Raw genomic sequence first — 94,852 nt, 5'->3', positions numbered from 1 at the left:
AAATATTTTAACCGTGCTGGGGTATTAAAGAAAAGTTCACGAACAACCACGTCAGTTCCTTGACGCGCTGGTCCCGGCTTTAAGTCAACTAGTTCACCACCATGAATATGGATTAAAGAACCAGTCGTACTACCCGGTGTAGCTGTCGTTAAGGTAACATCAGCTACTGAGGCAATGCTTGGCAAAGCTTCACCCCGGAAACCCATTGTCCGAACCTTAAAAAGATCGCGTCGAGTTGTAATCTTACTGGTAGCGTGACGCTTAAATGCAATTTTAACATCATCATCCGCAATCCCAGAACCATCGTCAATTACCCTGATACTATCCAGGCCAGAATTTTCGACAATAATGTCAATTCGCTTACTGTTAGCATCTAACGAATTTTCGACCAGCTCCTTAACAATTGACGCGGGCCGTTCGATTACTTCCCCAGCGGCAATTTGATCCGCTAATACATTAGTTAATTCATGGATCTTTCCCATTTATGCCACCTTACTTTAACTTTTGCTGCCATTGATAAATTTGGTTCATAACATCCATTGGTGTCATCCCCATCAAGTTAAGGTTCTTTAACTGCTTAATAATTTTTGCAGCTGCCGGGTCCTTTGCTTTGGGTGCTGGAGTTCCAAATAGTTCTACTTGCCCATTTGGATCAACCAATGGTGGTTGAGTAGCAGGATGAACAGTTTTTTCTTTAACCTTACTTGCCTCAGACTGCTGCTCAATAGACGCAGGAATTGTCGGCAGCTTTACATCCTTCTTTTCTAGAGAGCTGAGAATTTGATCGGCACGCTTCAGGAGATCCTCAGGCATCCCAGCTAATTTAGCAACGTGAATCCCGTATGACTTATCTGCTGGTCCAGCACTCACCTTGTGTAAGAATACTAATTCGCCATTTTTCTCCGTTGCGCCAACATGAACATTCTTTAGCCGGGACAGGGTTGTTTCAAGAGCAGTTAATTCATGATAGTGAGTCGAAAAAAGCGTTTTAGCCCGCAAATGCTCATGAATGTATTCAATAATCGCTTGAGCTAATGCCATCCCATCATAGGTAGCAGTTCCCCGACCAATTTCATCAAATAAGATTAAACTCCGATCAGTAGCGTGCATTAGGGCATTATTAGCCTCCATCATTTCAACCATAAAGGTACTTTCACCAGAAATTAAGTCATCCGCTGCCCCAATGCGGGTAAAAATTTGGTCAAAAATAGGTAACTCTGCCCGTTCTGCCGGAACAAAGCACCCCATTTGAGCCATCACAGCGGTCAATGCTAATTGACGCATATAGGTACTCTTACCAGACATGTTTGGTCCAGTAATCAAAAGAATATCCGTTGATTCATCCATCATAACATCATTAGGAACATATTCTTGATGACCCATAAACTTTTCAACAACGGGGTGCCGACCATCCTTGATTTTCAATACGTGACCCGTGTTCATTTGTGGACGAACAAAATGATAATCTTCACTGACAACCGCGAAGCTTTGGAGAACATCTAATTCAGACAACGCTTGAGCCAAGCTTTGCAACCGTTTAATCTGCTTTTTCACTTTCTCCCGAATCTTAACAAAGACATCGTATTCAAGTGCGGTTGATTTTTCTTGAGCACCTAAAATTAACGCTTCTTTTTCCTTTAGCTCAGGCGTTGAGAACCGTTCCGCGTTTACCAGTGTTTGCTTCCGTTCATAGCGGTCACGAGGAATCTTATTGAGGTTAACCTTTGTCACCTCAATATAGTAACCAAAAACATGGTTATAACCGATTTTGAGGTTATTGATTCCCGTTACCTCTCGTTCGTGCTTTTGCAAATCCGCAATCCATTGCTTACCGTTATTCATCGCGTCACGGTACTCATCAAGCTGCTGATCATAACCATCCTTAATTACTCCACCATCAGTCACACTAATTGGTGGATCTTCAACGATTGAGTTTTCGATCAGGGATGCTACATCACTCAAGGGATCGAGTTGCTTCTCCAAGTCAGCAAATGCCGGTGCATCAAGCGTCTCTAAGGTATACTTAATTTTTGGTACCTGAAGCAATGAAGTCTTTAACTGAATTAAATCCCGGCCATTAACGCTTCCGTATGCTACTCGACCAGCAAGCCGCTCCAAATCATAAACTTTAATCAGCTCTTGCTGGATATTATTTCGCTCAAAATAGTGTTCAAGGAGCTCTTGAACCTTATCCTGACGAGCACTAATTTGCTTGGGGTCAATTAACGGTCGATCTAGCCACCGTTTTAATAGCCGGCTTCCCATTGCCGTTTTTGTTTCGTCAAGCAACCAGGCTAACGTTCCCTGTCGTTTACCACTCCGCATGTTGGTCATTAATTCAAGATTAGTTTTTGAATAGTGATCAATCTTCATAAAGGAGCTGGGCCGGTAAGAAATTGCTTTTTGCAAATGCGCTAGTGAACGTTTTTGCGTTGTTAGCAGGTACGAAACTAGAAGTGAAACAACGGCTTGCTGACCTTCATCAGTTAAGTCTTGGGTTAGGTAACTCACCTCTGCTTCATTCACAATTTCAGGCTGGTGTGATTGCAAAATATTTCGTTTAGTTAACTGTTGCTTAAAATCATCTTCAACTGAATCATCAAGGACAACTTCCCGACTCTGCAAGTTAATCAGCTCATTAATGACCTCATCCTCACTTGCAAAATCGGTTGTTTTTAATTCTCCAGTTGATAAATCAGTATACGCCAGATAATAATGACCGTTTTGACGGATAATTCCCGCTAAATAGTTATTGTTTTTAGCCTGATCACCGTTCAAGTCCATTTGAGTTCCTGGAGTAATTAACCGGGTAACTGCCCGCTTAACCATCCCCTTGGCTTTTTTGGGGTCCTCCATTTGCTCACAAATTGCAACCTTATATCCCTTATCAATTAGTACATCAATGTAGCTGTTAACGGCTCGATGGGGAACGCCACACATCGGGATCGGGTTCTTAGCACTATGATTTCTTGTTGTTAGCGTTAATTCAAGCAATTGGGCACCCTTAATTGCATCATCGTTAAAGAGCTCGTAAAAGTCCCCTAACCGGTAAAATAAAAATGCATCTGGGTATTGATCCTTGACCTTTTGGTACTGTTCCATCATTGGCGTTGTTTTCTTTGCCACCTAATTTCACCCCGTAATTTTTCTCTCTATATAACTTATAACGTTTTTTTACCGTATCTTTACTTTATTTATTATATTTTTTGCGTAATTCAAGTGCAAGAAAGAGAATGGCAAAATAAAGAAAGAGGCCAGGAAATAACCTAGTCTCTTTACCATATTAAAGCGTTTTTCTCTAACATGTCATTTACTTTGCGTAGTCGATCGCTCGAGTTTCACGAATAACAGTTACCTTGATATGACCAGGGTATTCAAGCTCCTGTTCAATTTCATGTTTAATATCATGAGACAAAGCAATTGCTTGAAGATCCGAAATCTTCTTTGGTTTAACTATTACCCGCAATTCACGACCTGCCTGAATTGCGTAACTATGATCGACACCATTATGGTCATTTGCAATACTTTCCAGTTTCTTTAATCGTTGAATATATTGTTCAAGTGATTCACTCCGCGCACCAGGGCGTGCACCAGAAATAGCATCAGCAGCCTGAACAAGCGCGGCAATCACTGATTTTGCCGGAACATCACCGTGGTGTGAAGCAATCGTGTTAATTACTACTTTATTTTCCTTATACTTGGTAGTTAATTCAACACCTAGCTCAACATGCGAACCATCAACTTCGTGGTCAATTGCCTTTCCAATATCGTGAAGAAGACCTGCCCGCTTAGCAAGGGTCACATCTTCTCCTAACTCTGCTGCCATTATTCCAGCAAGCTTAGCAACTTCAATCGAATGATCAAGGACGTTTTGACCGTAACTAGTCCGGTACTTCATCCGACCAATTGTCTTAATCAAGTCCGGATGCATTGAATGAATTCCGAGATCGAAGAGAACTTGTTCACCAGTTTCTCGAAGGTTAGCATCCATTTCTTGACGGGCTTTATCAACAGCTTCTTCAATTCTTGCCGGATGAATACGTCCATCCTGAATCAGCTTTTCCAAAGCAATCTTAGCAATTTCACGCCGAACCGGATCAAATCCGCTTAACACAACAGCTTCAGGAGTATCATCAATAATCAAATCAATTCCCGTCAGAGTTTCTAGGGTCCGAATATTTCGTCCTTCTCGACCAATAATTCTCCCCTTCATGTCATCGTTTGGTAAGTTAACAACAGAAACCGTTGCTTCGGAAACAACATCCGCAGCGCTTCGTTGAATTGCTTCAACAATCAGCTTCTTTGCTGTTTTATCAGCAACCAATTCAGCATTTTGTTCACTATCACGAATCATAATTGCCCGCTCGGTCTTTAGCTCTTCCTTAACCTGATCTAAGACCTGGGTTTTTGCATCCTCGTGAGACAATTGGGCAACTTTTTCCAATTCTTGTTGTCGCTGTTCAATTAACGAATCTGCCTTTTCTTGAGATACTTTTAACTGGTTAGTTTGTTGTTCAAGTTGGTGCTCCCGTTTACCAACAGCACCCTCTCGCTTTTCAAGAGCATCATCTTTGCGATCTAATGAGGTTTCCCGTTGCAAGAGTCGATCTTCTTGCTTCTGAACCTCATTTCGCCGTTGTTTCAGTTCTTGTTCAACACTTTCTCGGTAACGATGGCTTTCTTCCTTGGCCTCTAAAATAGCCTCTTTTTTCGCCGTCGCAGCATCCTGTTTTGCAGTGGAAAGAATTTGCTCTGCACTTTGATTAGCAGCTTTGAGTTGCTTTTCAACAGAAACCTTATGAATTGCATATCCAATAATAACACCGATAATCATAGCAAGCGCGGCGAAAACTAAGCCGAAAGCTTCCATCATTTCACCTCCGCTTTCACTATTTTTTATTATTGGTTCAATTAATTAGTTTAATTTAACCGTATGATAAATTAAATACCACACAAATTAAATTTTAAGCTTGCCGTTAATTAGTGTCAACCATTCTTTCAATAATTAAATAAGGCCGGAAAAATGTTTTCCCGGTCTTTATCTATTGCTAGTAATTATTAAACTTACAGAGTCTAATCTCTTCCTAGTATTTAAATCTTTTATTTTTTGCTTGCTTCTTCAATTGTTTCCTGCTTAGCTTCAGAATTGGTGCTTTGCTTCCCGTTTTGAGACTTATTTGCAGTATCCTTTAACGGTTCCATTCCGTTAGCTTCACGAACCTTATTCATCAGTTCAGCCATACTATCAGGGTGTTCAGCCAACCAGTTCTTAGCATTTTCACGTCCTTGACCAATCCGTTCATCGCCATATGAATACCATGCACCAGACTTCTTAACGAGATCTTGTTCAACAGCCATATCAAGAAGTTCACCGGTCTTGGAAATTCCTTCGCCATACATAATGTCAACTTCAGCGCGCTTAAACGGCGGAGCAACCTTATTCTTAACGATTTTAATCTTTGTCCGGTTACCAATAACATTAGTGCCGTTTTTGATCTGTTCAGACCGCCGAATTTCCATTCGAATTGTTGAGTAGAACTTTAATGCTCGGCCACCGGTAGTAGTTTCTGGATTACCGAACATCACACCAACTTTTTCACGAATTTGGTTAATAAAGATGGCAATCGTCTTTGTCTTGTTAATCTCCCCAGAAAGCTTCCGCAATGCTTGTGACATTAACCGTGCCTGAAGACCAACATGGGCATCCCCCATCTCACCTTCAATTTCGGCACGTGGGACAAGTGCAGCTACCGAGTCAACAACTACCAAATCAACTGCTCCACTAGAAATCAAAGCATCCGCAATCTCTAGTCCTTCTTCACCAGTATCTGGTTGAGAAAGAAGTAAGTCATCGACGTTTACACCTAATGCCTCTGCATATTGAGGATCAAGGGCGTTTTCAGCATCAATATAGGCAGCTGTTCCGCCTTGACGCTGCACTTCGGCAACCGCCTGCAAAGCAACGGTCGTCTTACCTGAACTTTCAGGACCATAAATTTCAACAATTCGGCCACGGGGGTAACCACCTACACCAAGGGCCTTGTCAATTGCTAATGAACCACTTGAAACTGTAGCAATCTTCATATCGGCAGCATCCCCCATCCGCATGATGGAGCCCTTACCGAAATTCTTTTCAATTTTACGAATTGCGACATCAAGTGCTGCTTTTCGTTGATCAGCCAAAATAATTCCTCCTTTGAAACGGAATATCCGTTAATAATCATAACAGTTTTGGGCAAAAAAACAAGAATTTTAGCAAACAAAAGTTCGGTTATTTTCTTAATTCCTTTAAAAGCATCTGTAAACCATACTGAACGCTCAGTAAGCGAATTTCTTGTCGTCCCAAATATCCGGCCAACCGTAATTGCTTAGAGATAGTAGGTTGGCCTTTGCGCGCCAATCCAATCCACACCGTTCCAGCTGGTTGTCCTTCGAGTTCATCGGGCCCCGCAACCCCTGTAAAGCCAATTCCAAAGTCCGCATCAAGCTTCTTTCGTGAGTAATCTGCCATTGCCTGAGCAGTCGCACTACTTACAACCCCGTTTTGGTTAATCAGTGAAGCAGGAATACCAAGCAAGCTAATTTTTGCTTCAGCAGCATAGGTAACAAAGCCCCCATCAAAGATCGCCGAAGCTCCAGGAATAGAACAAATCGTACTTTGAAAGAGTCCCCCAGTCAAACTTTCAGCCCCCGTAATTTTTAGCTTTTGCTGCTTAAGGAGACCAACAACCTCATTGGCTAAATTAAAGTCATTCCCCATTCCCAGATAGTATTGCTGCTCTTTTTTCAGAATTGCCTTAGTTACCCGATCAAATGTTGCTTTAATATCTGCGTGTGCACCTGCAATTATCGTTAACCGGAGCTCAATATTAGTTGGCTTGACGTAGGAAGTAATAGCAACGTTAGGGTAATCCTTCATTATCGGCTTTAACTCGCTCATTAAGGTTGATTCAGGCCGACCAAGAAAATGGAGTGCTCGTGTTTTGATCGTTTTTTGAATACTAAACTCTTTGATAATTCGCGGAAGCACCTCTCGATCCACCATTGCTTGAAATTCGGCAGGGGGTCCGGGAAGAATTACCACTCGGCTCTTTGCCGTCTTGAACCAGCTTCCTAAAGCGAGTCCCCGCGAATTTGGAATTAGCTCGCCAATGTATTGAGCCTGGCGCTTATTCTCCGGTTGAACCGGAATTTGCCGCTGTGCAAAGATTCCCAAAAGGTGGTGCCAGGTTTGATCATCGGTCTTTACCATTACACCAACACCTCTCGCGACTGCTGACAAGGTAACATCATCTGCTGTTGGTCCTAAACCGCCACAAATAAAAATAATCTCTGCACGATCCTGCGCTTCCCGTACACAATTAATAATGGCAGTTGGATCATCCCCGACTGTTACTTGCGATGCTACCGTAATGCCTAAAGAATTGAGCTTTTTTGCTAAAAATGCTGAATTAGTATTCGTGATTTCACCACGCTGAAGTTCATCACCAACCGAAATAATTTCTGCATTCATGTTTTTTGCCTCCAACTATCAATAACGTAAAATTACTTCAATTTTATTTTTTATGGAAAATAATTTTTTGTCCTAGATAAATGATATAACTAATTTCTTAGAGATATAAGTCTCGATCAAAAAACTCTAGTATCCAGATAAACTGAAACTAGAGTCTTTTGCTTACAAAAACAGCTTAGTGCTTATTCTTTATTATTTTCCTCTTTGGCAAGCTTTGCCACACGGTTTTCGTTAAACATAATGTAGATTAACAACAAGAGGGCAAGTGTTGCAGCTGAATAGAGGACAATGTTACTTGCTAACCAACCATACTTGGATACTAAAACCCCAATTAAGGCAGTTGCCAAAGTTTCACCAAAAATGTATTGGAAGAAGCCCATGAATCCTGTTGAGGACCCAACGGCAAACTTTGGAACAGCTTCATTAACCATTAAACCAACTAATGTTAATGGGGCGTAAATTAAAGTTCCCATAATGAAAAGAACAGTAACAATTAAGGCATGACTTGTACTAAAGAAGTAAGTAGTCAGGCAAATGAAAAGCAAGATAACACAAGCGATACAAACAATTGCCCGTCGATCCTTTAAGAAGTCAGAAATGGCACCCATAATGATAACACCTGGAACAGCTGCTAATTCAAAGATCCCGACTAACCACTTAGCAAACGATGGACTGAAGCCCTTAGATTGAACAAGGAAACTTGGAATCCAACTCATAACCCCGTAACGAACCAGGTAAAGAGACATTGAAGTTAGCGTAATCGCCCAAACTACCTTGTTAGTCAAAATGTACTTTACAAAAATTTGTGGCAAGGTTAAGTTTGTTAATTCTGATGAGGAAGCCTTACCGTTTTCAAGAACAACCTCATCGCCAGTGTATTGAGAAATACTTGGCAAACCTACAGTTGTTGGCCGATCAGCACCACAGATCAATACGAAGGCAGCGATAATCAATGAAACAACTGATGCCGTGTAGAACACAGCCGGAATTGAACCTGAGAACATGAAAGTTGCCAATTGAACAACGGCAACACAGACAAAAGCACCAGCGTTGTGGGCAGAAGACCAAATAGAGTAAATAGCTCCACGGTGCTTCTTACCCCACCAAAGTTGAACGATCCGTTGACATGCGGCAGCCCCCATCCCTTGAGCAACTGACATTACAAGCATTAAGAACATCATTACGTAAAGGTTCTTTGTAGCCCCTAACCCGAAGTTCAAAATTGCTGAAATAATCAACCCAGTTGCTAAATAGTGATTTGGGTTACTCTTATCACTAAGTGCTCCCATGAACAGCTTAGAAATACCATAACCAATACCAAAACAAGAAAGAACCATCCCGATATCAGCCGTAGTAAATCCATATTGCTTCATAATGTCATTCTGTTCGGTTGTGAAAATAAGACGAATAACATAATAGCCAATGTAACCAATACAGATTGACAATAAAACACCAACTTGACGCCACTTATAAACGGTTGAAATTTTATCCTTTGGAACCTTAGTTTTAGCATCAGGAGCTGGTTTCAAAAATGAAAGCATAACTACATCTCCTTAATATGAAATCCTTTTCAAAAAAAGGTACAGACCAATATTAACATATTTCAAACAATAAATGAACATTTTTTCTAAAAATATCAATAACTTTTTTTATCAAAACAAAAACGACCTCGCTCAAAGATGAGCCAAGTCGTTTCTTATACATATAAAAGTAATAATTATTTAAAACCGTCTGAAAAGACATCTCGTCCCTGAATAAAGTAGTCAACCCCAGAGTAAATGGTAAAGAATAGGCAAATGTATAGCATAATTTGACCGAACGGAATTCCCCAAATTGCAAAAATCACGTTATTAAGAAGTAAGAAGATAATTGCAATAAACTGGGTAGTTGTTTTAATTTTCCCTGGCATTTTAGCAGCCAAAACAATACCGTCTTGCTCTACCAACAAGAGACGCAACCCAGTAACCGATAATTCTCGCCAGATAATAATTGATGTTACCCAGGCAGGAACAACTTGATTACCAGTTAAAACAATAAATGCCGTCATTACTAGTAATTTATCTGCTAGCGGATCAGTAAACTTTCCAAAATTAGTTACTAAGTGGTGCTTACGCGCAATTCGACCGTCTAAATTATCGGTTAACGTTGCTGCAATAAATAAGATTGCAGCAATAAATTGTGAAACGGGAATTGTCGCACCCCAAAAGCTAATCGCACCCCACGATTGTAATGGGAGAACCATTAGCAGTAAGAAAAAGGGGATGATGATTAACCGCACAACGGTTAGTTTATTAGGTAAATTCAAATTACTTCCTCCTCATAACCATTAACGTGACTGCGTTTGGTTAGTTTGTGACTGTTGCGTTTGTGTCCGGTTCTGACTTTGATTTGTAGTAGTCCGGGCCGCATTAGTTGTAGTGCTTTGGGTTGTTTGGCTAGTTCTCGTCGTCTGGGTAGTAGTTTGCTGACCACTAGTAGTTCGACTAGAGGAAACACTGCTTGATACAGATGAACTTGATGAATTACCAAAGTGGATCGTCACTATTCGAGTATTATTGTAACGACCATTATCCGTAAAGTTAATCTTCTTATTACCAAGCTTTAAGGTAGTAGCTGAAGCATTACCAACAGTAATAACAACTGTATTGGTAGTTCGTTTAATAGTTACATTAGCCGTTGAATTAGCGTCCATTGTCCGGCTTAGAGCACTTGTACCATCAGTAGTAACACTGTTCCATGCCCGACCGCTTGTCTTAATTTGTAACTTGGCATCCTTCTTTAATGAAGCAGCATTGTAAGTAACACTATTATTATTCCGGCTAGCTTCTGTTAATTTAATAGCCGCACTCTTCTTTGGCTTAGTAGAACTCTTCTTTACAGAACTGCTGCTCTTCTTCCGACTTTCACCCGAAACCGAAACAGAGCTATTATCGATCTTTGTTGAAGCATCCTGATGACCACGAACAATTGCTGTTACCCAAATTGCAGCTAGAACAATCACGATTACACACGCAATAATAATGGTTGGCATGTATTGGCGAACCTTGCTAACCCCTTGGCTAACGGTTTTCCGCCGATTTGCTCGTGTTTCAACTGCCTGACTAATGTGGTCGGAATATTCCTCCGTCTTCGCCTTAGGTAATTGTTCATTGAACTCTTTTAACAGCTCATTGCCATCAAGGCCCACCGTATCTGCATATTGCTTAATAAAGGCCCGAACGTAAAAGTCCCCTGGCAATTCGTCAAATTTTTCGTCTTCAATTGCAATTAAGTATCGCTTTTGAATTTTCGTTAACTGTTGTAAGTCATCTAACGTGTAACCCTTGGCTTGGCGGGCATCACGTAGCTTCTTTCCAATTTGGATTTGTTGTTCATTATCGTTTTCACTCATTGTGATATCTCCATCTCTGAATTTTAATCCTACCTGCTAATTATAGCATGGCATCCCGCTATCAATTATTAAGAAAGTATTGAATTAACGGTGCTGTGGAATAATTTGGAATACAGAAATCCCCCGTGAAACAATGAAGCGTTTGGCAACATCATAAAGGTCATTCAAATTGATTGATCGTAATTCCCTAATCTCATCCATCAGGTTAGCACCATCGAAGAAACTTCCTCCATAATGGTTTGCAACAGCCTCTGGCGAATCCAATAAGCCAGTTAAGCGACCAATCTCCGCATTCTTAATTTCATTAAAGCGTGTTCTCGCAGCATCAATTTGCTGATCCGCACTTTCTAAAATAGCAATCACTTCGTCCGCAAATCGTTCCATTTGATCCGTGTCAGAACTGAAATATGCGAAGTAAAAATCGCGTTGCATTTCTAAATTATAAGCAAATGAATCGTCAAGAACCTCATTATTGTATAAACGCAAATAATTGTCCGAAGTATCATCAAATAGGACATCGAGTAATAAGTCAATCGCTAATTTGTAATGCAACCGTTCTCGACCACTGTCAGGAAGCTCAATTCCACGCAACCCAACGATAACTTTTGGCCTGGCAACATCCATTGTTAGGGACCGAAACGGAATAACATCATGAGCAGCTGGATCATGAAGGTTAAAGATTCGCTCTGGTGTTATTGCAGGTAAGAATTGCCGACGACTTTGATTGTTAGTAACCCATTCAACAACCTCATCCGGATCCAACTTTCCTGCCAACACTAGGTTCATATTGCTAGGTTGGTAGAAAGTCCGGTAAGTCTCCATTAAGTACTCGGGAGTAATCTTGCTGATACTATCGACTGTTCCTGCAATATCAATATGCATGGGATCATTGGGATAAAGGTTGCCTAAGATTCCAAGATATAACCGCCAAGCAGCGTCATCCTCATACATTTTGATCTCTTGACCAATAATTCCCTGTTCTTTTTTAACCGTTTGCTCTGTAAAGTACGGTTCTTGAACAAAGTCGAGCAAGACATTCAAACTTTCCCGAACATGATCGGTAGTAGAAAAGAGGTAGCTTGTTTGGGTAAAACTTGTAAAGGCATTTGAATCAGCACCAAGTTTTCCGAATAGATCAAATGCATCGTGATCAGCCTTTTCAAACATTTTATGCTCTAAAAAATGCGCAATCCCATCTGGAACTTGAATTGCGTTTTTTTTGCCGTACGGAACAAAGTGATTATCAATTGAACCAAAATCAGTAGTAAAAATTGCATAGGTTTTATGGTAACCACTCATCGGGATCATCTGCAAGGATAAACCGGTTGGCAACTGTTGTCGATAAACCGGTTGGTTAAATTCGTCATAAACTTCTTTATTCATATAGTTTTATTTTTCACCACTCAATAAATAACTTGCCTGTAGTTTAATCATTGATGCAACCTTCATTACATCATTCTTCGTCACCTGGTTGATTTGATTTGCAAAATCCGTTTGTTCTCCTAATGAAAGCAATTGGTTAACCAGATGGTGTTCCAAAATATTATTTGCAAGGTCAAAGCCAGCATAATGCTGATTAATTAATGCATCCTGAACTTCACGCATTAAGTCTTCAGTAAAGTTTCCGGTTTGGAGTTCGGTTACTTGTTCCTGGATCATTGTTAGAGCAGTTTGGTAATCAGTTGGCTGGATTCCGGTTTGCACGTTAACTAACCCGGAAAATGGTGCCAGGCGACTTGAAGCGTAATATGCTAACCCTGCCCTTTCACGAACATTAGTAAATAGTTTTGAATAAGGGGTCCCACCAAAGAGCCCATTAAAAACTAATGCAGCCGGATATAGCGGATCTCGGTAGTAAATTGGCAGGTGATAGCCAAGGTCTAACTTAGCCTGACTAACATGCTGCTGTTCTTCTTGATTAATTACATCTTCATGAGCTTGTTGAAAGTAAAATGGCGTCTCAGGAAGCTGTGAATTTCGATCAGCAAACGGTAGCTGACAAATTGCTGAATGGACGTTTTCAGGATCAACATTTCCCAAGACAAAAATATCAACCTTATCCTGGTTAATCATTTTCTCATATGTTTGAACAAGGCTTGCAGGCGTACAGTAATCAAGATCCGTAATTTTACCAAAGCTCGGCGTCCTCATAACGGAATCAGGAGCATAATAGAGCTTTAATAATTGCTGATTAGCATAAAATTGTTTGTCATCGTATAGCGCTTTAATTGAACTAGCAAGGTTATTTACCTGAAGACGGAAAGTCGGGCTATCAAATTCACCATCATCAATTAATGGGTGGAACAGTACCTGATTAATCAACTCGGTTACCTGCGCAAATAAATTATTCTGTGCCAAGTAGTTATTAATAAAACTTGATCGCAGCCGAACGGTGTGTAACCGGCCTACCCGACCAACACCAAGTGAAACAAATGCTCCATATAATTTTGCCATCTGACGTGCAAGCGCTGTTTGTGTCGGATAAAGATGAGTACTTGTTTCCAATAGGTTAGCAAGGAGGTTCCTTGCTGTGGCATTCGTAGTTGTCTGTGGTGTCGCAAAGTCAATCAAGATATGGGTCATCTTAAACTGCTTTGTCGGAATAACATGCAAATCGACACCCTTAGCAAGACGATAATCCACTGATATATCTCCCTTCCCCAATGCAATTAAAATTATAGATCGAAACTAAATCATACTGAATAATGATACTTTATCACGCCCTAAATTACAAACTTTGTCAATAATTTAATTTTAAGAAAATGTGGGGACTGTGACATAAGTACTTTTACCAAGTTCAAATACGAACAGCGCGGTACGCAAATGGGTTCCAGTATCCGGTATAGCCGAACTCTGGAACCCTATTTGCGCTCTCCACTTCCATGGTTTAAAGATGTCACAGAAAAATTTTAATCTGCACCAAGGTAGTTACTATTAGTACCGAACCACTTCTGGTTAATTTTTCTTAATTCACCATTCTTTTGTAATTTACCCAGTCCAGCATTAATTTTTTGGCGAAGAGTCTTGTCACCCTTCCGCATCCCCACAGCATAATACTCAACAGGGAGTTCTTTACTAGAATAGGTCCTGTATGAAGAACTATTTTTTTGGTGCTTAATATAATAATCTGCATATACCTGATCCATCAAAATTCCTTGAATCCGGTTTGCGTTTAAGTCGATAAACGCATCCGGGAAAGTATCATAGAGGACCGGTTTCTGGTTTTTAATTAAGTCCTTAAGAGCTTTAGGCCGCTCATCCAATGCAGTAAGTCCAGTTGAACCATTCTGAACCCCTAATGATTTACCCTTCATACCGGCAAAGTTTAAAATGTTAGAAGCTTTTTTGGTAACAAGAATCTGCTCGTTCTTCAAGTATGGTCGACTGAAAGCAACCTTTTTCCGTCGACTAGAATTAATTGAGTAACCATTCCATAGCAAATCAATTGTCCCATTTTTCAATTCCGTTTCCTTCATCGACCAATCAATTGGTTGAAAATCGGCCTTAATCCCGTACTGCTTAAAGACAGCCCGTGCCAGATCAACATCATACCCAACTAATTTCCCGTTTTTTTGCCGAAAGCCCATTGGTACGAAACTATCATCCAGTCCAATAACAACCCGCTTTCTGCGTTCAATTCGGTTCCAGGTATCTTGAGTATTCGCACGTTGGGTAACACTCTCACAACCACTAAGAAAAATGATGGGCGTAATTAAAGCTAGAAGCACCAGCCAATATTTAATTTTACGCATCGCAAGCACCTCTCATTCTTAGTCTTGCCCTTGATCAAGTGGGTTAACTTTCAACAAATCGTCAGCAATTTCTTCGGCAAAGTCCAAATCGTGGGTAACTACTAGCTGGGTTACTCCACCCTTCTTTAGCGAAAGAATAATGTTAGCAACATCTTGACGAAGGTTCGGGTCAAGGGCTGACGTTGGCTCATCATAGCAAAGAATTTTAGGTTTCATTGCTAAAGCCCGTGCAATTGCTACCCGTTGCTTCTGCCCACCAGACAATTGCCAAGGGTAAAGATTGCCCTTTGTTGATAACCCTAATTCAGCTAATAACTCTTGAGCCTTTTTTACCGCTTCATTTTTGGGTTGTTTAAGCACCATCGTTGGCGCAAGGGTAATGTTTTCCATTACTGAAAGGTTCGGAAAAAGGTTAAAATCTTGGAAGACAACCCCAATTACCCGATCTGAAGCACCAGTTCCCTGAGGATCGAATGGCTTACCATCCATCAAGAATTCACCACTATCAGGAGTATCTAATCCTGTAATGCAACGTAACAATGTCGTTTTCCCAGCACCAGAAGGACCAACAATACAAAGAATTTCATCATCTTTAACGGTTAGGTTAACATCATCAAGGATTACCCGATTGCCAAAGCTTTTCTTTAAATTTTTAACTTCTAACATTGACTACTCCTCCTTACTTAAAATATGAGTACCGTTTTTCGACTTGACGTAATACCAACGTGCAAATTCCAACAAGAATTAGGTAAATTAAGCCAACCAGAAGTAATGGGATAAGAGTAACATCCCGTGAAGTTGCCACATTTCCTGCACGCAAGAGGTCACCAAGACCAATAACATAAACTAAGGAAGAATCTTTTACCAAGTTAATAACTTCATTTCCAATTGACGGGATAACGATTTTAACAACTTGGGGAATGATAATCTTCCGAACGGTTTGCCAGTAATTTAACCGTAACACTTTGGCAGCTTCATACTGACCAACACTAACTGATTGAAAACCACCACGGAATATTTCAGCAAAGTAGGCGGCATAATTAAGAATAAATGCAACTAAGGCCGCATCGTATCGTTGAAAGACAATTCCAATAATTGGTAATCCATAAAAGACAAAGATTAATTGCAGAAGTAATGGCGTGCCCCGCATCAGCCAAACGTAAATTTCTAAAATCCATTTAAGCGGCTTAACCTTCGATGTCAGTCCCAAACTTACAATGATTCCTAAGGGGATTGAAACAATTAGCGTCCAAAAAAAGATTTGTAGCGTTAATCCAGCCCCTTGAATAAGTGAGGGTAAGATTTGTGAAACATAATTAAGTGACATTTTAAAACCTCCTTGAATTTCAAAAACGTTAAACAAAAAAGTCCTCTTAAACTAACATTAGTTTAAGAGGACGAGCAAGTCGTGGTCCCACCTCATTTTATAATTACCTCACAGTAATTACCTCGTGAGTCTAATTATCTGGAAAGAGAAAAACGCCCTCATAGTCAAATATGACTATGAGGGCGTTTCACGCGGTTCCACCTCATGTTGTTACTTTCTCACAAAAGCAACCTCAGTAAGTTCATTAATTAAACTCCGCGCTGTAACGGGCTTCCCCGGATCCACCTACTTACTTCAATGGATCAACTTGCAGATGTGATTCAAGAACACCAGCTCATTCACATCCCACCACAGTGAACTCTCTTAAGAGCAAGTTAATTCTTTACTAGTCTGTTCTTCGTTTTTTGATATTGTCATGTATCCTACACTTGATAATTCACTTTGTCAATCCTTTTTAAGATCTTTTTTGTGTTAGAGCCCAAGTATAAATTGCCTGAATTGGCCAATAGAGGATTACAAAGTAAACCAAGTTAAGCGCTAGGGTTGGTGCAAGAGTAAACACAAGGTAATCGCCAATATCCATATGTGTAATCCCAACTAATGAATATGCCCAGTACGTCAACGTTACAAAGGCAACAATATCAATAAAGAAAATCATAATGATCGTTAAAAACGACTGGCTAAAATATCTTGAAAGAACTTTGGTAAGTTCAACAATTAACGGAAAAAGGAAAATGTCTAATCCCAAAATTCCCGTAAAGTAGACATCAAAAACGATCCCTGCAAGTGCAGCAAAGGGAATTAACGGAATTTCAATCTCTTCTTCAAAGTAATACGAGAGAACTAACCAAAGCAATACTAACTCACTCATCATTGAATATGGATAGCTAAAAAATAGTTTAGCCCAAACATTACTTAACGAACCATCTAAAAACAACGATATAAATAACCCTAACGGAAAAATGTATCTTAATCTCGATAATCTATACATTAAACCACCTCGATTAAGCCGGTTCGGCAACGGTCACAATATTAACGTCATTCATGTCAGCAGCGGGCTTGATATATACCTTTTGGGCTAATCCATAGTCATCTTTCCCTACACGGGTTACACGGCCAACGTAAAGGCCCTTCGGTGTTACCCCACCCATACCACTTGTCATTACCTTAGTACCCTTCTTTAACTTAGCCTTAGAACTAACTTGGCCCATAATTAGTTCATCAGTTGAAGCGTCATAACCGGTAATAATTCCGTTAACTGTTCGACCATTAGTTCCATCAATCGTTACGGCAAAACGATTAGCGGATTCACTAGTATTGCTTAATAGTTCAACCTTACTATTAGTCTTGTTAACCTCACTAATTCGACCAATCAAACCACTACCACTCATTACTGGCATGTTTTTCTTGATTCCATTAGATTGTCCCTTATTGATTACCAATTGTTTCTGCCATGATGATGGTGTTCTCATCATTACAGAAGCCGTAATTGTATTGTAATCAGTCAAGGATTTATTAAGCTTTAACTCTTGCTTCAGTTCTTTATTTTCCTTTGCTAAGGTCTGATCACGGACCTTCGTTTGTGCTAATTCAGTTACCTGCTGCTTCAATTCCCGGTTTTCAGAATATGTATTCATCAATTGCCCTACGGAACTAAAACCGCCCTGAACAGCATTTACCGGAATAGCAACGATTCCATCCACAAAGCCAACAATATCATTACCAAATTGTTGGATTAATGGGGGCGTATTCCGCCGATTGCGCATTGAAACAGAGCCGGCCATTAAACCGAAACACGCAATTAAAATTAGCACAAGAATAACAAGCCGTCGATTGGAAAAAAACTTGCGCATTTTATTCCTCCAGCATTTCTTTACTAGGTAATAAGAAAGGACTGGACAAAACAAATCGTTTTGCGACCAGCCCCATCCCGTTACTTATTACTTCTTCTTCATTACATCGATACTCTTTAATGATTCACCCGTACCAGTTGCAACACAGTCAAGCGGATCGTTTGCAATAAATACAGGAACCTTAGTAGCATCGGCAATTACGTCAGGCAAGTGCTTTAATAACGCACCACCACCGGTGAGGACGATTCCGTGATCAATAACATCAGCAGCAATTTCTGGAGATGTTTCTTCCAGTGTCCCCTTAATTGCATCAATAATTGAGGCAACAACATCTTGCAGTGCAACGGAAACGTCTTTTGCAGAAACTTCCATTGTCTTTGGTAATCCGGTAACAAGATCCCGTCCCCGAACTTCTGTTGAACCCATTTCAGCAGCAGCATCTGTAGAAGCAGAACCAATATCCCACTTAATCTTTTCGGCAGTTCGTTCACCAATCAGTAAGTTCATGTTTTGACGAACATATTGGGCAATTGCATCATTCATTTCATCCCCAGCCATCCGGATTGAACGACTAGAAACAATACCACCTAATGAAATAGTAGCAACATCGGTAGTTCCACCACCAATATCAACAACCATGCTTCCTGTTGGATCCATAACTGGAAGACCAGCACCAATAGCAGCGGCAAATGGTTCTTCAATAACGTAAGCGTCACGTGCTCCTGCAACACGAGTAGCATCAATCACAGCCCGCTTTTCAACTTCAGTAATTCCGCTTGGAACACATACCATCACGTATGGCTTACCGTTAGAATTACCAAGGGCCTTTTCAATGTAATACTTCATCATGGCAACAGTCGTATCATAATCAGCAATAACCCCATCCTTCATTGGACGAATGGCTGTAATACTACCTGGGGTTCGACCGATCATGTCTCGAGCATCTTTACCTACAGAGATAACTTCATTGGTCTTGGTATTACGAGCAACAACTGATGGTTCACGTAATACGATTCCTTTGCCTTCAACATACACAATTGTGTTTGCTGTTCCGAGGTCGATGCCAATATTTTTGGTTCCGATTCCTAGCAATCTGCTTCTTCCCTTCATTTTAGTAAATTATTTTTAATCTAATATCGAGCATATTATACCATAGCAAAAAGCCATATACGAACCTTAATATACACAATAAATTGCCATAAAAGGCTTATTCTTTGATAAATTAACGTTTTCTTTAACTTTTTTCTTCCTCATTTTTGTGAAATGCCTGATTTTCACGCCAACTATAATAACTATTCCGACCGACAATGAGAAAATCAAGGAACGTTATCCCTAAGATCCGACTTCCCTTTTCTAACCGTTTAATCATCGCAATATCGGCTGAGGACGGTTCAACATTTCCAGAGGGGTGATTATGGACAACCGCAATCCCATTAGCCGATTGAAGCAATGCCCGCCGAAAAACGCGATCAGGATAGACGCTACATTCACTTAACCCGCCGACAAACATTTTTTTAATATCAATAATATCGTTATGGACATCCGTGCCAACTAAATAGAGGCTTTCTTGATTTTCCCCGCTTAACCGGTCCATCATCTCAGTGCTTAATAATTGACTGGAATAAGCGTGACCAAGCAATGGTGCCTGGCTCCGGACTACCATTGTCCCGAGTTCAATTGCTGCAAGAAGAACTTCCATTCGTTCATCTTCTTCAAGTAGCCTTTCTTTCTCAGCATTTGTCATATTTTTGATCGAAATTGGTGTTGGGTATTGGCCGATAAACTGGCGAAATAGTACATTTGCTTCTTCACTGCCATCAATTAAAATTCTGCCAACAAGCTGCAAGTATTGTGTTGATTCTGGTGTAAACATAAATAAAAACTCCTTTTTCCCGTTCTATATATACATAACGGAATAAAAGAAGTTTTGCATTATTTTATTTTAAATTTTTTCTAACTTCAGAAACAAAATAAAGTGAACCAGTGATAATCATTACATCATCAGCTGCCAATTCTTGAGATAGCTTGACGAATCCAGTTTGCCAATTTTCCGCAACTTGAATTGGGTACTTTGTCTTAAATTCACCAATCGTAGTCGCCAAATCAGCACTTGGTCGCTTAGGTCCAGGGCCTGCAAAATTAGTAACCATTAAGTGGACATTCCCCAAACTAGCCAATTCACCAAGCATTAATTCATATTGTTTATCAGCCAAAATGGCAACAAGGACGTACACTTCACGATCACTAAAATCATCGCGAATGGTTTTAACTAACGCCTGCATTCCGGGAAGATTATGTGCCCCATCTAATAATACTAACGGCTCACTAATTATCGTTTCCATTCGGCCGGGCCACCGAGTCATCTCTAACCCCTTTTTCAAATCGCCAGTGATTACCGGGATCCCTAGTTTGGTTAACACTATTTGTACTGTTGTAATCGCAATTGCAGCATTCTCAACCTGATAGTCACCGGCCAACCCGAGATTACTCCGAAAATGGTGCAATTGATCACCATCATATACGATCTCTGCTTTAATGGCATTTCGGTTAATCTTCTGTGCCGAAAAGTCTTTGCCTAATTCATAAACCTTGGCGCTCTTTTCATTTGCTTCTCTCATAATTACTTGACGCGCTGATGAGGGAAGCTGGCCGATAACTACGGGAACACCCTTCTTAATGATTCCTGCTTTTTGGTGAGCAATTTTAGCTAAAGTATCACCAAGATATTTCATGTGATCCCAACTCACGGTGGTAATCACGCTAACTAGTGGCGTAATTACGTTTGTTGAATCATATAGCCCACCAATGCCAACCTCAAGAAGGACTAAATCTGGTTGTTTTTCTGCAAAATAGCAGAACATAATTGCAGTATCAATTTCAAATTCAGTTGGTCCACCGGTTGGTAATTCCTGATCTAACTGCTGAACAACCGGTTCTACTTTGCGGGCTAACCTTGTCAAATCTTCATCGCTAATCGGCTCAGCATTCAATGCTATTCGTTCGTTAAAGCGGGTAATAAACGGTGAAGTAAAACTCCCCACATTTAGCCCTGCCTTCATTAACATTGACCTTAACATTGCAACAGTTGAACCCTTGCCGTTTGTTCCCGTAATATGGACATACTTCAAGCCTTTTTGCGGGTTTCCTAACCTGTCAAGGAAAAGTCTCATCCGGTCTAACGTTGGAATCTTTTTGAATTTTGTCCGTCCATGAATAAAGTTCAGCGCTTCAGCATATGATTCAATCATTTCTATCCCTTCCACTCAATTAACTTAAATCCCTTAGCAACTTAATATCACATCTTAACATAATTTAATCGGCAAATGGACTTTATTCTTATAACGTTAATTTATTACAATGCAATATACAAAAATAAAGGTCGAGAAAAACAAAATGCTTTTCTCGACCTTTATCATATTCTAGTGATATAAATCAAAGCGTCCCTTAGCAAAGAGTTCCTTCAATCCACCAACTTCTAGGAGTGAACGGTTAGCAATCATTTTCTTCATGAATGAACCAACATATCCCTTAACTTCGTGTCCCATTGCAACACCGAAAGCTCGTGTGTTACCAACTGAGGCAACAGTACCAAGTGACTTGTATGCATAAGGTTCACTCAATCGTTCGCCCTTTCTTACACGATCGGTAATGTCATCGGCAACATAATCAGCCATTGAAAGTGCCAATTGAGCTGTAGTTGGGTATGGACGAGGAGAACCTGGTGCCATAACCGCTGCCACATCTCCAATAATGTATAGGTCATCATGATCTGGATCATTTAAGTGATCAGTGACAACAACCCGGCCACGACGTTCGTTAAATCCAGATTCAGCCATTACTGGGCTACCACTAACACCGGTTGTCCAAATAATGGTACCAGCAGTCATTGATTCATCACCATTACCACGACCATGTTGATAAATTACGGTACTTGGCTTAATCCGTGAAATCAAGCAACTTGTGTAAAGGTGAACCCCAAGCTTCTTTACCAAGTTAACACCATAGTTAGCAAGATCCTGATTAAACATTGGTAAAAGACGTTCTGAGGCTTCAATCAATGAAATTTGAATATCTTCAGGCTTTACCCCTGCAATTTGGGCATAGCGTGGACGAGCATCAACTAATGCACCTGCTAATTCAATTCCAGTAAATCCGGCACCACAAACGATAATCTTCAAGTCATCAGGATTCTTGGTAATCTTGTAATCCTTCATCTTGTCAATAATGTGACTGTGAATTTCAAGTGCTTCCTTTACGTTTGTCATTTGAAGTGCGTTTTCCTTAGCGCCTTCGATTCCGAACGTTTCAGAAGTAAATCCAAGACTAACAACACAGTAGTCATAATCTAATGGTTGTTCACGATGTGCTAATTCAACCGTTTTATCATCAGGGTTAACCTTAACAACTTCATCCTGAATAAAGGTTGTTACCTTAGAATTAATCAAGTCACTAACCTGGTATGAAATCTTTGCAGGTGGTAGGTTTCCTGCAGCCACTTCATGAAGGTCAGTTGCTTCGTAGTGATAAGTATTCCGGTCAACTAAGACAATTCGTCCCTCACCCTTCAGCTTCTTTTGAAGGAGGACAACAGTTTTTAGGCCAGCGTATCCCGCACCTAGTACAACAATCTTCTTCATAAATAATTCATCCCCTATTTAAGTAATAGTATAAAACATTCTTTGTCAATTATGCTTCTTTTTTACAGACCTTGATCTGCTTTTTTGAGTTTTCGGTAATGAGGGTTATTCTCCCATAACTCTTGTGGTGTCCCACTCATTGTTATTTTACCATTTTCAAGGAAAATCACACGATTCATTGCATCAATTCCTTGTAAATGGTGGGTAATCCAAATAAGCGTCTTTCCAGCCAATTCATTCATAAAAGTATCAATAACTCGTTGTTCAGTTAGCGGGTCAAGACCGACCGTTGGCTCATCTAAAATAACAATCGGAACATTCTTTAACAGGATCCGCGCTAAAGAAAGGCGATGTCGTTCACCACCAGAAAAGATTAGTCCTGCCTCACCGATTTTCGTATTAAGACCATCCGGCAATTGACGAATCTTCTCTTCCAGCCCAACTCGTTTCAGGACACTCCAAACGTCTTCTTCTGTTGCATCCTCATTTCCTAAACGAATATTATTCAAAACGGTCGTGTTAAATAAGTATGGCGACTGGTGGACGACGCCAATATAGTTAGCAATTTGATCACCAAATTTATCTGTTAGCTCACCATTAATCGTGATCTGACCTTCAGTAGGTTGCAGATCACCACGAATTAGACTAGCTAACGTACTTTTTCCGGTTCCGCTCCGTCCAAGGATTGCTAACTTCTCTCCCGGCTTAATTTGCAAGTTCAAGTGTTGCAGAATATGCTCGGTGTCTGACGAATACTGAAAGCTGACATTATCAATATCAATTTGGTATGGTGCTTCAATTTGAGGAGTGGCTTGCTGTTCCTTACTAGGTTCTGGAAGACTATTCAAGCGGTCTAACGAATCCGTATAAACGTTTGTTTGCTGAGCAGCAACCGGCAATCCAGCTAATGCTTCATCTAGCGGAAAAACACAGAGAACAAATGCGGCAATCCAGTTAGCACCCCAATGACCGCCAAAATGATAGGAACCCCAGACTACTAATGAAATGATAACCAAGAGAATCAGCATTTGGAGAACAAAGTCACGGAAATTATTGAACCGGTGCATCTTTCGTTGCGAACTTAGCAGCTTCTTCTCATCACTATCATGTCGCTGAAGGTACTTACTAGAGTTTCCTGAAAGCACCCAATCTGTAATTCCCATCACATTATCAGTTAAGTCAGAATAAAGCCGGTTTGTTGCTTCCTTTTCTTGTTCTTGACGTGCTCCATTAACTAAGATCGACCAAACTGGGATGCCAAAAATAATTAACCCAAATAGGATTAACATTAACAATCCCATCCATGGTGTCAAAGCCCCCAGAGCAATCACTATAATAAGGTACAGCCCACAAGCAACCAACATTGGAAAAATAGTTCTCAAATATAGGTTTTGAATATGGGCAACATCCTCAGAAAGCAGCCCTAAAATATCGCCAATTCGGTACTTGCTGTTGAAAAATACTGCATCCTTCTCCAACGAGTCATAGAGTCTCTTCCGAAACATTGATGTCATCTTAAAAACCCAATTATGACTCGTTAATCGTTCAGCATAGTGAAATACGGGACGAAAAATTCCGAATGCCCGCGTCAAAACTATTGGAACGTACACGAGCAAAATATTAAACGGCATCGTTGCACACCTACTAATTAGGTAACCCGCGGTAAACATTAGCCCGCCAGCACAAACAAAGGTTAAAATTCCCAATGAAATAGCCAGTACTAATGTCCAGCGATATTTTTTGAGAAATGGTCGAACCCAACGATCATGACGGAGGGCTTTCAATAATGGAATTCTATTCATTAATCTTCCCCCTTTGAACGGTCAAATACCAAGTCCGTAAAATATCCTGGTTTAGCCATTAATTGATCATAGGTTCCCTGTTCAATAATCTTGCCGTGACGCATCACAATAATGTAATCCATCTGCCGCATCCAGTGCAGCCGGTGAGTAGCAAACAAGACAAGGTGATCCTTCATGATCGGAATCATCCGTTCCTTCAACTCTAGTTCGGTTTCAATGTCTAAGTGAGCAGTTGGCTCATCCAAGATCAAAACTCGTCGCGATTGATCCAGGAAGGCACGGGCAAGAGCAATTCGTTGTGCCTGACCACCGCTTAATTGCCGGTGCCCCTTGCCAATCATTGTATCAAGTCCATCGGGTAATTCGGCAACCAGTGATGTGAGTCCCATCATTTCAATCGCCTTATCAATTTGTTCTTGGCTGACATCCGGTGTATAGAAACAAATATTATTCCGCAAAGTATCATCAAAAATATATGGATCCTGGGGAATATAAATAATCTGTTTTTGCCAATCTTCAATATTTAGAGTCTTAACAGTTTGTCCCTGAATCTTTATTGTCCCAGATGTGGGATGGAGAAACCCGCCTAAGAGATTAATCAAAGTGGTTTTCCCAGCACCGCTCATCCCCACAATTCCTACTTTCTGGAAACCATGGAGATTGATGTTGACGGGTGCCAATTGACTCCCGTGTTCATATTGAAACTCCACATTATTTAATTCCAGTTTACTATCTGCTTGCCATTTCTTGATATCAACATGCGGCTCAGGCGGAATCTCTTCCTGGAGAATTTTTTCAACTGCATGAAATGAATTTTTGCCGTTAAGGGTTGCATGGTAGTCATTGGCAAAATTACGGATTGGCATGAAGTATTCCGGCGCTAAAATCAGGATTCCTAATGCTGGAAAGAGCAATAAGTGCCCTTCAATTAATCGCAGGCCCAAGAAAACTGCCAAAACAGCAGTCGATAGGGTAGTAAAGAAATCAAGGGCGAAAGTAGATAGCATTGCAACCCGGATAACGCTCATCGTCGACTTTCGAAAACGTTCACTTGAGCGAAAAATACTTTTAGAATACCGTTTGCTTAAGCCAAAATACTTTAGTGTATCAATCCCCCGCAGCGAATCAATAAAATGGTTCGACAGGACTTGGAAGTTAGCATATTGACGATCGGCTTTTGCTTTGGCAGCATAACCAAGAATAATCATAAAAAGAATTATTAATGGGTACACCAAAAGCATTACCAAGCCAGAAATCCAGTCCAACCAAAAACAAACAATAAGCAGCATCACTGGAATAATCATCATGCTGACAAACTTACTAAACAAAAGATTAATGTAGTTCTCCACTTCAGAAATCCCGTCTAGAGTTAACGTAACAATATTCCCTGTTCCCTGTTGTTGAACTAGTTGGGGGCCAAGCTTAAATAGCTTAGCTAGTAATTCTTGCCGTAAATGCTGTGCGGTTTTCCGGGCGTAGTTATCAAGCAATACAGTATCCAGCCAATTAATAATATGACGACCAATAAAACAACTAATAAATCCGACTAGCCAGCCCCATTCACTTGCCAGCGAATGACCGGCCCAAAGATTTGTTAATAGTGAAGCTAGCGAAATTGCTTGACCAATGATAAGAAAAGCTTGCAGGACATAAACCCCTACAAGCTTTATCATGATCTGTTTGCTCCCCTTAAGCGTGAAGAGTAATCGATCAATCATAATGCTTACTTAGCCTCCGTAACAACTGGCATGGCGATCCGCTTACGGAAGATCCAGTATGCCCAGATCGTGTAAGCAAGAATAAATGGCAATAAGCAGCATGTAGCAATTGTCATTACTGTCAATGTGTACTGAGTTGACGATGCATTTTGAATCAATAGATCATACCGTGAGCTAATTGAACTAATTAGTACCCGTGGGAATAAGCCGACAAACAGAAGGACAACTAATGCAACTAGAGTTAATCCGCTAGCAATAAAGGCGGTTAATTCCTTGCCCTTAATAGCAGCTGCTTGCGCAATGATGGTCAAAACAACCATTACGACTAACATTGTAATTGTTGCAACTGGGTGAACCTTCATAAAGTCGGTCATAAAGATTAGCATTAATGCAAAGACAACTAAGCCAACATAAAGAACCCAGTAAAGGAATTGAGCAACATTGTTTGCCCGTTGACGAATATCTCCCGCAGTCTTTAATGCAATGTAGTTAAGTCCGTGAAGGTATGTTAAGAGGGTTAAAGCAACCCCACCAACAACGGAGAACCAGTTAATGTAATCAAAGAAAGTTGCGTGGAAGTTACCGTTAGCATCAATTGGCATTCCCTGAATCATACTAATAAACATAATTCCCAAGAAGAATGGTGCCATAAAGCTTCCGATACCGAGGGTCAAATCCCAGATCCGCTTTCGTGGCATTGGTGACTTTGCACGGAATTCAAATGAAACCCCACGAATAATCAAGCCAACTAGAACTAACATCAAAATAATGTAGTAACCACTAAATAAACTTGCGTACCAGTATGGGAAAGAGGCAAACATTGCCCCACCAGCAGTAATTAACCAAACTTCATTTCCGTCCCAAACAGGTCCAATTGTCTGCACCATTTGATCACGTTCTGCTTCATCACTGCTTAACGTAACGGTTGCCATTCCAACACCGTAATCAAATCCATCAAGGAAGAAGAAGCCGGCAAAGAGGACACCAATCAAAATAAACCATAATAATTGGAGAAAACTCATTTAGAACGCCTCCTTATCAAATGGATCAAGAACCTTCTTGAACTTTGGCTCGATGACCTGGGTCGGATCCTTCTTTAATTCATGAACGATCAAACCAATTAACGTAATTGCAAGAGCTGTGAACAATACGAAGTAAACGATATTAGAAGTTAGCAGCGAGGCAGCAGATACGTTTGGCGAAACACTTTGTTGAATTGTAAAGAGTCCGTAAACGGTCCACGGAACACGGCCAAATTCTGTTACGAACCAACCAGCTGTATTACCCATAAATGGTAAGAAGGTGGTTAATGCTAAAATCCATAGCGTCCACTTATGCTCATACAAATATTCGGACTTCTTACGGCTCATAATCAAGCCAACGAATGAAACCAGAATAATCCAAGCAGAAATTGCACACATAATCCGGAAACTATAGAATAGCGTATTTACCGGTGGATAATAATCAATGTTCTTGCCATACTTCTTCTTGTATTGGGCATTCAGTTCATTCATCCCGGTAACGGCTCCGGTCGTCTTGTGATAAGACAAGATACTTAACATATCTGGAATATCAATGTTATTTTGAACCTTATGTTCCTTCGTATTAGCAATTCCGACAATGGTCCATGGAGCATGTTCACCAGTCGTAGTGTAAACATCTTCAGTAGCAGCGAACTTCATTGGCTGTTCCTTAACAAGGTATTGCATTTGAAGATCACCAAGAACCAAGCCAAAGATTGCAAAAATTAGTGACATCCACAAGCTAAGACGCATTGTCTTCTTGTAAATTGTCCGTGCTTCATTGGAAATCTCATGCTTCTTTAGCAATTGGAATGCGGTTAATCCGGCAAAGATTACCCCACCCATCATAACTGCGTTCAAGATAACGTGTCCATATTCAAACCATAATTGAGGGTTCTTCAATAGAGCACCAAAATCGACCATTACTGCACGACCACCACGAATGGCATAACCAACCGGGTGCTGCATAAATGAGTTAGCAGTAAGGATCCAAAGAGCAGAGGTAAGTGAACCAAAACTGGTCATCCAAATAAAGAAAGCATGGAGTCCTGGCTTTACCTTATCCCAGGTAAATACCCAGAGACCAATAAATGTAGATTCAATAAAGAATGATAGCAAAGCTTCCAAGGCTAATGGAGCACCAAAGATGTCCCCCATGAACCGTGAATAATCAGACCAGTTCATCCCAAACTGAAATTCTTGAATAATACCTGTAACAACACCAACAGCAAAGCTCAGCAGGAAAATATTCCCCCAAAACTTTGTCATCTTTTTATATGATTCATTCTTAGTATGAACATACATTGATTCCATAATTGCAACAATGAAGGCTGTCCCGATAGTAAATGGAACAAAGAAAAAGTGGTAGACAGTCGTCATTGCAAATTGAAATCGCGCAAGACTAAGAATACTCATAATAAAGGCCTCCCTCCGAAAAGAAATAAACGTGAAACCGTTACCGTGTTTCATTCACCTTTAATCATAATACTGTTGATAAATAATTACAATTTTTATTCCAAATTATTTCAATCTTTTTTCAAATCTAATCGCTTGACTTAGCTGTCTTTTTCATCTTATCAAATGATATGTAATTCATAAAAATAAAGAATTAAAAATTTTAATTTGAACTAAGTTACTGGCTTACTCGCCTGCATCCATAGGAGTGACTTGATTACTCAATTGCTAATTTAGGTATAGTAAAACCCCATAGTTAGATTTTTTCGTCCAACTATGGGGGGGGTATTACGTCATAAATAATGATTAGGCATCCTGAAGTGAAGCTAAACGATCCTTAGCAGCATCAAGTTTTTGTTGCCACTCTTTGCCCTTAGTTCGTTCTTCTTCAACAACCTTTTCTGGTGCATTCTTAACAAAGTTTTCGTTGCCTAACTTCTTTGCTGAACGCTGAACTTCTTTTTCTAGGTTAGCAATCTCTTTCTTCATCCGTGCCCGTTCTTCATCTAAGTCAACTAATTCCGCCATCGGAATGTCAACTTCTGCTCCGGTCAAGATCCCGGATAGGGCAAGCTTAGGTGTCTCAACATCGGTCCCAATAATTAATTTTTCTGGGTGACAGAAGCGGTCAATGTAATCCTTATTGGCTTTAAACGTCTCAGCAAGGTGATCATTTTCAACCTTAATGATTAAATCAACCGGCTTAGACATTGGCGCATTTGCCTGGTTCCGAATATTCCGAACGGCAGTAATTAATTCAATTAAGTGACTCATTTGTTCAGTTGCGGCATCATCGTCAAATTCATCATGAGCAACTGGGTATTTAGCAACCATAATTGACTTGCCATCATGAGGCATTGATTGCCAAAGCTTTTCTGTAACAAATGGCATGATTGGGTGCATTAATTTCAGAATTTGGTCTAAAACATAGCCAAGAATATTCTTCGTGTTGGCCTGTTCTTCTGCGGTCCCATTATTAAGCTTTTCCTTGGTCATTTCAATGTACCAGTCACAGAAGTCATTCCAAATGAAATTGTAAAGTGCTCGACCCGCTTCACCAAACTCAAACTTTTCAAACTGAGCATTAACTTGCTTAACAGTAGCATTTAGTCGGCTTAAAATCCAGCGATCTGCGAGATCCCACTTACTCTTTTCTGGAAGAACTGGGGCTGGCATATCACCAAGGTTCATAATTACGTAACGACTAGCATTCCAAATCTTGTTAATGAAGTTCCAGGCAGCATCCATTTTAGTGTAGCTAAAGCGAATATCCTGTCCAGGAGTTGAACCGGTAATCAGGAACCACCGTAAGGCATCAACACCATATTTTTTGATTACGTCCATTGGATCAATTCCGTTACCAAGGGACTTACTCATCTTCCGGCCTTGCTCATCACGAATCAATCCGTGAAGAAGAACGTTTCTAAATGGTGCCTTGCCAGTAAATTCGAGTGACTGGAAGATCATCCGGGAAACCCAGAAGAAGATAATATCATAACCAGTTACCAAAGTATTGGTTGGGAAGTAACGCTTGAAGTCTGCAGAATCAGTATCTGGCCAACCCATTGTAGAGAATGGCCAAAGAGCACTTGAGAACCAGGTGTCAAGAACATCCTTATCTTGTTCCCAATTCTCAGCGTCTTTAGGTGCTTCCATCCCAACATAAACTTCACCGGTCTTCTTGTTATACCAAGCTGGAATCCGGTGTCCCCACCATAATTGACGGGAAATAACCCAGTCATGAATGTTTTCCATCCATTGTGTAAAGGTATGTTCGAAGCGCCCAGGAATAAAGTTAACGCGATCGTCAGTTTCCTGGTTCTTTAGGGCAGCTTCTGCTAATGGCTTCATCTTAACAAACCATTGAGTCGAAAGCCGTGCTTCAACTTGAACACCAGTCCGTTCTGAGTGACCAACTGAGTGAACAATTGGATCAATCTTAAGCATGTAGCCTTGGTCTTCCAGATCCTTAACCATTGCTTTTCGTGCTTCAAACCGGTCCATTCCTTCGTACTTTCCGGCATTCTCGTTCATTGAAGCATCTTCATTCATGGTATTTAGCTCAGGAAGATTGTGACGCTTACCAACCTTAAAGTCGTTTGGATCGTGAGCTGGGGTAATCTTTACCATCCCGGTACCAAAGTCAGGGGTTACATAGTCATCCGCAATAATTTCAATTTCCCGATCAACTAATGGAACGCGAACATGCTTACCAACTAAGTCCTTGTACCGTTCGTCATGCGGGTTAACGGCAACTGCTTCGTCACCAAACATTGTTTCTGGACGAGTAGTAGCAATTTCAATGTAATCTTTACCGTTAAACTTAGTTCCATCAGTAAATGGGTATTTAACGTGATAGAATGCCCCTTTATCGTCTTTGTGGATTACTTCAATATCTGACAATGCGGTCCGTGCTTGCGGATCCCAGTTAATAATGTAAGTTCCCCGGTAAATCAATCCCTTATTGTAAAGATCAACAAAGACCTTCCGAACAGCCTTGTTCAATCCCTTATCAAGGGTGAATCGTTCCCGATCATAATCAACGGAAATCCCCATTTTGGCCCATTGCTTATGAATAATGTCAGCATATTCATCTTTCCAGTCCCAAACTTGTTGAACAAATTTTTCTCGACCTAAATCGTAACGTGAAATTCCTTGTTTACGTAGCCGTGCTTCAACCTTTGCTTGGGTAGCAATCCCAGCATGATCCATTCCTGGAAGCCAAAGGACATCGTATCCCTGCATCCGCTTTTGACGAATAATCATATCCTGCAACGTTGTATCCCAGGCGTGACCTAAGTGAAGCTTCCCGGTAACGTTCGGTGGCGGAATAACAATTGAATATGGATGTGCTTTTTTATCTCCACTAGGCTTAAATAAACCTTGATCAATCCACCATTGATAACGACCAGCTTCAACAGCTGTTGGGTCGTACTTAGTGGACATTTCTTTCTCAGTACTCATTATGAGTCCTCCTCTAAGTAGTTAATTTGCAAGTATTTTACGCTGAAAATAAAAAACTCGCCCTAACATATAGGACGAGTTCCGCGGTACCACCTATTTTAGACTATCTAATTATAGTCTCACTCATTCATTTTATAACGGTAAAATGAACCGTTCCAACCTACTGTTACTTCAGTTAGAGTGCTACCAAACTACTTTCAATAACTACTTTCTAGGAATATTCCATTAATTATTCCCTTTCTGTGAAGAAAATAGTTACCTACTCTTTTGATCAACGCATTTACTATTTGCTTGTAATGATAGCCAATTTAAAAACCATCGTCAAGCAGAAGTTTAAAGAAGTTCTGCAAAAACGTCCTCATTCTGGTTTAAGAAATCTTCACCAGAATGAATCTCAGTAATTTCAATCCCGTCTAACGCCCGTTTGATTAAGCCGTCAATATCCAAACGTTCTTCGTATTTTCGTGTCTTTTCAAGATCAGGTTTAGTCTTTGGCGAAGGCGGTGTAAAGACAGTACAGCAATCTTCATATGGCAAAATCGAAAGATCATAAGTGTCAATCTTCTTCGCGACATCAATAATTTCGGTCTTATCATAAGAAAGAACCGGCCGCAATACCGGAAGACTAGTAACGTCATTAATTACCAGCATACTTTCCATCGTTTGCGATGCCACTTGTCCTAAAGATTCACCATTAAAGATTGCTAGGCCATGACGTTTCATCGTTAGTGCAGCAGCTAATCGTAACATCATCCGTCGCTGTACGGTCATTAAGTAGCCTTCAGGAACCTTCTCCTTGACGGTTTCTTGGATCTCAGCGAACGGCACCTGGATGAACTTAATACTCCCGCTATACCTAGCAAGTTTTTCCGTCAATTGCTTTGCCTTGGCAAGGGCTTGGGGACTGGTATATGGCGGACTGAAGAAGTGAACCATTTCCATGGAAACGCCTCGCTTCATTCCTAGATAGGCAGCAACTGGCGAGTCAATTCCACCCGAAAGCATCATCATTCCTTTACCAGCGGTTCCAACGGGAAGACCACCAGCACCCTTAATAGTTTCACTTGAAAGGAAGATCCCGTTCAAGCGAATTTCCACCCGGAGCGTTAAGTCAGGATGGTGAACGTCAACCTTCAAAAGATCTGGAAACTTCTTCAAGAGGTAGCCACCCAGCTGATCATTCATTTCAAACGTATCAATTGGAAATTTATGATCAGAACGGCGGGTATTAATCTTAAATGTAATTGGGGACTTAACCTGCTCACGGATCATCTGTTCAGCAGCCTTGGCAGTTGCCTCAAAGCTCTTCTCAACCCTGATCGATGGTGAAAAATTTTGAATTCCGAAGACGTCCTGCAACCGTTCCATGACCTGGTTGTAATTTGCCCCGTTTAATTCAACGTGAAGGCGATCACGCTGGGTATGAACCTTAACCTGTTCAAAGCGATGAAGCGCCTTCCGGACATTAGTACCAAGGCGGTCAATGAAGTTTTTCTTGTTATGGCCCTTGGTTGATAATTCACCATACCGAACCATAATCTCAGTATAATCCACTAGTATCGCTCCCTCCTATTCAATAATTTTCTTAAATCCTGCATAGAGCTTATCAAAGGTCTTATTAAACTGATCTGCTTCTTCCAGCGTATTCTGATCGCCTAAACTAATCCGGACTGCACTCGTTGCTTCGTTTTCTGGAACTTTCATTGCGGCCAAGGTTCCTGCTTCAGCATGCTTCTTTGATGAACAAGCACTAGTCGTAGAGATGTAAATTCCTTGATCTTCAAACGCATGAACGATTGTTTCACCACGAACACCAACAATTGCAAAGCAAAGGATGTGTGGAGCAAATCCCTGATCACGTCCAGAAAAGATCTTAACGTGGTCAAACTGCTTAATGTGATCATAAATTCGTTCCTTAATGGCTTGTTCACGCTTGACAGCATCAGCCTCGCCCTCTTTAACTAACCGAATTGCCCGGGCCATTGCAACGTCACCAGGAGTATTCTCAGTACCACTCCGCAATCCACGTTCCTGACCACCACCAGCTACTAGCGGTGCTAACTTTCGGCCAGCCTTAACATAAACAAAGCCGGTTCCCCGAGGAGCATGGAACTTGTGCCCAGAGAACGTAGCGAAGTCAACCCGATCACTAAAAACAGCATCATCAATCCCCTTGCCAATTGCTTGAACAGCATCAACATGGAAATGAATATTCGGATAATCCTTTAATATTTCACCAACTTCTTTAATTGGTTGGATTGTTCCAATCTCGTTGTTCACTGCCATAATTGAAACCAAGATCGTGTCTGGACGAATAGCTGCTTTTAAATCTGCTGGATTAATCCGCCCTTCCTTATCAACGGGAAGGTAAGTCACATCAAAGCCCAGTTCCTTTAACTGTTCAGTTGGGTTACGAACAGCGGCATGCTCAACTGAGGTCGTAATGATGTGCTTACCAAAGCGTTGTTTTGCCATCGCAGTTCCTTTAACTACCCAGTTGTCACCTTCAGAGCCGCCACTGGTAAAGATGATTTCGCCTGGATTAACGTGAAATAAGTTAGCAATTTGTTGTCGTGCTTGTTCCAGCAGGTTCCACGCTTCTTCACCAAAATTGTGAAGGCTGCTTGGGTTACCCCAAATTTTTTGACTAACCGTATTATAGGTCTGGAGAACTTCAGGTGCTACCTGAGTTGTCGCACTATTATCAAAATAGATCATGCTTATTTTCCTTTCATCAAACAAAGCTTGATTATAAATATTATTAATGCGCTAAAAATTGGATAGATGTTTTGGTTGCGACGCCAATAAACCAGTTTTTTATTATAGCAGATAATAATTAAGAGGGTGAGAAAAAACATCTGCTTTTTCTTACCCTCTTAATTTTTGCTACTTTTCATTATAGTAGCTATCTTCAATCCGCTTATAACTACCAGGTTCAGCCTCTTCCAGAGCCGTTGCGATTGTTTCTAAGCTTGTCGTGTAATTAAACTTATTAAACTCTTCTTGAGACTTTGCCGCTGCAGCAGCGACTTTTGATTCATCACTAAAGCGATTAGCATATTGCTGAAGCCGCTCAGTTAACTCAACGCTATCACGAATATCATTTGTCTTTTCGTCAAGAGTTTCTAAGTCTGATTCAACAATTATTAGCTGCTTAGTAACTTCATCCATATTAACCTTATATTTTTGTAGTTCATCGGCCAACCGCTTGATTTCATCGCTAACCCCAAAGAAGTAATCTAAATAATCCTTTGGTAATCCAGGCAAGTTTAGTTGCTCAACTTGCCGCCGTGTCGTCCTCAGCTTTGTTGAATACTTTTGCAGCATTTGTTCAGCCCGTTGCTGATCACCTTGTAGCTTGGCAACCTCATCGTTAATCTTTGCCTGTTGCTTTTCAATCTCCGTTAAGGAACGCTCATTCTTATTTTGCCGTGCAAGGACTTGACTATAAATAGCAGTATGGTCTTTGATTGCGGCCTGGTCGTCCTTATATTCCTTTTCAATGTTAATAATTTGTTCATTTAACGAACGAGCGGTTTCAATTTCGTGGTTATTCAATGTGTAATTAATGCTTAGCCGCTCAAGTTCATTACTTAACTCATTATTTTGAGTTGAAGCATGGTTAATAAACTTTCCTAAAACTCCCATCAGATGTTCAACTTGTGGACGAGCATCAATCTCACTTTGCATTGTTGCATACAAATCATCAATCTGATCAGCAATGTCCTTAATTGAATCCTCAACCCCATCAAGCTGAAGGGTATTAATCTGCTTGAGATCCTCTTGGCATAACTGCCGAAGCTGATTAACTTTTTCAGGAATGTTATCCGTTGTAAAGCGATAATTTTGCTTAGTGAGCTGCTCATAGCCACTTGCTAATTCATTTAACTGGGTAGGAAATTCAGCAATCAATGGTTTATAAAGCTTAGGGACTTGCTCAATCAAGTCTGCCAATTTTTTATTATTCTGCTTTAAATCAGTCAATATCTGTTGGGCAGCATCAAAATCTCCCGTCTGACTCAACTGGGAAAACTTATCGTATTCATGTTCAAGATCTTCAAGTTGATCATTAAGCAGTTTGATACTATCACCATATTCAAAGCTCTTTTCATCAAGAACGTGATGGAAATGACGATAACGTTGCTTAATTTGATCGATTGCCCGCTTATGAGCTTGGTGCAGCTCTTTTATATGATGAAGTGAAGATTTTATCTGCAAGCACTGGTCATTCACCTGGTGAACCGCTAATTCTAAATCACTTAACCGTTTAGCAAGAGAGAAAACTTTGCTTGTGTGGATTAGTGACTTAATTGTCTCTAACTCGCCCGCTAGCTTCTTTTCTTGAGAAACGACCTCGTCTTGATAGTTCTTTTCAAGTTTCTCTAATTGTTCCTGGGAATCGCCAGTTACCTTCAATTGCTCAACTTTTTCAAAATGTTGTTCAATTTTCATTTCCTGTAACTGCTTAACTTGTGCATCAATTTGCTCATACTGACGGATTAGCCGCTTTTGGTAGTAATATAATGCCGCCAAGATAATTGCAAGAACAATTAAAATCCCAATTATTATTTGAAAAACCAATTTATCCACCTACATCTTTAAGCCATCATTGACAAATTATATCCATCGGCTCTAAAATTCTATGAAAATTATACCATAATGGTCTGCTATTACTGGAACCAATTTAACATTAGAAGGAAGAAGGAACGATTATGACAGAATTATCCCTGTTAAATGAACAACTTTCCGCGTTATTAACCAACGAACATTCAGCAATCGCTAACTTAGCAAACGCAAGCGCATTAATTAATGAAAGTATAGATAACCTAAATTGGGCTGGCTTTTATCTTTATAACTCTAAAAATGACCAGCTTGATCTTGGACCATTTCAAGGTAAGGTTGCCTGCATGCACATTGAGCTCGGCAAGGGAGTATGCGGGGTTGCCGCCTCAACTAAAAAGACACAAATTGTAGACGATGTTTCTAAGTTTTCTTCATACATTGCCTGTGATAGTGCTGCCAAGTCAGAACTTGTTGTCCCAATGTTAAGACAGAACGGCTCACTTTATGGTGTCCTTGATTTGGACGCGCCAATCTTAAAGCGATTTAATCAATCATTTGCTAACGAAATGGAAGAATTTGCTAATCGGCTCATGGCAACTATTGACTAGTAAGGAATAATTGTTGTATATTATTCTTTGTGTAAAATAATGCAGCAGTGAGGGGCAAGCTCGTCAACAGACTGGTGCCGTAAGGTGTTTTTAGTAACCTAGCTGCAAGGGTGAACAATTCAGATCAGCCTGCACGAATGTCAATCTCACATCGGATTATTTTACTCCAACAAAAATATTGGAGGATTTTATTTATGTCACGTTATACAGGTCCTAGCTGGCGTCTTTCACGCCGCTTAGGTGTTTCACTTTCAGGTACTGGTAAGGAATTAGCTCGTCGGGCTTACGCTCCTGGTGATCATGGTCGTGATCGTCACGGTAAGCTTTCTGAATACGGTACTCAACTTCGGGAAAAGCAAAAGCTTCGTTTCATGTACGGAATGACTGAACGTCAATTCTCAAATCTTTTCGTACGTGCCGGTAAGATCAAGGAAGGTACTCACGGTGCTAACTTCATGGCCTTACTTGAACGTCGTCTTGACAACATGGTTTACCGTCTTGGTTTGGCTACTACTCGTCGTCAAGCTCGTCAATTGGTTAACCATGGCCACATTACCGTTGATGGTAAGCGCGTTGACATTCCTTCATACGAAGTTAGCGTTGGTCAAGTTATCGCTGTTCGTGATAAGTCAAAGAACCTTGATGTAATCAAGAACGCTGTTGACGCAGTTGTTTCTCGTCCATCATACGTTGACTTCGATGCTGACAAGCTTGAAGGTAAGTTAAACCGTATCCCTGCCCGTGAAGACATGGATGCTGATATCGACGAATCACTTATCGTTGAATTCTACAACAAGTAATCTTTAAGGTTGCTACGTTGTTAAAAGAGTCGGATTTTCCGGCTCTTTTTTCGTTTAAATTAAAAAGACCAGGAAAAATAAAATTTTCCTAGCCCTTATGTTTCTGAAGCTCAAAATAATACTTTTCCGTTGTAGAAAGGTCTGCTCGAAATTGATATCCACCAACGGAAAAGCCTTTTAAATCACTTGATTTGGCTGCGTTAATTTCTGTTAAAAAACGAACCATATTCCCCCGAGCCATTTTTGCTAGGGTCGCCTTTTGCTTAATCTTACCGTTAATTTCTTCGCCAAAGATACAAGTAATCATTCGATCCTGTGGCCGCAAGAATGGTTTAATTGCCTTTGAATATTCATTTGAAGCGAGATTAATCACTAATTGATTATCCCGAAACAGCTCCTGATACAAGCGGTCACCCCAAAACTCATATAAATTTTTAGTATGATTAACCGTTGCTCGATCACCCATCCCCAAGCGATATTGAGAGATCCCATCAAATGGTTTAAGGATTCCGTAAAGCCCTGATAAAATTCGCAAATGTTCCTGAAGATACCTTAATTGATGCTCAGTCATTACCCCAGCGCCAATGTACTGATACTGAAGTCCTTGGAAGGCCAAGACTGCTGGCGTGAGATTATCAGTAAGGTTCATTCCTTTAACGCGTCTATAGTTAGTCTGCGCAAGTCGCTCACTACAATTCCACCATAGCTGGTGCAATTGTTTAAATGTTAATGTGTTTAACCACTTCAGTATTTCTTGGCTCTGCTCCAAATATTGAGGGAGAGCATCATACGGTAAAGAATCGGGATCGCTCTTCATTTTTCGTGCTGGTGAAATAATAATTTTCATTGTCTACCTCCTCCTAATCAAAATAACCGAAAAATTTTTTATTTGCAATTTTTTGTTTTTAAAATCACTTATATGTTAACCGGTTAACATATAATTTAATAAATTTATTTATAACGGATTAATATGTCACAATTGCGCTATTGACAACCCTTTCAGAAGGTTGTAAATTTATTTTCCGTAATAAGCGTGAATGTTTTCACGATTGCAAGTTCACAGATCAAAGGAGCATAATTATGAACGATGATATTCCAACACAAGGACAAGTACAGCAACGGACAATTTCTTTGGCCGCTAGCTGGGCTTTCTTTGCTTTCTCAATTGTAATCAATTCAATGGGGAACGTTCTGACACTAGTAACTAGTTCACATATTCATCCCCAATTTCTTGGTTCAGCATATTGGACAGCTGCCGAAAACAACCTTGGGATTGCTGTTCTCGGAAACAAGCCGACTACCCTTTTCTGGGCATTCATGGTACTAGGAATGTTAACCTCCGTCCTTAATGCTATTTTGATGCACAAATGGGATTGGTGGCGGATTGGCGGTAACTTTATCTTTATGTTGCCATTCTCACTGTTTATCCAATGGTTCTCAAACATTTTCAACCGAATTATGCCTGATGCAACCACCCTGCCAATGATTATTCTTTACGTATTCATTAACTTCTTGGGAGTTGCCTTTATTGGGACAGCTATTTCAATTTATCAACGGGCTAACTTAGTTCTGCACCCGGCTGATGACCTCTTCCAAATCATCCGTTTCCGTTACTGCAAGGGAAACGCTACAATTGCGATGTGGTTATCATACATTCCACCGACAATCATGGCAATCATTGCTGCCGTTATGCAAGGCGGGATTTACAACTTCGGTCTTGGAACCTTATTTGCCCTTGCTTTCCAGGGAGCAATTACTGGTTGGGCCGATAAGAAGATTTTCCCTAAACTAAAGCACCAAGCTCTTGATATTGGTAATTAATTTCCGCGATTAGAGAGGCTGAGAAAAAAATGTTTTTTCTCAGCCTCTAACTATTACTAGTAATTTCTGAAAATACAAAGTCTAATCGCGGGAATCAAGCTTCGCATCTTTTACCAAATGCTCTTTTCTACCACCGACTAATCATTATTGGTATAATAATTAAATATATTATCAACGGGAGGTTAAGCCATGGCAGAAGATAAGTCAGCAATGGAACAACGGATTGATAACGCAATATATGGTCCGCCGAAGATCAAACCAGACGAACAACGAAAATATCTTGGCACTTTTCGTGAACGTGTCTGCCTCACAATTAGCGTTGCTGAGCTTCAAGAACGAAACTGGTCATTTGCTATCTCTAAAGAATTACAGCGCGGGATTGGTAACCAAGTTTTTCTTAACGGTAACCTTCCTCATGCTGAATTACGCGATTACATTAAAAGCGCCACTGCAGCTAATGCTAACTTTACATTAAAAACCGATCCAGAATTTCGAACTGATCCAGAATCGTTAGCCGTTGTTGTGGCTGCAAAAACGGCTGTTTATCAATCACCAGTTGATGTCAAGAAAAGATATCCTAGTGTCGAATCTCAGCCGTCAGCAAAACAGGAGACTCCAAAGAAACATTTCTGGCAAAAGTTATTTAAAAGGGAGGACGAATAGTCTTGCAACCATTGGCATATCGAATGCGACCACGGAACCTTAGTGAAGTCGTTGGTCAGCAACACCTCGTCGGTCCCAATAAAATTATTTCCCGAATGGTCAAAGCAAGGATGTTGTCATCACTAATTCTTTATGGACCGCCTGGTACTGGAAAGACAAGTATCGCTAGTGCCATTGCTGGTTCAACCAAGTATGCTTTTCGTAAATTAAACGCTGCAACGGATACAAAAAAGGATCTTCAAGTGGTTGCTGAAGAAGCAAAAATGAGCGGAACAGTAATTCTCTTGCTTGATGAAATTCATCGTTTAGATAAAAGCAAACAGGACTTTTTGCTTCCCCACTTAGAGAATGGTCGAATCATCCTTATTGGTGCCACAACCGAAAATCCTTATATTAGTATTAACCCAGCAATTCGAAGCCGAACCCAAATTTTCCCGGTACATCCTTTAAGTATTGAAGATATGAAAGTCGCAGTTAACCGCGCCCTAACCGATTCGGAACGCGGCTTGGGTAAGATGCCAATCAAACTAGATCAGGATGCCGAAGAACAATTATTAACGGCAACTAATGGCGATCTTCGGAGTGCATTGAATGGCCTTGAATTAGCAGCCAAATCAACTGATCCAGATAAAGATGGTATAATCCACCTCACTCTCCCCGTAATTGAAGAAAGCGTTCAAAAGAAAGCAATTGCTAGTGATCGGGATGGAGATGCCCATTATGATGTGATCTCCGCATTTCAAAAATCGATCCGGGGTTCTGATACCGATGCCGCTCTCCATTACCTTGCTAGGCTAATTGAAGCCGGCGACCTCATCAGCATTTGTCGGCGATTGATTATCATTGCTTACGAAGATATTGGCCTTGCTAACATGCCTGCAGTCCAACGGGCCGTAACCGCAGTTCAAGCTGCCCAGCAAATCGGTTTCCCTGAAGCACGGATTCCATTAGCTGATGTCGTCATTGAACTTTGTCTTTCGCCAAAATCCAATTCGGGAATTAGTGCCGTTGACAGTGCACTAGAACAAGTCCGAGCCGGTGGAACAGGCGAAGTTCCTGACCACCTGAAAGATGCCCACTATAAGGGTGCTAGTAAGTTAGGCCATGGTACTAATTACTTATTTCCTCATGATTACCCTCAAGATTGGGTTGCCCAACAATACCTTCCAGAAAGGATCAAGAATGCTCAGTACTTCCACCCAAAGAAGAACGGCCGCTTCGAACAAGCGCTTGGAAACCAGTATTGGCAACTTAAAAATGCCCAAAGGAACGGTCTTCGTCACCATCCACAACACCCTTAACCAATTGCTAATTTAGTCAGATCATGCTAATATATATGTTGAAAATTCTGTGGTGTACGCGTTGTCTAAACGCAGGTTTGCCTTACAGTCTTATAAAATTGGGACTAATGCTTCGTTAGTTGGCCAGTATGCCTTTTCACTTGGTAACTGAATAGCTAACAGCCATGTCCCACCTGTCTTAAACACAGGTCAACACTGAATGACAATTAACGGCACTAACGGAGTTTTCGTACATAACCAATTAAGGAGGCTGGAAAGCAACATCATTTTCCAGCCTCCTTAATTTATCTTTCAAATAATAATGTGAGGTTTATCTATGCTATTATCAATCTTAATGACCCTCTTCGGTTTAATTGCAGCGTTTGAAGGTTGCTTTTTCTTAACCCACCTTCATAAGTCATTTCTAATCTTTCATCCTGAACGTCAGGCTCCCCTTTCCAAAGCATTGATTATCTGGGGAATCCTGCTATTAATCATCGGTGTCTTAGCAATAATATCAGCCTGGACTAACTCAATTTTGTTTATCGTTACAATGGTCGTTATCGGTTGTGTTTGTGAAACTTTAATGGCTTATTCATTAATGGGATATTTTCAGGCAGAACAACGAAAAAACTAGACGCTTGAGTCTTTACTGTCATTTTTGTTTCAGTGTATAATAGAAGTAAATAATTAAGGAGGCACCACAATATGGCTCAACAATACAAACATATTTTGGTTCCAGTTGACGGTTCTGAAGAAGCTGAATTAGCTTTCAAGAAGGCTGTCGCTGTTGCTAAGCGGAATGGTGAAGAAACAGAATTACGGTTATTACACGTTGTTGATACCCGGGCATTCCAAAACATTTCCAGTTTCGATAGTTCAATGGTTGAACAAGTTACCGAAACCGCAAAGAAGACTCTTGATAAGTATATTGATTATGCTAAAGACAAGGGTGTTAAGAATGTCAACTACTCAATTGAATATGGTGCACCTAAGACAATTATTGCCCGGGATGTGCCAAAGGAAATGAACGCTAACCTAATTATGATCGGTGCTACAGGGTTAAATGCTGTTGAACGGATCTTAATTGGTTCTGTTACCGAATATGTTACTCGGATGGCAATCTGTGATGTATTAGTTGTTCGGACTGACTTAGATAACAAGCCAATTGAAGTTGACAAGAAGAAAAAGAAGTAACCCTAACTAAATCTAACAAGAACTCCATAATTATTAATACTAGTTATGGAGTTTTTTTAATTATTCCTTATAAGAACAGGAGTTCTCATTTTGAAAGTGAAATACGAAACCGTTAAGCAGACCCTACGGAATGAGATTATTGATGGTAAATACAAAATTAATGAGAAGCTACCAACCGGATGAAGCGATTTGATGTTTCGCGCTATACGATTCGTCGTGCCGTTGGTGACCTAGAAAACGAACACTACATCTACCGCATTCAGGGTGGGGGGGGGATGTTTGTGCAAGATTGGCAACGTGATTGGTCGACTCCCGAAAAAATAAGATCATTGGAGTCATTAGTACCCATATGGCAGACTACATTTTTCCATCAATTATTTCGGGAATCGATAGTGTTGTCACTGATCAGGGTTACTCATTAATTGTCGGAAACACATTAAATAACCATGATCGTGAACGACAGACACTTTTAAACATGCTTGACTTAAAGATCGCTGGCTTGATTATCGAGCCAACCCAAAGTGCTCTTCCTAACTCAAACCTCGATCTTTATCGTCAGCTACAAAATTACCACATTCCAACTATCCTCTTTCACTCTACTTACCCTGGTTTCTCTTTCCCCACCCTGCTTACTAAAGACCTTGAAGCCGAAAAAGAACTAACTAAATATTTATTCAAATTAGGACATTCTAACATTCTAGGAATCTTTCAAATTAATGATCAACAGGGTGTTAACCGGATGAGTGGAATGGTCCAAGCATATCAGGAAGAAAACATTCCAATTACTAAATCAAATATTGTAATGTACCAATCAAACGATGCCTTTACGGATATCGTGAATAAAGCTGATACGATCCTTAAAGCCAACCCGCACATCACCGCAATTGCCTGTTATAACGATGAGCTGGCTACCCGGATCATCAGTCACCTTCAATCTCAAGGACTTCAAGTTCCTCACGATATTTCTGTTGTTGGTTTTGATAACTATGAAATGGCCCAACTGATTACCCCGAAACTAACAACAGTCAACCACCCTAAACGGCAGCTAGGCGAAGATGCCGGAGAAATGATCATCGACATGATTAATGATAAATCAGTCACATCGAAGTTCTATACTCCACAAATTATTAAACGTGATTCAGCAATTCTTGTAAGATCAAAGGAGAATTAATATGGAGAACGTTAACCTATTAAAATTAGCAGATGGTCAATTAATGCCACAAGAAGGATTCGGTCTCTACAAGATTACTGATCAGAGTACAATTACATCTTCAATCCGAAATGCATATAATGCTGGTTACCGGCTTTTTGATACCGCCCAGCTATACAAAAACGAGGCTGAAGTTGGTGCTGCCCTCCAAGAGCTATCTCTGCCACGAAAAAAGCTCTTCATTACCACTAAAGTTGCTGAGCCAAATCAGGGTTTTAAAAGAACCATCCTCTCAGTTAAGGATTCTCTTCATAAATTGAAGCTGGATTATGTAAACCTTCTCTTGATCCATTGGCCAATTGAACGAGCATTTTTCGATACTTGGGCTGCCCTTGAAGAATTAAAGAAGCAGGGACTTACTCGTTCAATCGGTGTCAGTAACTACCAAATAATTCATTTACAATATCTTGCTACTCAAGCCCACGAGATGCCAGTTATGAACCAAGTTGAACGTCATCCACGATTAAATCAAAAGCCACTAATTGAATACGATCATCAACATGGCATTGTTACTCAAGCGTGGAGTCCGCTTGGCCGCGGGACAATTCTTACTAACCCCATCTTGGAAAAAATTGCAAAAAAGCACGGCAAATCACCCGCCCAAATCGTCCTTCGTTGGCACCTGCAAAGCGGAGTAGCTTTCATCCCTAAGTCAGTTCACGAAGCACGGATAAAGCAGAATATTGACATTTATAATTTCTCTCTTACTGCTGAGGAAATGGCCGCAATTGACGGTTTAAACGACTTTACCCGTGTCGGTAAGGAGCCAGCACTAGTATATGAATATAACCAAAAATGGTAAATCGAGTAGGAGATAATTGATTAGTTCAATTATCGACCTCTCACACCACCGTACGTACGGTTCCGTATACGGCGGTTCGACAACTTAATCACTTTGAATTGACTGGAGCGTCTTGGACAGGTTTATTAGTCCAAGGTGCTCCAGTTTTCTGTTAGTTAGAGAATAATTCAGCGTCTTACTGTGAGCAGTCCGCCAGTAACCCTTACGGGTACTAGCGAAGACGTACGCATCACGGTAAGACAGACCTAACTTCTGTAAGTTAGTAACCTTAGTTTTAAACTTCTTCCATTGCTTCCAGATATATTGCCTTATTCGCGCCCTTAACCATTGGTCAAGGCGATGAATAAAATTGGCTAATTTCCCAATTGAGTAATACTGAAGCCAGCCGCGCATCTTTTGATGGATTTCCTCAAACATTTTAATCAGGGAAACTCCTCGATTGCGTTTGGTTAACAACTTCAATGCTTGTTTTACTCGTTGTTGCGATTGATTGGCCGGCCGGGTATAGGCACCGTTCCGGTCTACACCTAGTGAAAATCCAAGAAACTTCAATCTTAAGGGACTACCAACTTTAGTTTTATCTGGGTTAACTTTAACCTTCAACTTTTTCTCAAGGAAGTGGGTAATACTGCGCATTACTCGTTCTCCGGCCCGTTGACTTTTAACATAGATGTTACAATCGTCCGCATAGCGTACAAAGTGATGGCCACGTCTGGTCAACTCCTTGTCCAGCTCATTTAAATAGATATTTGCCAGTAATGGTGACAGTGGTCCTCCTTGCGGAGTTCCTTTATCACTCCTAGCGAAAAGCGAAAAGCCCATGGTCTAAGACCCCGCTCGTTAGAAATTTACGAATAAGTCTTAATGTCCATGGGTCATCAATATACTGTTGGAGGTATTTAATCATTAAATCATGGTTGACGTTGTCAAAATAGGCCTTAAGGTCTAAATCGACTACTCGTCGATAACCATGATTATATAGTTTAACTACCTTGGCGATTGCGTCTTGGGCACCACGATGAGGGCGAAAGTCAAAACTATTGTCAGAGAAAATGCGCTCAAAAATTGGCGTAAGCACCTGAACAACTGCCTGCTGGACCATGCGGTCCACCACTATTGGTATTCCAAGTTTTCTTACTCCACCATTGGGCTTCGGAATTTCCACCCGTTTAACTGGTGCTGGCTTATAATTGCCCTCACGTAAACTGGTAATTAACTCCGTTTTATTTTCCCTGAGGTACGACAGTAAGTCATCGACAGTCATATCGTCAATGCCCGCTGCTCCTTTATTTCTCTTAACTCGCAAATAAGCCTGATTAAGGTTATTGCGGTCCAAGACTAAATCTTGGATAGTGACACTCATACCTTTACCTTCACCATAATCGGTACTACGCGCCCTTGTGTACTTTCGGTTTTTCAAACCTATCCTCGACAAGCGGTCAGCTTGTGGTTCTGTTTTCTGCGATTGTCGCACCTGATTACACCTCCGATATAAGTTACAAGTTATTGTCGTTCGGTCCTTCGTCCAGATAGCCAGACTACTATGACCTCAGCTGACTTCTGACTTACTCAACGCTACATCACTGCACCGCTTGTTTCTGTGGAATTTCGCTCATTCCTCTTGTCGGAAACGTGTAGGCCAGACCTCCCCGGGTAAGAATATTAACTTTCGTACCATGTCACCGTCAGCTTTACTGAGAGTAACTTCGAGTAGTATTGGACTTCAGTTTGTTAAGCAACCTTATCCAGTTACCCTCAGCCTTATAGCTACTTCTTGTTCATCGGTGCAGTACTTTGCCTTAGACTTCCTTCAGATTCCACCTCACAGTGGACACCCTTGTCCTCAGCTCATGGTTCCGACTACTACGGCCCATAGTAGACTTTCACCGCCTAGCTAATACCCATCCGGGCGCACTTAAAAAAATCGCTAGCTACGATAATTACCGTAACTAGCGATTCCTTTTTACTTTAATTTCTTTAATTCAGCAGCAATTTCATCCTTAACGAAGGATTCACGACGCGCTATGCTAATACTTCGGGCAATTTCCAAGGTTTCTTTTGCTTGCTTATCCTCACCCAATGCTAGTTCGTCTTTCCCCCGAATAAGGTATAGTTCATCTAAAATGAACAACGAATCATGCTCACGACAAAGTTCGATTCCACGTTCAACAATGTCTTTTGAGTCCTTATAACTGCCCAAGTTGCTGTAAAGCTCACCAAGTTGGCAATAAATTAATGCCCACTGGTGTAGGCTTCCGATTAACTTTTTATTGTCAATCAAGCGAACTGCTCGATCAGTTAACCTTGCTGCCCGCTCTGGATCATCACGTTTATAATATGCTAACGCCATCCCCGCAGTAGTCATTGCAAGGTAAATATTAGCGCTTGTTGTCGCAAACTGGGTTAATACCAATTCAAAGTTAAAGATTGCTTCATCAATCTTATTAGATTTGACTTGAACCATTCCTAATAGGTAATAATACCGTTGCTTATCAAAATCACTCTCCAGCTTCTTTACTGGAATCTTGTTTAATGTCTCCGCAGCGGTCTCATACTTACCAGCAATCAGCTCGTTTACAATTGCGTTGAATTGGTCATTAATACCACTTCCGCTATTCTCCACAATTCGTTCTGTGGGAATATTTAGCCGCTCACAAATTGCAGTCAGAATATTCATTTTAGGCAACCGGTTCTGCTTTTCCATTAAACTAATCGTTGCCTGGGTACAGATACCTTCTGCCAATGCTGTCTGTGATAAACCTCTTTTGCGGCGAATTTTCTTTAAGACGTCTCCTCGGAGTTTCATTTTCTTCCCTTCCTCAACTTATTAATAATATGACTAAAATTATTGGAAAGATCAAATGATCTACAAACCATAGTTGAAAATATCCTTATGCATTATAGCACTAATCATGATGTTATGCGAAGAAATCCGGAGCAAAAAGGAACCGGCAACCTATATTTTTTGCCAGTTCCCTCATTTTTCATGATCCTTATTTATCTTAATAGACAATTTTTGTGAATATGGATATAAATAAAAACGTTATAATTTACCCCATATTTGCTTAATCTTCATTGTATTTTTTAGTGCCGACTTTTTCTTCACCAAGTTTACGGAAGTCATATTTAATCTTACTATTCCGATCAAATTCTTCTAAGCCGAGCTGAATTAATCGATCAATCAAATCGGAATAACCAATTCCTGAAACTTCCCACATTTGTGGATACAAACTAATATTAGTGAATCCTGGTAAGGTATTTGGTTCACCAAGGTATGGCACATTATTCGAATCAACCAAGAAATCAATCCGTGCCATCCCCTTCATACCGAGAACCTTGTACGCTTTCAAAGCCATTGAAGTAATTTCTTCAGTTAAGTATTCTGGCAACTTTACTGGTAATTCAAAAACAACCCCACTGGCATCCACAAATTTATTTTCATAGTTATAGAATGAATCACCTTCAGGGACACGAACAGCCCCAAGCTTAGAAGCTACCGGATGCTCATTTCCAAGAATTGAGATTTCAACTTCTTGCGGGTGATCAATTCCTTGTTCTACAAGAATCTTGTAGTCATATTTAAAGGCATCATCCAACGCCTTTTCGTATTCTTCGGCATTCGTTACCTTATGGATCCCAACAGAGGAACCTTGCTTAGCCGGCTTTACGAATGCCAAGTCACCAATTTTTTCTTCAACCTTAGCCCATGGATAATCTGCCCGGTTTTCTGGTGTAACCACTACGTAAGGAGTATTCCGAATTCCGGCTTCTGTGAGGATCTTCTTGGTTAAGTCCTTATCAAAGGCCATCGCACTGGCCGCAATATTAGAACCAACATACGGCTTCTTCAAGAGCTTAAAAAGCCCCTGAACAGTTCCATCTTCTCCAAGGTTACCATGAATTACCGGGAAGAAGAGATCAACAGCCTTCATCTCGTTTAATGCCATAATTGGTGCTAGTGGTTGGTTCAGGTTCATTTTTTGGTATTCTTCTTGAACAACCTGATCTTCATCGTCACCATTAAAGATTCGCTGTGATGCGCTATTGCCAAGAAGGATTCCGTCTTTGGTGAACATAAATAAGCTAACGTTATACTTATCTTTATCAAGGGCATCATAAATATTATGTGCCGAACGTTTTGAAACATCATGCTCAGATGAGTTGCCACCAAATAGCAATGCGATGTTTAACTTTTTAGTCATTGCGTGTACCACCTTATTTAGTTTATTTTTATTTATTACCGTTTTCCTAGAATCTTTAGTATACCATGAATTAGTTTTTCTTACTAGATTTGAATAGGAAAGCCTTAAATTAACATCCCCGATACTTTGCGTTATAATAAACATCACTTTTTCGCAAATTCAGATTAAAGGAGTTATCGTATGGTAGAAAAGAGGCTTCCAATTTGGCAACGAAATTTACGTGTTCTCGCGATTGCCGTCTTTATTGCCGGAATTGCTTTTTCAGAAGTAATGCCATTCTTGCCACTCTATATTAACACGCTGGGCCATTTTTCCCATCAACAATTAAATATGTGGGCCGGATTAGTCTTTTCAGGAATTTATTTTGTCTCTGCTTTTGTCTCTCCTTGGTGGGGTAAATTGGCAGATCAAAAAGGACGAAAACTAATGATTCTTCGTGCATCCCTTGGCATGGCAATCGTCTTAGCAGCAATGGGACTTGTCACTAATGTTTGGCAACTATTTATTCTCCGGATGACTCAAGGTTTCTTTGCCGGCTTTGTTTCTAACTCCAACGCTCTAATTGCAACAGAAACACCAAAAGAGAAATCAGGTCAAGCGCTTGGAACCATGGCTTCCTCGTTTACAGCCGGAAATCTTCTCGGCCCCTTTATCGGCGGTGCCCTTGCTTCGTTATTTAGTTATCGGGTTACTTTCTTTATTACCGGTCTTTTGCTTTTGATCGCCTTCTTCTTAGCCCTCTTTTTTGTTCATGAAGATGATTTTGAACCAGTAACCAATAAGAAACTTGAAAGTTCACGTGGTGTGGTTGCTACACTCAAGAATCCACGATTGATCTTTGGTCTTCTCCTAACTACCCTGATCATTCAAGCAGCCAATAATTCGATTAACCCGATCGTCTCCCTCTACGTTAGTCAATTAATGCACCACCAGGGAAACGTTGTCTTCGTTTCTGGAGTAATTGCAGCACTTCCTGGAATTGCCACTTTCCTTGCCGCTTCTCGGTTTGGTGCAATTGGTGACCGTATTGGTACCCAAAAAGTAATTATCGCCGGTTTTACTGGTGCAATTATTCTCTTCTTCTTGACCGCCTTTGTCCAAAACTCGTTTGAACTTGGTATCCTACGATTCCTGATTGGCTTTACGGATGCATGTCTTTTCCCACAAGTCCAAACCCTTCTTACCAAGAACACGCCTGCAATGATTACTGGACGTATTTTTTCTTGGAACCAAAGTGCAATGTACATTGGAAATATTTTTGGTCCATTACTTGGCTCCACTATCGCTGGGGTTTCAAGTTACAGCATGGTATTTATCATTACAGCCGGAATTGTTACCCTTAACCTTCTCCTCTTCAAACTCAATGTCGTTAATTCACTAGACTAAATTTAAAATACTAATAGCTCCAAGCTTTCGGTAAACCCGAATTCTTGGAGCTATTTATTTATATTGAAATGGTTATTCTTTTATTTACCATTAGGGTAAACTGCGACGACACCACCGTTGTAGTGCTTATTAATCCATTGTTGAGTTGACTTGGATTGAAGAGCCTTAACCAACTTCTTAATTGCTGGATTATTCTTGTTCTTCTTTTGAACTGCAATTAAGTTAGCGTAAGGTGAACTATTCTTTTCAAGGGCGATCGAATCCTTCTTTGGATTTAAGCCCGCTTGAACGGCATAGTTTGCGTTGATAACGACTGCATCACCTTCACCACGCTTGTAGAATTGGGTCATGAGCTTTGGTTCAAGGTCTGTCTTAAACTTCAGGTTCTTCTTGTTAGTTTGAATGTCATTAAAGTTAGCGGATTCAATCTTAGTTCCCGGCTTCAATGTAATTAAACCGGCATCCTTTAAGATTTGAAGAACCCGTCCATAGTCTGCAACGTTATTTGAAACTAGGATCGTTGCCCCATTAGGCAAATCAGATAACTTCTTGTACTTCTTGGAGTAGAAGCCGATTGGTTCCAAGTGCACATTTCCGGCACTAACTAGAGTTCCATGATTCTTCTTGTTCCAGTTATCCAAGAATGGCTTGTGTTGGAAATAGTTAGCATCCAAATCACCACTAGCTAATTCCTTGTTTGGCAATACATAATCTTGGAACGTCTTAATTTTAAGGTTAACCCCTTCCTTCTTTAATTGGGGTTGAACGTGCTTCAAAATCTCAGCATGAGGGGTTGAAGAAGCCCCAACAGTCAAAGTTGTTTCCTTTTGCTTTCCGCATCCAGTAAGGACTAGTGCCCCTAATGCTAATGTTGCAATTGCTGCTAACCATTTTTTCTTCATAAGTATTCCCTCCGTTTTCTAACTAACGCTTATCAATTTTCTTAACAACTGTGTCACCCAAGAACTGGAAGACAAAAACAATTATGACAATAATAATTGTGGCCATCATTGTAACGGCATTGTTACTTGCCTGGAAACCATCTAAGTAAGCAAGGTTCCCCAAACCACCAGCACCAATTGCCCCGGCCATGGCGGTGTAACCAATTAATGAAATGGTAGTAACCGTAATTCCTGAAACTAGGGCTGGTGAACTTTCCGGAATCAAAACCTTAGTAACAATTTGCCAGCGGGTTGCGCCCATTGACTTAGCTGCTTCAATTACCCCATGATCCAAATCATCAAAGGCGATTTGAACAAGTCGTGCATAAAAGGGAGCAGCTGAAATAATCAATGACGGTAGGGCCGCCCGTGGTCCCATAATCGTTCCAACCAGTGCTTGTGTTGCTGGTAGCAATAGAACGATTAAGATAATGAACGGGATTGACCGGAAGACATTTACCAACGCTGCAACTACCCAGTTAACAATCTTGGCACCAATTGAGTTACTGTTTTGAGTTTCAAACAAAATCAATCCAAGAATAATACCGAAAATTGCTACTGCAATCATTGAAACAACCGTCATCCAAACGGTCTCCCAGGTTGCTTGACCCATTTTTGTCCAATCAACATTATTAAATTCAAAGAATGAAGCAAATCCACTATTGTTCACGGTTAATCACCTCTGTTTCTACTCTCATTGTTTTCAGATAATCTAAGGCGCCCTTAATTTGATCTTGGCTGTCATTGTCGACGGTTAATTGAATATACAATGAACCAATTGAGCCTTCCTGTGTTTGGTGAATATTCCCTTCAATAATACTCATGTTTGTTTCAGGGAATTGGCGTAACATTTCAGAAACGATTGGCAACTTTGCCTGGTCACCATGGAACGTCAATTTAACGATTACCCCATCAGGATGGGATTCCAACAATTGTTTAACGACAACCTGGGTATCATCGGCAGAACCAGTAGATGTTTCTTGGTTAACAAAGCGTTTCGTAATTGCTTGTTGTGGGTGCTTAAAGACATCCAAAACCGGCCCTTCTTCAACAATTGTTCCAGCGTCCAGTACCGCAACGTGATCACAAATTTTACGAATGACATGCATTTCGTGAGTAATTACGACAATTGTTAATCCTAAACGGCGGTTAATATCAACAAGGAGATCCAAAACCTCATCCGTTGTCTTTGGATCCAACGCACTTGTCGCTTCATCAGACAACAAAATTTTAGGGTCGTTAGCAAGGGCCCGTGCGATCCCAACCCGTTGCTTTTGCCCTCCAGATAATTCTGAAGGATAGGCATTTTCTTTTCCTTGAAGACCAACCAGTTTAATCAGTTCTTCCGCCTTTTGCTGGCGTTCCGTCTTATTTCCCTTTTTAGAGATTTCTAACGGAAATTCAACATTTTCCCGAACGGTTCGTGACCATAACAAGTCGAAGTGTTGGAAAATCATCCCAATTTTTAATCTGGCTTCCCGGAGAGCTTCACCTTTTAGTTGACTAATTTCTTGGCCATTTACAGCCACAGAGCCGGTAGTTGGTGTCTCTAAGCCATTAATCATTCGGATTAGAGTACTTTTCCCAGCACCAGAATAACCAACAATACCATAAATCTTTCCATCAGGGATTGTCAGGTTGACGTCTTTAATTGCTTTTACCGGCCCTTCTTTGCCGTCATATGTTTTTGAGACATCCTTAAACCGAATCAATTACTCTTCCTCCTTTTCAATAAAAAAACCTTTCGTTCGTTCAATAAACAAATTATTAAACGGACGAAAGGCTCCGTGGTACCACCGCAGTTCATGATCACCTCACAATGATCACCTCAATAAGTGTCAGTAAAACACTCACCTGCGATAATGGGCAGTAACCAATATTAGCTTATCATCAGACTCACTAACACGCTTTAATCAAAGACCATCTTCGGTACCATCAACCAATTCTCTTTCACCAATCAAGAACTCTCTGAGTGATTAATTAGTATCTACTCATCTTTTCAAATAGTATTCTAATATTTCGATTGATATTATAATACTAAGTTCACTTTTTATTGTCAATACCTAATCCAAATTAATTTTAAAATGAAAAAAGGCTAGGTTTCCCTAACCCTCTTAATATGGCATTAGAATGTTATGCCTTAACCTCAACAATCCAATTATCATTTTTGTCACTTGAACCAAGTAATTCTGGTTGGTCAATTACTTTTTGGTTTACCGCAACAATTTCACCGTCAACTGGACTATCAATATCAGTTACTGCCTTCTCGGCTTCAACAGCAACAAACTTACCACCATTAGTTAATTTTGTCCCTACAGCAGGAACATCAATAAAACTAACTTGGCCAAGGTCATCACGACCATTATCATTCAAACCTAAACGTGTGTTACCGTTATCTTGTTTTTCTGTCCAAAAATAACTTTCAGTAGCCATCTTCCACTACACCCCATCTATCTAAATTCTTTGTTATTACTAAACATGTAAGAGTGATGGTGATATCTCATCGACATTACCATCCCGATCCCGATCAGGTTACCAATCAGAGAAGAACCACCAGCACTAATAAATGGCAATGGAATACCGGTCAACGGTAGCAACCCAATGTTCATTCCGATATTTTCAAAAACGTGGAATAAAATCATCATGATGACACCCGTTGAAATATATGCATAGAATTCGTTTCTGGTATCAAAGGTTACCCGAATCATTAAGTAAATTAATAGGAGGTAGAGAAGAATTAACAGGGCACTTCCAATAAAGCCAAAGTTCTCACCAATAACCGAGAAAACCATATCTGACTCACGAACAGGAACGTACACTTTAGAGTTATCAAAGCCGGTTCCAGTAATTCCCCCCGAACCAACAGCTTTAATACTTTGCCATAATTGATAGCCCTGGTTACTCGTATCTTGTTCTGGATGAAGCCAAGTATCAACCCGGTCAAACTGGTAAGCTTGAAAACCAATATGTTCCAAAATCGTCCGACCGACAGAACTCGTTACCATTGCCAATGCTGAACCACCAACAACAACTAGCCCAATTGCAGTTGGCGCAATAATCCGCCAAGTAACTCCGGAAACCAGAACCATTCCACAAAAGATTGCAAAGAAAACCAGTGCCGTCCCAAAGTCATTTTGTAACTTTAATGAAATTAAAATGGGCAATAGCCATAGGAACATTGTCCCGATTAACCGCCAATCAGATTTAACTGTATGGACATTGTAGTGGTTATTATGAGTTGTAATCACCCGTCCCATCATCAAGATGTAGGCCGGCTTCATAATTTCTGATGGTTGGAAAGTAAACGGTCCAATTGCAAACCAACTTTTGGCCCCCGTATTGGCGTAATATGCTCGACTATAAAATACGAGGATTGCAAACATTAAAAATATCCCAACCCAATAAACTAACGGGGCAACCTTCCATAGCTGTTCTGAATCAAACTGCATGATTATAATTACCAGGATTGTCCCGATAATATACCAAACCAGCTGACTAACTACTTGACGCATCACGCTAGTTGAACCACCAGTATCATGAACAGCCGCAACATAAATCGATGCTAAACCGATTAAAGCTAACAGTAAAACACAGAAAATGATTCCCCAGTCAATTCGACTCTCATCATCACTTTGAGAACGTTGCATTCTTGAGCTCCTTTTTTGAGATTTTTAGCAACGCTACTGCATCGCATTATCCTTGATGTAAATGATATTGTTGGAGGACAACTTCCAGTCCCTCTTCTTGAGAACGAACATAAAACTCGCTTTCGTCAGCGGTTAACAAAGCTTTGAAGCGGTTGCCATCCGCTAGTACTTCACCAATCAGCCGCTTGCCAATGAAAACTTGCTGAACTGGTTGATGACGACGTTCAATATCCTTTACATTAACTTCAATTTTTTTATCTTTTTTTGCCACTTTTTCACCTTTATTATTTCATAACTCGATGGAAAGTAAATTTTGTTGGAACCGGATCATAACCACCACGGGCAAAGGGTTGACACCGTAGTATCCGAACCATTCCAAGCAATATCCCCCTTATTCCAAAGCGTTGAATTGCTTCCAACGTATACTGAGAACAAGAGGGGTAGTACCGACAAGCTCTAAATAATCGCTTTGCCGATATGTTTCGTTGATACCACCGAATCATCCGACACGCGAATTTACTCACTAGTCTTTACCTTTTTTGTTACTATCAGTCTTTTGCATCCGTTCTAGCATTTCACCAGCACCCTTAGCAACATTATCAAGCGGATCCTGAGAAACAACAACGGGTACCTTTAATTGATCACTAAAGAGCTGATCGATTCCCTTAAGAAGCGAAGTTCCCCCAGTAAGCATAATTCCGCGATCAATAATATCACTTGCTAGCTCAGGCGGAATGGTTTCCAGGACACCAATCGTTGCCTTAACAATTTGGTCAAGGGTTCCATGAATTGCCTCTTCAATTTCATTCTCATCAGTTGTGATTTGCTTTGGCATCCCAGTAGCAACATCACGACCACGAACATCCATTTTCTTAGGTTCGTCAACTGGTAAGGCAGTTCCGATCTCCATCTTAATTTGTTCAGCAGTGTGCTCACCAATAACTAGACCATGATGATCCTTAATGTAAGCAGTAATATCACTGTTTAACTTATCACCAGCCATCCGGATTGATTGACTAGCAACAATATCACCTAACGAAAGAATGGCAATATCACTAGTACCACCACCCATATCAATGACCATACTACCACGTGGTTTAAAGATATCGAGACCTGCACCAATTGCAGCAACCTTAGGCTCGTATTCAAGGTAAACCTTACCCCCGCCTGATTGCTCAGCTGCTTGGATAATTGCCTTTCGTTCAATTTCAGTAATATTTGTTGGGGCACAGATCATGATATCTGGCTTTGACATAAAGCCCTTAACACTCAATTTGCCGATAAAGTATGAAAGCATTTCTTGAGTAACATCGAAGTCAGAAATAACACCATTCTTCAATGGACGAATAGCACGAATATTACTTGGTGTCCGTCCAACCATTCGATATGCTTCTGAACCCACAGCTAATACTTTGTTGGTTTGCGTGTCAATTGCGACAACTGAAGGTTCATTCAGGACAATTCCCTTGCCTTGAACATAAATTAGAACGTTTGCAGTTCCTAAATCGATTCCGATATCCTTTGCCATTTATGTAATTTCTCCTTCCGGCCAATTCTATATAATAACGTTGGTAATTATACCACATAATTGAAAATGCTAACCACGTTCAGGATGGTTAACTTCTTTAGCAGATGCTAACTCGATTTGATCATCAATGTTAATCCGATCAATCTGTGCACCCAGCTGTGCCAGTTTTTGGTGAAGGTGGTAGTATCCCCGATCAAGGTATTTCAAATTGCGTACCTGGGTGATTCCCTGGGCAACTAAGCCAGCGATGACTAAAGCAGCCCCAGCACGTAAATCAGTTGCAGCGACTTCTGCACCGCTAAATTTTGTTGGACCGCTTAACACGGCCGTTGAGTTTTTAATTTGGTACTCTGCATTCATTCGCCGCAATTCTTCAAGATGCATAAACCGTTTTTCAAAGACGGTTTCATTCATTGTGCTTGTTCCGTTTGCTAATAGCTGTAATACTGTCATTTGTGGCTGTAAGTCCGTTGGGAAGCCAGGGTATGGCGCTGTTTGGACAGTTGACGGCAACAAGACCGAGGTCCCTAATACTCGAATTCCATCATCCTGGTCGATTACTGTAACACCCATATCTTGCAACTTTGCAATTAATGGTTCGTTATACTTGCTTTCGGCATTTTCAATAACGACATCACCATTAGTTGCGGCTGCTGCAATCATAAAGGTTCCCGCTTCGATTCGGTCAGACATTACCCGGTAGTCACAGCCGTGCAGGAAGTTAACACCCTGAATACGAATAACATCAGTCCCGGCGCCATGAACTCGTGCGCCCATTTTGTTTAAGGCGTTTGCTAGATCAACGATTTCTGGTTCACGAGCACAGTTTTCAATTGTTGTAATCCCTTCTGCCAATGTTGCTGCCATCATAATATTCTGGGTAGCACCAACACTAGGGAAATCCAAGTAGATATTCGTTCCAACTAGACGATCAGCCCGTGCTTCGATATAGCCATCATGCTGCTTAATAACTGCTCCAAGCTGGCGGAGTCCTTTAAGGTGGAGATCAATTGGCCGGGAACCAATTGCGCATCCACCCGGAAGAGCAATCTTGGCATAGCCGGTTCTTGCTAATAGTGGGCCCATAACTACCATCGAAGCGCGCATTTTACTTACATATTGAAAAGGTGCTTCTGACGAAATTCTTTGACCTGCATTTAAATCAATAACGTGATTCTCCCGATCAAATTGAACCCGAATATTTAAGAATTTCAATAATTCATTCATCATTATGACATCTGATAATACTGGAACATTAGTTAAGTGAAGAGTTCCGGTAGAGGCAAGAATCCCTGCTGCTTGAAGCGGCAAAACGGCATTCTTTGCTCCCTCAACGGCGACACGCCCAAATAAACGGTGACCACCCTTTATAATTATCTTTTCCATAATTAACTCCTTATTAAATCAACGCAATAAACCGGGTAGTTGGCTCACTGCATTAATGAATCCAATGAAAAAACTAGCGCACAAGTAACCGATCGCTGTAGAACATAAGACAATCGCTAACGGTAGCGTCTTCGGGGGATGACGAAAAAAGCGCTCGATTCGAAATCCCTGAATTGCGGTAAAGGTTAGCCAGATCATTCCGAGTTGGATAACTATTTCTACTAAAGCTTTAATTCCTGTTATCTGCACCTTTTCACCCTCTTTAAAACCAACTACAATCTTATCATACCAACTAATGAGTGATCAGTCATCATTAACAACCTTTAGACTAAGTTAATAATCAAAAAAGGACATTTAATGGAAACCCATTAAATATCCTTTTCATCGTTAAAAAACGGTTACTTTTGCTTAAACTTAGAAACCTTAAGCCGGTTAACAGCACGCTTCAAATGAACTTCAGCGCGGGCAAGATCGTTTTGACGATGTGCTTTCTTTGCCTTCTTAATTTCTTCTTCAGCACGCTGCTTGGCTTCTTCAGCACGGGCAACGTCGATCTTTTCGGGCATTTCAGCACTATCTGCAGTAATTAAGGCAGTTTCTCCATCAAATTGCATGATTCCACCGTTAACAGCGGCAATTTCATCGGTGCCTTGATCATGTTTAATTCGTAACTCGCTAATCGTTAATGACGCTAATACAGGTACGTGTTTAGCCATGATCCCCATTTGACCACCAGAAGTGTTCATAATAACCATCGTGGCATTATCATTATCATAAACCGTACCATCAGGAGTGATAATGGTGACTTTAAACTTAGTATCAGCCATAATTATCCCTCCTACTCTGCAGTTTCTTCAGCAGTATCAGCCTTCATTTTCTTAGCTTTTTCAACAGCATCGTCGATTGTACCAACTAACCGGAATGCTTCTTCTGGCAAGTCATCATACTTACCTTCAAGGATACCCTTAAATCCTTTAATGGTATCCTTCAATGGAACATACTTACCTGGTGTACCGGTAAACTGTTCGGCAACACTGAAACTTTGTGATAAGAAGTTTTGAATCCGCCGAGCACGAGCAACAATTACCTTTTCATCGTCAGATAATTCATCCATCCCTAAGATAGAAATGATATCTTGCAATTCATGGTACCGTTGCAAAACATGTTGAACTTCAGTAGCAACTTCGTAGTGTTCCTTACCTACAATTTCAGGAGTTAACGCTGTTGAAGTTGATGCTAATGGATCCACGGCAGGGTAAATACCAATTTGAGTCAGCCGCCGTTCCAAGTTAGTAGTGGCATCCAAGTGAGCGAATGTCGTAGCTGGAGCAGGGTCGGTATAGTCATCGGCTGGAACATAAACGGCCTGAATTGAGGTAATTGAACCCTTCTTAGTAGAAGTAATCCGTTCCTGTAACTGACCCATTTCAGTAGCCAATGTTGGCTGGTAACCAACGGCAGAAGGAATCCGTCCTAACAGGGCAGAAACTTCTGAACCAGCCTGAGTAAACCGGAAGATGTTATCAATGAATAGCAAAACATCTTGACCCTTTACATCACGGAAGTATTCCGCAATGGTAAGTCCAGTTAAGGCAACCCGCATCCGGGCACCAGGAGGTTCGTTCATCTGACCATAAACCATGGCTGTCTTTTCAAGAACTCCTGAAGCCTTCATTTCGTAGTACATATCGTTACCTTCACGGGTCCGTTCACCAACACCCGTAAAGACAGAAATACCATTATGCCCTTGTGCAATGTTGTGGATCAATTCTTGAATCAAAACGGTCTTACCAACACCGGCACCACCGAATAACCCAATCTTACCACCACGAACATATGGGGCTAACAAGTCAATAACCTTAATCCCAGTTTCAAGGATTTCAGTATTGTTGTTTAATTCATCATACTTAGGTGCATCACGGTGAATAGGCATCCGCTTTGCATCTGGTCCAAACTTAGGACCGTTATCAACTGGTTCACCTAAAACGTTGAAAACACGTCCCAGAGTATCGTCACCAACCGGTACACTAATAGGTGCTCCGGTATTTTCGACTTCCATTCCCCGTTGAAGACCATCGGTACCGTCCATGGCAATTGTCCGTACTACTCCATCACCCAATTCAAGGGCAACTTCAGTAGTTAGGGTTTTGTCATCACTTTCCTTAATCTTTAACGCGTCATTAATCTCTGGTAGCTTTTCATCTAAGGGGAACTCAATATCAACAACTGGTCCGACAACTTGAACAACTTTACCAGAACTCATGTTGTTTCCTCCTCAGTTAAATTTTATTCTTGTGCTGTCATACCACCGGTAATTTCAGTAATTTCGGTAGTAATAGCAGCTTGACGAGCACGGTTATATTGCAGCTCTAATGATGAAATGATGTCATCAGCATTATCAGTGGCAGACCGCATGGCGTTCGCACTTGATGAGTGTTCTGACGTCTTTGCATCAAGGATTGCTCCATACAATAAGCTTTCAGCATATTGTGAAACAAGTCCAGCAATAATTTCCGTATCCGAAGGTTCAAATTCGTATTCAGCAGTAATCGGTGACTCATCTTGAACGGATTCTGCGGACTTTTCCTCATCTTCCATCAATGATTCAGCCGTAATTGGCAATACATCATGAACCCGTACTCGGGACGTAATCCGATTAACGTAATGGCTGTATGCCAAGTACATTTCATCGAATACGGCATCGTCATACATCTGAACAGCAGTCTTTACAATTTGATGAACTTCACGGAATGTTGGTACATCGCTAATTCCTGAATACTCGTAGACGACGTTCATCCCACGTTTCTTAAAGAACTCAGTCCCGGTCTTACCAACAGTTAAGAATACTGTACTTTCAGCAGTTAAATTCTTGTCCTTCATTAACTGTAAAGTTTGCTTGATAATATTGTTATTATAACTACCAACCAAGCCACGATCAGATGTAATAACTAAAATTCCAGTCTTTTTAACTGGACGCTTCTCAAACAACGCAGCGTAAGCGTCATGACTGGCGCTAGCTGCAGATGCGTTGTGAGATTTAACCAGATCGGACAACATCTTCTTAACCTTCTCAGCATATACTTCATATGACTGAGTATGGTGTTGAATTTGATTCAATTTTGCAGTTGAAACCATTTGCATGGCAGAAGTAATCTGGCGCGTGCTCTTTGTGGATTCAATCTTATGCTTAACAGCAGCAAGTGAAGCTGGCACTAAATCTCACCGTCCTTTCGACTAGTCATTATTAATTCTTTTGTGCGGCTTTTTTCTTGTCATCACTGGTTTGGAAAGATTTTGTAAACTCAGCAACAGCATTCTTTAAGTCGTCACCTTCTGGTAATTTACCAGTTGACTTAATCGTGTCATAAAGGTCTTGGTGATTAGCATGCATAAATGAAGCAAGTTCGCTTTCATAGCGTGGAACATCATCCACTGGAATTTGATCAACGAAACCGTTTGACAAAGCAAACAGCGTTACAATTTGTTGTTCAACAGGTTGTGGTTGGTGCAATCCTTGCTTCAGAAGTTCCATAGTGTGCTTACCACGTGATAACTTGGCTTGAGTTGCTTCATCCAAATCAGAACCGAATTGGGCAAATGAAGCTAATTCATTATATGATGCAATATCCAAACGCAATGTCCCGGCAACCTTCTTCATCGCCTTAACCTGGGCATCACCACCAACACGAGAAACTGATGTACCAGCATCAATGGCTGGACGTTGACCTGCATAGAATTCATCAGAGTTCAAGAAGATCTGTCCATCAGTAATTGAAATAACGTTGGTTGGAATGTAGGCAGAAACATCACCGGCTTGGGTTTGAATAATTGGTAATGCAGTCATTGACCCACCACCAAGGTCATCAGATAACCGTGCAGCACGTTCCAGTAACCGTGAGTGAGTATAGAAAATATCACCAGGGTAAGCTTCACGACCAGGAGGCCGACGAAGAATCAATGAAAGTTCACGGTAAGCATCGGCCTGCTTTGAAAGGTCATCATAAACAATCAAAACATCTTTGCCACCGTACATGAACTCTTCACCCATTGCAGCACCAGCATAAGGGGCAATGTAAAGCATTGGTGCAGGGTTAGAAGCACTAGCTGAAACAATAATTGTGTAGTCTAATGCACCGTAACGTCGCAAGGTTTCAACGTTTGCACGAACAGTTGATTCCTTTTGTCCAATAGCAACGTAAATACAAATTACGTCCTTGTCCTTTTGGTTAATGATGGTGTCCAATGCAATGGCAGTCTTACCGGTCTTCCGGTCACCAATGATCAACTCACGCTGACCACGACCAATTGGTACCAAGGCATCAATAACCTTAATACCTGTTTGCAATGGTTCACTAACACTCTTCCGCTCCATAACACCTGGAGCCTTCTTTTCAATTGGACGTGTCTTGTCAGTCTTGATTTCACCAAGTCCATCAATTGGTCGACCTAATGAATCTACTACCCGTCCTAACAATGCGTCACCGACGGGAACTTCCATGATTCGACCCGTCCGCTTAACGGTATCACCTTCACGGATGCCAGAAAAGTCTCCCAAAATAACGATACCAACATCGTTACTTTCGAGGTTTTGTGCCATTCCGTAAACACCGTTACTAAATTCGAGCAACTCACCAGCCATGGCATTTTCCAAGCCGTCGGCACGAGCAACACCATCACCAACGTAGGTAACAGTACCCGTTTCCTCGACAGATACTTTGTCTTGGTAGTTGGCAAGTTGTTTCTTGATGAGTGAACTGATTTCCTCAGTTTTAATGCTCATAAAGGTCTCACCTCTTCGAAATAAGATAATTTATCTAACTAGTAAACGACGAATCTGCTTAATCTTTGAACTTAAGCTACCATCCAATGTCTTATTATTAAGATGAACAATAACTCCGCCCAAAATTTCGGGATCAACTTGTTCGTGAAGAACAACTTCCTTAGCTCCAAATCGTTGAGCTAGGTTAGCCTTAAGTTGATCACGTTGTTGTTTATCAAGTTGGATCGCTGTAACAACGTCAGCATGAACGCGTTTCATCTTAGCGTCATACCGTCGCTCAAACTCATCAATGATTGCAACTAGATCGTTAATCCGGCCATAATCAAAAGTCATTTGAATTAAATTTGAAACTGGTTGAGAAAAACCTTTCTTCAAATCATCAATAAGGGACTTCTTTTCACTGAGTGATAATTGAACTCCTGATAAGACAGAAGCCAGTGCAGCGTTGTCCTCAAAGACTTGACGTAGAGCAGTCAATTCTTGATAAGTTTGATCGAGTGTATTGTCTTCATCGACCAACTCGAACAGTGCTTTCGCATAACGATTTGCAACTGTTTGCTTATCAAGACTCATGATCTACCAACCCTTCAATGTACGAATCGATCAATTCCTTTTGATCGTCCGCATTTAATTCTTTGTGGATGAGTTTGGAAGCAATCTCAATAGATAAGTTTGCAACGTCATCCTTTGCACCATTCAACGCATCACGACGAGCTTGCTTAGCATCTTCTTGTGCGCGTTGCTTAAGTGCTTGAGCGTCATTTTGTGCAGCTTCAACAATTTGAGTACGTTGAGCTTCACCAGACTTCTTGGCATTATTAACAATGTCAGCAGCTTCTTGGTGAGAGTTTTGTAACTCAGCTTGTCGTTTAGCAGCCATCTTTTCAGCGTTTTCACGTGATTTAGCAGCATTGTCAATATCACTAGCAATCTTATCTGCACGCTTTTTCATCATATCCGTAACTGGCTTCCAAGCAAAGTGCTTGATAAGCAACATCAGGATGATGAAGGTAACGATGTAGAATACCAAATCACCAACGTATAAGCTATTAGATTCAGCTAAAACACTGTTCACAAACATCTATTGACACCTCCTTGTTCTCTAAAATAAAAATTATTAATCAAAATAATTACTTGTTCATAACAAGGAAGCCGATAACAATAGCGATGATAGGCATGGCTTCAATCAAACCAACACCAATGAACATCGTTGCTTGTAATCTACTTTGTAATTCTGGTTGACGTGCGATACTGTCAACAGTATGTCCGATTAAGATACCATCACCAATACCACCACCGATAGCGGCACCCATAGCCGCGAGTCCTGCAGCAATTGCTCCTAATGCCATTTTTAAATTCCTCCTTAAGAGATAGATTATTATTCGGAAACCTTCCGAGAAATATAAACTGTCGTTAATGTTACAAAAACATATGCCTGAATTGAACCGATAAATACTGAGAATCCTTGCCAAAGCAACTCAAGTAAGAATCCTGGAATGATTGTTAAAGCACCGTGTGAGAAGGCAACCCCAGCAACCAGCTTTAATAGCAATTCACCAGCAAAAATGTTACCAAAGATCCGCAAACCCAAAGTTAAGAAGTTAGCCAATTCTTCAATGATATTGACTGGCAACATCAATGCAAATGGCTTTACATACCCCTTCAAGTAACCGCCAAGACCCTTATTTGCAATTCCTGCAAAGTGAGCCAGCGTAATTACCATCAGCGAGAATGTTAAAGTAACAACTGGATCCGCCGTTGGACTTCTAAGGATTTCTTGGTTATTCCAACTAAGATTGAAAATTAAGCCGAACTGGTTGGCAAAGAAGATGAAAATAAAAAGAACAAAGGCCAAAAAACTATAATGACCTGTCTCCTCATTTGGCATCTGACTGCGAACAATTCCGTTCGTGAAGTCGATTAGCCATTCCAAAACATTTTGTGCACCCTTTGGCTTCATTTGAATCTTTCGGGACATGCCAAATAATACAAAGAATACGATTGCATAAATAACAAGGCCTGAAATGATGTTGGTTGCGTTAAACGTTAAGCCAAGAAACTTAAAAGTAAAAGCATCACCGCCCATTCATATTTCACCTCTTTCCTTAATAACAATAATTTGGCTGTAAATTGGATGAACGTCGTATACTAATACGAACTAGCCCAATATACGAGTATTAATATATCATCATTTGAAGCAACATTCAAAAATATTTCTTGCTTTTTTAAGAAATAAACCGTTAACAAAGACCGTCCTAATTAGATTTCCTCCTTACAGATTCATTTCTAATCGTGATCCTTTAATCATCTTTTAATTAAAAAGCCAAGAGACAAAGAAAATATTTTTTCTTGCTTCTCGACCCATTAATCTAATTATTTAGTTTTATTAACTTTTTCGGAAATTTCTTTTTCGCTCCGCGCTTCTTGTGGAAGGATGAGGTTTAATGCAATTCCCAAAACAGCAGCAACTGCTAAGCCAGAGAATTGGTATTGTCCTAATTTTAAGTAGGCATTTCCAATTCCGATAACCAGAATTGCTGAAGCGATCATGAGGTTACGCTTCTTGTTGAAATCAATTTGGTCTTCAATCATTACTCGTAGACCACTGGATGCAATCACCCCAAAGAGAAGGAAGGAAATCCCACCAATAACTGGCATCGGAATCGTTTCAATTAAGGCACTTAACTTGCCAATAAAACTGAAGAAGATTGCAAACGCTGCGGCACCAGCAATAACATAGACAGATTGGACCTTAGTAATAGCGATAACACCAATGTTTTCACCATAACTGGTAACTGGAGGACCACCAACGAATCCAGCGATAATTGATGCAGTCCCATCCCCTGCTAAGGTGTGGTTTAATCCCGGATCCTTAAAGAAGTTCCGTTCTGTCAATTCGTTTAATACCATAATATGACCCAAGTGTTCCGTCATAGTTACAAACGCGATTGGCGCCATACTTAAAATTGCTCCCCAATAAAATTGTGGGTGGTAGTCGATAAACGGAACTTGGAACGCAGGCAGACTGAACCAGTGAGCTTTCTCTACTGGTGTAAAATCAACGATCCCAAACAAACATGCAACAATGTAGCCAAAGACAATCCCCATCAAAATTGGGATCAATCCCATGAACCCTTTAAAGTACATATTGAAAGCAATTGTCAGTAGCATTGTAATCATTGCAACTGCAAAGAATTTAAGATCGTACTTTCCCGTTACTGAATTAATTGTTGCATCCTTGGCTGCTGTACTAGCTAATGAAAGTCCAATAACAACAACTACAGGTCCAACGATAATTGGCGGCAAGATCTTATCAATCCAATCCGAACCAATTAAACTAACGATTATTGAAACAATCAGGTAAACACACCCAACGGCAACTGTCCCTTGTGCAATTCCTGGATAACCAGTCGACTTCATTAATGCCATCATTGGGACAACAAACGAGAAACTGGAACCCATATATGCCGGGATCTTGTGTTTCGTAATTAGAAGGTACATTAACGTACCAACACCGGAACTAAAAAGTGCAATGCCCGGGTTCAACCCAACAAGAATTGGCACCAGAACAGTGGAACCAAACATGGAAAACATGTGTTGGAGTGAAAGCCCAATCCATTGACCAGTTTTTGGCTTTTCATTAACGTCTAAAACGACATCGTCACGATGAGCCATGAATATTTCCCTCCCTAAAAAAATAAAGCAGCTTTGAGTGAAGCCCCAAAGCTGCTTTAGTAAATATGCTACAACCATGTAGTGTTATTTCACCGCACCTTTGAGGCCTCACGGGACCTCTTTTAAAGGTTTTAATTTCAAAAAATATCTTACTTCGTTTCTACCGGTTTGTCAATGACCCGCTTTCGCCGTTTAACCATTACTAACGAAGTGATTGGAACAGTTAGCAGGACACCGAGAAACGAGATTAAGATTTCAATCAACTCGGCAATAAAGATCTTATTGTTAAAAATCATTCCAAATGAATAATGTAACCCTGCAAACCAAATAAAAAGAGAAAGGAAGCCACCAAAAAAGCCAAAGAAAAGGGTGTTCAATGTCGTTCCAATAATTTGACGGCCGATTTCCATTCCTCCCTCAACTAATCGTGGATTACTAATTTGAGGATGAGTTTCCAGAATTTCCGTCAACCCTGCGGAAATTGCCATCGCTGCTTCAGCAATCGCTCCTAATGTACTAATAACGATTGCGGTAACCGAAACTTTTAAATAACTAATTCCAATTAGGATCGACATTCCCTCAAGATCATCACTATCTTCAGTACCAAAGCCCTGAGCCATCGCCCAATGACTGACAAACAGAATAAGTAAAATCAGAATTGCTAAAACAATCAATGAGGCATAAAAGGCTGTCACTGTCGTTCGCAAATCATCTTCCCCCATAAAAATCGTGATTGCTAAAATCGTGATTCCTGTAGTCGCAGTAACAAACATTGGTGGGACGTGAAACTCAATCAAGACAATGGCAAAAAACAAGAAGCCAAAATTCAACAATAGACTAAGAAAGGATCGCCATCCCTGCTTACCGCCAACGAGAACCATCGAACACAGTAACACTATTCCTAATGCATAAATTGCACTCACTATCGGTTCCTCCTTCCTAGCAGTAAAGCGCCGAGGATACTAACTACCGGAACTGCCAACACAATTCCAATTCCGCTAACCAAGCTTTGCACCATTCCTAAACTCATATTCATGCTGAACGTATACCCCCATGAATTACCGTTCTTCAAGTAAAGTAAGCTATTCGTAAAGGTATCTGCCATAAAGATCAGAAAGAGGACATTTACTAACGGGCCCATGATCGATTTACCGACACTCCTTCCAGACATAAATAGCTGCAACCGTGTGACGGTCGGATCAATCCGTTTTAACTCAAATAATGTTGCTACAATATCACTTGATTCATCCATAACTGCACCTAATGATCCCAGTAAAATTTCCGCAATGAATAACGGTCGTGGTACTTGAGTCACGTACTGCATAGATTCATAGTAGACCCCCCGATTATGGGTAAGGTGAAGAACCAGGACACCAATTAAAATTGCAACTGTTGTTCCGATAACTGTTGCGCCTAACGTAGCGAGCATTTTTTTAGTTGGGCCAAGAACAAGTAAAAGACTAATAACGGTAAAAATTAAAGCTAACGTTGAAAAAATCAGCAGGACATGATTCCCCTGGTTATGAAGGTCTAGTGAAACTGCAAGTAAGAATAAAATAGTATTAATTACTACACTAATAAGCGCAAATGTCCCCGCTCTCCCCATCGTTAGCAGTAAAACGGTAATAACAAGCCAGCTTAAAAAGACAACTACTGTATCCCGTTTTGGCCCCGCTGGATTAGCTGATAATTTCCCATGGCTAGCTTTTAACTGAGAAAGAAATAACTGATCGCCAACCTTATATTGCTGATCCATTGGTTGCGAATCACTAAATGTGTTTTGAACCTTAACTTTATCCCCACGTCTTTTCCCGTTCATCAGGATTGTTGTAAGTTCCTGATTAGTTTGGTGATCAACATTTTTAAACTGGTCTTCAGTTCGCTGAGGCTTTTCATTAGTTACTCGCACAACCCGAGCAATTGGCTGTTGGTAAAGGCGCTGATTATGAGTAACAAAAAGCATTGCTGCAAGGCCACAAATAATCATCCCAATTAATAAGAATGTTTTCTGGCGTGACCACTGAATTGTCACGATTTTCACTTCCTCTTTTTTACAATCACCCAATATTTTACTATTCATTTAAAACAAAAAAAGAGCTGATAAAAATCTTATCTTTATCGTAAGCTCTTCACTATTAGTTACCTATTCGTTTTTTAGCCATTCTTCAACTAAATCGTGAACTTGGTTGGCGGTTTCGCACTTTGTCACTGCTTCATGGTATAACTTTTGGCATTCATTAATGTCAAGGTTTCTCATCATTGAGCGAGTACGTAAGATCGATGTTGCGCTCATCGAATATTCGTCCAATCCCATTCCCATTAAAAGAGGCAAAGCAAGACGATCGCCAGCCATTTCACCACACATTGCCACCGTTGTATTATGCTGGTGACCTGATTTAATAATGTGCTCAATTAATCTTAAAAATGGTGGATTCAGTGGTTGATAAAGGTAGGAAACTGATGCATTCCCCCGATCAGCCGCAAAACAGTATTGAATCAGATCGTTAGTTCCGATGCTAAAGAAGTCAACCTCCTTAGCTAATCGCTCTGCATATAATGCAGCCAGTGGAACCTCAATCATAATTCCTAATTTAATGTTTGCCCCAATATGTGGATAATCTTGGCGCAATTTTTCTCGTTCTTCATAGTAAATCTTCTTGGCTGCCTGGAGCTCTTCCAAAGTCGTAATCATTGGAAACATAATATTAACTTGACCAAACTGTGAAGCACGAATCAATGCTCGTAACTGGGTACGAAACATTTGTGGTCGATCTAATGAAATTCGAATTGCTCGATAGCCTAAAAACGGGTTCAATTCATGAGGGAGCGGCATAAAGGTCAGCGGTTTATCACCACCAATATCCAGAGTTCTTACTACTAGTGTCTTGCCCCCAAGACTTTCAACCGCATCCCGATATGCGCGAAACTGCTCCTCTTCAGTCGGTAAGTGTTCGCTCTTCATGTAAAGAAATTCAGTCCGGAAAAGGCCAATTTCATCTGCCCCATTATTAACGGCTGCCGGAATGTCATTTGACGACCCAATATTAGCGGAGATGGTTAACTGTTGACCATCCTTAGTAACTGAAGGACTATTGACTAACTTCGCCCACTGAAGCTTTTCCGCTGCATACTGACTTGCTAGTTGCTGATAATGCGCTACCTGCTGAGTAGTGGGTTCAACAATCGCTGTTCCCGAAAAACCATCAACAACCAGCCGCTCACCATTTTTTACCTGATGAGCAACCTTTTTACAACCAACAATTGCCGGAATTTGCAATGAACGAGCCATTATTGCAGCATGGCTGGTCCGACCGCCAACTTCAGTAACAATCCCTTTAACATACTTAGCATTCATTTGGGAAGTATCTGATGGTCCAATCATGTGAGCAACCACGATTACTGGATGGTCAAGCGTTTGCAGGTTAGGAAGTTGTTTTCCTTCAAGCTTTGCCAATACCTGATCCCGAATACTAGCAAAATCCGTTGCCCGCTCCTGCATGTACTTATTTCCCGTCATTGATTCAAATTCGTGAATAACCCGCGTAATTACTTCTTCAAAAGCCGTTTCCGCGTTAATCCGCTGACTTCGAATCCGAGTAACCACCTGATTAAACATTTCTGGATCATCTAGGATTTCAATATGAACATCAAAGATCGCAAGCTCATCTTTTGATAACTTTTTCGTGGCTGCTTTTTTTAGCGCTCTAAGATCATTACTAATTGCAAGCAAAGCATCTTTAAAGCGCTGAATTTCCGCAAATGGATCACTAATCCGACGCTTTTCAAAACTCAGATCTGGTTTATCTACAATGTATGCTGGCGCAATTCCGACACCATTACTAGCCGCTGTCCCTGTCATTTTTAAAGTCATTTCTATCTGCTTACCCTCTTTAAAGAAACCGGTTTACATCTATTATAGGAGAATCTTTTCTTAATGACCAGTTCAATAAATGCCCATTTAAATTTGAAGAAGAAACAAAAAGAGACCAAGAAAAAAACTACTTTGCTTTTCTCGATCTCTTCCCATAATCAATAGTCTCTAACTTACCGAGTCTAATCAAATTTACTTAGTACCAAAGAGACGGTCACCAGCATCACCTAAACCTGGAACAATGTAACCGTCCTTATTTAAGTGATCATCAAGCCCGGCAGCGTAGATATCTACGTCTGGATAAGTTTCACGAACAGCTTTAACCCCTTCTGGAGCAGCAACTAAACATGCAAACTTCATGTTCTTTTCAGAACAGCCACGCTTCTTCAATGCTTCAATTGCCATCATTGCTGAACCACCAGTTGCTAACATTGGGTCAACAATGAATAATTGCCGTTCAGTAATGTCATTTGGTAGCTTTACAAAGTATTCGTGTGGCTTTAATGTCTCTTCGTCACGGTACATCCCGATAAAGCCAATCTTGGCAGCTGGAATCAAATCAGTCATTCCGTCAACCATTCCTAAGCCAGCACGAAGAATTGGGATAATTGCTACTTTCTTCCCTGCTAATTCCTTCTTAGTTGTCTTGGCGATTGGCGTTTCAACTTCAACATCCTTTAGCGGCATATCACGAGCAACTTCATATGCCATCAATGTTGAAATTTCCTTTACCGTTTCACGGAAAAACTTTGTTCCAACGTTCTTATCCCGAATCATTGTCAATTTGTGTTGAATCAATGGGTGATCCATCACTTCAAATTTACCCATGCCTAATACACTCCTTTGAATTTCTTCCCTATTTTACCAAAAAAAATGCCTATTTGATAAACAAATAGGCAACTTTTTTTATTTTGTTGCAAAATGTTCGCCACCAGCTGATTTATTTAACCGGTTCATGTATGCCCGACCAAGATCCTTTGCCGGGAATGCTTGGGTAACAATTGCCTTAACATTCGGTTGATCATCAAACTGTCGCAGACCATCAAATAGGCGCGCACTCGCATCAGCAACGTTCTTCCCCAATGAAAATTGAATTGCATTCATTGGCAGGGTTGCCTGTTGCAAAATCTTTTCTTCTGCCATCATTCCAACGTCAAACGGCTGTTGCTTAATCCAATCAACAACTTGTTTCCAGTCGGTTCCCTCATCAACAATGTAAACCTGAGCGTTAGGAGCGTAGTGCTTATACTTCATTCCTGGCGCCTTTGGGGTTTCATTTTTACCAACATGGTGGTGATTCAAATCAATTGAACCAATTACCTCTTCAATCTGATGCTTTGTGACCGCTCCGGGACGCAAAATAACAGGATGATCAGTTGACATATCAAGAACTGTTGACTCAACACCCACCCGAGTAGGGCCATTATCAATGATTCCCGCAATTTTCCCATGAAGATCATGATAAACGTGTTGAGCAGTTGTTGGACTAGGCTTCCCAGAAGTATTAGCTGACGGACCAACAATCGGTACTCCGGCCTTCTTAATCAAATCAAGTGTTGGTTGACAATCTGGAAAACGAAAAGCAACCGTTGAAAGACCACCAGTAACGGTCTTTGAGAGAACTCCCTTTTTAATATTTAGGATAATTGTAAGTGAGCCCGGCCAAAATTTTTTCATTAATTTTCGGGCATTATCCGGAATCACACTTGCATATCTCTCTACCATTTCAACTGAGGCAACATGAACGATTAGCGGGTTATCGCTTGGTCGTCCCTTTGCCAGATAGACATTTTTGACTGCCGCTTCGTTAGTTGCATCTGCTCCTAGTCCATAAACAGTTTCGGTAGGAAATGCAACTAGTTTACCGTCTTGAATGGCTTTAGCTGCTTGATTAATTTCATCTAAATGAAAAATCCTCGTATCCATTCTTTCTAATTTCCTCCTACATTTGAAAAATCCCATACGTGTATCATCCTCATCTTCCCAGCAACATCATGCCGTGGTTCAATCTGGGCAGTTCTATCTACCCGATGCAATAATTCTTGAATTACTTGTTCCTGATCAAAACCGGTTTCACCAAATAGCTGTCCTTGCAAAGTCAAATGACTAGCAATCGTTGCGAACAAACGATGATAAAAGCCTAGCCCGTTCTCATCGGCAAAGAGTGCTAATTCAGGTTCATACTTCAAAACTGACCTATCCATCAACGCAGTAGCATCATGAGAAATGTATGGCGGGTTAGTAACAATCAAATCATACTTTTCATTAGTCAGGTTAGCAAAAAGGTCGCTTTGCACCAGCCTTAAATTAAGGTTGAACCGCTGCATATTTTTTTGTGCAACCATCAAAGCAGCAGGTGAAACATCACTTAACGTAACATTCCACTGTGGACGCTCCAGAGCCAAGGTAATTCCAATTACCCCGCTTCCGGTTCCTAAATCAAGAACTTTTAATGGTGTAGATGTATTTTCCTTTAAAACCCAGTCAACTAACTCAGCAGTCTCAGCTTCCGGAATCAGGACATCATGATTAACCATGAATGTTCTTCCGTAAAACGGGGCACTCCCAACAATATACTGGGCAGGCTCCTCATTTAGCAAGCGCTTAATTGCCCCTTGAAACCATTGCCATTCATCACTTGGCATCAATTCGCGATTGTGAACCAGCAGGTGGGTATCATCCCAACCGTGACGCTCTTTTAAAAGAAATTGGGGTGAGCCAGGATCAATAGGGTGCCCGCTTAACTGTTCCTTTGCCCAGCGTTGCGCAGCAAAATAAGTTTGATTATTCATTCCGTAGTTGTTCCAATTTCTTCGTTTGGTCAGCAACGATTAATGCCTCGATAATCTCATCAAGATCACCTGACATAATTTTATCAAGCTTGTTTAAGGTCAAACCGATTCGGTGGTCCGTAACCCGGTTTTGTGGATAATTATACGTCCGAATTCGTTCAGAACGATCACCCGTTCCGATTGCGTCTTTTCGCTTAGCATCATACGCACTTTGCTCTTTTTGTTGGTAGTAGTCGTAAACCCGGGATTTCAAAATCCGCATAGCCTTGGCCCGGTTTTGCTGCTGTGACCGCTCATCCTGCATGGCAACAACGATTCCAGTTGGCAAGTGAGTCATCCGCACAGCTGATGAAGTCTTGTTAACGTGCTGACCACCTGCACCACTCGAACGATAAACATCAACCCGAATGTCTTTTGGATCAATATCAACGTCAACGTCTTCTGCTTCTGGCATTACTCCAACAGTAGCGGTAGAAGTATGGACCCGTCCGGCAGATTCAGTCACTGGTACCCGTTGAACCCGGTGCGCCCCGTTTTCAAATTTTAACTTTGAGTAAACCTTATCACCGGTAATCATCAAAGCAATTTCCTTAAAGCCACCGACTTCCGTTTCGCTCTTATCAACAACTTCAACCTTCCATCCCTGGTTTTCAGCATAGTGGAGGTACATGTTGTAAAGATCAGCCGCAAATAGGCTTGCTTCATCCCCACCAGCAGCACCACGGATTTCCATAATAATGTTTTTATCATCATTTGGATCCTTTGGAATCAAGAGGATCTCTAATTCTTTTTCCAATTTGGCCTGTTGATCCTTAGCGCTACTTAATTCATCTTTTGTTAATTCAGTCAGGTCAGGATCATCACTCTCACGTAATAGTTCCTCATCATCACTGATTGTCTGTGTTACCTTTTTATATTCATTATACTTTTCAACAGTCTCCCGTAAGCTCCCTTCTTCCTTAGAGAGCTTCATAAACCGCTGTGAATCAGCGATCACTTCAGGATCACTAATCAACTCATTTAATTCGTCATATCGATCAGCTACAGCTTGCAGCTTATCGAAAATTTCAGCCATTTCCATAGGTTACTTTTCTCCTTTTCCCTGTATTTTTGGATGGAAATAATGGTAACGACAAACTGGGTAATACGACTCATTACCACCAATTTGAACCTGCTCGCCTTCATAAACTGGTTGTCCATTATGAACCCGTAAATTCATCGTTGCCTTTTTTCCGCAGAACCAACAAATTGTTTTCATTTCTTCAATTTTGTCGGCATAAATTAGTAAGTACTTCGACCCCTCGAATAATTCATTTTTAAAATCATTCTTTAAGCCAAACGTCATTACCGGAATGTGAAGCTCGTCAACAATTTTGATTAACTGAAGAACATGTCTCTTCTTTAAGAATTGTGCCTCATCAATCAAAACGCAATAAATTTTTTCGTTCATTTGACAAACATAGTCATAAATATCCGTGTCAGCCATTACAGGTTGAACTTTCCGTGAAAGACCAATTCGACTTGCAATTACACCTCTTCCGGAACGGTCATCAACCCCGCTGGTTAACAAGACTACCTTTTTACCTTGTTCCTCATAGTTATGAGCAACCTTCAGGATATCAATAGACTTTCCGGAATTCATTGCGCCATACTTAAAAAATAGTTGCGCCACAATTCGCACTCCTTTTATACACATAGATAAATCTATTATATCTGAAAGCATTTTTCATTTAAATACTTAGCTAGTGAGTAATGGTTTCGTAATATTAATCCGAAACACTTTTCTTTTAATCAATTAAAGATTAAAATTAGTCGTAATCTAATTTCGGTGAAAGGATTTTTAATACATGTCATTACGCAGTTCATTTGCTGAAGCAGCCGGTCGTTCAAGCTACTGGTTCCTCCACACTTTTATGAATGGTGGGAGTTCATTACCCGGGAAATTAACATTAAAGCTTGACCCTAATATTCTGCAAGCATTCAGTAAAAAGTATGATTTAGTAATTGTTACTGGTACTAACGGGAAAACCCTAACCACATCTTTAAGCGTCCGGGTTCTCCGTGAAAAATACGACCAAGTATTAACCAACCCAACCGGTTCAAACATGGAACAAGGAATCGTTACTACCTTCATTACGGCACCACGGCCAAAGAAAAAGGGATTGGCAGTGCTTGAGGTTGATGAAGCAAACGTGGTAAAGGTTACTAAGTATATCACACCAATTGCTTTTATCTTTACTAACATTTTCCGTGATCAAATGGATCGATATGGGGAAATCTACACTACCTACCAAAAGATTCTTAACGGGGTTAAATTAGCACCAAAAGCAACAATTATTGCTAATGGTGATGAACAGTTATTTAATTCTCATGATTTACCCAATCCCATTATTTACTATGGGTTTAACCATGAACAACGGGAACCATTCGATGCACCTGCTAACACAGATGGCCTTCTCTGTCCCAAGTGTCAGCACATTCTAAAATACCGAATGCGAACTTACGCTAACCTCGGTGACTATTTCTGTCCTCATTGTGGCTTCAAACGACCAAAGCTGACTTATGCTGTCACAAAAATCGATCAGCTGACACCAACCAGTTCAACCTTTGAGCTTGACGGTGAGAAATACAAAATTGGAATTGGCGGTCTCTATAATATTTATAATGCTTTAGCTGCCTATGCGCTAGGAAGGTTTCTTGGAGTTAGCCAAGACCAAATTAAGGATGCCTTTGAATCTGATGAACGCGTCTTTGGTCGTCAAGAAGTCATTAATGTTGATGGTAAAGAGGTTACGTTAATTCTTGTTAAGAATCCGGTCGGGCTAAACCAGGTTCTTGATATGATTGAAACCGATCCCCAGCCTTTTAGCTTTGCCTTCCTCTTAAATGCTAACTATGCTGACGGGATTGATACTAGTTGGATTTGGGATGGCAATTTTGAAAAGCTGGTTCAGCATAATATTCCTCAATATATGACCGGTGGTGAGCGTTATAAAGATATCACCACCCGACTTACGATGGCCGGTGTCGATAACATGTGGCATGAGCCTGATCTAACTCACGTAATTGCTAAGATTAAAGAAATGCCGACGAAGCATGTCTATATCCTAGCTACTTACACTGCAGTCCTGCAATTACGAAAGCAACTGGCAGAAAAAGGCTACATTAAGGGAGGAATGGATTAATGACAAAATATCATCTTAATCTTGCACACCTGTACGGAAACCTGCTAAACACTTATAGCGACGTCGGTAACATTATTGCTTTGCGGTACTATGCTAAGCAGATGGACGCTGACATTACAGTTCAGGTTATCAGTATTGGTCAAGAGTTTGATCCAGCAAAGTTTGACCTTGCCCTTTTTGGAGGCGGTCAAGACTATGAACAATTCGTTGTTTCAAAGGATCTGCCAAATAAAAAGGCCGGGATTAAACAATTTATTGACGATCAAAAACCATTACTTGCAATCTGTGGTGGCTACCAACTGCTGGGCCAATATTATATTGGTGCCAATGGAGAAAAAATTCCGGGATTGAATATTCTCCCCCACTACACTCTTAGTCAGGATCACAACCGTTTTATTGGTAATATCACTATTAAAAACGAACAAACAGGTGACGAATACCATGGTTTTGAAAACCATAACGGAATGACCTTCTTAGGCGATGGCGAACGACCACTCGGTAAAGTAATCTCTGGTCACGGAAATAATGGTCAGGACAAAACTGAAGGAGCAATTTACAAAGAAGTTTATTGTTCTTACTTCCACGGACCAATTCTTACCCGGAACGGTGAAATTGCTAAGCACCTCTTATTAGCTGCTCTTCATAAGAAATACCCAAATGAAGATTTTAGTAAACAAGAACAGTTAGTAATTAAACCAACGTTTTAATACAAAAAAACAGGCCTTGCAGATGAAAATCGTCTGTAAGACCTGTTTTTTACGTTAGAAACTAATTCCACCACGAACAATCATTACCAGAGCTAAAATTCCTGCTACCCCAATTACCAATGCAATTACTTTTTCAAACCGCTTCATCTTCGGTGCTGCCGACAAATAGAGCGGGATCCCGAGTGCAAAGATAATTGCACTTGCAAAAGCATATTCAATTCCGGTAGCAAACAATGTGTAGATTGCATAGGCAGAAGCGATAATTGCAATCAGTTTAAAACCGAAACCGTAAGATTCCTTAATTGCTAGCTTAAGACCATATAGAGCCGATAACAGGTATGCCACTAGTGTAGTCGTTGCTGCAAGCGTATATGCAATTGTATAAGCCGTCTGTAGCTGTGGCAAAAGAAGCACCACCAAGATCAATTGCATAATTAACGTATAAACAATTAAGGCAAACCCGGGAACGTTATGCCGGTTAATAAGTTTGAAAGGTTTTGGCATGGCGTGGTCCATACTAGTAACGTAGGCAATTTCCGGACCAATCATAAACCAGCTTAGGAGAGCTCCCAATAGAGAAATCAGTAGCCCAACCTTGATAATTAACGCTCCCCAATTACCAATTACACTCTTACTCAATACGGTTGCTAATGGGACTGAAGAACTTCCTAACTCGTTCGCTGGAATGATTCCCATTGGCAGTAGTGATATTAGAACATATAAGCTCCAAACAATTACAAAACTAATCACCGTTGCCAAGCCAACTTCAGAATGCTTCTTTGCCCGTCGCGACATTGAAACGGCAGCCTCAATTCCAACGAAGCACCAGACAATCGTACTCATTGCCTGTCCTATTTGTTGAGAAATATTGGTTGAGTGGTGATTTGATGCTAAGACGTGTGTCCATTGGGCAACACTAAATACATGTGGTTGAAATAAAGTAATTCCAATAACAATTACTAAAATTAACGGTAATAATTTAGCAATTGTAATAACCGCGTTCAGAATACTAACTTCGCGAACACCACGCCAACCTATCCACGTATAGATCCACAAAATGACAGAGCCGCCGATAAAGCAGCCAAATGGCGATAGCGGATGCAGCAACATACTATTTAAGGTCTTAAAGAACAATGAGATAAAGGCAATATTGCCAAAAATTGATCCCAACCAATAACCCCAAAACGAGTTAAAACCAACGTAATTTCCAAAGCCTTCCTTAGCGTATGTATAAATTCCACCATCAAGTTCAGGCTTAACAAGTGCTAGCTTATAGAAGACTAGCGCTAACATTAAAATCCCAAAGCCACCAATTAACCACGCAATTAGCGCTGTCAACGGATTTGCTTTTAAAATAAGGTCGGTGGGACTATTAAAAATTCCACCGCCGATTATTGTACCAACAATTAAGGTGATTAAGAGGAACAGATTTAACTTCTTTTCCTTCACCTTAATCACCTCGCTTGTTTTTTATTCAATTATTATACCACATTAACCCACAGTGATTGTACCATTAGCAACAAGCCAAATAGCAACAACACTAAGTACAAGAATTAATACCATAACCCACTTTTCAGCAGCGCTCATCTTGTGGTCGTTTTCACGGCAGGCAAGGTAGTAGATGATGAATCCAGGGATGAAACTGATGGAAACAAGTAAAACTTCTTGCCAACCAGCCAAGAACATGCATGCAAACATGAATGCGGCTGAAAGTAAACCAATGGTGAATTGACCCCATTCTTTATGTTCTGAACTGTACTTCATTTGGTAAAGACCAACGAATAAGTATGAGAACAGGATAGCAGCAGAACAAAGTGAGTAAGCAAATTCATATGCCTTATCAGTGAAAAGCAATGAGAAGAGGAAGATGGTTTGCAATACGGCAGTAATCATCAAGGAAGCAGTAGGTGCGTTCTTTGAGTTAACCTTTCCCCAAACCTTTGGCATTGCCTTATCTTCAGTAACCAGCATTGTAGTTTCGGCTGGAAGCATCGTCCATGATAACCATGAAACAATGGTTGAAATAATCAAACCAACGTTAATCAGAATTGAACCCCAAGTACCAACAGTTGCTTGAAGAACGTGACCAATAGCAGGTTGACCCATTGAAGCCAATTGTGCACGAGTCAAAGCACCATAAGGCAAAATAGAAATCAAAACATAGATAACAACTAAGGTTACAAAAGCAATGATTGATGCTTGTTGAGCAGCAGAACGTGACTTAGCACGGTGGGCCATAACAGAAGCACCTTCAACACCGATAAATACCCAAATCAGAGTCATCAATGTTCCTTGCATTTGTGACCAAACAGAACCAGTAGTAGTTCCCTTTGAAGCATTGTTAGCAACACGGCCCCAGAAGTCTGCAGTAAACATTCCAGCCTTGAAGCAAACAACCATAATAACGATGAAGATAACAAGTGGTAAGACCTTGCAGATTGTCCCAATCATGTTTACGAAGGACGCACTTTCCACACCATTGTTAACAAGGATTGTCAAAAGCCAGCAGAAAACAATTGCAACAATAATTGATGGTAGGTTTTGACCACCCTTAAAGGTTGGGAAGAAAGTACCAATTGAACTCATCAACATTGTCGCGAAGGCAATGTTACCAAGCCATGCAGATAACCAGTATGACCAACCGGAAATAAATTCACCCATTGGTCCGAAACCAGCACCAGCGTATGAGAAGATCCCAGCAGTTAAGTCAGGACGCTTTTCAGATAAGTTGTTCAATGAGAGAACAAGCATTAAGAATCCAATACCAACGAAGATCCATGCTAATAGAGCAGGGCCTGGAGCGGCAGCAGCAGCAACGTCACTGGTAATACCGAAGATACCAGTACCAATACAGGAACTAACAATAAGGGCAATTAATTCGCCTTTACCGATCCCTTTCTTTTCATTTTCCATCTTTACACCCCTTTTAGTCTAAATGTGAGCTAATGTGCTTCATTATTAAATTGTAAATTGCACGCGCATCATTATTATTTTTACTAATAATAATTAACGTATCATTCCCCGCAATTGTTCCAACAACTTCAGGAATATCCAGTTCGTCAAACATCCCACCGAGGATCGTTGCGTAACTAGAATTCAAGGCCGTTTTTACAACATTAATAAATTGCACGGTTTCAATCGTTCGAACGTTCTCACGAATTCCCGTATACAATCTACTGAAATCATGCTCCGGCGTTAATTGTAGCTGGACATAGTAGGTATGACCTTCACCATCATTAGCCTTAACAATATTGAGCGCATGAATATCACGAGAAATCGTCGCTTGGGTGGTTTCGATCCCCTGTTGGGTTAATAAATCCAACAATTCATCCTGGGTTTCGATTTTGTGATCACTGACTAACTGTTCGATCACCTTTCGTCGCGCCTTACGATTCATTCACGTTCACCCCTAATCACAATTTAACAAAATAATTATACAACAATGTCGTTTCAGTACAATAAAAGCAGCAAGAAACACCGCTAACTGAATCATTATTCAGCATCCAAGTGTATTTGCTGCTTTCAAACTAACTAGTTTTTAAGATCTTCACGTACAATTGGGCAGGACATGCAACGTGGACCACCACGACCACGAGACAATTCACTTGAACGAACCTCATGAACGAGAATTCCGTGCTTCCGCAGCAAATCATTAGATACATAGTTACGGTCGTAAGTAACAACCTCACCTGGTGCAATTGTTAACGTGTTAGAACCATCGTTCCATTGTTCACGTGGAGCAACGATTGGATCACCGTTACCAGTAGGGATCAAGTCAATTTCAGGCTTGTCCAATACTTCTTCAAGAACCTTTTGAAGGTCTGTGCGGTGTTGGATTTCAATTTCGCCATCCTTACCTGGGTGGAGAATGTAAGTATCAATCTTACCACCATCCAAGATTTGCGGATGAACAGTAAATTGATCGTAATTAATCATTGTGAAGACCGTGTCAAGGTGCATCATAGCATGGTTGTGTGGAATGTGGATAGCAACAACAGTGTCGTAGTTAGAATCCTTGAATAAGTTCCGTGCGATGTCCATGATTGCATCTGCTGAAGTACGTTGAGAAATACCAATAGCAAATACGTGGTCGGAAAGAACTAATTCATCCCCACCTTCGATCCGAGTGTCATGGTAACGGTCACGCCATACATGAACACCCTTGTTAGCGAACCGAGGGTTGTGCTTAATAATGTATTCAGTGAACAGTGATTCACGTTGACGAGCCTTAAATGTCATGTGGTTAATAGTAATACCATCACCAATTGAGGCTTGTGGGTCACGAGTGAAGTATGCGTTTGGCATTGGATCCATGAAGAATGGGTAACCTGCATCTTCAGCCATTTCAGCAAGTGAAACGAACTTAGTGTGGATCTCATCCTTCCGTACCCCAGCAATAATCTTATCAACCATTGCTTGAGTATCCATGCTAAGCAAGTATTCCTTCAAAGCGTCATGAACAGCACCAGCAGCGTGGCCAGATTCTGCTAACATTTTTTCAAGGAATTCATTCTTTACTTGATCATCTGCTAAAGCTTCAGCTGCCAACTTAGCGAAGTAAAGTACTTCGATTCCTTGGTCCTTTAAAGTCTTAGCAAAGTAATCATGTTCTTCTTGTGCGATTGGCAGGTATGGAATGTCATCAACAAGCATCCGGTGAAGAATGTCTGGGTAGACATTTTCAATTTCATGACCAGGTCGATGAAGCATAACTGTCTTAAGCTTACCAATTTCAGATGTTACGTGAATTGGGCTTTGCATATACACTCACTCCTTTTGTGTGCTTTCATTTGATTACGTGTATATAATAACCAGTTTTGAAACCGTTGTCAAATCCCGTTTTTACGCAGATTTGTGCAATTTTACTATTAGATGAATTTTAGTCAAAATTATACAATTTTATATACAGTTGAGACAGTGAAAATGAATATTCCGTTCGTTGATTTTGCATAAAATTGAATAATAATTTCACAAAGTTTTTTTACATACTTGATTATGCATTTTCCTTTTCGTGAAGATAAGTAGCATAAAGTTGGTCACGAGCCTGCAAGTAAGCATTATTTTGAGCAGTAGGATGAACTCGATTTGTTAAAACAATCATCCCCTGATCTTCTTCTCGGTCAAGGATTAACCAAGTTCCCGTAAAGCCGGTATGGCTAATAATGCAATGACGATCATTAACCGCGTGAAGAAGCTTCCACCCTAACGAACGGCTGTGTTCTCCCGGGATCAACGTCTGGTCCTTAAAGAGTTGGTCAACCATCCAATCATCCAATAGGCCATTAAGGTTAGTCTCGATCAACGCGTGACTATAAAGCAGCAAGTCATCCAAAGTTGAAAACATCCCAGCACACCCACATTCAGCTCCCAAAACATATGCCTTCGGATCATGAGCAGTTCCGCGAATTAGCCCTCGTTTTGCCTGCACTTCAGTTGGGACACTATTTACGGCAAGCGGCTCAAATGTTGTTTCTTTCATTCTTAGCGGATCTAATACCTGGCTTTGGATTAGCGACTGAATTGACTGTCCATAAATTTTTTCCGCAATCCAACCAAGGTAAAGGAAATTAACATCAGCATACCTAATTTGGCGATTTAGGCTGGAATCAACGTGTTGTTGTGTTAAGTATGCCTGTTTTAGCTCCTTTGCCGTTAACTCATCACGATGCGGAATATACCCGCAAATTCCCGAAGTATGTGTTAAGAGGTTCTGGATAGTCGGTCGAGAATCCTTGAATTCAGGTAAATACTTTTGCACTGGATCGGTCAGCTTGAGTTTCCCCGCTTGAATCGCAATTGCAATCACCGGAACAGTACCAATCACTTTCGTTAACGAGGCTAAATCATATTGCATTTTTGCCCGTAACGGTTCTTTCTTCGGCTGTATTTCTGCATAGCCTTTCACTTCTCGATATTCTATTCCGTGATCAAAAAGTGCGTAGCTGATTCCAGGGACAATCCCTTGTTCAACCAACCTATTCAGTCCAGCAATTGTTTCTCGATATTGCTTTTTCATTCCTGTTTCCCCCATCCGTTCCATTCAGTCCACACTATTGTAGCGCAAATAAAAAAGCCGGGAAATCTTCCCAGCTTCTAAACTAATCTTAGATTGTTTCATTAAAGGTTATTGCCAACAAACTGACTATTGTAAAGGTCAGCATAAAAGCCATTCTTCTTCATCAAGGACTTATGGTTCCCCGTTTCAAGAATATGACCATGATTCAACACAATAATCTTATCTGCATTCCGAATTGTTGACAAACGATGGGCAACAACAAAGCTTGTTCTTCCCCTTTGTAATTCATTCATTGCCTTTTGAATTAATTCCTCTGTCCGCGTATCAACAGAACTTGTCGCTTCATCCAGAATCAACACTTCTGGGTTTGCTAAGAACGCCCGGGCAATCGTTAATAGTTGACGTTGCCCCTGTGAAATATTAGATGCTGACTCGTCCAATATGGTGTCATACCCGTCTGGAAGTTCACGAATAAAGTTATCCGCGTGTGCTAGTCGGGCAGCCTGGTACACTTCATCAGCGCTTGCATCTTCCCGTCCATACTTAATGTTATCAAATATGGTTCCAGTAAATAACCAAGTATCTTGAAGAACCATTGCAATATGACTCCGTAATTCGTCACGGGACATTGACCTTGTATTTTGCCCATCAAGATAGATTTTACCGCCCTTAACCTCATAAAACCGCTCTAAAAGGTTAATAATAGTGGTCTTTCCTGCACCAGTTGGTCCAACAATTGCAACCATTTCGTTTGGCATTGCCTTAAGGTTAAAGTTTTCGATTAATGGTTCATCATTATAACTAAAGTCTACATTAGCGAACTCGATCTTTGGCAATGGCTTTTCTTCAATTAACGTTGGGTCCGCGTCTGAAGGAACCATCTCTGGCGCATCAAGTACTTCAAAAATTCGTTCTGCAGAAGCAATTGTTTGCTGAATTGTGCTACTTAAGTTAGCGATTTGGGTGATTGGTTGAGAAAACTGATTCGTATACTGAACGAAAGCCTGAACATTACCTAACGTGATCTGTCCATGAATAACCTCAATTGCCCCAACCACAGCAACCATTAAGTAGCCAAGATTCCGAACAAAATTCATTAACGGGAAAATCAGAATTGAGAAGAATTGAGACTTCCAGGCAGCCTGATAATAGCGGTGGTTTTCCTTAGCAAATGCTTTCTCTTCATCTTTTTCCTTATTAAAGGTCTTAACAATTGTGTGTCCAGCATAGGTTTCTTCAACCTGACCATTAATTTTACCAAGTTCTGCCTGCTGGTTACTAAAAAGTCGTTGGGCAGTCGGTGCTACAAAAGCAACAATTAATGCACTCAGCGGTAATGTAATCAGTGCCACTAATGTTAGTTTCCAGCTAATTGTAATCATCAACGCCAAAACCCCGACAAAGGTAATCACACTTATAACGATCTGAATCAGACTTTGCTGAAGAGTTCCCGCAATGTTATCCATATCATTGACCATCCGGCTCATGATGTCACCGTTACTATGGGTATCGTAAAATTTAACTGGAACCCGTTCCATCTTCTCCTTCAAATCCCCACGAAGATTAAAGACAACCTTCTGGGAAATTTTCGTCATAATAATCTGTTGCGCGAAACTAAATAATCCCGAGAAAACATACAGCAAGATTACGGTTAAACCAATCTGAAAGATCCGGTGAAAATCAATTGGCAGACTAGTAAGGTGGACTCCCTGCTTCATTTCTGCATAGCCACGCATTACCCCATTATAAATAATGGTGGTTGCCTCCCCAAGAATTTTTGGTGCTAAGATTGATAAAACAACGGAGATGATCGCCAATATTATTGAAATAATTACGCCAAATCGCCACGGCTTAAGGTAAGCGAACAGTCGCTTCGTCGTGGGCCAAAAGTGTTGTGCCTTTTTCACCCGTCCACGTGGTCCATTATGCATTCTGGTCATCCCCCTTTGCTATTTGTGAGTAGACAATTTCTTGGTATACCGGATTATCCTTCATTAATTGCTCGTGGGTTCCCTGACCGACGACTTTACCATCGTCTAAAACAATAATTAGGTCTGCATTAGCGACTGTTGATACCCGCTGAGCGACAATTACACTAACAGCATTCTGTAATTGCGAATCTTGCTTAAGCGCTTGCCGCAATTCGGCATCCGTCTTGAAATCAAGAGCAGAAAATGAATCATCAAAAATGTAAATTGAAGCTGGCTTAATAATCGTCCGTGCAATCGCTAATCGTTGCCGCTGACCACCGGAGAAGTTGCTTCCTGACTGCTCAACCTTAGCATCCAGGCCACCAGCTTCTTTAACAAAGTCAGCAGCTTTAGCGACTCTTAAGGCTGACCACATTTCGTTCTCCGTTGCATTCGGGTTTCCAAATTGAAGATTTGAACGAATCGTCCCTGTAAAGAGAACCGCCTTTTGCTGGGTAATCGAAATAACCGAGTGCAGTTCTTGCTGGCTTAATTTATCAACCGGGACACCGTCAACCTTGATTTCACCACTCTCAATATTAAAGAGCCGGGGAATTAAATTAACAAGGGTTGACTTCCCAGAACCGGTCCCACCGATAATCGCCAGCGTCTGACCAGCTGTTACCTTAAAATTAAGGTTTTCCAATGCTAGGCGTTCAGCACCCGTGTACCGAAAATTAACGTGATCAAAGCTTAATGAAGCTGAAGCATCTTCTGCAAGGTGTTCCCGATCTTTTACAGGAAGATCCTCAACACTTGGCTGATGTTCAAGGACAGCATTAACCCGCGCCGCTGAAGCAGATGCCCGAGGAACAAAAACAAAGACCATTGATAGCATCATGAAACTAATCATGATCTGCGTAGCGTAGGTCATAAATGCAATTAGGTTCCCGACTTGCATCGTCATATTTGCGATCAAATGACTTCCTAAAAGAATAATCCCAACATTCGTCAAGCTTAGGATCAAAGTCATTACGGGGAACAAGAATGAAACTAGTGTGTACGCCTTAATTGCAGTATCTGTGTAATCGGTATTAGCCTCTTTGAACCGTTTTTGTTCACGTCGATCCTGACGGAATGCCCGAATTACCCGTACGCCGGTTAGTCCTTCTCGGAAAATCAAGTTAATTCGGTCAGTCTTAAACTGAATACTCTTAAACAGCGGGACCGCAAAGTACATCACAATACCAACAACGATTGCCAAAATCGGTAAACTAATTAAAAACACCTTAGTCAATCGTGGCTCACGAATATAGGCTAAAACGCAAGCCGCCACCAGCATAATCGGTGATTGTAACATCATTCGCAAGACCTGCATCATAACATTCTGAATTTGCACAATATCGTTAGTCGACCGGGTAATTAGTGATGAGTCGCCAAACTTACTCATATCGCGACTGGAAAACTTCATCACATGACTAAACACCTGTTTACGCAGCTTCTCACCCACTTGCATTGATTGAGTAGCTGCAAAATAAACATTCCCTGCCGCTGCCACGACACCAATTCCAGCGACAATTAGCATTAACCCGCCGGCATGCCAAATGTAGCCTAAATCTTGCTTCACAATCCCGTTATTTACTAAATCGGATGTGATTGTCGGCAAGTATAAATCACAGGCGACTTGAACTAATAGGAACAGCACGGCTAAGGTTGTCGCCCATTTAACAAGATTTTCTCTAGCAATTTTGATCAAACCGTTCACCTTTCCCTTCTTTTGGTAACCGATCACCATAATAACGGTGAAGGTTCTTGTCCATCATATTGACTACCTTAACAAAGCGCGCTAGGTCTTCCTGATCAATTTCTTCTAAAAGGTGGTTACCAAATTCATGCCGCTCTTCTACAAGCTTTTGGTAAGCCTTGCGCCCCTTTGCTGTTAACCGGACGTGAATTACCCGGCGATCATTTGCGAGCCGTTCCCGTTTTATAAGATCGTCACGTTCTAAGCGCTCAAGGACTTCCGTTAAGGAACCCGGCTTAATATTTGCCATATCAGCTAATTCTCGTTGCGATAACGGTTGATCCCGCATTGCCAAGATATGAATTATTCGGCCCCGTCCAAGGAACATTCCCGAATGCTTAACGTTCCTTTTGGAGAGATTATGCATTTGCCTGATTAAACTAAATAATCGGGGAAATACTTCATCATCGGTGATCATTCTTCCATCTCCTATCGTTAGGTGCATAATTGTTAGGTACATAACTATTACATAATAACCACGTTTTCTGTAAAAAGCAATGATCATGAATGAATTTTAAAAATAAAAACTCAGGTTTCACCTAAAGTGAAGTACCTGAGTTTTTAGTAATTTTAACGAAAAACGTAATTATTGGTTACCAATAGTCGGTTGAGTACTGATCGTTGGTTGGTTACTAATGGTACTACCGCCACCAGTATGGCCACCACCGTTATAGGAATGGGATGGGGTGTAGCCGCCACCGCCTGTATTACCACGGTAACTGCTACCACCGCCATTATAAGATGCTCCAGAGTTATTGCTTCCGCCAGCATTACTGTTCCCACTGTTATTGGAATTACTGTTTGAAGAATGGGATGAGCTATGACTAGAGGATGAACTAGAAGAACTAGAACTGCTTGTAACGGATGAGGATGAAGAAGATGATGAATCATTCTTTTGTTCCTTGATTGTAATGGTCTTCTTAACCTTCTTATCACCACGAGTTGCGATAATATCGTACTTAGCGGCATATTCAAAGTTATACTTAATCGTTACAGGACCATCACTCTTTTCTGCCTTGAAGGTCTTGTAAACTTTACCGGTATCATGACCAACGATCTTCACCTTTGTATTTGGTGAAACAATAATCTTCATTGGTGCTACGCCATCACTATTCAACCGTGCCTTCTTCTTATCGAAGTTAATATAGACTTGGTCAGCTTCCTCGTCATCATCATTGGTTATTGCCTTGGTTTCTGTTATATCAGAATCCGACTTTGAGTGGTGATCAGCATAGACAGTACCACCGATACTCCCAATAATAATGAATAACAACAACCAGTTAACAAATGCTCGCCCGCGGCTAACAAAGTTGTCGCCTTGGCGCATTCGTCTAACTTGCCCAACATACTGGATAATTAACAAGATTAGTGCAATTACCCCAACAACTATAAGTACATTTTTTAAATTCATAATTAAAACACCATTTATTTTTGCAAATTTAAAAATAACACTATCTTAGTGTAACACGTTTCACTATTATTCTTAATCATTTTCATTAAAATAATTGTTAAATTCAAAAAAGCGCTAAGAGAAGTAGTTAGCCTATCTCCTTTGCGCTTCCTTATAGTTACTCTGTTAAGAGTGTTATATTATCTATCTATTACTAATGATTTAAAACTAAAAAATCACCCGCACGGGGATCGAACCCGTAACTCCGCCTTGAGAGGGCGACGTCTTAACCAATTTGACCAGCGGGCAATAAACAATACAAGAGAAGTATACAGATTTTCTCATATATTGTCAAACATTAATTAATTTACTATTTAGATCAATTAATAAAGACAAAATCATTCAAACGATAGTTCTAGTAAATAAATCCTCATCTTCTTGACGTGAGCAGTTGTCGCCCAAACATCGTGATAATTCTTCTTTTCTTGATGCGTCTTAACAAAAAAGCTTTCTAGCAAATCACCATTTTTAGCCACAAAGTCATTTGATAGTCGATTTACCATTAAGCGATCATCCGGAAAATAGAAAGCAGCATCTGCAATTTTCAATGAGTCCTTAATAAAAACGGAAATTGTATTGATATACTGTACTTTTTCACTCACTATTAGTTCTGGATGATGCTTAATCTTGGTTAATACGTAATAAATTGAATCAGAATTACTTGCCATTTTCTCTTCTCCTCAATGTCTAAAGGTATTTTACCAAGAAACAAATCACACGTAAAATTTCAACAAAAAAGGGCTCCGAATAATACGGAACCCTAACTAATTGGGCATACTGGTCTCGAACCAGTAAATTATGGATTCAGAGTCCACTGCCTTACCAGTTTGGCGAATGCCCAATAAGATAACAATAATAATATACACGGTGAATTTTAATTAGTCAACCATTTTCTTCGGATTCATCTTAATCAAATTCACTAATGACGATGTTTTTGTAACCAAATCCGCCACTGCGTTACCATATTAATCCACGGATGCCTAGTCCCATTATTCCAATAGTCAACATCTGCTTTAATTTGCCGTTGTGACCACCGAGAGTAATCATGGTGCATAAAGTTATAATCTTGCACCTCAGACTGGCTTTCCCAAATAGCAGCCATTATAAACTGGCTTCGGGTCCGTTGTAACTTTGGATCGACTTGGTCTACCGCGGTGACATCTAATACTTTAGCAGTCGCAATTGGCGGAATTACCCGATTATCCTTAATATATGGGCCAACCGGGACGTTAATCAAGGCACCCTTCATTACCTCTTGCCAATTCTCTCGTGTTTGATAACGATGCTCTAATCCCGGCTCAACATCGTTTGCTAATAGGTAATTTCTCTCTTCGCCCCAACTAAGTACAACATGGAGTTTAAATGCCGCAACCATGATAGATTTCCCCCTCGCAACCTTGTTATTACTATTTTACCGCAAATCTTTTCCCTGTAGCGGTTCACATAGGGAAAAATCCATTCTAAATAATAGACAAGCTCTAAGAAGTTCACTAGAATGCACTTTATGGGGGTAGCTTTTTAATGAAGAAGTATTCGAAATTATTTCTCCCGCTAATCTATAGCTTGATTTTTATCACCGCGATCTGGTCCTATCAGAATATTGAAACAGTAAACTCAAACACTAACATCTTCATTCATGAAGTCCAGATTCACACTCAAAATATTATTAACCAGGTTACGGGAAAAAAGAAACAAAAACCGAAATTAACAAAAGATAACTCGCAAAGGACAGAAAAAAAGGCCACTTACTCGAAGCCTGTCGGTAAATGGCCGACAAATTCTGCCACTATTTTTATTAATATCAAAGATCCGGTCTTACGAAGTGCTGCTAAATCAGCGATCAAAGCATGGAATGATACTGGCTCCTTTACTTTTCACGTGGTTAAGAAGCAAAAAGATGCAAATATTCCTTTCACAACGATTGATGATGATAAGGATGGAGCGGCTGGTTTAACAGAAGCAAATATTAATTCTGGCAATGGCAACTTCATCTACGTAAGGGTCGAACTCAACTCTGCATATCTGCTAAATCCGGTTTACGGTTATTCACAACGACGGATCATCAATACAGCCGAGCATGAACTTGGTCACGCCATTGGTCTTCACCATACAGATAACATTTCAGTAATGCAACCAACCGGTTCTAATTACCCAATTCAATCAACAGATATTCAAAACGTTAAGCTCCTCTATTCACGGAAAAACACTGCATCAACTTCATCTCAGTCTCAAACTAATACTACTAATAATAACTAGATTCCCTCTTAAATTTAAAATCCACCAGCTGATTCATGATAAAATGACACCGTGTGTATTTTTAAGAAAGGTTATCGTTTCAATGAATTCAAATAAAAAAGCTCTCGGTCTTGCAATGGTAATCACCGCAACCACTTTTTGGGGAATTTCCGGTCTGTTTGCCAAGGCCCTTTTTAACATTAGTCCGTCCATCACTTCACTATGGCTAACCCAGTGGCGGTTAATTTTTGGTGGTGTGATTATGATTGTTATTAGCAAACTAATGGGCAACCATCCATTTGCAATTTTCCATAATTTACACGATACCTGGGTTATCTTTGCCTATGGTGTAATTGGTCTGGTACCTGTCCAGTTTGCTTACTTTATGGCAGTTCAAGAAGGAAATGCTTCCATTGCCACTATTCTTCAATTTGTTGGCCCCTTCTTCATTATCGCTTATCTGGCCGTTTTTCGACATGAGCCACCACGAAGAATTGAAATCATTTGTGCAATCATCGCCTTCCTCGGTGTCTTCATCATTGCCACTCATGGTCGATTCAACCACTTAGCTGTCACACCAGCGGTCCTCTTTTGGGGCTTTATCTCAGCGGTTGGTGTTGCCACCAATACTTTGATCCCCCAGAAAATGTTACAAACTGGGCGTGTACCATCGCTAGACGTTACTGCATGGGGACTTCTGTTTGCTGGCATCGTTCTTTTAGCAATTCACCCTCAGCAACCGGCAATTCCAAACGTTCCCAGTGTTTGGATCGACTGTGCAAGCATCTTAATTATTGGAACAATCATTCCGTTCTACTTGGCAAATACCTCACTCAGATACATTGATGCAACAACATTTAGTCTAATGGATGCCTTTGAACCACTTTCGGCAACTATCGGTTCCGTTTTAATTTTCCACCTTTACCTAACCGGAGCTGATATTCTTGGATCCATTCTGGTTATCGTTGCGGTATGTGCAATCAACATTCGTCCACACCGCAAGAATGCTAGTGACTAATAAGAAGGAGGATATAATATGACAGAAGATGGTTATAAATATGATGAAGATGGCTTTCGTGAGGATCTTAAGAATGATCCCAATGTTCTTCACCAGCCCGACGCTGATCGGACAAGCTGGAAGCTAAAGGTTCTTTCTTACGATGAAACAATTGATGTTCTTAATGGTGATACTAAGGTCCAACCCGAGTTTAAGTTCTCTGATGAAGTATTGGATAAAATTGTTAAGGAAAAGCCTGAGTTGAAATCTGATGAGGATATTAAAAACCTCATTAAAGATAAAGACCAGCAAATCCTTCTCGCAAGGTATAACGAGGATCAGGCTAATAATCAAACAATTAGTCCTGATAGTGAAGCCCAGGATAAGGAATAGTTAGTCAAAAGAAGCTGAGAAAAATATTCTTCTCAACTTCTTTTCTTCTATATAATTCAAAAAGGGCCATCTGGAATTATTCCAAATGACTCTTTTCTTGATTCATCTATGATTAGTTATCACTAATAACAGTACCAACCTTACCGGCAAGGGCATCGTCTAAGCCGTTAAGTGAAGTAATCAAAGCTTTCCGCTCTGGGTGGCCTTCAACGAAGGATAAGCAGGCTTCAATCTTAGGAAGCATACTACCAGCAGCAAATTGCTTTTCATCCATGTACTTTTGGGCTTCGGCAACGTTTAATGTCTTCAAAGCCTTTTCATCTGGCTTACCGTAATTTACAAATACGTAATCAACAGCAGTTAAGATGATTAAAGTATCAGCATCAATCTTATCAGCAAGTAATGCGCTAGAACGATCCTTGTCGATAACTGCTGGAACACCTTCTAAGCCATCGTCAGTCATGATAACGGGAACACCGCCACCACCACCAGCGATAACAAGATCGCCAGCTTCAATCAAAGTCTTGATACTGTTCAATTCCATAATCTTCTGTGGAAGTGGAGAAGGAACAACTTGACGATAGCCACGGCCAGCGTCTTCTTTGAAGGTGTAGCCCTTTTCCTTTTCAATCTGTTCAGCTTGTTCTTTAGTGTAGAAGTCACCAACAGGCTTGGAAGGATTCTGGAATGCAGGGTCTTTAGGATCAACAGCAATTTGAGTAACAACAGTTGCTACGTTCTTGTTCATCCAACGACGGTGCAATTCATTTTGAAGACTTTGTTGTAAGTGGTAACCAATATAACCTTGACTCATTGCCCCACATTCTGGGAATGGGAAGGCAGCAGTCTTACCGTTTTCAGCAGCAAAGTTCATTCCAAGGTTAATAGCACCAACTTGTGGACCATTACCGTGGCTGATTACTACTTGGTTACCAGCATCAATTAAACCAATTAAAGAAGAAGCAGTATTCTTAACCAGCTTTAATTGTTCTTCGGGGGACTTACCAAGGGCGTTACCACCCAAGGCAACAACTACTTTAGCCATCTAGAGAGTCCTCCTTAGTTGTGTTCACCTAAAGTTGCAACCATAACAGCCTTGATGGTGTGCATCCGGTTTTCAGCTTCACGGAATACAACTGAGTTCTTGCTTTCGAAGACTTCATCAGTAACTTCCATTTCCTTAAGACCGAACTTCTTGTAGATTTCCTTACCTACTTCAGTGTCAAGGTTGTGGAATGCTGGAAGACAGTGTTCGAAGATAGCCTTAGGGTTTTCAGTAGCGTCCATAACTTCCTTAGTAACTTGGTAAGGCTTGAGAAGCTTGATCCGCTTTTCCCACATGTCATCTGATTCACCCATTGATACCCAAACATCGGCGTAGATAACATCCATGCCCTTAACGCCTTCCTTAACGTCGTTAGAAACAACGATCTTAGCGCCAGTTTCGGCAGCAATAGCGTTAGCCTTGTCAAGAACTTCCTTAGTTGGGTTCAATTCCTTAGGAGTTACAACGTGGTATTCCATACCCATAACAGCAGCACCTAACATCAAAGCGTTAGATACGTTATCTTGACCGTCACCAACAAAGGCGAACTTGATTTGTTCGTAAGGCTTCTTCAATACTTCATGAGCAGTTAAGAAGTCAGCCAATACTTGTGTTGGGTGGTCTTCATCAGTTAAACCGTTCCAAACTTGAACACCTGAGTACTTAGCCAAAGTTTCAACATTCCGTTGTGAGAAACCACGGTATTCAATACCATCAAACATACCACCAAGAACACGGGCAGTATCCTTAACAGATTCCTTGTGACCAATGTGTGAGCCTGATGGGCCAAGGTAAGTTACGTGAGCACCTTCATCCTTAGCACCAACTTCGAATGAGCAACGAGTACGGGTTGAACTCTTTTCGAAGATTAAGGCAATGTTCTTGCCTTCAAGGTTCTTACCTTCAGTACCAGCGTACTTAGCCTTCTTTAAGTCTTCAGCAAGGTCAAGCATGTATTCCATTTCACGCTTGTTAAAGTCTGAAAGTGTCAAAAAACTACGATTACGTAAATTGAATGCCATAATTAAATTTCCTCCTTGAAATTCTTTACGGTTTATATAATAGTAAGCACTTTCAAAAAAAATCATTTTGCTTCAAAATGATTCATCAAAAAGTTTAAATTTATTTTCACAATGATCAAAAATATGCATTTAAAGAAAGCGGATCCATCACTATTCATACATTATTCAACCCAATAATATACATTTCACAAGCATTTTATTAATCAGTATGCTTAATATTCAATATCTAATGAATTATTATTGACTTTCGCTCCAGCTTCAAATAAACTCAAAATGACTCAAATTGATTCGAGGTATTAAAATGAACTTCTACATTGTTGATAATGATAACAACGCTACATCTCTTCTTAAAGATATTATTGAGAACGACTTTAATAATTCAGTTGTTGGTACAACCTTCAATGCTGAACAAGCATTTGAAGATGTTATTCGCTTGAGTATTGATGTTATGTTTGTTAACCCGTCCCTGTCACAGATTAACGGGATTGAGCTAATTAAGCGAATTCAACAAAGCAACCATCACCCTCACTTCATAATGGTTAGTCAGGCATTCGATCCTGCAGGAAGAACAAACGCCTACCGAGCCGGAGTTGACTTCTGTATCGAAAAGCCCTTGAACGTTGCTGAAGTGAAAACTGTTATTAAATTAATTGGTGAAAACATTAATATGTCAAACCGAATGTTGCAGATACTTGATCTGGTCAGTGGAGCTGCCAATCAGAACACGACTAATATTAACTTCAAGAGTAAGGAAAAAGAGAACGTGAAGTCAATTCTTCGTTTTCTCGGGATCACAAACGGTTCTGGCGCCCAGGACATTACCCGAATTATCAATGTTATGATTGAGCAGGGAATCACGTTTGACAATATTAACTTTCATGAAATTTTTCGGTGTGACGATCATGGTAAAAAGATTATTCTTCAACGGATTCGTCGTGACCTCAAGACTGGTCTAAATAACCTTGCCCATATGTGCATTGATTATCCAGAAAATGATATTATTTTGGAATATGCTAATAACCTTTTTGAATACAAGAATGTTCATAATGAAATGAAAATTATTAATGGTACTGCCTCACGTGGCGGCCAGGTCTCAGTCAAGCACTTTTTCAACGGTCTAGTTCAAGAAAGTGCTCAAAAGTAAAAGGAAAGCCATTCAGAAACTTTGCTAGTTCCTGAATGGCTTTCTCTTACTTTTTTATCAGCTGGATCGTTAAATAAACCCAAATGACAATCAAAATAACGGTATATAGTGTGGCAATCCACATGACCCACTGCAAGAATGGGATTAATTTGAACATATTCAAAATCGTAAAGCAAATTGTCAAAACACACCAAACAGCAATTCGTATCTGAAGCTGATGACGTTGCTTATTGAGTTGCTGACGATTCATTACTTGTTTTCGCCCATTTCAGCCCGCAGCTTCTTGCCGATCTCTTCGTAACCTGGCTTGCCTAACAGGCCAAACATGTTAACCTTGTAAGCTTCAACGCCTGGTTGA

General features: G+C 40.6%; 86 protein-coding genes, 2 tRNA genes, 1 other RNA gene, 2 pseudogenes and 3 other annotated features. Of the genes and pseudogenes, 17 read left to right on the top strand and 74 right to left on the bottom strand.

Annotated elements, in window-relative coordinates:
- The 27 genes from mutL to ezrA all read right to left on the bottom strand — a co-directional run.
- Positions 1-482: DNA mismatch repair endonuclease MutL (mutL, locus tag HMPREF0549_RS10165; RefSeq protein WP_003717722.1), on the bottom strand; the 482-nt coding region annotated here is incomplete at its 3' end.
- Between the two features lie 10 nt (positions 483-492).
- A complete protein-coding gene (gene mutS, locus HMPREF0549_RS07720) occupies positions 493-3,126 on the bottom strand; it encodes a DNA mismatch repair protein MutS (RefSeq protein ID WP_003717721.1) in 2,634 nt (877 codons plus the stop codon).
- A 184-nt stretch (positions 3,127-3,310) separates the two neighbouring features.
- Positions 3,311-4,870: a ribonuclease Y gene (gene rny / locus HMPREF0549_RS07715; RefSeq protein ID WP_040531670.1), complete on the bottom strand. Its 1,560-nt coding sequence runs from the start codon at positions 4,868-4,870 to the stop codon at positions 3,311-3,313.
- Between the two features lie 230 nt (positions 4,871-5,100).
- Positions 5,101-6,183 (bottom strand): recombinase RecA, encoded by a 1,083-nt coding sequence (gene recA, locus HMPREF0549_RS07710; protein ID WP_003717719.1) that lies wholly within the window; start codon positions 6,181-6,183, stop codon positions 5,101-5,103.
- 88 nt (positions 6,184-6,271) lie between these two features.
- Entirely contained in the window at positions 6,272-7,513 is a 1,242-nt protein-coding gene (locus HMPREF0549_RS07705) for a competence/damage-inducible protein A (protein WP_003717718.1), read from the bottom strand.
- Positions 7,514-7,695: 182 nt separating this feature from the next.
- Positions 7,696-9,054, bottom strand: coding sequence for an MFS transporter (locus tag HMPREF0549_RS07700; RefSeq protein ID WP_003717717.1), 1,359 nt, complete (start codon positions 9,052-9,054; stop codon positions 7,696-7,698).
- A gap of 176 nt (positions 9,055-9,230) precedes the next feature.
- Positions 9,231-9,818 carry a CDP-diacylglycerol--glycerol-3-phosphate 3-phosphatidyltransferase gene (pgsA, locus tag HMPREF0549_RS07695; protein ID WP_040531667.1) on the bottom strand — a complete coding sequence of 196 codons (588 nt, stop codon included), beginning with the start codon at positions 9,816-9,818 and terminating at the stop codon, positions 9,231-9,233.
- A gap of 21 nt (positions 9,819-9,839) precedes the next feature.
- Entirely contained in the window at positions 9,840-10,904 is a 1,065-nt protein-coding gene (locus tag HMPREF0549_RS07690) for a helix-turn-helix domain-containing protein (RefSeq protein WP_003717715.1), read from the bottom strand.
- An 84-nt stretch (positions 10,905-10,988) separates the two neighbouring features.
- Positions 10,989-12,287 (bottom strand): EF-P 5-aminopentanol modification-associated protein YfmH, encoded by a 1,299-nt coding sequence (yfmH, locus tag HMPREF0549_RS07685; RefSeq protein WP_003717714.1) that lies wholly within the window; start codon positions 12,285-12,287, stop codon positions 10,989-10,991.
- A gap of 6 nt (positions 12,288-12,293) precedes the next feature.
- A complete protein-coding gene (yfmF, locus tag HMPREF0549_RS07680; protein ID WP_040531664.1) occupies positions 12,294-13,547 on the bottom strand; it encodes an EF-P 5-aminopentanol modification-associated protein YfmF in 1,254 nt (417 codons plus the stop codon).
- Positions 13,548-13,813: 266 nt separating this feature from the next.
- Entirely contained in the window at positions 13,814-14,656 is an 843-nt protein-coding gene (locus tag HMPREF0549_RS07675; protein WP_003717712.1) for an amino acid ABC transporter substrate-binding protein, read from the bottom strand.
- A gap of 18 nt (positions 14,657-14,674) precedes the next feature.
- Positions 14,675-15,322: an amino acid ABC transporter ATP-binding protein gene (locus tag HMPREF0549_RS07670; protein WP_003717711.1), complete on the bottom strand. Its 648-nt coding sequence runs from the start codon at positions 15,320-15,322 to the stop codon at positions 14,675-14,677.
- A gap of 13 nt (positions 15,323-15,335) precedes the next feature.
- Positions 15,336-15,983 (bottom strand): amino acid ABC transporter permease, encoded by a 648-nt coding sequence (locus HMPREF0549_RS07665; RefSeq protein ID WP_040531661.1) that lies wholly within the window; start codon positions 15,981-15,983, stop codon positions 15,336-15,338.
- A 175-nt stretch (positions 15,984-16,158) separates the two neighbouring features.
- Positions 16,159-16,390: a binding site (T-box leader), on the bottom strand.
- Between the two features lie 47 nt (positions 16,391-16,437).
- Positions 16,438-16,974 carry a rod shape-determining protein MreD gene (gene mreD, locus HMPREF0549_RS07660; protein WP_040531659.1) on the bottom strand — a complete coding sequence of 179 codons (537 nt, stop codon included), beginning with the start codon at positions 16,972-16,974 and terminating at the stop codon, positions 16,438-16,440.
- Between the two features lie 13 nt (positions 16,975-16,987).
- Positions 16,988-17,836 (bottom strand): rod shape-determining protein MreC, encoded by an 849-nt coding sequence (mreC, locus tag HMPREF0549_RS07655; RefSeq protein ID WP_003717708.1) that lies wholly within the window; start codon positions 17,834-17,836, stop codon positions 16,988-16,990.
- Between the two features lie 87 nt (positions 17,837-17,923).
- Positions 17,924-18,928 (bottom strand): rod shape-determining protein, encoded by a 1,005-nt coding sequence (locus HMPREF0549_RS07650; RefSeq protein ID WP_040531657.1) that lies wholly within the window; start codon positions 18,926-18,928, stop codon positions 17,924-17,926.
- 142 nt (positions 18,929-19,070) lie between these two features.
- Positions 19,071-19,709, bottom strand: a complete 639-nt coding sequence (locus HMPREF0549_RS07645) for a JAB domain-containing protein (RefSeq protein ID WP_003717706.1) — start codon at positions 19,707-19,709, stop codon at positions 19,071-19,073.
- Positions 19,710-19,773: 64 nt separating this feature from the next.
- The gene (locus HMPREF0549_RS07640) at positions 19,774-21,084 is read right to left on the bottom strand and encodes a bifunctional folylpolyglutamate synthase/dihydrofolate synthase (RefSeq protein WP_040531655.1); all 1,311 of its coding nucleotides are present in this window, start codon (positions 21,082-21,084) and stop codon (positions 19,774-19,776) included.
- Between the two features lie 171 nt (positions 21,085-21,255).
- Positions 21,256-22,473, bottom strand: a complete 1,218-nt coding sequence (locus HMPREF0549_RS07635; protein WP_003717704.1) for an NAD(P)/FAD-dependent oxidoreductase — start codon at positions 22,471-22,473, stop codon at positions 21,256-21,258.
- A gap of 62 nt (positions 22,474-22,535) precedes the next feature.
- The gene (gene cydC, locus HMPREF0549_RS07630) at positions 22,536-24,275 is read right to left on the bottom strand and encodes a thiol reductant ABC exporter subunit CydC (protein WP_003717703.1); all 1,740 of its coding nucleotides are present in this window, start codon (positions 24,273-24,275) and stop codon (positions 22,536-22,538) included.
- Positions 24,275-25,993: a thiol reductant ABC exporter subunit CydD gene (gene cydD, locus HMPREF0549_RS07625; protein ID WP_003717702.1), complete on the bottom strand. Its 1,719-nt coding sequence runs from the start codon at positions 25,991-25,993 to the stop codon at positions 24,275-24,277. Before cydD ends, cydC begins: the two co-directional genes overlap by 1 nt.
- A 5-nt stretch (positions 25,994-25,998) precedes the next feature.
- Positions 25,999-27,015 carry a cytochrome d ubiquinol oxidase subunit II gene (cydB, locus tag HMPREF0549_RS07620; protein WP_003717701.1) on the bottom strand — a complete coding sequence of 339 codons (1,017 nt, stop codon included), beginning with the start codon at positions 27,013-27,015 and terminating at the stop codon, positions 25,999-26,001.
- Entirely contained in the window at positions 27,016-28,431 is a 1,416-nt protein-coding gene (locus HMPREF0549_RS07615; protein ID WP_040531652.1) for a cytochrome ubiquinol oxidase subunit I, read from the bottom strand.
- A 345-nt stretch (positions 28,432-28,776) separates the two neighbouring features.
- Positions 28,777-31,434: a valine--tRNA ligase gene (locus tag HMPREF0549_RS07610; RefSeq protein ID WP_003717699.1), complete on the bottom strand. Its 2,658-nt coding sequence runs from the start codon at positions 31,432-31,434 to the stop codon at positions 28,777-28,779.
- A 67-nt stretch (positions 31,435-31,501) separates the two neighbouring features.
- Positions 31,502-31,718: a binding site (T-box leader), on the bottom strand.
- A 49-nt stretch (positions 31,719-31,767) separates the two neighbouring features.
- Positions 31,768-32,988: a tRNA uracil 4-sulfurtransferase ThiI gene (gene thiI / locus HMPREF0549_RS07605; protein ID WP_040531647.1), complete on the bottom strand. Its 1,221-nt coding sequence runs from the start codon at positions 32,986-32,988 to the stop codon at positions 31,768-31,770.
- 15 nt (positions 32,989-33,003) lie between these two features.
- A complete protein-coding gene (locus HMPREF0549_RS07600; RefSeq protein WP_003717697.1) occupies positions 33,004-34,152 on the bottom strand; it encodes a cysteine desulfurase family protein in 1,149 nt (382 codons plus the stop codon).
- 168 nt (positions 34,153-34,320) lie between these two features.
- Positions 34,321-36,015 (bottom strand): septation ring formation regulator EzrA, encoded by a 1,695-nt coding sequence (gene ezrA / locus HMPREF0549_RS07595; RefSeq protein ID WP_040531644.1) that lies wholly within the window; start codon positions 36,013-36,015, stop codon positions 34,321-34,323.
- Positions 36,016-36,146: 131 nt separating this feature from the next.
- On the opposite strand from ezrA, the gene msrC reads away from it, so the two are divergent.
- Together msrC and rpsD are read left to right on the top strand one after the other, a co-directional pair.
- Positions 36,147-36,605: a free L-methionine (R)-S-oxide reductase MsrC gene (gene msrC / locus HMPREF0549_RS07590; RefSeq protein ID WP_003717694.1), complete on the top strand. Its 459-nt coding sequence runs from the start codon at positions 36,147-36,149 to the stop codon at positions 36,603-36,605.
- Positions 36,606-36,799: 194 nt separating this feature from the next.
- Positions 36,800-37,405 carry a 30S ribosomal protein S4 gene (rpsD, locus tag HMPREF0549_RS07585; protein WP_040531641.1) on the top strand — a complete coding sequence of 202 codons (606 nt, stop codon included), beginning with the start codon at positions 36,800-36,802 and terminating at the stop codon, positions 37,403-37,405.
- 88 nt (positions 37,406-37,493) lie between these two features.
- Here the strand turns inward: rpsD and yaaA are convergent, their stop codons facing one another.
- Complete coding sequence (gene yaaA / locus HMPREF0549_RS07580; RefSeq protein WP_003717692.1) at positions 37,494-38,252, bottom strand: peroxide stress protein YaaA; 759 nt, start codon at positions 38,250-38,252, stop codon at positions 37,494-37,496.
- A 233-nt stretch (positions 38,253-38,485) separates the two neighbouring features.
- On the opposite strand from yaaA, the gene HMPREF0549_RS07575 reads away from it, so the two are divergent.
- The 8 genes and pseudogenes from HMPREF0549_RS07575 (at position 38,486) to HMPREF0549_RS07545 (ending at position 44,378) form a co-directional block, all read left to right on the top strand.
- Positions 38,486-39,226, top strand: a complete 741-nt coding sequence (locus tag HMPREF0549_RS07575) for a DUF6198 family protein (RefSeq protein ID WP_003717691.1) — start codon at positions 38,486-38,488, stop codon at positions 39,224-39,226.
- A gap of 189 nt (positions 39,227-39,415) precedes the next feature.
- Positions 39,416-39,889 (top strand): YueI family protein, encoded by a 474-nt coding sequence (locus tag HMPREF0549_RS07570; RefSeq protein WP_003717690.1) that lies wholly within the window; start codon positions 39,416-39,418, stop codon positions 39,887-39,889.
- A gap of 23 nt (positions 39,890-39,912) precedes the next feature.
- Positions 39,913-41,190 (top strand): replication-associated recombination protein A, encoded by a 1,278-nt coding sequence (locus HMPREF0549_RS07565; protein WP_040531729.1) that lies wholly within the window; start codon positions 39,913-39,915, stop codon positions 41,188-41,190.
- Positions 41,191-41,231: 41 nt separating this feature from the next.
- Positions 41,232-41,419, top strand: a non-coding RNA gene (gene ssrS, locus HMPREF0549_RS09555) — 6S RNA.
- Between the two features lie 87 nt (positions 41,420-41,506).
- On the top strand, positions 41,507-41,806 hold the full coding sequence (locus HMPREF0549_RS07560; protein WP_003717688.1) for a hypothetical protein: 300 nt from the start codon (positions 41,507-41,509) through the stop codon (positions 41,804-41,806).
- Between the two features lie 71 nt (positions 41,807-41,877).
- Positions 41,878-42,366, top strand: coding sequence for a universal stress protein (locus HMPREF0549_RS07555; protein ID WP_003717687.1), 489 nt, complete (start codon positions 41,878-41,880; stop codon positions 42,364-42,366).
- Positions 42,367-42,456: 90 nt separating this feature from the next.
- Positions 42,457-43,537, top strand: a pseudogene (locus HMPREF0549_RS07550) (substrate-binding domain-containing protein).
- 1 nt (position 43,538) lies between these two features.
- On the top strand, positions 43,539-44,378 hold the full coding sequence (locus HMPREF0549_RS07545) for an aldo/keto reductase (protein WP_003717685.1): 840 nt from the start codon (positions 43,539-43,541) through the stop codon (positions 44,376-44,378).
- Positions 44,379-44,462: 84 nt separating this feature from the next.
- Here the strand turns inward: HMPREF0549_RS07545 and ltrA are convergent.
- The 3 genes and pseudogenes from ltrA to HMPREF0549_RS07530 form a co-directional block, all read right to left on the bottom strand.
- Positions 44,463-45,852 (bottom strand): annotated as a pseudogene (gene ltrA / locus HMPREF0549_RS07540) (group II intron reverse transcriptase/maturase).
- Positions 45,853-46,341: 489 nt separating this feature from the next.
- Entirely contained in the window at positions 46,342-47,184 is an 843-nt protein-coding gene (locus tag HMPREF0549_RS07535) for a helix-turn-helix domain-containing protein (protein ID WP_003717682.1), read from the bottom strand.
- Positions 47,185-47,443: 259 nt separating this feature from the next.
- On the bottom strand, positions 47,444-48,580 hold the full coding sequence (locus HMPREF0549_RS07530) for a D-alanine--D-alanine ligase family protein (RefSeq protein WP_040531638.1): 1,137 nt from the start codon (positions 48,578-48,580) through the stop codon (positions 47,444-47,446).
- Positions 48,581-48,760: 180 nt separating this feature from the next.
- On the opposite strand from HMPREF0549_RS07530, the gene HMPREF0549_RS07525 reads away from it, so the two are divergent.
- Complete coding sequence (locus tag HMPREF0549_RS07525) at positions 48,761-49,966, top strand: MFS transporter (RefSeq protein ID WP_003717680.1); 1,206 nt, start codon at positions 48,761-48,763, stop codon at positions 49,964-49,966.
- Positions 49,967-50,046: 80 nt separating this feature from the next.
- On the opposite strand, the gene HMPREF0549_RS07520 is transcribed toward HMPREF0549_RS07525, so the two are convergent.
- The 27 genes from HMPREF0549_RS07520 to HMPREF0549_RS07395 form a co-directional block, all read right to left on the bottom strand.
- Positions 50,047-50,868, bottom strand: coding sequence for a MetQ/NlpA family ABC transporter substrate-binding protein (locus tag HMPREF0549_RS07520; RefSeq protein WP_003717679.1), 822 nt, complete (start codon positions 50,866-50,868; stop codon positions 50,047-50,049).
- 22 nt (positions 50,869-50,890) lie between these two features.
- A complete protein-coding gene (locus tag HMPREF0549_RS07515; RefSeq protein WP_152378560.1) occupies positions 50,891-51,520 on the bottom strand; it encodes a methionine ABC transporter permease in 630 nt (209 codons plus the stop codon).
- A 46-nt stretch (positions 51,521-51,566) separates the two neighbouring features.
- Entirely contained in the window at positions 51,567-52,619 is a 1,053-nt protein-coding gene (locus HMPREF0549_RS07510) for a methionine ABC transporter ATP-binding protein (RefSeq protein ID WP_003717677.1), read from the bottom strand.
- 56 nt (positions 52,620-52,675) lie between these two features.
- Positions 52,676-52,919: a binding site (T-box leader), on the bottom strand.
- A gap of 121 nt (positions 52,920-53,040) precedes the next feature.
- Complete coding sequence (locus tag HMPREF0549_RS07505; protein WP_003717676.1) at positions 53,041-53,340, bottom strand: glycine cleavage system H family protein; 300 nt, start codon at positions 53,338-53,340, stop codon at positions 53,041-53,043.
- Positions 53,341-53,357: 17 nt separating this feature from the next.
- Positions 53,358-54,554 carry an FtsW/RodA/SpoVE family cell cycle protein gene (locus HMPREF0549_RS07500; protein ID WP_003717675.1) on the bottom strand — a complete coding sequence of 399 codons (1,197 nt, stop codon included), beginning with the start codon at positions 54,552-54,554 and terminating at the stop codon, positions 53,358-53,360.
- Between the two features lie 46 nt (positions 54,555-54,600).
- The gene (locus tag HMPREF0549_RS07495) at positions 54,601-54,825 is read right to left on the bottom strand and encodes a DUF2969 domain-containing protein (protein ID WP_003717674.1); all 225 of its coding nucleotides are present in this window, start codon (positions 54,823-54,825) and stop codon (positions 54,601-54,603) included.
- A 13-nt stretch (positions 54,826-54,838) separates the two neighbouring features.
- Positions 54,839-55,078 (bottom strand): membrane protein insertion efficiency factor YidD, encoded by a 240-nt coding sequence (gene yidD / locus HMPREF0549_RS09550; protein WP_081446195.1) that lies wholly within the window; start codon positions 55,076-55,078, stop codon positions 54,839-54,841.
- Entirely contained in the window at positions 55,078-56,082 is a 1,005-nt protein-coding gene (locus HMPREF0549_RS07490; protein ID WP_003717672.1) for a rod shape-determining protein, read from the bottom strand. Before HMPREF0549_RS07490 ends, yidD begins: the two co-directional genes overlap by 1 nt.
- A 69-nt stretch (positions 56,083-56,151) precedes the next feature.
- Complete coding sequence (gene murA / locus HMPREF0549_RS07485) at positions 56,152-57,468, bottom strand: UDP-N-acetylglucosamine 1-carboxyvinyltransferase (protein WP_003717671.1); 1,317 nt, start codon at positions 57,466-57,468, stop codon at positions 56,152-56,154.
- 18 nt (positions 57,469-57,486) lie between these two features.
- Entirely contained in the window at positions 57,487-57,666 is a 180-nt protein-coding gene (locus HMPREF0549_RS07480) for a DUF1146 family protein (protein ID WP_191337215.1), read from the bottom strand.
- Positions 57,667-57,866: 200 nt separating this feature from the next.
- Positions 57,867-58,295 (bottom strand): F0F1 ATP synthase subunit epsilon, encoded by a 429-nt coding sequence (locus HMPREF0549_RS07475; protein WP_003717669.1) that lies wholly within the window; start codon positions 58,293-58,295, stop codon positions 57,867-57,869.
- A gap of 11 nt (positions 58,296-58,306) precedes the next feature.
- Positions 58,307-59,731 carry a F0F1 ATP synthase subunit beta gene (gene atpD / locus HMPREF0549_RS07470; protein ID WP_003717668.1) on the bottom strand — a complete coding sequence of 475 codons (1,425 nt, stop codon included), beginning with the start codon at positions 59,729-59,731 and terminating at the stop codon, positions 58,307-58,309.
- Positions 59,732-59,754: 23 nt separating this feature from the next.
- The gene (locus tag HMPREF0549_RS07465; protein ID WP_003717667.1) at positions 59,755-60,681 is read right to left on the bottom strand and encodes a F0F1 ATP synthase subunit gamma; all 927 of its coding nucleotides are present in this window, start codon (positions 60,679-60,681) and stop codon (positions 59,755-59,757) included.
- 31 nt (positions 60,682-60,712) lie between these two features.
- A complete protein-coding gene (atpA, locus tag HMPREF0549_RS07460) occupies positions 60,713-62,248 on the bottom strand; it encodes a F0F1 ATP synthase subunit alpha (protein WP_003717666.1) in 1,536 nt (511 codons plus the stop codon).
- A 30-nt stretch (positions 62,249-62,278) separates the two neighbouring features.
- Positions 62,279-62,821: an ATP synthase F1 subunit delta gene (gene atpH / locus HMPREF0549_RS07455; RefSeq protein WP_003717665.1), complete on the bottom strand. Its 543-nt coding sequence runs from the start codon at positions 62,819-62,821 to the stop codon at positions 62,279-62,281.
- Positions 62,811-63,329, bottom strand: coding sequence for a F0F1 ATP synthase subunit B (gene atpF, locus HMPREF0549_RS07450; protein WP_003717664.1), 519 nt, complete (start codon positions 63,327-63,329; stop codon positions 62,811-62,813). The genes atpH and atpF overlap by 11 nt, the downstream gene beginning before the upstream one ends.
- Positions 63,330-63,378: 49 nt before the next feature.
- Positions 63,379-63,597, bottom strand: a complete 219-nt coding sequence (atpE, locus tag HMPREF0549_RS07445; protein WP_003666561.1) for a F0F1 ATP synthase subunit C — start codon at positions 63,595-63,597, stop codon at positions 63,379-63,381.
- 29 nt (positions 63,598-63,626) lie between these two features.
- A complete protein-coding gene (gene atpB / locus HMPREF0549_RS07440; RefSeq protein WP_003717663.1) occupies positions 63,627-64,334 on the bottom strand; it encodes a F0F1 ATP synthase subunit A in 708 nt (235 codons plus the stop codon).
- 287 nt (positions 64,335-64,621) lie between these two features.
- Positions 64,622-65,923 carry a solute carrier family 23 protein gene (locus tag HMPREF0549_RS07435; protein WP_040531632.1) on the bottom strand — a complete coding sequence of 434 codons (1,302 nt, stop codon included), beginning with the start codon at positions 65,921-65,923 and terminating at the stop codon, positions 64,622-64,624.
- Positions 65,924-66,072: 149 nt separating this feature from the next.
- On the bottom strand, positions 66,073-66,846 hold the full coding sequence (locus HMPREF0549_RS07430) for a YibE/F family protein (RefSeq protein ID WP_040531631.1): 774 nt from the start codon (positions 66,844-66,846) through the stop codon (positions 66,073-66,075).
- Positions 66,846-67,958: a YibE/F family protein gene (locus HMPREF0549_RS07425; protein ID WP_040531726.1), complete on the bottom strand. Its 1,113-nt coding sequence runs from the start codon at positions 67,956-67,958 to the stop codon at positions 66,846-66,848. Before HMPREF0549_RS07425 ends, HMPREF0549_RS07430 begins: the two co-directional genes overlap by 1 nt.
- A 108-nt stretch (positions 67,959-68,066) precedes the next feature.
- A complete protein-coding gene (gene ptsP / locus HMPREF0549_RS07420; RefSeq protein ID WP_003717659.1) occupies positions 68,067-69,794 on the bottom strand; it encodes a phosphoenolpyruvate--protein phosphotransferase in 1,728 nt (575 codons plus the stop codon).
- Positions 69,795-69,986: 192 nt separating this feature from the next.
- Positions 69,987-70,622, bottom strand: a complete 636-nt coding sequence (gene upp / locus HMPREF0549_RS07415; protein WP_003717658.1) for a uracil phosphoribosyltransferase — start codon at positions 70,620-70,622, stop codon at positions 69,987-69,989.
- Positions 70,623-70,700: 78 nt separating this feature from the next.
- On the bottom strand, positions 70,701-71,720 hold the full coding sequence (locus HMPREF0549_RS07410; RefSeq protein ID WP_040531629.1) for an L-threonylcarbamoyladenylate synthase: 1,020 nt from the start codon (positions 71,718-71,720) through the stop codon (positions 70,701-70,703).
- Between the two features lie 5 nt (positions 71,721-71,725).
- On the bottom strand, positions 71,726-72,586 hold the full coding sequence (prmC, locus tag HMPREF0549_RS07405) for a peptide chain release factor N(5)-glutamine methyltransferase (protein WP_003717656.1): 861 nt from the start codon (positions 72,584-72,586) through the stop codon (positions 71,726-71,728).
- Positions 72,579-73,661, bottom strand: coding sequence for a peptide chain release factor 1 (gene prfA / locus HMPREF0549_RS07400; RefSeq protein WP_178696161.1), 1,083 nt, complete (start codon positions 73,659-73,661; stop codon positions 72,579-72,581). The genes prmC and prfA overlap by 8 nt, the downstream gene beginning before the upstream one ends.
- Before the next feature lie 9 nt (positions 73,662-73,670).
- Positions 73,671-74,258 carry a thymidine kinase gene (locus HMPREF0549_RS07395; protein WP_040531627.1) on the bottom strand — a complete coding sequence of 196 codons (588 nt, stop codon included), beginning with the start codon at positions 74,256-74,258 and terminating at the stop codon, positions 73,671-73,673.
- Positions 74,259-74,433: 175 nt separating this feature from the next.
- Between HMPREF0549_RS07395 and HMPREF0549_RS07390 the strand changes: the two genes are divergently transcribed.
- Entirely contained in the window at positions 74,434-75,771 is a 1,338-nt protein-coding gene (locus HMPREF0549_RS07390) for a Mur ligase family protein (protein ID WP_003717653.1), read from the top strand.
- On the top strand, positions 75,771-76,478 hold the full coding sequence (locus HMPREF0549_RS07385) for a type 1 glutamine amidotransferase (protein WP_003717652.1): 708 nt from the start codon (positions 75,771-75,773) through the stop codon (positions 76,476-76,478). Before HMPREF0549_RS07390 ends, HMPREF0549_RS07385 begins: the two co-directional genes overlap by 1 nt.
- A gap of 54 nt (positions 76,479-76,532) precedes the next feature.
- On the opposite strand, the gene HMPREF0549_RS07380 is transcribed toward HMPREF0549_RS07385, so the two are convergent.
- The 13 genes from HMPREF0549_RS07380 to HMPREF0549_RS07320 form a co-directional block, all read right to left on the bottom strand.
- A complete protein-coding gene (locus tag HMPREF0549_RS07380) occupies positions 76,533-77,927 on the bottom strand; it encodes an amino acid permease (RefSeq protein ID WP_224758360.1) in 1,395 nt (464 codons plus the stop codon).
- 42 nt (positions 77,928-77,969) lie between these two features.
- Positions 77,970-79,391, bottom strand: coding sequence for a basic amino acid/polyamine antiporter (locus HMPREF0549_RS07375; RefSeq protein ID WP_003717650.1), 1,422 nt, complete (start codon positions 79,389-79,391; stop codon positions 77,970-77,972).
- Positions 79,392-79,404: 13 nt separating this feature from the next.
- Positions 79,405-79,875 carry an arginine repressor gene (locus tag HMPREF0549_RS07370; RefSeq protein WP_003717649.1) on the bottom strand — a complete coding sequence of 157 codons (471 nt, stop codon included), beginning with the start codon at positions 79,873-79,875 and terminating at the stop codon, positions 79,405-79,407.
- Positions 79,876-80,009: 134 nt separating this feature from the next.
- Positions 80,010-81,239 carry an arginine deiminase gene (gene arcA, locus HMPREF0549_RS07365; protein ID WP_003717648.1) on the bottom strand — a complete coding sequence of 410 codons (1,230 nt, stop codon included), beginning with the start codon at positions 81,237-81,239 and terminating at the stop codon, positions 80,010-80,012.
- Between the two features lie 232 nt (positions 81,240-81,471).
- Positions 81,472-82,494: a serine hydrolase domain-containing protein gene (locus HMPREF0549_RS07360; protein ID WP_040531624.1), complete on the bottom strand. Its 1,023-nt coding sequence runs from the start codon at positions 82,492-82,494 to the stop codon at positions 81,472-81,474.
- Between the two features lie 101 nt (positions 82,495-82,595).
- A complete protein-coding gene (locus HMPREF0549_RS07355; protein ID WP_003717646.1) occupies positions 82,596-84,425 on the bottom strand; it encodes an ABC transporter ATP-binding protein in 1,830 nt (609 codons plus the stop codon).
- The gene (locus HMPREF0549_RS07350; RefSeq protein WP_040531723.1) at positions 84,418-86,160 is read right to left on the bottom strand and encodes an ABC transporter ATP-binding protein; all 1,743 of its coding nucleotides are present in this window, start codon (positions 86,158-86,160) and stop codon (positions 84,418-84,420) included. The genes HMPREF0549_RS07355 and HMPREF0549_RS07350 overlap by 8 nt, the downstream gene beginning before the upstream one ends.
- Positions 86,144-86,626, bottom strand: a complete 483-nt coding sequence (locus HMPREF0549_RS07345; RefSeq protein ID WP_050754873.1) for a MarR family winged helix-turn-helix transcriptional regulator — start codon at positions 86,624-86,626, stop codon at positions 86,144-86,146. The genes HMPREF0549_RS07350 and HMPREF0549_RS07345 overlap by 17 nt, the downstream gene beginning before the upstream one ends.
- Positions 86,627-86,794: 168 nt before the next feature.
- Positions 86,795-87,619, bottom strand: coding sequence for a hypothetical protein (locus tag HMPREF0549_RS07340; RefSeq protein WP_003717643.1), 825 nt, complete (start codon positions 87,617-87,619; stop codon positions 86,795-86,797).
- A gap of 215 nt (positions 87,620-87,834) precedes the next feature.
- Positions 87,835-87,907 (bottom strand) — tRNA-Glu (locus tag HMPREF0549_RS07335).
- A gap of 89 nt (positions 87,908-87,996) precedes the next feature.
- Positions 87,997-88,326 carry a hypothetical protein gene (locus HMPREF0549_RS07330; RefSeq protein ID WP_003717642.1) on the bottom strand — a complete coding sequence of 110 codons (330 nt, stop codon included), beginning with the start codon at positions 88,324-88,326 and terminating at the stop codon, positions 87,997-87,999.
- A 100-nt stretch (positions 88,327-88,426) separates the two neighbouring features.
- Positions 88,427-88,499: transfer RNA gene (locus tag HMPREF0549_RS07325), tRNA-Gln, on the bottom strand.
- 78 nt (positions 88,500-88,577) lie between these two features.
- On the bottom strand, positions 88,578-89,033 hold the full coding sequence (locus HMPREF0549_RS07320; protein ID WP_003717641.1) for a DUF7679 family protein: 456 nt from the start codon (positions 89,031-89,033) through the stop codon (positions 88,578-88,580).
- A 146-nt stretch (positions 89,034-89,179) separates the two neighbouring features.
- On the opposite strand from HMPREF0549_RS07320, the gene HMPREF0549_RS07315 reads away from it, so the two are divergent.
- The 3 genes from HMPREF0549_RS07315 to HMPREF0549_RS07305 all read left to right on the top strand — a co-directional run bounded on the left by HMPREF0549_RS07315 (position 89,180) and on the right by HMPREF0549_RS07305 (position 91,283).
- On the top strand, positions 89,180-89,914 hold the full coding sequence (locus HMPREF0549_RS07315; RefSeq protein WP_003717640.1) for a matrixin family metalloprotease: 735 nt from the start codon (positions 89,180-89,182) through the stop codon (positions 89,912-89,914).
- Positions 89,915-89,996: 82 nt separating this feature from the next.
- On the top strand, positions 89,997-90,911 hold the full coding sequence (locus HMPREF0549_RS07310) for an EamA family transporter (protein WP_040531618.1): 915 nt from the start codon (positions 89,997-89,999) through the stop codon (positions 90,909-90,911).
- 18 nt (positions 90,912-90,929) lie between these two features.
- Entirely contained in the window at positions 90,930-91,283 is a 354-nt protein-coding gene (locus HMPREF0549_RS07305; RefSeq protein WP_003717638.1) for a hypothetical protein, read from the top strand.
- A 112-nt stretch (positions 91,284-91,395) separates the two neighbouring features.
- Here HMPREF0549_RS07305 and arcC read toward each other — a convergent pair whose 3' ends face one another.
- Together arcC and argF are read right to left on the bottom strand one after the other, a co-directional pair.
- Positions 91,396-92,328 carry a carbamate kinase gene (gene arcC / locus HMPREF0549_RS07300; RefSeq protein WP_003717637.1) on the bottom strand — a complete coding sequence of 311 codons (933 nt, stop codon included), beginning with the start codon at positions 92,326-92,328 and terminating at the stop codon, positions 91,396-91,398.
- Between the two features lie 14 nt (positions 92,329-92,342).
- Positions 92,343-93,350, bottom strand: coding sequence for an ornithine carbamoyltransferase (gene argF / locus HMPREF0549_RS07295; RefSeq protein ID WP_040531616.1), 1,008 nt, complete (start codon positions 93,348-93,350; stop codon positions 92,343-92,345).
- Positions 93,351-93,651: 301 nt separating this feature from the next.
- Between argF and HMPREF0549_RS07290 the strand changes: the two genes are divergently transcribed.
- Positions 93,652-94,494, top strand: coding sequence for a DNA-binding domain-containing protein (locus tag HMPREF0549_RS07290; RefSeq protein ID WP_003717635.1), 843 nt, complete (start codon positions 93,652-93,654; stop codon positions 94,492-94,494).
- Positions 94,495-94,540: 46 nt separating this feature from the next.
- Here HMPREF0549_RS07290 and HMPREF0549_RS09775 read toward each other — a convergent pair whose 3' ends face one another.
- Entirely contained in the window at positions 94,541-94,744 is a 204-nt protein-coding gene (locus tag HMPREF0549_RS09775; protein ID WP_003717634.1) for a hypothetical protein, read from the bottom strand.
- Positions 94,745-94,852 lie beyond the last annotated feature (108 nt).

This window comes from Limosilactobacillus vaginalis DSM 5837 = ATCC 49540, from assembly GCF_000159435.1.
Lineage (GTDB): Bacteria > Bacillota > Bacilli > Lactobacillales > Lactobacillaceae > Limosilactobacillus > Limosilactobacillus vaginalis.
This window is presented reverse-complemented; position numbering and strand designations above follow the sequence as displayed.

Bases quoted from the DNA above. Each gene is read 5' to 3' on its own strand.
- rny (WP_040531670.1), bottom strand. From the start codon at position 4,870: ATGGAAGCTTTCGGCTTAGTTTTCGCCGCGCTTGCTATGATTATCGGT.
- HMPREF0549_RS07705 (WP_003717718.1), bottom strand. From the start codon at position 7,513: ATGAATGCAGAAATTATTTCGGTTGGTGATGAACTTCAGCGTGGTGAA.
- HMPREF0549_RS07700 (WP_003717717.1), bottom strand. From the start codon at position 9,054: ATGCTTTCATTTTTGAAACCAGCTCCTGATGCTAAAACTAAGGTTCCA.
- HMPREF0549_RS07690 (WP_003717715.1), bottom strand. From the start codon at position 10,904: ATGAGTGAAAACGATAATGAACAACAAATCCAAATTGGAAAGAAGCTA.
- yfmH (WP_003717714.1), bottom strand. From the start codon at position 12,287: ATGAATAAAGAAGTTTATGACGAATTTAACCAACCGGTTTATCGACAA.
- HMPREF0549_RS07675 (WP_003717712.1), bottom strand. From the start codon at position 14,656: ATGCGTAAAATTAAATATTGGCTGGTGCTTCTAGCTTTAATTACGCCC.
- HMPREF0549_RS07670 (WP_003717711.1), bottom strand. From the start codon at position 15,322: ATGTTAGAAGTTAAAAATTTAAAGAAAAGCTTTGGCAATCGGGTAATC.
- HMPREF0549_RS07665 (WP_040531661.1), bottom strand. From the start codon at position 15,983: ATGTCACTTAATTATGTTTCACAAATCTTACCCTCACTTATTCAAGGG.
- mreD (WP_040531659.1), bottom strand. From the start codon at position 16,974: ATGTATAGATTATCGAGATTAAGATACATTTTTCCGTTAGGGTTATTT.
- mreC (WP_003717708.1), bottom strand. From the start codon at position 17,836: ATGCGCAAGTTTTTTTCCAATCGACGGCTTGTTATTCTTGTGCTAATT.
- HMPREF0549_RS07645 (WP_003717706.1), bottom strand. From the start codon at position 19,709: ATGTTTACACCAGAATCAACACAATACTTGCAGCTTGTTGGCAGAATT.
- HMPREF0549_RS07640 (WP_040531655.1), bottom strand. From the start codon at position 21,084: ATGATTGAATCATATGCTGAAGCGCTGAACTTTATTCATGGACGGACA.
- HMPREF0549_RS07635 (WP_003717704.1), bottom strand. From the start codon at position 22,473: ATGAAGAAGATTGTTGTACTAGGTGCGGGATACGCTGGCCTAAAAACT.
- cydC (WP_003717703.1), bottom strand. From the start codon at position 24,275: ATGAATAGAATTCCATTATTGAAAGCCCTCCGTCATGATCGTTGGGTT.
- cydD (WP_003717702.1), bottom strand. From the start codon at position 25,993: ATGATTGATCGATTACTCTTCACGCTTAAGGGGAGCAAACAGATCATG.
- cydB (WP_003717701.1), bottom strand. From the start codon at position 27,015: ATGAGTTTTCTCCAATTATTATGGTTTATTTTGATTGGTGTCCTCTTT.
- HMPREF0549_RS07615 (WP_040531652.1), bottom strand. From the start codon at position 28,431: ATGAGTATTCTTAGTCTTGCGCGATTTCAATTTGCAATGACGACTGTC.
- HMPREF0549_RS07610 (WP_003717699.1), bottom strand. From the start codon at position 31,434: ATGAGTACTGAGAAAGAAATGTCCACTAAGTACGACCCAACAGCTGTT.
- HMPREF0549_RS07600 (WP_003717697.1), bottom strand. From the start codon at position 34,152: ATGATCTATTTTGATAATAGTGCGACAACTCAGGTAGCACCTGAAGTT.
- msrC (WP_003717694.1), top strand. From the start codon at position 36,147: ATGACAGAATTATCCCTGTTAAATGAACAACTTTCCGCGTTATTAACC.
- rpsD (WP_040531641.1), top strand. From the start codon at position 36,800: ATGTCACGTTATACAGGTCCTAGCTGGCGTCTTTCACGCCGCTTAGGT.
- yaaA (WP_003717692.1), bottom strand. From the start codon at position 38,252: ATGAAAATTATTATTTCACCAGCACGAAAAATGAAGAGCGATCCCGAT.
- HMPREF0549_RS07575 (WP_003717691.1), top strand. From the start codon at position 38,486: ATGAACGATGATATTCCAACACAAGGACAAGTACAGCAACGGACAATT.
- HMPREF0549_RS07570 (WP_003717690.1), top strand. From the start codon at position 39,416: ATGGCAGAAGATAAGTCAGCAATGGAACAACGGATTGATAACGCAATA.
- HMPREF0549_RS07565 (WP_040531729.1), top strand. From the start codon at position 39,913: ATGCGACCACGGAACCTTAGTGAAGTCGTTGGTCAGCAACACCTCGTC.
- HMPREF0549_RS07560 (WP_003717688.1), top strand. From the start codon at position 41,507: ATGCTATTATCAATCTTAATGACCCTCTTCGGTTTAATTGCAGCGTTT.
- HMPREF0549_RS07555 (WP_003717687.1), top strand. From the start codon at position 41,878: ATGGCTCAACAATACAAACATATTTTGGTTCCAGTTGACGGTTCTGAA.
- HMPREF0549_RS07545 (WP_003717685.1), top strand. From the start codon at position 43,539: ATGGAGAACGTTAACCTATTAAAATTAGCAGATGGTCAATTAATGCCA.
- HMPREF0549_RS07535 (WP_003717682.1), bottom strand. From the start codon at position 47,184: ATGAAACTCCGAGGAGACGTCTTAAAGAAAATTCGCCGCAAAAGAGGT.
- HMPREF0549_RS07530 (WP_040531638.1), bottom strand. From the start codon at position 48,580: ATGACTAAAAAGTTAAACATCGCATTGCTATTTGGTGGCAACTCATCT.
- HMPREF0549_RS07525 (WP_003717680.1), top strand. From the start codon at position 48,761: ATGGTAGAAAAGAGGCTTCCAATTTGGCAACGAAATTTACGTGTTCTC.
- HMPREF0549_RS07520 (WP_003717679.1), bottom strand. From the start codon at position 50,868: ATGAAGAAAAAATGGTTAGCAGCAATTGCAACATTAGCATTAGGGGCA.
- HMPREF0549_RS07515 (WP_152378560.1), bottom strand. From the start codon at position 51,520: ATGGGTCAAGCAACCTGGGAGACCGTTTGGATGACGGTTGTTTCAATG.
- HMPREF0549_RS07505 (WP_003717676.1), bottom strand. From the start codon at position 53,340: ATGGCTACTGAAAGTTATTTTTGGACAGAAAAACAAGATAACGGTAAC.
- HMPREF0549_RS07500 (WP_003717675.1), bottom strand. From the start codon at position 54,554: ATGCAACGTTCTCAAAGTGATGATGAGAGTCGAATTGACTGGGGAATC.
- HMPREF0549_RS07490 (WP_003717672.1), bottom strand. From the start codon at position 56,082: ATGGCAAAGGATATCGGAATCGATTTAGGAACTGCAAACGTTCTAATT.
- murA (WP_003717671.1), bottom strand. From the start codon at position 57,468: ATGGAAAAGATAATTATAAAGGGTGGTCACCGTTTATTTGGGCGTGTC.
- HMPREF0549_RS07480 (WP_191337215.1), bottom strand. From the start codon at position 57,666: ATGATCTGGCTAACCTTTACCGCAATTCAGGGATTTCGAATCGAGCGC.
- HMPREF0549_RS07475 (WP_003717669.1), bottom strand. From the start codon at position 58,295: ATGGCTGATACTAAGTTTAAAGTCACCATTATCACTCCTGATGGTACG.
- atpD (WP_003717668.1), bottom strand. From the start codon at position 59,731: ATGAGTTCTGGTAAAGTTGTTCAAGTTGTCGGACCAGTTGTTGATATT.
- atpA (WP_003717666.1), bottom strand. From the start codon at position 62,248: ATGAGCATTAAAACTGAGGAAATCAGTTCACTCATCAAGAAACAACTT.
- atpH (WP_003717665.1), bottom strand. From the start codon at position 62,821: ATGAGTCTTGATAAGCAAACAGTTGCAAATCGTTATGCGAAAGCACTG.
- atpF (WP_003717664.1), bottom strand. From the start codon at position 63,329: ATGTTTGTGAACAGTGTTTTAGCTGAATCTAATAGCTTATACGTTGGT.
- atpE (WP_003666561.1), bottom strand. From the start codon at position 63,597: ATGGCATTAGGAGCAATTGCTGCAGGACTCGCGGCTATGGGTGCCGCT.
- atpB (WP_003717663.1), bottom strand. From the start codon at position 64,334: ATGGGCGGTGATGCTTTTACTTTTAAGTTTCTTGGCTTAACGTTTAAC.
- HMPREF0549_RS07435 (WP_040531632.1), bottom strand. From the start codon at position 65,923: ATGGCTCATCGTGACGATGTCGTTTTAGACGTTAATGAAAAGCCAAAA.
- ptsP (WP_003717659.1), bottom strand. From the start codon at position 69,794: ATGACTTTAAAAATGACAGGGACAGCGGCTAGTAATGGTGTCGGAATT.
- upp (WP_003717658.1), bottom strand. From the start codon at position 70,622: ATGGGTAAATTTGAAGTGATGGATCACCCATTGATTCAACACAAATTG.
- HMPREF0549_RS07410 (WP_040531629.1), bottom strand. From the start codon at position 71,720: ATGGATACGAGGATTTTTCATTTAGATGAAATTAATCAAGCAGCTAAA.
- prmC (WP_003717656.1), bottom strand. From the start codon at position 72,586: ATGAATAATCAAACTTATTTTGCTGCGCAACGCTGGGCAAAGGAACAG.
- prfA (WP_178696161.1), bottom strand. From the start codon at position 73,661: ATGGCTGAAATTTTCGATAAGCTGCAAGCTGTAGCTGATCGATATGAC.
- HMPREF0549_RS07390 (WP_003717653.1), top strand. From the start codon at position 74,434: ATGTCATTACGCAGTTCATTTGCTGAAGCAGCCGGTCGTTCAAGCTAC.
- HMPREF0549_RS07385 (WP_003717652.1), top strand. From the start codon at position 75,771: ATGACAAAATATCATCTTAATCTTGCACACCTGTACGGAAACCTGCTA.
- HMPREF0549_RS07375 (WP_003717650.1), bottom strand. From the start codon at position 79,391: ATGGAAAATGAAAAGAAAGGGATCGGTAAAGGCGAATTAATTGCCCTT.
- HMPREF0549_RS07370 (WP_003717649.1), bottom strand. From the start codon at position 79,875: ATGAATCGTAAGGCGCGACGAAAGGTGATCGAACAGTTAGTCAGTGAT.
- arcA (WP_003717648.1), bottom strand. From the start codon at position 81,239: ATGCAAAGCCCAATTCACGTAACATCTGAAATTGGTAAGCTTAAGACA.
- HMPREF0549_RS07360 (WP_040531624.1), bottom strand. From the start codon at position 82,494: ATGAAAAAGCAATATCGAGAAACAATTGCTGGACTGAATAGGTTGGTT.
- HMPREF0549_RS07355 (WP_003717646.1), bottom strand. From the start codon at position 84,425: ATGCATAATGGACCACGTGGACGGGTGAAAAAGGCACAACACTTTTGG.
- HMPREF0549_RS07345 (WP_050754873.1), bottom strand. From the start codon at position 86,626: ATGATCACCGATGATGAAGTATTTCCCCGATTATTTAGTTTAATCAGG.
- HMPREF0549_RS07340 (WP_003717643.1), bottom strand. From the start codon at position 87,619: ATGAATTTAAAAAATGTACTTATAGTTGTTGGGGTAATTGCACTAATC.
- HMPREF0549_RS07330 (WP_003717642.1), bottom strand. From the start codon at position 88,326: ATGGCAAGTAATTCTGATTCAATTTATTACGTATTAACCAAGATTAAG.
- HMPREF0549_RS07320 (WP_003717641.1), bottom strand. From the start codon at position 89,033: ATGGTTGCGGCATTTAAACTCCATGTTGTACTTAGTTGGGGCGAAGAG.
- HMPREF0549_RS07315 (WP_003717640.1), top strand. From the start codon at position 89,180: ATGAAGAAGTATTCGAAATTATTTCTCCCGCTAATCTATAGCTTGATT.
- HMPREF0549_RS07310 (WP_040531618.1), top strand. From the start codon at position 89,997: ATGAATTCAAATAAAAAAGCTCTCGGTCTTGCAATGGTAATCACCGCA.
- HMPREF0549_RS07305 (WP_003717638.1), top strand. From the start codon at position 90,930: ATGACAGAAGATGGTTATAAATATGATGAAGATGGCTTTCGTGAGGAT.
- arcC (WP_003717637.1), bottom strand. From the start codon at position 92,328: ATGGCTAAAGTAGTTGTTGCCTTGGGTGGTAACGCCCTTGGTAAGTCC.
- argF (WP_040531616.1), bottom strand. From the start codon at position 93,350: ATGGCATTCAATTTACGTAATCGTAGTTTTTTGACACTTTCAGACTTT.
- HMPREF0549_RS07290 (WP_003717635.1), top strand. From the start codon at position 93,652: ATGAACTTCTACATTGTTGATAATGATAACAACGCTACATCTCTTCTT.
- HMPREF0549_RS09775 (WP_003717634.1), bottom strand. From the start codon at position 94,744: ATGAATCGTCAGCAACTCAATAAGCAACGTCATCAGCTTCAGATACGA.